Consider the following 108,941-nt stretch of genomic DNA (forward strand, 5'->3'; position numbering starts at 1 on the left):
CTGTTGTACGACTTCCCCGAACTGGGCGACACCGACCAGTTGCTGGCTTACATCGACAAGGGCCGCGAGGCCGAACAGCCACGCGCCGAACTGTTGCTGGGCCGCCTGTACTACGAAGGCAAGACCCTGCCGGCCGACGCCAAAAAAGCCGAGCAGCACCTGCAAGCCGCCGCCGACGCCGGTGAAATCAGCGCCCATTACTACCTGGGCCAGCTGTACCGCCGCGGCTACCTGGGCAATGTCGAGCCGCAGAAGGCCGTCGACAACCTGCTGGCCGCCGCGCGTGGCGGGCAGAACAGCGCCGACTATGCGCTGGCCCAGTTGTTCAGCGAAGGCCACGGTATTCGGCCGCAACCTGGCAATGCCTGGGTGTTCGCGCAGTTGTCCCAGGCCAACCCGACGCCGCAATCGACAGAAATGCTCCAGCAGCTCGACCAGCAACTGACCCCTGACCAGCGCAGCCAGGCCCAGCAACTGCTGGCGCAAGAGAAACAGGCGCGCGGCAGCATGGCGCAGGGGGCCAACAGCACCCTGGCCATCGAAGCCCTGCAAGACGACGAAAAAGAAGTAGACGGTGAGGACTCGCTATGACGCTTAATCCCTTCGTGAAAGCTGGCATCGGCCTGAGCTTCGCCCTGCTGTGGTCCTGCCCGACCCTGGCGGAAATGACCGCCGAGAAAAACTTCGGCCTGGATGTGAAAATCACCGGCCAGTCGGAGGACGACCGTGACCTGGGCACCCGCCCTGGCGGCGACGTCAACGGCCTGGGCCTGGACCTGCGCCCCTGGGTGTACGGCGAGCGCGGTAACTGGAGTGCCTATGCAATGGGCCAGGCAGTCGCCGCCACCGATACCATCGAAACCGACACCCTGCGCCAGAACGACGACGGCACCAGCACCGAAACCGGTGACGACAGCCGCCAACCTGACAAGAACTACCTGGCCATGCGCGAGTTCTGGGTCGGCTACAGCGGCCTCACCGCCTACCCAGGCGAGCAACTGCGCCTGGGTCGCCAACGCCTGCGCAGCGACGATGGCATGTGGCGCGACACCAACATCGAAGCGCTGAACTGGACCTTCGACACCACCCTGCTCAAGGCCGACCTGGGGGTGGCCCAGCGCTTCAGCGAGTACCGCACCGACCTCACCGAACTGGCCCCGGAAGACAAGGACCGCACGCACATCTATGGCAACGTAGCCACGCAGTGGACCCCCGGCCACTGGGTAGGCGTACGCGCCCACCACACCCATGACAGCGGCAGCCTGAAGAACCAGGGCGAAACCGTCGATGCGCTGGACAAGACCCGTACCGGTGACCTGACCTGGCTGGGCCTTGAGGCCAACAGTGACGCCTACAACTGGCGCAACGACCACACCGTCAACTACTGGGGCAGCGTCACCTGGCTGACCGGTGACCGCGACACCCTCAGCAGCCAGGCCGTAGGCAACGAGCAGGTTGCCACCGGCAAGCAAAGCGGCGACGTGAATGCCTGGGCCACCGACCTCGGCATCCGCCTGCGCCTGGACCCGCAATGGCAGGTCGGTGCGGCCTACGCCCGTGGCAGCGGCGGCGGTGGCGACGACGGCTCGAACAACTTCGAGCAGACCGGCCTTGAAAGCAACCGCTCCAACTTCACCGGCACCCGCTCGCGCGTGCACCGCTTCGGCGAAGCCTTCCGCGGCGAGCTGGGCAACCTGCAGGCGGCCACCCTGTTCGCCTCGTGGCAGCTGCGCGACGACTACGACGCCAGCCTGATCTACCACAAGTTCTGGCGTGTCGACGGCAACCAGAACATCGGCTCCAGCGGCATCAACGCGGTGGTCAACGACAACGGCGTGAACCGCCCGCTGGTCGATGGCGAAAAAGACCTTGGCCAAGAGATGGACGTAGTCGTGACCAAGTACTTCAAGCAAGGCCTGCTGCCAGCCTCCATGAGCCAGGCCATCGACGAACCGTCCGCCCTGGTGCGCTTGCGTGCCGGTGTGTTCAAGCCGGGCGACGCCTACGGCAAGGAAGCGGACTCGTACATGCACCGCGCCTTCGTCGATGTGATCTGGCGCTTCTGAGGCCGGTAGGGGACTGACCGTTATGAACCTTCACCCGCACTTACGTCACAGCCTGTTGGCCAGCGCCTTGCTGCTGGCCAGCGGCCTGGTCGCTGCCGCAGAACCTAAGGTGATCGCCAAGGAGCTGCAGCAGGCCAAGACCTACACCGTGGCCAGCGCACCGATCGAGCCGCTGCAGATGGACCCGCCAAAGCTGCCCGACCTGACCGGCTTCACCGCCGAAGCGGTGCAGAAGAAAATCGACCGCCGCCACAAAGGCAAGGTCAGCCTGCGCCGCATGTTCCAGGAGGACACCCTCAAGGAGTTCGTCGGCGGCGACAACAAGGCAGCCGAGTGGGTGCAGCGCCAGCACGGCATCCCGCAGGCGATCTTCGTCGATGACGGCCATATCGACCTGGTCGAGCTGAGCAAGAAGGTGCCCAAGCAATACCTCAGCGAGGTCGAGCCAGGGGTTTACCTGGCACGTCTGCCGATCGTGGTCGGGCAAAAGGGCATCCTTGAGATCGACGGCAAGGTCAAGCAGCTGCGCCTGTCCCAGGAGGGCGGTTCGTTCCTGGTCAATGACGGCAAGCTGTTCGTCACCGACACCCAGGTGACCGGCTGGCGGGAAAAGGACAACGGCCCGGCGACCTTCCGCTCACCCAAGGAATTCCGCCCGTTCCTGTTGTCGTGGGGCGGTACCGAGACCTACATCGTCAACACGAAGATGGCCAGCTTCGGCTATGCCAAGTCCAAGTCGTATGGCGTGAGCATTTCGCAGTACACGCCGAACATGGCCAAGCGCATGGGCCGCCCGGAACCTACCGGCTGGATCATCGGCTCGGAGTTCAGCGACATGTGGTACGGCTTCTACTGCTACGAGACGCAGGACTTCGTGGTCAAGGACAGCACCTACCGCGACAACATCGTCTACGGCATCGACCCGCACGACCGTTCGCACCGCCTGATCATCGCCGGCAACACCGTGTACGGCACCAAGAAGAAGCACGGCATCATCGTTTCGCGTGAGGTGAACGACAGCTGGATCATCAACAACAAGAGCTACGACAACAAGCTCTCGGGCGTGGTGATCGACCGTAACAGCGTCAACAACCTGATCGCCTACAACCAGATCTACCGCAACCACACCGACGGCATCACCCTGTACGAAAGCGGCGACAACCTGATCTGGGGCAACAAGCTGATCAACAATCGCCGCCACGGCATCCGCGTGCGCAACAGCGTGAACATTCGCCTGTACGAAAACGTCGCCATGGCCAACGGCCTGGTGGGCGTGTACGGACACATCAAGGACTTGTCCGACACCGACCGCGACATCGCCCTTGACCCGTTCGACACCAAGGTGTCGCTGATCGTGGTGGGTGGCGAGCTGGCGGCCAATGGCTCCGGCCCACTGTCGATCGACTCGCCGCTGTCGGTCGAGCTGTACAAGGTGTCGATGCTCGCCCCGCGCAAGGCCAGCGGCATCAGCCTCAACGGCATCCTCGGCGAGCGCCAGGACGAAATCCTCGACCTGCTGGTGCGCCAGCAAAAGGCTGTGCTGATCGACCCGGTCGAACGCCAGACCGAAATGATCGATTAAGGAAGCCCAGACCATGACTCCACACCTGATGAAACTGCTGGGCCTGTCCGCCGCCCTCCTGGCGATCAGCCAAGGCGTGCGCGCCGAAGAAGTGAAGGCCCCCACTTTCAGCGCCGAGCCCTGCTGCCAGCTGTGCCCCGAAGCGCACGACGCCAGCCGCTACACCACCCGTTACCAGCAGAACTTCACTACGCTGGTGCAGGCCAAGGGCGACTGGCTGTTCCGTACCCGCGAAGACCTGCGCACCGAGTTCAACACCACCCCGGCCGGCTACAAGCGCCTGCAACAAGTGCATGACGCCTTCAAGAAGCGCGGCGTGGAACTGGTGGTGGTGTACCAGCCGACCCGTGGCCTGGTGAACCGCAACATGCTCAACCCGGCCGAGAAAGCCGCCTTCGACTACCAGAAGGCCTTGGGCAACTACCAGGCCATGCTCAAGCGCTTCGCCAGCATGGGCTACAACGTGCCCGACCTGTCGCCGCTGACCAACGAGCAACTGGCCGCCGCCGACCAGGGCAAGGATTTCTACTTCCGTGGCGACCAGCACTGGACGCCATATGGCGCCGAGCGCGCTGCCAAAATCGTGGCCGACACCGTGCACAAGATGCCGGCCTTCGAAGGCATCCCGCGCAAGGAATTCGAGACGAAGAAATCCGGGCGCATGGGCAAGACCGGCACCCTGCACAACGTCGCCGGCCAACTGTGCGGCACCAGCTACGCGGTGCAGTACATGGACCAGTTCGCCACCGAGCCGAAAGGTTCCAGCGGCGGCGACGACCTGTTCGGTGACAGCGGCAACGCGCAGATCACCCTGGTCGGCACCAGCCACAGTGGCAAGAACTACAACTTCTCGGGCTTCCTCGAGCAATACATCGGCGCCGACGTGCTCAACGTCGCCTTCCCTGGCGGCGGTCTGGAAGGCTCGATGATCCAGTACCTGGGCAGCGAGGAATTCCAGAAGAACCCGCCGAAGATCCTGGTGTGGGAATTCTCCCCGCTGTACCGCCTGGACCAGGAAACCATCTGGCGGCAAATCCTTGGCCTGCTTGATGACGGCTGCGACGACCGCCCGGCCCTGATGAGCGCCAGCACCACCCTCAAGCCCGGCAAGAACGAACTGATGGTCAACGGCAAGGGCGGCGTGATCAAAGACCTGATCAACCGCAACCTGCAGATGGACGTCAAGTTCGAAGACCCGTCGGTGAAGGTGTTGCAAGCCACCCTGTGGTACCTCAACGGGCGCCATGAGGACATCAAGCTGGAAAAACCGGAAACCTCCGACACCGACGGCCGCTTTGTCTTCCAGATGCGCGAAGACGAAGACTGGGCCAGCCAGAGCCTGCTGGCGTTCGAGGTACAGGGGCCGGAAAACGGCACCCAGAAGGTCGAGGCCAAGCTCTGCAAACGCAACAACTTCGCCGTGCCTGCGCAAACCGCGCAGGCCGGCCAGTGAGGCGACCCATGACCCATCTGAAGCACATCTTTCGCCCCGCCCTCCTCGCGTTGGCCCTGTTCGGCGGTGCCGCGCACGCCGCGCTGGTACCGCCCCAGGGTTACTACGAGGGGATCGAAAAGCTCAAGACCGGTGACGGCAACTTCCGCTGTGAAGCGGCGCCCAAGCCCTACACCGGCGCACTGCAGTTCCGCAGCAAGTACGAAGGCTCGGACAAGGCACGGGCGACGCTCAACGCAGCCTCGGAAAAGGCCTTCCGCAAGTCGACCGAAGACATCACCACCCTTGAGAAAGGCGTGAGCAAGATGGTCGGCCAGTACATGCGCGACGGCCGCCCGGCGCAGCTCGACTGCACCCTGGCGTGGCTGGGCACCTGGGCCCGCGCCGATGCGCTGCTGTCCACCGACTACAACCACACCGGCAAGTCGATGCGCAAATGGGCGCTGGGCAGCATGAGCGGTTCGTGGCTGCGCCTGAAGTTCTCCAATTCGCAGCCACTGGCCGCACACCGGGCCGAGGCCGAGCTGATCGAAAAATGGTTCGCCCGCCTGGCCGAACAGACCGTGCGCGACTGGAGCGACCTGCCGCTGGAGAAGATCAACAACCACAGCTACTGGGCCGCCTGGTCGGTCATGGCTACCGCCGTCGCCACCGACCGCCACGACCTGTTCGACTGGGCCGTGAAGGAATACAAGGTCGGCGCCAACCAGATCGATGACCAAGGCTTCCTGCCCAACGAAATCAAGCGCAAGCAGCGTGCGCTGGCTTACCACAACTACGCCCTGCCGCCGCTGGCGATGATTGCCAGCTTCGCCCAGGCCAATGGCGTCGACCTGCGCGCCGAGAACAACTTCGCCTTGCAGCGCCTGGGTGAAGGCGTGCTGGCCGGTGCCCGCGATCCCAGCCACTTCAAGGCGCGTGCCGGTGAGAAACAGGACATGACCGACCTCAAGGTCGACAGCAAGTACGCCTGGCTCGAGCCCTGGTGTGCGCTGTACCACTGCGTTGGCGACACGCTTGAGCGCAAGCACGACATGCAGCCGTTCAACAGCTTCCGGCTGGGGGGCGATGTGACCCGGGTCTACGACCCGAGTGCAGAGAGCAAGAAATGAATTGACCCCCATTGCGGGGGCGGAACCTGTGGGAGCGGGCATGCCCGCGAAGAAGCCACCGCGGTGCATGGCAAGGGCTTCGCCCTTGTTCGCGGGCTTGCCCGCTCCCACAGGGATCTAAGTTGCCTTCCAGTCTTGCACTGGGGGGTTTGGGGGGCGCTTTGCCCTGGATGCTGTGAACAAATTAGGAGAACCGGGATGGTCTTCTCGTCCAACGTGTTCCTGTTCCTGTTCTTGCCGATCTTCCTCGGCCTGTATTACTTGAGCGGGCAACGCTATCGCAATCTGCTGCTGCTGGTCGCCAGCTACATCTTCTATGCCTGGTGGCGGGTGGACTTCCTGGCCCTGTTCGCCGGGGTCACCCTGTGGAACTACTGGATCGGCCTGAAAGTGGGTGCCGCCGGCGTACGCACCAAACCCGCCCAGCGCTGGCTGCTGCTCGGCGTGGGCGTCGACCTGGCAATTCTTGGCTACTTCAAGTACGCCAACTTCGGCGTCGACAGCCTGAACGCGATCATGACCTCGTTCGGCCTGGAGCCGTTCATCCTCACCCACGTGCTGCTGCCGATCGGTATCTCGTTCTACATCTTCGAGTCGATCAGCTACATCATCGACGTGTACCGCGGCGACACCCCGGCTACCCGCAACCTGATCGACTTCGCAGCATTCGTGGCGATCTTCCCGCACCTGATCGCCGGCCCCGTACTGCGCTTCAAGGACCTGGTCGACCAGTTCAACAACCGCACCCATACCCTGGACAAGTTCTCCGAAGGCTGCACCCGCTTCATGCAGGGCTTCATCAAGAAAGTGTTCATCGCCGACACCCTGGCCGTGGTCGCCGACCACTGCTTCGCCCTGCAAAACCCGACCACGGGTGACGCCTGGCTGGGCGCGCTGGCCTACACCGCGCAGCTGTACTTCGACTTCAGCGGCTACAGCGACATGGCCATCGGCCTGGGCCTGATGATGGGCTTCCGCTTCATGGAGAACTTCAAGCAGCCGTACATCAGCCAGTCAATCACCGAGTTCTGGCGGCGCTGGCACATCAGCCTGTCGACCTGGCTGCGCGACTACCTGTACATCACCCTGGGCGGTAACCGCAAAGGCACCTTCAACACCTACCGCAACCTGTTCCTGACCATGCTGCTGGGCGGCCTTTGGCACGGTGCCAACTTCACCTACATCATCTGGGGCGCCTGGCACGGCATGTGGCTGGCCATCGAGCGTGCGCTTGGCCTCGACACCAACCCGCAGCGCTTCAACCCGGTCAAATGGGCCTTCACATTCCTGCTGGTGGTGGTCGGCTGGGTGATCTTCCGCGCCGAAAACCTGCACGTGGCCGGCCGTATGTATGGCGCCATGTTCAGCTTCGGCGACTGGCAGTTGTCCGAACTCAACAGCGCCCAGCTGACCGGCCTGCAGGTGGCCACCCTGGTAGTCGCCTATATCTCCCTGGCGTATTTCGGCCTGCGTGATTTCTACCGCAATGCCAAGCCAGCGCCCCAGGCCACGCCGGTGCAGGTCAACAACGACGGCTCGATCGGCCTGGACTGGACCCGGGTGATGACCCGCGCCCTGGTGCTGCTGCTGTTCGTGGCCTCGATCCTCAAGCTTTCGGCGCAGAGCTACTCGCCGTTCCTGTACTTCCAGTTCTGAGGCCGATGACATGAACCGCACATTACGCATTACTTACTCCCTGTCGTTCCTCGGCTTGCTGGTGGGCATGGGCGTGTGGTCCACCGGTGGCCTGCAAAGCTTTCAGCGCACCGAGCAGATGACCCTGCTCAACGGCAAGCTGGCCAAGGCCGCCGAGACCCACTACGACGCCGAGTTCCCGATCAAGCGCCTGGGCACCAACCTTTGGGCGGCCATGGACTTCAAGCTGTTCAACGAGGGCCGCCCCGGCGTGGTGCTGGGCCGCGACCAATGGCTGTTCAGTGACGAAGAGTTCAAGCCCACGGCTGGCGCCGAACAGCTGATGCAGGAAAACCTGGCGCTGATCCGTGGCGTGCGCGACACCTTGCAGCAGCACGGCAGCCAGCTGGTGCTGGCGATCATCCCGGCCAAGGCTCGCCTGTATTCGGAATACCTGGGCAAGGAACAGCCGGCCAGCCTGCACGATGACCTGTACAACCAGTTCCATGCCCAGGTGCGCCAGGCCAACGTGTTCGCCCCGGACCTGCAAGCGGCCATGGAACAAGCCAAAGCTCGCGGCCAGGTATTCCTGCGCACCGACACCCACTGGACACCGATGGGCGCCGAAGTCGCGGCCCAGGCGCTGGCCGAGGCTGTAAGCCGGCAGAACCTGCTCAACGGTGACCCGCAAACCTTCGTCACCGAAGCCGGCAGCACGGCGCCCTACAAAGGCGACCTGACCAACTTCCTGCCACTGGACCCGCTGTTCAGCAACCTGCTGCCGGCCCCGGACAACCTGCAACAACGCAGCACCCGCCCGGCGCAAGCCGAGGGTGAAGGCGACGATGCACTGTTCGCCAACAACGAGATCCCGGTCGCACTGGTGGGTACCAGCTACAGCGCCAACCCGCACTGGAACTTCCTTGGCGCGCTGCAGCAGGCCCTGCGCAGCGACGTCGCCAACTACGCCGAAGACGGCCACGGCCCATTGCTGCCGATGCTCAAGTACCTGCAAAGCGATGCCTTCAAGAACGCCGCACCGCAAGTGGTGGTGTGGGAATTCCCCGAACGTTATCTGCCCATGAAAAACGACCTCAGCAGCTTCGATCCGCAGTGGATCGCCCAGCTGAAAAACTCCCGTAAATCCGAAGAAAACCTGGCCTTGTCGTCCACCCGGACGAACCACTGAACGATAGAGAGGAAATGCACATGACTACCAAGACTTCCATTGCCAAAGCCCTCACCCTCGCGGCCGGCCTTTCCCTTGCTTCGATGCAGGCCTTCGCCGGTGCCGACGCCGCCCTGTACGGCCCTAGCGCACCGAAAGGCTCGACCTTCGTGCGCCTGTACAACGCAGCTAGCGCACCGGCCGCCGCGTCGGTCGGCAACACCCAGATCAAGCAGGTTGGCGCCCAGGCCAGCAGCGACTTCAGCTTCCTGCCAGGCGGTGACTACACCGCCCAGGTCGGCGGCAAGAGCGTGCCGGTGAAGCTGGCCTCGGACAAGTACTACACCCTGGTCAACAGCGGCACCGGCAACCCGCAGCTGATCGAAGAACCACCGTTCAAGAACAAGCAGAAAGCCCTGGTGCGCGTGCAGAACCTGAGCGACCAGCAGCTGACCCTGAAAACCGCCGACGGCAAGACCGAAGTGGTCAAGCCGGTGGCCGCCAACGGCCGAGGCGAACGCGAAATCAACCCGGTCAAGGTCAACCTGGCGCTGTACCAAGGTGACAAGAAAGTGGGTGACGTGAAACCCGTCGCTCTGGAGCGCGGCGAAGCCGCCGTGCTGTACGTAACCGGTTCCGGCAACGCCTTGTCGCCGGTGTGGGTAACTCGCCCCGTGGCTAGCAACTGATCCCCCTGCCTTTAACGACTATTGGAGAAACATGATGATCCCGGTAATTCTTTCTGGTGGTAGCGGTTCGCGTCTGTGGCCTCTGTCGCGCAAGCAGTTCCCCAAACAGTTCCTGGCCCTGACCGGCGAACACACCCTGTTCCAGCAAACCATCGAGCGCCTGGCGTTCGAAGGCATGGACACGCCAATCGTGGTCTGCAACAAGGACCATAAATTCATCGTCCAGGAACAGCTGGCTGCGCTGAAGCTGGAAACCCAAGGCATCCTGATGGAGCCGTTCGGCCGTAACACCGCGCCGGCCGTGGCCATGGCCGCCATGAAACTGATCAACGAAGGCCGCGACGAGCTGATGCTGGTGCTGCCCGCCGACCACGTGATCGACGACCAGAAGGCCCTGCAGCGCGCCCTGGCCCTGGCCACCATCGCCGCCGAGCGTGGCGAAATGGTGCTGTTCGGCGTGCCGGCGACCAAGCCGGAAACCGGCTACGGCTACATCCGCTCCAGCCAGGACGCCCTGCTGCCCGAGGGCGTGGCGCGCGTGGCGCAATTTGTTGAAAAACCCGATGAGAAACGCGCCGCCGAGTTTGTCCAGGCCGGTGGCTACTTCTGGAACAGCGGCATGTTCCTGTTCCGCGCCAGCCGCTTCCTCGAAGAGCTGAAAAAGCACGACGGCGATATCTACGACACCTGCGTGCTGGCCCTGGAGCGCAGTGAGGAAGAGGGCGATGTGCTGAGCATCGACGAAGCCACCTTCGCCTGCTGCCCGGACAATTCCATCGACTACGCGGTGATGGAAAAGACCCAGCGCGCCTGCGTGGTGCCGATGTCGGCCGGCTGGAGCGACGTGGGCTGCTGGTCGTCGCTGTGGGATGTGCATGAGAAGGACGACAACGGCAACGTCACCAAGGGCGACGTGGTGGTGCAGGACAGCCGCAACTGCATGATCCACGGCAACGGCAAGCTGGTGTCGGTGATCGGCCTGGAAAACATCGTGGTGGTCGAGACCAAGGACGCCATGATGATTGCCCACAAGGACAAGGTCCAGGGCGTCAAGCAGATGGTCAAGACCCTCGACGAGCAGGGCCGTACTGAAACCCAGAACCACCTGGAAGTGTATCGCCCGTGGGGCTCGTACGACTCGGTGGACATGGGCGGCCGCTTCCAGGTCAAGCACATCACCGTCAAGCCGGGTGCCAGCCTGTCGCTGCAGATGCACCACCACCGCGCAGAGCACTGGATTGTGGTGTCTGGTACTGCCGAGGTCACCTGTGACGAGAACGTGTTCCTGCTGACCGAGAACCAGTCGACCTACATCCCGATCGCTTCGGTGCACCGCCTGCGCAACCCGGGCAAGATCCCGCTGGAGATCATCGAAGTGCAGTCCGGCAGCTATCTGGGCGAGGATGATATCGAGCGTTTCGAGGATGTGTATGGGCGCACCTCCACGCCGGTCGAGCGTGGGGTATCGGTCAAGACCATCGCGCAGTAAGTAGGCGCCGGGGCCGCTCCCACAAAGGTCACGCGATCTCCTGTGGGAGCGGCCTTGTGTCGCGAAAGGAGGGCAAAGCCCTCCCGCTTTTGAGCCCTCCCCCATTTCAGGCTACGATGGTCAGACCCCGCGCAACCTAGGTCTGCAAGCCCCATGATCATCGGTGCCTTCCTCATCCTTACCTGGCTGGTACTGCTGTTGCGCTACCCGGCCAAGGCCCTGCCGATCTCGCTGGCCGCCGTGTTTGGCCTCGGCCTGGTGGCGCTGTTCGTCGCCTGGCAAGACACCCGCGAAACCTCGCAACTGGCCCGGCTGGACCTGCGCCTTGCCTATGCCCCCGAACAATGCCCGGCCGACCGTGCGTTGCAGATACACATGAAAAACGGCAACAAGGCCCCGCTGACCGAACTGCGCTGGCGAGTGGCGGCATACGCACCAGGCGACACGGTGAACCTGGCCGAAAGCACCTACAACGCCCCGCGCTACCGGGGGCCGGGTGATTTGCAGCCGGGGGCCGAGTGGAAGGACTGCCTGCCGCTGCCCCCCCTGCGCGCCGGGTACCGGCCACAGACCCTGGAATTTCGTGCCGAGCACCTGCAAGGTACATTTGCCAATTGATATATCGCCTGTACCGACCCTTTCGCGGGTGAACCCGCGAAGAGGCCGGCACAGGAAAGCCAATCCTCCTTACAACAGGCCCCAACCATGCCCACCGTCCTGATCACCGGTTGTTCCAGCGGCATCGGCCGCGCCCTCGCTGACGCCTTTCGCGATGCCGGCCACCACGTCTGGGCCACTGCTCGCAAGGCAGAGGATGTTGAAGTGCTGAACGCCGCCGGCTTCACTGCCCGGCAACTGGATGTGAACGACAGCGAGGCACTCGCCCGCCTGGCCGAAGAACTCGAAACCCTGGATATCCTGATCAACAACGCCGGCTACGGCGCCATGGGCCCGTTGCTGGACGGTGGTGTGGAGGCCCTGCGCCAACAATTCGAAACCAACGTGTTCGCCGTGGTCGGCGTGACCCGCGCGCTGTTCCCGCTGCTGCGCCGCTCACGCGCAACGGTAGTGAACATCGGCAGCGTTTCCGGTGTGCTGGTCACGCCATTCGCCGGTGCCTACTGCGCCTCGAAAGCGGCCGTGCATGCGCTGAGCGATGCCTTGCGCCTTGAACTGGCGCCGTTCGGTGTGCAGGTGATGGAAGTGCAGCCGGGGGCGATAGACACGCATTTCGCCAACAATGCCCAGCGCCAGGCCGAGCAGGTACTGGCGGCGGACTCACCATGGTGGCCGTTGCGTGAACATGTCCAGGCGCGGGCGCGGGCTTCGCAGGACAGGCCGACTTCGGCGGCGGTGTTTGCCCAGGGTGTGTTGGCGGCAGTCGGCAAGTCGCCGGTACCGGGGGTGGTGCGGTTGGGGAATGGCAGTACGGCGTTGCCATTGTTGGCGAGGTTGCTGCCTCGGCGGTTGCTGGATTGGGCACTGCGCAAGCGCTTTGGCCTGCTGCGCCCGCTCTGAGATCTCGGCTGCCCTGGGGCCGCTTTGCGGCCCATCGCGGCACAAGGCCGCTCCTACAGGGGACCGCGATCGCCTGTAGGAGCGGCCTTGTGCCGCGATGGGCCGCAAAGCGGCCCCTGCCTTTACGCTTTCTTCGTAGGCTGCTCATCAAACGCCTGCCAGCCACCACCCAAGGCCTTGTACAGCCCCACCAACGCCTGCGACACCGCCGCCGAGCTGTCGATCCACTGCTCCTCGCTGGCCAGCAATGCGCCCTGCACCGTCAGCACATTGAGAAAGTCCACCGCCCCTTCCACATACTGGCGCTGGGCAGTTTCCAGGGCGATGCGGTTCTGCCGCACGGCCTCGGCCAGGTGGTCACGGCGCAACTGGCTGGCGTTGTACAGGCGAAGCACATCGTCAATTTCATGCCAGGCACCCAGCACCACCTTGCGGTAGTTCAGCGCCGCTTCCTGCTGCTGCGCCTCGCGCAGTTCCAGGGTGCCCTTGAGCCGGCCGCCCTCGAAGATCGGTAGCGACAGCTGCGGCCCGAAGGCAAAACGGCGCGAATCCCAGCCACCGAAATCAGACAACTGCATGGCCTGGAAGCCGACACTGCCCGACAGCCGGATGCTCGGGTAGAAATCCGCCTTGGCCACGCCAATGCTGGCGGTGGCGGCATGCAGGCGGGCTTCGGCCTGGCGGATGTCAGGGCGGCGCTCGGCCAATTCGGACGGCACGCCGATGGCGAACTTCTGCTGCGGCGCGGGCAGCTCGCCGCCCTGCAGCAATTCGGCCTGCAAGCTGCGCGGCGGTTCGGCGGCAAGCAAGCTGAGCGCGTTGATCAGGTCATCACGACGGGCTTCAAGGCTTGGCAGTCGCGATTCGATCGAAGCAACCTGGGCGCTGGCCTGGGCCACGTCCAGGCGCGTGGCAACGCCTTCGGCCTGGCGGTTCTGGGAAAGCTGCAGGCTGTGCTGGGCAACCTTCAGGTTGTCCTGCGTCACATCCAGGGTGTGCTGCACGGCGCGCAGCTGGATGTAATTGCCGGCGGTTTCCGAAAGCAGGGCCAGCAGCACTCCCCGGCGGTCGTTCTCGGCCACTTCGACGGTGGCATCGGCAGCCTCGACCTGGCGCCGCACGCGCCCCCACAGGTCCAGCTCCCAACCGGCCACCAGGTCGCCTTGCCAAAGGTTGTACGCCGCTTTGCCCGCCTTGCCAGACGGATCGCTCAGGCCTTCGGCGCTGTTGCGGGCGCGGCTGTAGCCGGCGTTTGCATCCACCGACGGCACTTCATCGGCGGCCACGGTACTGCGCAAGGCGCGGCTTTGCAGCAACCGTGCACTGGCCATTTGCAGGTCGAGGTTGCGCTCGGCAACGCGCTGGATCAAGGCACTGAGCTGTGCGTCATGGAAGGTTTCCCACCAGCGCAGTTCCAGCGGTTCGGCCTGCGGCTGGCTGGCCGCCGCTTCGCCTTGCAGCGGCGCCCACTGCTGCGGTGCCTGGCTGTCGGGGCGCAAGAAGTCCGGGCCCATGGTGCAGCCGGCCAGCAACACGGCCAGCAGCAACGGGCTAAAGCTTAATGCCGGTTTCATCGTGCGCTCACCTCTTTGCCGTCCAGCTTGTCGCCACGGGTATCGATGGTCGCTTCTACCGACATGCCCACACGCAGGCGGGTGAGCAGTGGCTGGCCGTCATCGAAGACGATCTTCACCGGAATGCGCTGCACCACCTTGGTGAAGTTGCCAGTGGCGTTGTCCGGTTTGACGGCGGCGAAGGTGACGCCGGTGGCCGGGGCGATGCTTTCCACATGGCCTTGCAGCTTTTCGCCGGAGAAGGTGTCGACGCTGATGCTCACCGGCTGGCCAGGCTGCACGTGGGTCAGCTGGGTTTCCTGGAAGTTGCCCACCACATAGGCCTGTTGCAACGGCACCACCGACAGCAGGCGGGCACCCGGGTTGACGTAGGCGCCTATGCGCAGGGCACGCTCGCCGACCATGCCGTCCACCGGCGCAGTAATGCGTGTGTAGGACAGGTCGAGCTGGGCCTTTTCCACGCCCGCTTCGGCACGTTTCAGCTGGCCATCGGCGCTGGCCACTTGGGCCGTGAGAATGTCCACCTGCTTGCGCGCCGCCACTAACGCTGCCTGGGCATTTGCCAAGCGTGCGCGTGCCTGGTCTACACCGCTGCGCGCCTGCTGGGCGTTCTGCACGGTACCGGCGCCCTGCTCGGCCAGGCGGCTGTAGCGGTTGACCTCGTGGTCGGCGAACGCCGCTTCGGCCTGGGCGGCTTTGACAGCAGCCTCGGCCTGGGCAATCAACGATGCCTGGCGCTCAAGGGTGGCGCGGGCATCGGCGCTTTGCGCCTGGGCCACCAGCAACTGCGCCTGTGCGGCGTCCAGGGCGGCCTGGTAATCGCGGGGGTCGATGGTCGCCAGCAACTGGCCGGCCGTAACCTGCTGGTTGTCCTCCACCAGCACGTCCTTGATAAAGCCGGCCACCTTGGGCGCGACCACGGTGTAGTCGGCGATCACATAGGCGTCGTTGGTGCTCTGGCGATGGTCGCTGCCAAACATCCAGGGGCCGACGATGCCAGCCAGCACGGCCACGGCCAGCACCGAGCCGATGAACAGGGTTTTGCGGTTGTTGGTCATTTCAGGTGTTCTCGAATTCATCCAGGGTTCAGGCCACCGCACGCGGCGGATAGACCCGGGTAGGCACGAAAGGAATCAGGCAGATCAGGGCCACGGCAATGCAGGCCATGACCAGGTACAGGTCGGCGGAAGTGAGTACCAGCGCCTGATCGTGGATGCGCCTGGCCAGGCCGGTAGCGCTGTCGTCGACCAGCGGGGCATTGCCCAGGCTGTCCACCAGGTGGTTGGAATGGAAATGCCGGCGCAGGGTGCCAAGGGCATCCAGCAGACCACCGGCGATCACTGCAGCCAGGCCTTTCACGGTGTTGAACCAGCTGGAGGCGAACGGGCCTTCCTGCGGGGTCATGCCGTTGGTGGACAGCATCAGCAACGGCAGCACCGCCATCGGCTGGCCGAACACCTGCAGCAGGTAGAACGGGTAGAAGTCGCCACGGATCCACTCGCTGGTAAGCAGGCTGCTGCCGACACAGGACACCGCCAGCATCGCCAGGCCGATGCCCAGCACCCAGCGGCAGTCCACCGCACGGATGTTGCACAGCGCCGCCGTCAGCGGCAGGGCGATCAGCTGCGGCATGGCCACCAGCATCATCAGCGGGCTGGTCTGCGCAGGGCGGTAGCCCTGGATCTGCGCCAGGTAGGCCGAGGGGATGCTGCCCACACCCGACAGTACGATCAGCACACCGGCCAGGGTCACCAGGGCAAAACTCAGGTTGCGCCGCTTTAGCATGCGCAACTGGAAGAACGGCAGCGGCTCGGACCACTCGTTGTACATGAACAGCACCAGCAACAGCAGGCCACCGCCCAGCAGCCAGCAGATCAGCGGCGAATCGAACCAGCCCCAGCGGTCGCCCAGCGACAGGCCCAGCACGATGCAACTGATGGCCGGCAGCCCGAGCAGTACGCCACGCCAGTCAAACTGCTTGAAACGCTCCAGGCGCAGCGGGTCTTGCGGCAGGCCCCAGCCGACGCAGACGATGGCCAGCAGCGAGGGCAGGATGATCTGCCAGAACGCCCATTGCCAGCCGACGTACTCGGTCCACAGCCCCGCCAGCGGCGTGCCGAGGTTGGGGCCGAAGGTGGCGGTCAGGGCATAGCAGGCCAGGCCGTAAACCTTTATACCCGGCGGCAAAAAGCGCAGGGCCACGCTCATCAGCATCGGTGGCAAGGCCCCCGAGGCAAAGCCCTGCAGCACCCGCAGCAACATCAGGCTGTGCAGGTTGGGGGCGAACGGTTGCAGCAGGCCAAGTACGGCAAACAGGGCGATGGCGCTCATGGTGAAGCGCCGCAGCGAGAAGGTGGTGGCCAGCCACGGCGCAAAGGCCATGGCCGAGACCGAGGCGGCGCTGTACACCGCCAGCAACCAGGCGCCTTCGTCGGCACCGATGCCCATGGCACCGCGGATATCGGCAAGGGAAATCTTGGTGACCGACTCGTTGAGACCTGCACACAGCACGGCCAGCAACACACCGAACAGCCCGACCACCACCTGCAGGCCAAACGCCGTCTGCGCAGGCGCGGCCGGCGCAGGGGCGGCGGCCAGCGCCGCAGAGGGCGCCGTCAGGGAAGTCATGAGAATACATCTCCAGCAACAATTTCAGGGCTGGGGCAAGTTTAAGAAGGTCGAATGCTGACGAAAACTGACTTGTCGGTAGTTTTATATTGCGTCAGACGCAATCCATGCCTGAATCACGGATCGATGCGGCCACACGCTTTCAACGTCTGGCGCAACCAACGGTGCGCGGGGTCGTTGTCGAAGCGCGGGTGCCACGCCTGCATCACATTGACCTTCTCCAACGGCACCGGGATCTCGAACGAGCGCAATGGCAACTTCAACCGCTGCACACTGTTGAGGATATTGGCGGGTATCGGCAGGATCAGGTCCGAATCCGGCAGCGAGAACATCGCCGAGTGGAAGCTGGTGGTGATCAGGGCCACGCGCCGCTCCACCTTGTGGTTGGCCAACGCCACATCGATCGGCCCGTTGGCACGGCCGCGCCGCGATACGCTGATCTGCGGGTAGGCGGCAAAACGCTCAGGGGTGATCGGGGCGTCGAAGATCGGGTGCCCCACACGCGCAAGGCCCACGAAGTAGGTGTTGAACAGGCTCTGCACCTTGATTTCCGGGCCCAGCTCAATGGCCGAGCTGATGATCAGGTCGATATGCCCGTTGCGCAGCACTGCATCATCGTCACCGCTGCCCTCCGGGACAAACCGCAACACCGTACGCGGCGCCTGGGCCAGCATCATGCGCAGCAGCTGGGCGCCGTAAAGGGCAATGAACAAATCATTGGTGCGGATGTTGAAGGCACGGTCCAGGTTGACCAGGTCGACATCGTCACGGCTGCGGAACACCTGCCCGGCCTGCTCCACCAGGCCATGCACCTGCTCGCGCAGGGCCAACGCACGCGGCGTAGGCACCAGGCCACGGCCAGCGCGCACCAGGATCGGGTCACCCAAGGCATCGCGGATACGCCCCAATGTCCGGCTCATTGCCGCCGGGCTCAGGTTCATGCGCTGCGCTGCGCCCACCACGCTGCCCTCGTCGAGCAAGGCATCGAGGGCGACGAGCAGGTTCATGTCCGGGAGTTGCATGGCCGTTTTCCGTTACAGCTGTGGGAAACGCGATGGTAGCAGGTTGGTGGATTGCATCAGACGCAATGCGCTCTTGCGTGGTGGGGCATTTATTCACTGGGCATGTTCGGCCTTAAATGAAGCATTGGCAGGTCTGGCCTTTTCGCGGGCGCGCCCGCTCCCACAGGAACCCCACGATGCCCGAATGTTGTGCGACACACCTGTGGGAGCGGGCATGCCCGCGAAAGGGCCGATCCTGCAGACACACAAGCCAGCCTCTGCCAAGGATCCCACATGCCCAGCCCCGTCCTGATCGCTATCGACGCCTCCCCCGCATCCAGCGCCCTGCTCACCCTCGCCCGCCGCTACTGCCGCCCCGGTGAACACGAACTGCACGTGCTGCTGGCCATCGATTCCACCTTCGCCGTGCATGAGCAACCTGCGCCCTACACCGCCGAGGAACTGGAAGAATACCCCGCCGCCTGCGAGGAACAGCAGCATGCCGACCACGCCGTAGCCGAGGCCGTGTGCGAGCTGCAGCAAGCCGGCTTCACCAGCCTGGGCTGCATGGTGGCCGGCCAGCCGGTTGAAGCGATTGTGGCCAAAGCGCAGGAATTGAACTGCGAACTGATCATCATGGGCCACCGCCACCTGTCGCGGTTGGGGCGGTTGCTGGACCCGTCAATCAGCGCGAAGGTGATTGACCGGGTCACAGTGCCCGTGATGGTGGGAGCTGCGGATTAGAGATCGCAGCATCTGACAGCTCTCCTATTGATCAGCCAAATAGGATTGCCGCGTGATTTTTATCCCAATACCGAGCTGCTCCATGTGCATTTTGACAGGCCATAACCTGTCGTATGGCGTCTTATAGTGACCACTGTAGTTGGTCATTATCAGGCGACGGTCCTTCATCGCAAACTCCCCCGCTGCGACGACATTGGGACTTGTGCGATGATCACGGGCCGCAATTTGGGCAAAGCTGGCGTGAGTCGAGTAAACCTCAGCATGCTGGAAGCTACCGACAATTAACTCCCCTCTGTCGGTGATCAACCACTTGTGCGTCACGGAGTTACCCTCCTTGAAGAGAGTGCTCATATCTGCCGAGTCGTTTACAACTGTCAGCCATGCCAGTTGGCGCTTGATATTCTTGTCAGTGGTCGAGACTTCATATTTGAGACGGTCCTGATTCGTATTGACCAAGCGCTGCATCTTTTGCACCTTCTTCGGCCCACCGGTGACTTGTTGCCAAAAGCGGCGCAGCCCAGAACGCCCAGAAGGGTCGACCCGATTGACAGGGTCTCCCGAACAATAGGAATAGGCGTTCAAACCACCGCGGCTGAAGGGGCTTAGCTTGTCGGCGCTCTGGAACCGCATAAGCCTGGGGTTATAAACCCGATGGCCATTTCCGAGCATGTAGGTACGGGTGATCAAATCAACGACAGCACCGTTAAACGCCGACATGGCCATCAAGTGTCCTTGGAACAGGACATGACCATAAGCGTCATAGGACCGCCAATCGGAAGCTTGAGCAGACGCGGTGTTCATTGTCGGCGCCCTCCATCGGAAGTATGGTCACTATCGCCTATCTGCATCATCTGGGTAACTGGCAAAAATACCAGGCGCGATCAGTGCCAGCCCCGGCTTACCCCTCGCTCGGCTTAACTACCACCGTACAAGTCGTCCCCGCCGCCAGCAAAAACCCTTCCGGCACTTCATCAATGTGGATCCGCACCGGCACCCGCTGCGCCAGGCGCACCCAGTTGAAGGTGGGGTTAACGTCGGCGATCAGCTCGCGACTTTGTGGGTTGTCGCGGTCGTAGATGCCGCGGGCAATGCTCTCCACATGCCCCTTGATGCGCTCGCCGCTCATCATCTGCAACTCGGCCTGGTCACCCACCTTCACGTGGGGCAGCTTGGTTTCCTCGAAGAACCCGTAGACCCAGAACGAATTTTCGTCGACCACCGCCATCACCGCCTCACCCGTGCGCGCATAGTCGCCCTTGTGGATGTTCAGGTTGGTCACGTAGCCATCCACCGTGGCGACAATATGGGTGCGCTTGAGGTTCAGCTCGGCTGCAGCCAGTTCGGCAAGGGCTTGCTGGTAATCGGCCTGGGCGGAGTTGGCGATATTGCTGGCGTCGTCGCGGTTTTCCTTGGAGATCACCAGGTTGTCCATGTCGGCACGGCGCTTGGCGTTGACCTTGCGCATTTCCCAGGTGGCCTTGCGCGAGGCGACCATGGCTTTGGCCTGGTCTACCGCCAGTTGGTAGTGCTCGGGGTCGATCTGGATCAGCAGGTCGCCCTTCTTCACCCGCTGGTTGTCCTTGACCGGCACATCCACCACGTAACCCGGTACGTCGGCGGCGACGTTGATGATGTCGGCGCGCACGCGGCCGTCGCGGGTCCATGGCGTGGTCATGTAGTGCAGCCACAGCTGGCGACCGATGGCCACGGCAGCGACCAGCACCAGCAGGGTGGCGATCAGGCTGAAGAACTTTTTCATCGAAGGTTTCTCACCAGTAGACAGTAAGCGCCATGGCGCCGAACAGGCAGACGAACAGGCTCAGGCGCAACAGCGCCGGGTGCCAGAAGAAGCGGTAGCCATCATGGCTGGCGATGAACCGGTCCAGGCCCCAGGCCAGGCCAAGGGCGAACAGGAACATCAAGGTCATGGTGGGCATGTACACGCCATGGAAGGCGATTTCACGGGGCATGGTGCAATCCTTTCGCCGGTGCCAGTGGCGACTGTGGGTCCAGCAAGGAGGAACGGATGAAGTGCAGGTAGCTTTGCGCTCGGCGCAGTACCGAGGTGTCGAAGTGCCGGGCGAACGGTTCGTCGGTGGCCTGCACGCGGGCAATGGCATGGTCCACGGCGACCAGGGCCCGTTCGTGGTTGCTCGCACTGGGCTGCAAGAACAACCGCGTCAGGGCACGACCCATGACGCGGATGGCCTGGCGCCACGGCTGTGACTCGGCGTAGGCCGGGTGCACCGGTGCGCGGGCTTGTTCCTTGCGCAGCTCGATCACGGCGTGGCCGATTTCCAGCACGGTGAACATCCAGCCCATCAGCTGGCTCTGCACTTGCGGCTTGCCGGCCGCCAGGCCATAGGCCTGGTGCAACAGGTCGCGGGTGCGGCTTTCGAACGCCGTGCCGATGCCGCGCAGGCGCCCGCTGATGGCAAACAGCACCTGCTCGCGCAGCTCTTGCTCCAGGCGGCTCCACAACCAGCGGCTGTTGGGCGGCAGGATGATCGCCCCGGCGGCGGCGCAGACAAACATGCCGATGACCATGCCGATGTAGTCGTTGATGAAGGTGTACGGGTCATACACAGTGAGGTTGTTCGGCACCGAGCCAATCGCAAAGAACACCAGCAGGCCGATGCCGTAACCGGCGTAGGCCGGGCGTGACGAGAGAAACGCGCCCAGCACGAACACCGGCGCCAGCACCATGCACAGCAGCGGGAAGCCGTCGATCCAGGGGAACACGAAGAAGGTTTCGAAAAAGCCGATGAAAGCGCCGATGGCGGTGCCGCAGGCCATCTGGAACGACATGCGCTTAGGGTTCGGCGAGGCCGCCGAAAGGCCCACGGTGACGGTGGCGATCAGGGTCATCATGGCGCCACTGGGCCAGTCACTGAGCAGCCAGTAGCTGCCCAGCAGCAACAACACCGCCGAGGCGCGGATACCTGCAGCCAACGACACTAGCCAGCTGGTCTGCGCCACGTAGGGCTCGTCCCACTGCTCGCGTTCGTGCTTGTGCGCAGCCAGCGAGGCGTGGGTTTCGGCGTAGCTGTACATCTCGTCGACGAAGCGGTACAGCAGTTCGAATGCGGTGTGGAAGTCGAGCAGGTCGGATTCGCTGGGGTCGGTTGCCAGGTACTCGGCACGCAGGCCGCGCACCTGAGCTTGCAGGCCTTCCTTGTAGGCCGCCAGCTCCAGGGTCAGGCGCAGTGCATCGGCGTCGGTCAACGCCCGGCCCACGTAAGGCTGCAGCAGCTCCACCAGGGTGTTCAGGCCCGGCTCGATGGCACTGACGATCTGCAGCGGGCCACGGGCACGCAGGCGTTCGAGCAGGCGATGCAGGGCATTGAAGCGCGTGGTAATGGCCATGAACTCGCTGTTCATCCGTACCAGCCGACCACTGCGGCGACGCATGTGCGGGTCTTCGAAGGCGGTGACGTTGCGCAGGCTCTCAAGGCCCACGGCCTCGGCAACGAAGCGCACGTTGCTGCTCTCGAAACGGTCCTTCTGGCTATCGCCACGCAGGGCCTCGACCACCACCCCGGCGAACACGCCAAAGCGCTGGTACAAAGCGTTGCGCATGGCGGCACTGGCCGACTGCGGCAGGATTGCGGCACTGACGAAGGTCGACACCAGAATCCCCAGGGCAATTTCCAGCACCCGCCATACCGCGGCCATGAAGGCCTGGTCGGGGTGCTGCAGCACCGGCAGGCCGATCATCGCAGCGGTATAACCGGCGAGCACGAAGCCATATGCGCGGAAAGTGCGGTAGCGCATGGCGCCGGCCGAACACAGCCCCACCCACAAGGCCAGGCTGGGCAGGAACAGCTCGGTGTTCTGCGGGAAGATGGCGATCAGCGCCACCATCATCGCCGAGCCGGCCAGGGTGCCGAGCACCCGGTAGAAGCTCTTGGCGAACACATGCCCGCTTTGCGGCTGCATGACGATGAACACGGTGATCATGGCTGTGCGCGGTTGCGGCAGCTCCAGGCGCATGGCCAGCCACAGGGTGATGAACGCGGCGACCAGCACCTTGAAGATGTACACCCAGGTCACGCCGTCGGTGCGTGCCCAGGCAAAGAAGCCCCGGCGCCACTCCAGGCTTTGCAGCCAGCGCACGGGCAAACTGGAAGTGCTCATTCGGCGTTATCCGGCTTCTTGTCGAAAATGGCCAAGGTGGCCGGGGTTTTCGGCGCGGCCTGGCGTTCCTCTTTCGGCGCATCCTGACCGGCCTGCAGGCCACCACCCAGGGCGGTGACCAGCTCGGCATGGGCGATCAGGCGGGCGGCCTGCACCTGCTGCTGCACTTGTTGCTGGCGGAACAGCAAGGTCTGCGCGTTGAGCACGTTCAGGTAGTCGGTAAGGCCGCGCTGGAAGGCGACCATGGCGATGTCATAGGTTTTCTGCGCGGCGGCAACCGACTCGGCAGCGAAGTGCGACTGTTCTTTCATCGACTCGCGGCGGATCAACTGGTCGGAGATGTTCTTCAGTGCCCCCACCACGGTCTGGTTGTAACGGGCCACAGCCACGTCATACCCCGCCGAGGCCACACCCAGCTCCGAGCGCAGGCGGCCACCGTCGAAGATCGGCAAGCTGATGGCCGGCCCGACGTTGTAGTTGAACTTGCGCCCGGTCAAGAATTCCAGCGGGCCACCGCCGGTGGCCATGAAGCCGAGGCTGCCAACCAGGTCGACGTTGGGGAAAAAGCCGGCGTGGGCGACGTCGATACCTCGCGCCTGGGCGGCCACCTGCCAGCGGCTGGCGACCACGTCGGGACGCTGGCCGACCAGTTCGGCAGGCAGGTTCGATGGCAGTTTCAACGGCGCGGCCAAGGCCAGGGCCGGGCGCTGCAATTGCGCGCCCTCCCCCGGGCCCTTGCCGGCCAGTGCGGCCAGTTGGTTGCGGGTCAGGGCAATTTCTTCGTTCAGGCTGTCGAGCTGGCGGTGGGTTTCCGGCAGCGGCGCTTCGGCCTGGCTGACTTCGAAATGGGTACCGATGCCGGCATCCAGGCGGCGTTTGGCCAGGGCCAGGATCTGCTCCTGCTGCTCCAGTTCGGCCTTGACGATATCGCGCTGGGCAAAATGCAGGCTCAGCTGGATATAGGCGCGCACCACGTTGTTCTGCAGCTCCAGCTGCGCCTGGCGGGCTTCGGCCACGCTCATGTGTGCCTGGTCGACGGCCTGCTCGCTGGCATTGCGTTCGCGGCCCCAGAGGTCGAGGGCGTAGCTGAAGCCGATGGCGGCGTTGTTGTCCCAGGTGTTGGCGCCCGACAGCGCGCCCGGGCCGTAGAACTGGTCCTCAGGCCAGTTGTGGCGCTTGAGGGTGGCCTGGCCGTTGGCCTGGAGCTTTTCGGCCGACTCGACCACGCCGGCCATGGCCTTGGCCTCACGTACCCGCGCTGCGGCCATGGCCAGGCTCGGGCTGCCGGCCACGGCCAGGTTGAGCCAGCGATCCAGCTGCGGGTCGCCATAGGCGTGCCACCACTGCTGGTCGGGCCAATGGGCGTCGGTCGCGGCTTCGCGTATGGCCGCGTCGGTGGTCAAGGTATGGGCTTGCAGCGTCTTGCTTTGCGGGGCGATGCCCCAGGTTCCGATACAGCCACTCAAGGTGAGGGCAAGGGCACAGGCACTGAACGCATTGAGCGTTCTGATGATGCGACGCGGCACAGCTGCGATTTCCCGAGGAAGAGGTGAAGGGGGCTGGGCAATTCTAGGGGGCGGCAGCACTGGCGATAAGCGCAGATTCCTGCGAATCTTTGTTACCAAAACAGCGATAATCCGCCTTTGGTCGAAGGCAACTTTTCAGCTTTTCTGCGTTACTTCGTGACACAATTTTGTCCTCTACATCGAGAGTGACCCATGGACACCCTGCAAAACATGCGTGCTTTCAGTTGCGTAGCCCAGCTTGGCAGCTTTACCGCTGCTGCCGCGCAACTGGATACGACCACCGCGAACGTGTCGCGGGCGGTCTCCAACCTGGAAGCCCATCTGCAAACAAGGCTGCTCAACCGTACCACCCGCCGCATTGCGCTGACCGAGGCCGGCAAGCGCTACCTGATGCGCTGCGAACAGATTCTTACCTATGTGGAAGAAGCCGAAGCCGAAGCCAGCGATGCCCATGCCCGCCCGGCCGGGCAGCTGAAGGTGCACTCGATGACTGGGGTGGGCCAGCACTTCGTGGTCGATGCCATTGCCCGCTACCGCGAATCGCACCCGGACGTCACCTTCGACCTGACCATGGCCAACCGCGTGCCCGACCTGCTTGACGAGGGCTATGACGTGTCCATCGTGCTGGCCACCGAACTGCCCGACTCGGGGTTCGTGTCGCAGCGCCTGGGCATCACCTACAGCATCGTCTGCGCCTCGCCCGACTACATCGCCCGCCACGGCAGTGCGCAAAAGCCCGCCGACCTGCTCAAGCACGCCTGCCTGCGCATGGTCAGCCCGGTGATACCGCTGGAAAAATGGCTGTTCGACGGGCCGGAAGGTCAGGAGATGGTCAACATCACCAGCTCGCCGTTCATGGTCAATACCGCCGATGCCATGAAGACTGCGATCCGCAGCGGCATGGGCGTAGGCGTGCTGCCGATCTATTCGGCCATCGATGGCCTGCGTGATGGCAGCTTGGTGCGGGTGCTGCCCGAGTACCGCCTGCAGGAGCTGAACCTGTACGCCATCTACCCGTCGCGGCAGTACCTGGATGCCAAGATCAAGACGTGGGTCGAGTACCTGCGCAACTCGCTACCGGAGATTCTCGCGGCCCATGAGGCCGACCTGAAAACCCATCAGGTGCTGATCGCCAACTAAAAAGCTGCTGCATTGCGGGGGTGGACAATGGTAGGTTGCTAACCATTACCTACCCCCGCCTTGCAGAGAAGTTGCCCGATGAAAAAGACCGTCCTGGCCTTCAGCCGTATCACCCCGGCCATGGCCGAGCGCCTGCAGCAAGACTTCAACGTGATTTTGCCCAACCCCAAGCTCGGCGACATCAACGCCCAGTTCAACGAGGCCCTGCCGGAGGCCCACGGCCTGATCGGTGTCGGGCGCAAGCTGGGCCGTGCGCAGCTTGAAGGCGCGGCCAGGCTGGAGGTGGTGTCCAGCGTGTCGGTCGGCTACGACAACTACGACCTGGACTACTTCAACGAACGCGGCATCGCCCTGACCAATACCCCAGACGTGCTCACCGAAAGCACCGCCGACCTGGGCTTCTCGCTGGTCATGGGCTGCGCCCGCCGCACTGCCGAACTGGATGCCTGGACCAAGGCCGGCAACTGGCAGGCCACCGTGGGCCCGGCCCTCTTCGGTAGCGATGTGCATGGCAAGACGCTGGGTATCGTCGGCATGGGCAACATCGGTGCCGCCATTGCCCGTCGCGGCCGGTTCGGCTTCAACATGCCGGTCATCTACGCGGGCAACAGCCGCAAGACCGCGCTGGAGCAAGAGCTGGGCGCGCAGTTCCGCAGCCTGGAGCAGTTGCTGGCAGAAGCGGACTTCGTCGTCATTGTGGTGCCATTGTCCGACGCCACCCGCAAGTTGATCAGTGCGCGTGAACTGAAGCTGATGAAGCCAAGCGCGTTCCTGATCAACATCGCCCGCGGGCCGGTGGTGGACGAAGCCGCGCTGATCGAAGCGCTGCAGAACGGCACCATTCGTGGGGCAGGCCTGGATGTGTACGAGAAAGAGCCGCTGAGCGATTCGCCGCTGTTCAAACTGCCCAACGCGCTGACCTTGCCGCACATCGGTTCGGCCACTGCCGAAACCCGTGAGGCCATGGCCAACCGCGCGATGGAGAACCTGCGCGCGGCACTGCTGGGTGAACGGCCGCGGGACCTGGTGAACCCGCAGGTGTGGAAGGGCTGATAGCCTTACTTTGCCTGTACCGGCCTCTTCGCGGGCTTGCCCGCGAAGAGGCCGGTACAGGCAACAGATTATCTATTTGGCCACCAAAATACCGTCAGCCACCTTGGCCTTGGGCTTGCGAAACACCAGCACATTCCCCGCCATCACCGCCACCAGCCCCAACAAGGCCGGCGCCGTCCACTGATACCCCTCGGCCACCGCCGACACATTCAACGCCACCAACGGGAACAGCACCGTGCAATAGGCTGCCCGCTCCGGCCCCATGCGCCCGACCAGGGTCAGGTAGGCAGTGAAGCCGATCACCGAACCCGGAATCACCAGGTACATCAGCGAACCGATGTAGCGGGTGTTCCACTCCATGGTGAAAGGAATGCCGCTGAACAGGCAATAAACCATCAGCATGGCGGCCCCGTAGACCATGCCCCAGGCATTGGTAGTCATGGGCTTGAGCCCGGCCTTCTGCTGCATGCTCGACAGCATGTTGCCTGCCGAGAAACACAGCGTGCCGAGCAGGGCAAGGCCGAGCCCGAACAGGGTCTCGCGGCTGGCGGCATGGTGGGACAGCTCTGGCCAGAACAGCAGCCCCAGGCCGATCAGGCCCAGGGCACCGCCGCCCAGCACATTGGCGGCGATCTTCTGGCCGAAGAAGACCCGCGCGTTGAGTGCGTTCCACAGGGTTGCAGTGGAGAACACCACGGCGATCAGGCCACTGGCAATCCACTGGCTGGCAGTGAGGAAGCACATGAAATTGACGCAGAACAGGCACAAACCTTGGGCCAGGCAGATCTGGTGGCCGCGGCGGTTCATGGGTTGCAGGCGGCGGGTGAGCAGCAGGATGGCGAACAGGATGAGGCCGGCCAGGGCGAAGCGATAGACGATCGAGACCGGGATGGCGACAACGCCCAGCTGGAGCTTCAAGGCGATCCAGGTGGTGCCCCAGATCAGGACGGTAAGCAGGTAGAGTGACAGGTTCATGGGTAGGGCTCCTCAAGCGGTCGTCCATTCACACCGGGGCCGCTTCGCGCCCTATCGCCGGCAAGCCAGCTCCCACAGGTACAGTGCCCGGCTTGAGGCAGATGCTGTACCTGTGGGAGCTGGCTTGCCGGCGATCGAGGGTGCAGCCCTCGCCAGTGCCACCAGTGTTCGCCCTGTGCGGCGCCTGGCGCTTGCACAAACTTGCGCTTTTCCTTTGCCGGTAGATGTCACTCGATGCAAGGCGCAGTAGGATGGCTGGCAAGAGGAGCCCCCCATGACGCCACTCACCCAACTGCAAGTGTTCAACGCCATGCATGCCTCGCCCCACGCCAGGCTGGAGCTGAGCGCGCACCTGGGCGACGGGCTGGCGGCGGCGCTGTGGAGCAACCGCGACGATGCCCGCGACTATCAGGCCCCGACCCACCACACCCTGTCGTGCTACATCGCCGACGGCACCGGCACCTTTCGCCGCCAGCGCCCGGCCGACAAGGGCGCGCCCGGCAAGCTGTGCGTGATGCCAGCCGGGCAGGAGTCGAACTGGGTGGTCAATGGTGCAATCCGCCTGGCGCACTTGTATGTCAGCGAGGTGCAGTTCGCCCTGGGTTGTGTGCGCCTGCTCGACCGGGAACCGCGTGAACTGCAGTTGCAGGAAGCGACTTTTCTCGACGACCCGCAACAGGCCGTGCGCTTTCGCCAACTGATCCAGCTGGACTGGGACGAGCCCGGCGAGCGCTTGCTGGCCAGCAGCCTGGCCCACGAGATCGTCGACCATGCGCTGCTCAACCAGGTCGGGCTGCGCCAGGGCCTGCGCCTGAAAGGCGGGCTAGCGCCGAACCTGCGCCGGCAACTGGTCGATTACATCGAGGCGCACCTGGACCAGCCGATTACCCTGGGCGAACTGGCCTTGCGCTGCAACCTGTCCGAATACCACTTTGCGCGCATGTTCCGCAGCAGTTTCGGCCTACCGCCGCACCAGTACCTGCTGGCCCGGCGACTGCACCGGGCCTGCCAGCTGCTGCAGCTGGGCGTGATGCCGCTGGGGGAGATTGCCCTGCTGTGCGGGTTTGCCAGTGCCAGCCATTTCAGCAACCGGTTCAGGCAGGCGCTTGGTGCAACACCTGGGGAATACCGTTCGGCATTCAAGGCGTGAAATGGGGCCGCTTTGCGGCCCTTTCGCGGCACAAGGCCGCTCCTACAGGGATCATGGATTCCTTGTGCCGCGAAAGGGCTGCAAGGCAGCCCCAAATACCTAGAATTCGAAGGTGCTGGACAGGCTCACCTGCCGCGCATCGCCGATAGCCACGAAGTACTGGTTCACCGCCGAGCTGTAGTAAACCTTGTCGAACAGGTTCTTTACGTTCAGCTGCAAACGCACGTTGTGCTCATCCAGCTTGGTCTCGTAGCTGGCGAACGCATCGGCCACGGTGTACGACGGCAGGTCGAAGGTGTTGGTCGAATTGCCCGCCCGCTCACCCACGTAACGCGCGCCTGCACCTACACGTAGCTTGTCGCCACCGAACAGGCTGCCGAAGTCGTAAACAGCCGACAGCGAACCACTGTGTTTGGCAACGTTCTGCAAGCGGTTGCCCTCAAGGTCCGGGTCTTTTGTAACCTTGGCATCGGTAAAGGCATAGCTGCCGATCAAGCTCCAGTGATCGCTGAGCTGGCCGGTCAGGTCAAGCTCCACACCTCTTGAATTGACCTCACCGGCATTGCTGTAGACAGTCTCGCCAGTCCCGCTGTCGAAATTGGCAACCAGCACATTACGCTTGGTGATATCGAACAGCGCCAGCGTACCGGTCAGGCGACCGGGCATGTCCAGCTTGGCGCCCAACTCCCACGACTTGCCTTCCTCAGGCGCAACGGACGCGTCCAGCACCACACCGCCAGTCAGCGGCGCAATGCTGGAGTTGGGCTTGAACGACTCGCTGTAACTGCCGTAGAACGACAGCTGCTCATCAAGCTTGTAGACGATGCCGGCATGCGGCACCCAGGCCTGGCCGCTGTTATCGGTATTGGCCGTGAACGGGCGGCCGCGGCCGGCGTACTGGTCGAACTGCTGGAAGCGTGCGCCGGCCACCAGGATCCAGTGGTCATCCAGGTGCAATGCGTCCTGCACGAACAGTGCATCGGTGCGCAGCTTGTCGGTCTGGTCGCTGTCGCTGGCACGCACCGTGCTGCCTTCCACTTCCTGGCCGTAGACCGGGTCCACATAGCTGAAAGTGGACTTGGCAGTCTGGCGAATCAGGTCGCCGCGATACACCTTGCGGTCTTCATGGTCGACGCCGAACAACAGGTCATTCTGCAGGCCGGCCAACTCCACGTTACCGGCCAGGCTCAGGGTAGCGAACTGGTCACGGCTCATGGCGTTGTGGGTGCCATCGATGCTGCGTGTCAGCGTGCCTTTGGCTTCATTGACGCCGGTCACCCGTACCTGGCTGGCATCATAGGTCTCGCGGTTGAAGCTGTAGCCAAAGTGCAGCTTCCAGTCATTGGCCAGCTGATGGTCGACCTCCAGGCGATACAGGTCGGAGCGCCCTTCCATGTCGTTGAACGGCTCGTCCAGGCGGCGCGTGGCGGGGATGTTCAGCGGGTGGCCATCGCTGCCGAACGCGGTGCCCCGGTCGAAGGGGTAGAGAAACTCGCGGTGCTCGTAGGCCAGTACCACCTGGGTGTCTTCACCCAGCCAGGCCAGCGACGGCGCCACCAGCGATTCGCGGTGCACGCCGTAGTTGCGCCAGTAGTCTTCGTCTTCATGGTCGACGATCAAGCGGTAGGCGAAGCTGCTGTCGCCCAGCGCACCGGTACTGTCGAGCCCGCCGCCACTGCCATTCTTGCCGCTGCCGTAGGTCGAGCCGCGCACGTCCAGGGCGTTGTACTGCTGCAGTTGCGGGCGCTTGCTGACCACGTTGATCACCCCGCCCGGATCCTGGATGCCGTACAGCAGCGAGGCCGGGCCCTTGAGCACTTCAACCCGCTCGGTGCTGGCGTTGAGGCTACGCCCCTGCACGATGGGCATGCCATCGCGCATGATCGAGCCGTCGCGGTTGTCGCCAAAGCCGCGCTTCATCACCGTGTCGGACGTGCCGCCAAAGTTGTTGCCCTGGGTAATGCCGCTGACGTTGGCCAGCGCATCGTCGAGGTTGCGCGGTGCCTGGTCGCGAATGACCTGGGCCGGTACCACGTTGATGGCCTGGGGGATGTCCTGGTTCGGCCCCTGCCCGCGCATGATCGAAGCGCTGGCCGGGGGCTGGTAGCTGTAGTCGTCCAGCTGCGAGGTTACGTTGGTGGCCTGCAGGTTGAGGGCGCCTGAGGTGTCGGCGGGTTCGAGGGTCAGGGTGCGTGCGTCGACGCGCCGCCAAGCCAGCCCGGTGTTGCCCAGCAGCTGTTGCAGCGCCTGCTCGGCGCTGAAACGGCCATTCAACGCGGGCGCTTGCAGGCCCGGCAGTTCGAGGGTGTAAACCACGCTCTGGCCGGTGGTGCGGCTGAAAGCGTTGAGGGCCTGGGCCAAGGGTTGGGCCGGCTGGGCGAAGGCATAGGCCTGTAACTGCTCGGCGGCGCTTGCCAGAGGGGCGACAGCCAAGGCCGGGACCGCAGCCAGGCCGAGCCAGAGAGGGACGCAACGCGAGGAGAACTTCATGGACGCTGACCTGTGAGAGGGTGACGATTGCGAATGAATCGCACTTTCACTCATTACACGGATGCCACGTCCTGTTACCTCACCCGTTGATTGAAATTATTTTTCCTGTGCCGGCCTCTTCGCAGCACAAGGCTGCTCCTACAGGTACTGCATGGCCGGTGCAGGCTGCTACCGAACCAGGGTCAGACGCCCCAACACGGTCTGCCGCGAAAAACCCATCACCTTGCCCAGCGAATCCAGCGCCAGCAGCGGCTCGGTCACCGGGAAGCTGCCGCTGACCTTGCGCTGCCCCAGTTCGCCATCCAGCAACAGGATGCGCCCCGGGTAATAGCGCCCAAGGTCTTCGACCACCTGCGCCAGCGGCACCTGGTAATAGTTCAGCCACCCCTGGCGCCAGGCCAGGCGGTTTTCACTGTCCACCCCCAGGGTGTCGCCTACCCTGCCTGCGCTGTAGGCCACCTGCTGATTGGCCGTCAGCTCACGCGCCAGAGTGCCTTGCGCAGGGCTCACGCCCACACGCCCGCTGCGCACCGTCACCTGGGCGCCGTCGCCTTGCTCACGCACCTCGAACTGAGTGCCGAGCACCCGTACTTCGCCACCGCCGGCTTCGACCAGGAACGGCTCGCCGGTATGCGTGACCTCGAAGAACGCTGCGCCATGCAACAACCGCACACGGCGCTCTCCCTGGGCAAAATCGACCGCAATGGCGCTGCCGGCATCAAGCGTCACCCGCGACTGGTCGGCCAAAGTCACCTGGCGAACCAGCCCGGCACTGCTGTAGTCCGCCTGCAGGTCCTGCAACCAGTACGCCGGGTGCCAGCCACCGGCAACGCCCACGGCCAGCACCAGGCAGGCCGCCATCGCCAGTGCTGCCACCTGCCGCCACGGCCCGCGGGTCGGCGGCTTGGCCATGGCATCGAGGTAGCGCTGCAGGGCGTCCTGTTCTTCGTCCGCCAGGCGCGCCGCCGGGGCGGCGCTTTTCTGCCACAGCGCCTGGGCCTGTTGGTAGGCGTCACGGTGCACGGGGTCGGCCAGCAACCAGCGCTTGAACGCAGCCCCTTCGGCTTGCGCGGGCTGCTCATTGATGCGGCTGAGCCATTGCAGGGCGGCCTGGGACTGCGCCTCGGTGATCGGGGGCAAACGGCTCATCGACGGGCACTCCCAGGCCGGAGTGGGGTGGACGCGGGCTCGGCAACACTCGCCTTGCACGCTTCAAGGGCGCGCATCATATGCTTTTCCACGGCGCTCTGGGACAGCTGCATGGCCTTGGCAATTTCGCCGTACTTGCAGCCATGGATGCGGTTGAGCAGAAAGATCTGCCGGGTGCGCTCGGGCAATGCGCGCAAGGCAGCTTCGATGCGCTGCAGGTCGTGGTCGACCTCCAGCGCCTGCTCCGGCGCCTGAGCCATTGCCGCCTCGTCCATGGGCAAAGCGGCTTCTGCCACCCGTTCGCGGCTGCCTTCACTGCGCAGGTGGTCGATGGCCAGGTTGCCGGCACAGCGCAACAGGTAGGTGTCCAGCGCCTCGACCTTGACCTCGGGGCGGCGCCAGAAACGCAGGAACAGTTCCTGCACCAGGTCTGAAGCCGTGGCGCGGCAGCCAACGCGCCGGCTGACCAGCGCCTCCATGCGCGCCCGTTGGGCCAGGAACACCTGGACGAAACGTGCGCGCCCTCCACTGCTGTCGGCTTCGGGCTCGATGATATCCCCCTGCTCGCTCACAGGTTCACACGGCAAACACGGCCAGCAATGGGCCCAGCACCACGCTGGCGGCGGCCAGGCCCAGCAGCAGACGTGGCTGGTACGGCAGGCCGAACACCCACACGGTCACCCCGGCCATCATCACTGCCGTCCATTCCACCAGGCCATGGGCCCAGCCACGCAGGTGCACGCTGAGGATCAGCGACAGCATCAGCAGCAGCCAGCCCGCAACGTGCAGCAGCTGCAACTGCCCGGGGCGCGGCTTGCGCCCGAGCAAATCGCTGAAGTGCTTTTCCATGGCCAGGCACAGGGCGACAAAACCTGCGAATGCAATCAGTGCGTTACCCAGCATCAGATCACCTGCGCCGTTTCAGTGCCCGCTTTTTTTGCCGCGCGTGGCCGCTTGGCAACCGGTTTGGGGCTGCGCAGCATCTTGCCGGCCAGCCAGGCCAGGAACAGGCCAGTACCCAGGGCCGTCAGGTCGAAGCCGGCCATGGCCCAGTCACCTGCCTGCAACGAATGGTTCAATCCCCGGTCGGTGCTCAAGCCATTGAGCAGCGGCAGCAGAACAAAGGCCAGCGCCCCCAGCGCCAGTTGCTCGCCCCACGCCCGGCGCCCGCTGCGCAGCACGGCATGCACCAGTGACAAGCCCCAGGCGATGAAGAAGGCATTGACCTCCCAGCCAGCGCGGCCCTCGACGCCCACCGGGATCAGGCGGTTGGCCCAGAAGAAGCCCGCCACCGCCAGCAGCAGCCCGCTCATGCTAGCGATATTGAGCACCTCGACCAGGCGCAACTCACCCGGCATGTGCGCGCTCTTGGCATGCTTGAGCTGGCGCTTGCCCAGCCACATCACCAGCCCGGTGCCGATCACCGCAGTCCCGGCGACGCCAAAGAAGAAATACAGCCAGCGCAGCCAGGGCCCGGCGAAATTGCCCATGTGCAGCCCGGCAAAACTGAAGGCAGTCATCATCGCCCCGCTCTCTGGCTTGCCCTGGCTCAGCAGCGCACCACTGGCGCCGTCGAACGTCCAGTTGGCACTGCGCCGATAAGCCACGTGGTCGGCAGCCGACTGGGTGAAGGTGACGCGGGCATTGCTGTCGCCGGGGTTCTGCACCTGGATGAAGCCGATACGCGCGCCCGGTTGCAGTTCCTGGACCTTGGCGTACAGGGTTGGCAGCGCAACCAGCGGCGTGGGCACCTGGGCCGCTTTGGGCGCATCGTCGCGGCCGAACAGGTCGTTGAAGTACTTGCCGGTGTCATTGCCATAGCTGGCCATGATGCCCGCCGGCATCACCATGTACATGAACAGCACCAGGCTGCTGTAACTGATCATCAGGTGGAAGGGCAGCACCAGCACACCGATGGCGTTGTGCCCGTCCAGCCAGGAGCGCTGGCCCTTGCCGGGGCGGAAGGTGAAGAACTCCTTGAAGATCTTCTTGTGGGTGATGATGCCGGTGACCAGCCCCAGCAGCATGATGAAGGCGCAGAAGGTCGACAGCCAGCGGCCAAACGGGTACGGCATCTGCAGCTGGAAGTGGAACCGGTAGAAGAACTCGCCACCCCGGCTGTCGCGTGCTTCCACTGGCAGGCCGGTCTGGGTGTCGAGGGTTTTGTTGACGAAGCCACGCGGCCCGCCGTTGGGGTCGCGATAGCCCACGCTCAGGGCCGCCTCACGCTCGTTGGGCATGTCGATGAACCAGGAGGCGGAATGCCCGGCATTGTCCTGCAGGTATTGCTGGGCCTTGTCCAGACTGAGGGCCGGGTCCAGGGTATGACGGCGCACCTCGGGCTGCGCCCAGTGGGTGATTTCATCCTTGAAGTACGACAGCGTGCCGGTGAGGAAGATGGCAAACAACAGCCAGCCAAAGATCAGGCCGGTCCAGGTGTGCAGCCAGGCCATCGCCTGGCGGAAGCCTTCTTTCATGGGTTTTTCATCCAGTAGGCAACGCCGCTGATCATGCCCAGCAACAGGCTCGGCGCCAACACCCCCAGCCAGGCACGCCAGGCGCTGCGACAGGCGAAGCACCAGATGAATGCCAGCAGGTAGAAGACGAACGACAACAGCAGGCCGGTCAGCGTGGCATCGACCTTAGGCAGTGGCGCCACCAAGGCAATGCAGACGCTGGCCATGGACGCCAGCAGGTAGCCGCCCAACAGCGCGGCCAGGCTGCGTGAGGCAACGGCCAGCCGATAGCTGAGCGAGAGGCCGGCGGTTTTGCGCGTCATGGCGAAAGTCCGGGTGTTTTGGGGGTTGCAATAATAATGATTTCAATTCTCATAGGCAAAGAGTTAGCGATGTGTTGCCTGTCCTGGCCCTATCGCCGGCAAGCCAGCTCCCATAGGTATTGCACAGGGCTTGAAGACAGCGGGGTTGTGTGGGAGCGGGCTTGCCGGCGATAGGGCCGGTGGAGATTGCCGAGCATTCTGCCCTGCAATACAATGCGAACAATTATTACTACCAGTTGCGCTACCTGGCGCCGGAGTATCACGGTGCCCAGCGCGCTCACATCCACGGTCGAACGGCCATGCAGCCCTGCCCTCCGCCATGCATCGATGGATTTGCAACAAGAAATTTATTTTCAAAAAGGGCTTGAATTCGGTCCGCGGTTGCCTGACCTTAGAGTCAAGAGGTGCAGAAATTCCAAGGGTCTCAAGGGCCTAGGCGCGTCTCCATGCGAGCAAGCTGAATAAGGATTGAATCATGCAAATCCAGGTCAACAGCAGCAACCATTTCGAAAGCAACGCCCGTCTCGATCAGTGGGTCCGCAGTACCCTGCAGAGCTCTCTGGAACGTTACGAAGAAGACCTCACCCGCATCGAGGTTCACCTGCGCGACGAGAACGGCGCCAAGCCCGGACCGCATGACAAACGCTGCCAGATGGAGGCTCGCCCCAAAGGCCACCAACCGATTTCCGTGACCCACACTGCCACTTCGGTAGACCAGGCAGTCGACGGTGCCGCCACCAAGCTCAACCACGCGCTGGAACACTTCTACGGCAAGCTGCGCAGCAAGCGCGGCGCCCTGGAACTGAGCGACCCGGACGCCTGACCCCAGCAATGAAAACGCCCGGCCAAGTGCCGGGCGCTTTTATTAAAGGCCATTAAAGGCCATTCAAGGGCTCCCTCAATTCACTACCCTCAGCCTTGGCACGGGGAACAGGTTCTCCAGGGTTGTCAGCAAACGCTTGTGATAAAGCGGCTTGCGGAAAAAATCCACCACCTGCAGGTGCAGCAGTTCGCTGACATCATCCAGGTCGGCCTGCCCGGACATGACAATCACCGGCAGGTGCAGGCGGGCCGTATGCTCGCGCATGCGCCTGATCAAACCGATGCCGCTTTCCTCGGGCATACGCAGGTCGGTGATCACCAGGGCAACGTCCGGATGACGGGTAAGCTGTTGCAAGGCAGCCTGTACCGATGTCGCGGTCAGGCAGGCGAAGCCTTCGTTCTCTAAAAGTTCGGCCAGCTCCAGCAGAACGTCCTGCTCGTCATCCACCAAAAGGATCTGCTGGCGCGAGGAAGCGTCCTGCATGGCGTTGGCTCCTGTTCAATGGTCAAAGGGCATTTTTGATCGTGGTGAAGGTGGCGTTGACCGCCGTGGAGATGTCCCCGACGAATGCCGCCAACACCACTGCAACCATCGTCGCGATGACCGCGTATTCGATACCGGATGCTCCGTCCTTGCGATGCAGGAAGTTCATGCAGTGCAGAATGAACAGTTTCATGGCTCAGCTCCTTGCGGCATGCATGCCGGCGATGGCGGTATCAAAGTGACACCTATTTGCCATCAGCATCGTCAAGCTGGAAAGGTCTGCAAATGTATTAAAGGATTAATTACAAAGTATTAATTCCCGAGAATTAACACCCATAAAAATGCTAACCCACTGTATTACCTCGACTTAATCACGATCCCGAAAAAAACCACTCCAGCTCATGGCAAATGGTGATGGCTGGGCTACCGTCCTATAGCGAAATAGTGACTTTTTGCCATCAGTCGACGCGTGCAGGGAGGCTGAGATGAGTAGTCGCTTGACCCTGATACTGGCGGCATTCTTCCTGCTGGCAGCACTGCTGGCAGGCTACTGGGGCATTGTGCTCAGCCGCCCTGCTGCTGTGCCTGCACCGGTTACCCCTACGAGCGAACAACCGGTTGTCGCCGTCGCCCCACCCCCCACCGCTCCACCGGAACCACTGCGTACAGCCGTCGTCGTCCTGCGCAAGGCACTGCCCGCCAATACGCCGGTCACTGAAGACGATGTGCTGATCGAGCGCCTGCAGGTTGCCCCCGCCGGGGCCTACCAGCAAACCGCCCAGGTGATCGGGCGAACCAGCGCCAGGCCACTTGCTGCGGGCACCTGGCTGGATGAGTCCAGCTTCCAGGCCGGCGGCCCGCTGGCGCGGATGATCCGCGCCAACGAGCGCGCCGTGGCAGTCGGTGTGGACGAAGTGGTCGGCGCTGCCGGCCAAGTGCGCCCGGGTGACTACGTGGACGTGTTGCTGTTCCTGCGTGAAGAGCCCAACAACCCGCAGTCCTCCGCCCAGGTGGTACTGCCGGCCTTGCGCGTGCTCAGCGTCGGCGAGCAGACGGGCCTGGCCAACGATGGCCGCCCGGCGCAGACCGCCGAAGAGCAAAAGGCCCGGCGCGAACAGGCCAGCATGAGCGGCAACGGCACCCGCACGGTAGCGCTGGCAGTACCCGAGGCCTTCGCCAGCCGCTTGATGCTGGCTGCACAGGCCGGCACGTTGCGCCTGGCCGTGCGCAGTGCCGATGAACAACGCCTGGCTCGGTACTGGAACGAACCCGATGTCAAACCGCAGGTAGAAGCCGCCAACCGCGAACTCTACCGCTTCAGCCAGCTGTCCCAGTCGCCGGTGGTCAACGCTGCCAGCCTGGCGACCCGTAACCCCACACCCGCCATGCACATCATCCGTGGCGCACAGGCTGACGATACGAATAAAACCCCCTGACCCGGCAAGGATGCAGCGATGCGTAGTTCCTTTTTGAGACAAGCATGTTGTACCGGGCTGCTGGCCGCGCTGTTGCCCCAGGCGCAGGCGGCGGGTAAAGGCTGCGAAGCGGTCAGTCAGCTGCCTTCGGTCATCGAGATAGACCAGGGCCTGCAGCAGGAGCTACGCCTGCCGCTGGCGATCAGCCGGGTTGCCGTGGGTGAGCCGAAGGTGGCCGATGTGCAGTCCAGCGGCGAGCGCGGCGTGGTAATTACCGCGGTGGGCCAAGGCAATACCACCCTGATGCTGTGGACCACATGCGCCCCGTCACCTCACAGGGCCATGGTGTTCGTCAAAGGCCGGGCCAGTGCCGACATGGCCGAAGACAGCTTCTTGCCGTCGCAGGATGCGCAACTGATAAGCCAGGTGCAGGCCGACATCCGCTTCGTGGAAGTACGCCGCACCAAATACAAGGAGGCCGGTGCACGGTTGTTCTTCAAAGGCTCCAACAATAGCCTGATCGGCTCGCCGGGCACCGTGCCCGGCACGTCCGTCAGCCCCGGTTCGGTCCCCAACGTAACGCCGTCGATCCCCCTCGACGACACCGTCTTCAACATCGTCTGGGGCGGCGGCAGCAGCCGCTTCCTGGCCATGATCAACGCCCTGGAAAACAGCGGCTTCGCCTACACCCTGGCCCGCCCCAGCCTGACCGTGCTCAGCGGCCAGACTGCGAGCTTTCTGGCTGGCGGTGAAATCCCGATCCCGGTGCCCAGCGCGGGCAGCGACAACGTGTCGATCGAATACAAGGAATTTGGCGTACGCCTGGCGCTGACACCGACCGTCATCAGCCAGGGCAGGATCACCCTCAAGGTCGCGCCGGAGGTCAGCGAGCTGGACTACAGCAACGTGGTGACCATCGCCGGCACGCAGGTGCCGGGTTTGACGGTAAGGCGCACCGACACCAGCATTGCCCTGGCCGATGGCGAGAGCTTCATCATCAGCGGCCTGGTCAGCAACAACACCCGTTCCGCCGTAGACCGCCTGCCTGGCCTGGGGAGCCTGCCGGTACTGGGCGCGTTCTTCCGCAACTCGGCCATGCGCCGCGAAGAAACCGAACTGCTGATGATCGTCACCCCGCACCTGGTCCAGCCGCTGGCCGCCAACGCCCGGATGCCGCAACTGCCGGGCGAGAACCTGCGCACCTACGACCCCAGCTGGGGGCGCCTGTTCTTCCTGGAGAACGGCAACTTCGATGGCCAAGGCGGGTTATCCCAATGAACGAGAGCCTGAACCCCACCTTCCTCGCCATCACCCGCAACGAGGAGGACCTGCACTGGCTGCAAGGCGCACTGGCGCCGCAAGGCCAGGTGATCGGTGCCAGCGCCGGCAGCCTCGACGAGCTGCTGGCGCTGGTCAACGCCACCTTCAGCAACCTGATGTTCATCGGCCTGGACCGCGAACAACTGGTCAGCCAGTGCGCCTTGATCGAGGGGGTGCTGGAGGCCAAGCCGATGCTGGCGATCGTCGCCCTCGGCGATGGCATGGACAACCAACTGGTGCTGCATGCCATGCGCGCTGGCGCCCGCGACTTCGTCGCCTATGGCTCGCGCGCAAGCGAAGTGGCCGGGCTGGTGCGCCGCCTGGGCAAGCGCATGCCGGCGGTGGCCAGCAACCCCGCCCTCGGCGGGCTGACGGTGCTGTTCGGCGTACAAAGCAGTGCCGACGGGGCATTGCTCACTACCCACCTGGCCCGGGTGGTGCAGGAGAGCGGCCAGCAAACCCTGTTGCTGGACCTGGGCCTGCCGCGTGGCGACAGCCTGGCACTGCTCGGCCTGGAAGCGTCGTTCTTCTTCGGCGACGCCCTGCGCCACTTGCGCCGCCTCGACACCACACTGATCGACAGCGCATTCACACGTGACAAGAAAGGCTTGCGCCTGCTGACCTACGCCGAGGCCGACGACCCGCTGCAGCAGACCAGCGCCGCCGAGCTGTACATGCTGTTGAGCGCCCTGCGCCAGCATTTCCAGCACATCGTCGTGAACCTGACCGGGCATGCCGACAGCGAAGCCCTGCGCACGCTGGTGAGCCATTGCGACAAACTGATCGTCTACACCGACCAGAACATCCTCGACTGCCGGCGCAACCTTGAAGTGCTCGACCTGTGGCGTGACCACGGCATGAAGCTGGAGCACGCCAGCCTGTTGGTGGACCGTTATCTGAACAACGTTGCACCCGACGCCGATACCCTGGCCAAACGCTACGGGCTGCCCTTGCTCAAGGCCATCCCCTGCAGCCCGGAAGTGCGCCTGAACGTGAAAAACCAAGGCCAGAGCCTGTTCGAACTGGCCCCGCGTGAAAACCTCACTCAAGCCCTGCGCAGCCTGGGCGAACGCCTGGCACAGCGCTCGGAAAACCTCGCACCACCAGCCTTCACCTGGCTGCGTCGGCTTTGGGGGAGCAAATGAGCAATGACCAACCCTTTGGTGGCCCGCAACACGCCTCCGGCGACCCCTACGCGCTAAAGCGTGCACTGCACCGCTTTGCCATCGACGCCATCGAGGACAGCGGCCGTAACCTGCTCGAAGGCGCCCGGCCAGCGCTGACCCAGTTCGTGCTGGAGCAGGTGGGCGATTACGTCGCGCGGCTACGCCTGGCCATGTCGCGCTACGAAATGGAGCGCCTGGCCGAAGAGCTGGTGGATGAGCTGACCGGTTTCGGCCCGCTGGAAGTGTTGTTGCGTGACCCCACCGTCACGGAAATCCTGGTCAACGGGCCACACCGGGTGTTCGTCGAACGGGCGGGCCTGTTGCAGCAAACCGACCTGCGCTTTATCGACGCCCACCATGTGGAGCGGGTGATGCAGCGCATCCTCGCCCCGCTTGGCCGGCGCCTGGATGAATCCTCGCCAATGGTCGACGCGCGCATGCCCGATGGCAGCCGGGTGAATGCGATCATTCCGCCTGTGGCACTGGACGGCCCGTGCCTGTCAATCCGCAAGTTCCGCCAGGACATGCTCAAGAGTGCCGACCTGCTGGCCACCCGCGCCATCGACCAGCACATCTTCGACTTCTTCGAGCGCGCCGTGGGCAAACGTTGCAACATTCTGGTCAGCGGCGGTACCGGCACCGGCAAGACCACCCTGCTGAACATCCTCAGCCAGATGATCGCGCCCCGCGAACGCCTGGTGACCATCGAGGACGTCGCCGAACTGAATTTGCACCATCCCCACGTGGTGCGCCTGGAAACCCGTCCGCCGAATGCCGAAGGGCATGGCGAAGTCAAAGCCAGCGAACTGATCCGCAACGCCCTGCGCATGCGGCCCGACCGCATCATCCTGGGTGAGATACGCGGCAGCGAAGTGCTCGACGTGCTCACCGCAATGAACACCGGCCACGATGGCTCGATGAGCACGGTGCACGCCAACACCGCCCAGGATGCGCTGCTGCGCCTGGAAACCCTGGTCGGCCTGAGCGGCCGGCAAATTGCCGAAAAGACCATGCGGCAAATGGTTTGCGCGGCGCTGGATGTGGTGATCCAGCTGACCCGCCTGCCCGATGGCCGACGCTGCGTCAGCGAGGTGCTGGAAGTGGTCGGCGTGCGCGATGAGGTGTACGTGACCAACACCCTGTTCCGCCTCGATCGTCGTGGCGGCGATACCTTTCTGCGCGAAGCCCCCAACCCGGCAGGCAGCAAGCTGCACGCAGAGGGCCTGCTGTGACCGGCCCCGTGCTGCTGGCACTGTCCCCGCTGTTGCTGGGCGTGGCCTTGCTGCTGCTGCGCCGTGGCCTGTACAAGCGGCACGAAGAGCGCATCCTGCAACGCCTGGGGCGGGCGTTCAGCATTGTGCGCAATGGCCCCGCCCGGCGCGAATGGCTCGACGCCCTGCTGCAACGCGCCGGTTTGGGGGCTATCGACTTTGAGCCACAACGCTGGTTGCTGGCGTGGCTGGCCGTGGTGCTGCTGGCGCTGATCGTTGCCGGCTGGGTGGCTGCCTTGATGCTGCTGATCGGCCTGCCGACCCCGGCGTACCTGATCCTGAGCTGGCAAAGCCGCCGGCGGATGCGGCAAATCGTCGACCAGTTGCCCAGCCTGCTGGACTACAGCGTTCGCAGCCTAAAGGCCGGCCGCACCCTCAATGACGCGGTGCTGGGCGGCATCGACAGCAGCCGCGACCCCCTGCGCTCCGCCATGGCGCGGGTGCGGCGCAACGTACAGTTGGGCGTGGCGCTGGAGGATGCCGTGAGCGAGCTGGCCGAACTGCACCAGCAGGACGAACTGCGGCTGTTCGCCCTCGGCTTGCGCATCAACCAGCGCTACGGCGGCAATGCCAGCGAACTGATGGAAAACCTGATCAAGCTGATCCGCGAGCGTGAACAAGGGGCGCGTCAGCTCAAGGCGATGACCGGCGAAACCCGCATTACCGCGATCATTCTCGGGTCGTTGCCGCTGGCCATGGTCGGCTACTTCATGATGGCCAACCCGCATTACCTGTTGGCCATGTGGCGCGACAGCAGCGGCCAGATGATGCTGTTGCTGGCCTTTGCCCTGCAGGTGCTCGGTTGCCTGGTGCTGTGGCGGATGATGAGGAGCTTGTGACCATGGCCTTGCTGATCTGCGCCCTGTGCCTGTTCATCGCCGCCAGCCTGTTTGGTCTGCAGGTTATTCGCCAATGGCGAGCGCGGGTACTGGTGACCCGACGTCTGCAAGGGCGACTGACCCGCGACGAACGCCTGGGCGACTGGCTGCAGTGGCTGGGCAGCAGCGCGTGGGGGCAGCGGCTACAGAAATTCGACGGCGAAAGCCAGGCCCTGCTTGAGCGGATCGGCTGGCGCCGCAGCCGCCAGCGCGCCCTGTTTGCGGCTGTTCAGCTGGGCCTGCCGCTGCTGGCGGTGGCGCTGACGCTGTTGTTGCAACAGGGGTTCAAGGGCAGCGCCGCGGCCGGCTGGATGGTCTGGCCATTGTGCGCGCTGGGCGTCGGTTACCTGTTGCCCAAGCGCCTGTTGGCCGTGGCTGCGGCCCGCCGCCAGCGGCGCATCGCAGAAGAGGTCAGCCTGATGATCCCCTTGCTGCGGATTCTCTTCGAGACCGGCCTGGCCGTTGAACAGGCCCTGCGCGTGCTGAGCCACGAAGGCCGGACGTTGATCCCGCACATCAGCGCAGAGCTGCGCCAGGTGCTGCAGCGGGTGGATTCGGGCATGGCGCTCGGCCCGGAACTGGAAAAGGTCGCCCAGTTGCTGGCTGTGGATGAGTTCACCGATACCTGCGTGATCCTGCGCCAGTTGCTGACACAGGGCAGCGGCGCGATGAAGTCGTTGCAGGCACTGAAGGCGCTGCTCGACGACCGTCGCCTGACCCGCCTGCAAGAACGGGTATCGATGATGTCGGCAAAGATGTCGGCAGTGATGATGGTGTTCCTGTTTCCGGCCTTGCTCATTGTCCTTGCCGGGCCAGGCTTTTCTGCATTGGCGCGGGCGTTGAGCCCATGAGGACTGATTGATGAAGACAATCCTGTTGTGCGCGAGCCTGGTGTTGCTGACCGGATGCGCCGGGCAACAGCCCGAAGGCCTGCGCCAGTTGTTCGCCACCGCCAGTTGCAGCAAGCCGGACGCCGACCAGCAACTGGCACTGAACCTGGCAGACGAAATGCTCAACGACGGGCGCCCGCACGCCAGCCTTGCCCACCTGCAGCAACTGCCGGACACCTTCGACCAGGTGCGCCTGCGCAAGGCCAAGGTGTCACGGCTGCTTGGCCTCAGCGAGGCCGAGCCCTTGTACCGCAGCCTGCTCGGCGGTTGCCTGGCTGCCGAAGGCGAGCACGGCCTGGGCCAACTGGCATCGGCCCGCGGTGACGACGTACAGGCCCTGCAGAACCTGCAACGCGCCGTACGGCTTGCGCCTACCGACGAGCGGGTGCGCAACGACCTTGGCGTGGTGCTGATGAACCTGGGGCGCTATGACCAGGCGCGCTTCGAGTTGCTGACGGCAATCGAACTGAAGGACGACAACACGCTGTCTGCGGTCAACCTGGTGACCTTGGCGCTGGTGCAGGACAACTGGCAGCAGGCCACCGACCTGGTCGGCCGGCTGCAGCTCAAAGCCGGGCAATTTGCCGAAGCCCAGGCGCGGGCCGGCAAGATCAAGGCCGGCGGCCGAGGCCCGATTGCATCGGCCAGGGCCCCGGACATGATGGTCAATTGATACGCGGAGGTGATCATGATCAGGTACGTGATGCTACTGGCCTGCTGCGTAGGCAGCGCGACGTTGATGGCCGAGGAATACCCGCGCCATGCCGCTACGGATGAGACGGCCACCGAACGGCTGTTGCGCGTGCAGTCCAGCGGCGAACAGGCATCCACGCGCCTGCAGGTGCAAACCGCGCGGGAGCGTGACCAGTCCATGCAGCGCTGGCTGGATACCTACAAGTACGAAATCCCCGACTTCTACCGCTGGACCAAGATGACAGAGCGGAATAATTAGTTCGCGGGTATTTTTGCGTCGCCTGTTAGATCGAGCGCCGCGCGGGCGGCGCTCGATCTAACAGCCGCCGCGACACTCAAGCCAGGCAAGCGAAACGGCAAAACCGGCCAGCAAAAAAGGCGCAAACGGCCTCTTCTCCCCCGGCTGGCGTGCCCTGCGCCGCACCATCTGCCATGCCACCAGTGCCACTCCGGCACCAATGAAGGTACCGAGCACGTGGTCCACGCTGGTAGCCAGCGCCAGCGCGCCAAGCAGCTTGACGTCCCCAGCCCCGAACTGGCCAAGCATGTAGCCAGGCAGCGTCAGTAACAGGACGATGACGAAAGCCAGCGCTGCATCGCTGCCCTGGGCACCTAGCCAACTGTTCCCGGTGGCCAGCAACCAAACCAGCGCACAGGCGGCAACACCGAGCGTCAGGACATTGGAAATCTGCCGCTCCCGGGCATCCTGACCGGCGCACAACGCAAGCCAGACAAGCACTGCAAGGCTGTGTATAGGCAATTGGCCATCCCTGTTCGTCGATCGGTTCTATGCTGTTACTCAGGATTCATGGTCAGGGTAGACGCAATCATGAAAGCAGGCCCGGCAAAACGGCAAAACGGCGCAGCGGCCATTGAGTTCGCGGCCGTATTCATGATTTTTTTCGCGGTGTTCTACGGCCTGGTCAGCTACACCTTGCCCATGCTGATGCTGCAGTCATTCAACCAGGCCAGCGCCGAGGCCGTGCGGCGCTGCGTGGCCCTGGACCCGAACAGCGCCAGCTACACCACCGATGTGCAGGACCTGGCCCACCAGGTCATCGGCCAACAGTTGCAGTGGATGCCTGCCGCGTTCAACTTCCAGCCCGCCAGTGACGCGCAGGTAACCCTGGGCGCCAACAAATTGCTGACCGTGACCATCAATTACCCCAAAACGAAACTGACCAACGTGCTGCCGATGCTGGTCCTGCCGCTGATCGGTGAAGTGCCGCACCTGCCCGATCGCCTGCGGGCCGAAGCGAGCTTGCAGCTATGAGCGGCCTTTTCGATCGCTGGCTGGGCGGCCCGGCCACCGCGCAGGCCGAGCCGGCCCCGCAGGCGGTGGGGCTGCAACTCTGGCTGGATGACCAGGGGCACGTGCTGCGCCTGGCCGGGCCCCTGCGCACGGTGCTGCCTGCAAATTCACACAGCGCCCCGCGTGTGCATGACTACCTGCAACGGCAAAGCTGGCTGGTACTTGAAGGCCTCCCCGCCGACTGGCAGGGGCAACCGCTGGACCTTGATTTTGCGACCGTTCACGGCCCTGCCCTGCACACCCGTGGCTGGCTTCAGCGACAGGCCGATGGCTGGCTGCTGCAGGTGTTCGATATCGGTGACCTGCTGGGCGAACGCGAGCAGCACGGCCATCGCCTCACCCAGCAGAAGCTGGCAACGGAGCTTGGCCGCAGGCTGCGTGACTGCGACGAAGAACGCCTGCTGCTGACAGCCACCGAACAACTGCAGCAACTGGCCGAGCACTGGCATGCCGGCTCTGTGCGCCTGATGCTGCCGGGCGATAGCGGCTGGTACACCTACACCTGCAGCGACAACGACTGGCCCTGGGCCGAGGACGAGCGCTTGCGCCCCTGGCTGCAAACACTACCGCCTCGGGGCCGCGAAATAGCTGCTGGAAACCCGCTGTTGCAGCCATGGTGCGCCGGTTTGCCATTGTTGGCCGTGCCCTACCTGCACGGCCATACCGTGCAGGCCTGGTTGCTGTGCGCGGGCGCGCCACGGCCGCCGACCAGCGAAACGGTCGCTGCCCTGCTGCAAGCGCTGATCGAACCCCTGCTCACTCGCCTGCGTCAGCAGCAGTTGCGGCAACGCTCACGCCACCTGGATGAACTGCAACAGCAACTGGGCGCTGGCTGGTGGTCATGGCCCCTGCAGGGGCCGCTGCAGTTTGACCCGGCCCTGGCCTTGCGCCTGGGCGTGCCGCCGGAAGCGACCGCCGAGCAATGGTTGGAGCGCTTGCACCCGGCCGACCGCGAAGCCGCACGCATGGCGCTGGAGCAACTGCGCGAAGGCATTGCCTTGAACCTGAACCTGCGCCTTCTGCCAGCCAACAGCCTGGCAAGCCCGCGCTGGCTGCAGTGGGTAGGCCAGTTGCACGGCCGTCAGGTCCAAGGATTTCTGCTCGATATCAGCGCGCTGAAGGCCCAGGAGCTGCAGGCCGGCGCCGCACGCGCGCGGCTGGAAAACCTGATCGCCAGCTCGCCCGCAGTGATTTACGTCCAGCGCTATGCCGAAGGTGCACTGCACAGTGAATTCTTCAGCGCCAGCCTGACGCCGCTGCTGGGCTGGGAGCCGGACAGCGAACAGGCCCGCCAGCCAGGCCAGACGCTGCACCCCGACGACCGCTGGTTGTGGCTGGAACGCACCCGCACGCTGTTGCGCGACGGCCAGGCCCGCAGCCGCTACCGCCTGCGCGACCACCTTGGCCGCTACCACTGGATACTGGACGAAGCCCGCCTGCTGCGTGATGACCTGGGCCAGCCTGTCGAGGCAGTCGGCCTGTGGCTGGACGTCAGCGAAGCGACCGAGGCGGCCGAGCAGGTGCGCCAGAGCGAGGAGCGCTACCGCGTGCTGGTAGAAGACTCGCCGGCCATGATCTGCCGCTACCGCCCAGACCTCGAACTGCTGTTTGGCAACCACCCGCTAGCCGAACAGCTGGAGTGCGCACCACAACAATTGACGGGCATGAACCTTGGTCAGTGGCTATCCGACAGCCAACATTCGGCCTTTCTCCAGCGCCTGGCGCGGTTGACGCCGGCGCAGCCCTTGGCCAGTGCCGAAATCTGCCTGCAACTGCCTGGGCGCAGAACAGCCTGGTGGGTGTGGGCCGAGCGTGGCCTGTTCGATGAGCACGGCCAGTTGCAGGAAGTGCAGGCGGTGGGGCGCGACAATACCGAAGTACGCCACAGCCAGCAGCAACTGCGGCAAGGGGCCAAGATGGCCACCTTGGGCGAATTGGCAACGGGCCTGGTGCATGAAATCAACCAGCCGTTGAGTACCATGCGCCTGGCGTTGGTCAATACCATCAAGCGCCTGGAAAGCGGTGAGGTCGATGCCGAGTATGTGACGGGCAAGCTGCAACGCATCGACGCCCAGGTCGAGCGCGTGGCGCACCTGGTGGAGCACCTGCGCACCTATGGGCGCCGCTCCGAGGTCGAACAGCATGTGTTCGCGGCGTGGGTAGCAGTGCACGGTGCGCTGGGGTTGCTGGCGGAAGGGTTGAGCGGCAAAGGCGTGGCATTGCACATCGAAGAGCCCGACCTGTGCCCGGAAGTACTGGGCCATGAGGACCAGCTCGAACAGGTACTGATCAACCTGCTGGTCAACGCCCGTGATGCGCTGCTCGAACGACGGGTTGCCAAGCCGCGGATCAGTGTGAGCCAGCGCGTCGAGGACGGGCAACTGTGCCTGCTGGTGGAAGACAACGGCGGTGGCGTCGACCCGCGCCTGCTCGAACGCATCTTCGAACCGTTCTTCACCACCAAGCCCGCCGGCATGGGCACCGGCCTCGGTTTGTCGGTCAGCCACAGCATCGTCGAAGCAATGGGCGGCCGGCTGGAAGCGCACAACGGCAATGAAGGTGCGTGCTTGCGAGTGTGGTTGCCGCTCTACAACGCCAGCTGAGCGCGGCCGCTGGAGCAACTGAGGTTGGCGCCGACTTCGGCGTTGACCAGGTCGATGCCCAATACTTTCAGCAGCACGTTCACCAAGGGGTCAAGCAACGGGCTCAGCAGGTTTTTGATCAGGGGCTCGACAATGCCCTTGACGCCGCTAAGCACGCTGCCAACGATAACCAGCACGTCGCCGAGGCCGCTATTGACGGTGGGTTTGTAAGCTTCCAGTTGTATGCCTTGCAGCGTGTCGGTGAGGCTGCCAACCACGTTGCTGCTGGCGGTTTGCATGCTTTGGTAAGCGGGGGTAAGGCCAATGTTTGGTGGGGTGCTGTTGGGCGCCTGGAAGATCAGCGGGCGCTCGACGGCACCGCTGCCCAGCAGCTTGCTGTTGACCCGCAGGCCGAGGCCGCCGCCGACGAAGGGCATACGGGCCTCACAGGTTGCAGGCAGTATCAAAAGCCGAGTGCATCGCTTGGAACCAATGTCTACCAACGGCAAAGCCTTTACGGCCGTGGTGCCATTGGTGAAGAACGCATTGGCGGACTCAAAACGCCCGACTGCAACCTTGGCCGCTGAGCTCTGGGTTTGCGTCGTCAGACGCTTGGGTGAGCAACTGAATGTATCGGGTGATTGGGGGTTGAGACGCGTGGTGGCCTCGGCGACCTCCAGCCCTATATCCAGCGACAGTTTATCCGGCACCAGAATGATGTCACTGACCGTGCAGGGTATGCCCACCAGGCAGAGCACCGATTGCAACGTGCTGGCCAGGTTCAGGCTGAGCAGGTTATTGATCACGTTGGTCAGCGGCGACACCAGGTCGAGCACTGCGTTAGCGAGCCCGAACACAGAATCCAGCAACGGCAACTCTAGCGAAATCATCGCCCGCACCTGTGCGGTATGCACCCGCAACTCGTTCGTGCGCGGGTCGCCCACCGCCGAAATCTGCTGAGGCTCGATCACCATCAGACGCACCCGGCCATTGACCAGCCCTAACACGGTTATTGGTAAATCCACCGTTGCAGCACTTTCGCTGACCGCCAGCTGAATGACCCCCTGCACCAATTGCAGCAACTGAATATTGGCATCCAGCCCGGCCTGCGCCGTACCGTTCTGAATATCGAGCAAGTCGCCCAGCTGCAGCAACGTACTGTTGCTGGCACCAAGGGCCAGCTTGCCAAGGTTGGTCACCACATTTGCCGCTGCACCGCTCTGCTGCAGCACCTTTACAGCCGCTTGCAGCAATTGCGTAGCGGTGGCGTTGGCAGTGAGCAATTGCTGGTAGTCGCCTGCCTTGAGCTTGAGGTCGATGGCCAGCTGGTCGAGATAGCGGAGCAAATTGAGTTGGGTGCTGGCGATGCCTTGCCAGCCGGCTACATCCAGCTGAACGGAACCGCCCAAGGCGCCGAGCAGTGCATTGAGCAAAACCGACTGCCGCGAATCGACGGTCGCCAGCGTGGTCCGAATGGTCAACATCGCCTGCGGCGGCAGAGGCGACGATGCCACCGCGTGCGCCTGCAAGGTCGTGGTCAACGGCACACCACTGCCCTGCGCCAGGCTATACACCCCCGCCGCAACACTGGTGGGCACCGTGTTGCTCACATCCACGCGGATGGCTTCATTGCGATTGTTGTCACTGGTGAAGGTGCGCAAGCTGTTGGCGCCGGTCTGCAAGTACCCGCAACTGGCGGTCAGCGGGTTGCTGGCCGCGTGGCCGTTGCGGGTGGCGGCTGTGCGGGCAATCGCGTTGGCCTGGGGCCCGCTGCCGGTGCACACGGCAAACTGGCCTGCCGCCTCCAGCGCCGACATGTCGGCAATGCGCTGCAGCTTGCGCTGCTCCAGGTACAGGCGGCCGCTGTCGATCACCACCAGCATGAACAACAGGGCAAGGCCCAGGGTTATCACCGCCATGAGGCCAATTGCGCCACGTTGACGGGCAGCAGATGAGGGAACCACGGGCACTCCTTTGCCGGCCACTGGCCATGCGTCGCGGCTGCGGTTCAAGGAGTGTAGTTGCGATGATGGCTAATTGCCTTGCAGGAACCAACCTGGCAGTGCCCGGTCAACTTCTGCAGACATTCTTAGCAGGCCCCAGGCATGAACAACCCTTTCGACCGAATCAGTGCTGCATTCGCCCCCGAATACCGGGTCAACCTGAGCATCGCCAACCTCGACGGCAGCATCATGCTGACCCTCTCGGACGACGCCGGCGTAGTCGCCAAGCGCCTCATCACCCAGGCCCAGCGCAACGACCCGGTACGCCTGCAACGGGTGATCGACAGCATCCGCCTGGGCCTTGCCATCGAACTCAGCCAGAACCCCATGCAGGTGCTGGCCGCGCTCACCCGTGACGCCCGTAACGAGCCGCGCCATTTCGTTGCCAACTGAGGGCTACTTGCCCTCCTCCACTGCCTTGCCATTGGCATCCAGCACCTTGGTCGAGGGGTAGCGGTACGAGGCGTAGCGCACCACCAGGATCGAGAACGCCAGCAACAGGATGCCCCCGCACAGGTACAGCAACCCTTCGTCCGGTGCCTTGTGGTGCGAGACATCACCGATCAGCAGGCGGGTCAGCGCGGTGATGGCCACGTACAGCAGGAAGCGGATCGGCATGTGGTTGGTCTTGAAGTAGATACCGACCATCGCCCCCAGCTCCAGGTAGATGAACAGCAGCAGGATGTCATCGACACTGATCCCGCCCTTGCCCAGCATTTCCAGGAACGTCGCCACCGCCGCGTAGGCAGTGATCGCGCCAATGCCGAACAACGCCAGGTAATGGAACGCCTCGACGCACAGGTTGCCCAGCGAGTCGGCCGAGCCGTGCAGGCCTTTGCGCAGTTTTTCTGCCCATTTGATGTTCACGATGTTCCATTCCCCGATACGACTTTAAGGATGATGCGTCACCCGTGTGACGCTTGTGCCATGCAGTTAAAGGGCCAGGCCCCTGTCTTGGAAGGCGACCGATTGCCGCAAGGCACTTTGGGCATGGCAAGAAGACAGGTCGCCTGGGCCGGCCCTTTCGCGGGTGAACCCGCTCCCACAGGTACTGCTTCCCTTGGCCACGCTACAATTTCTGCTTGCGAACCAACCAATATTGCCATTACTGTATATAGATACAGTAAATCGCAACACAACCAGCAAAAAGGCATAGAGGTGATGAATGGCCGTCGAAGTGGTGTACCGCAGCAGCCGCGACCCGGAGCGCTTGTTTATGGATAAGGCCGAAGCAGACCGTCACGACAAGATGCTCGAGCTGGCCGAGCGCCTCGCTGAAGTACTGCACAAGGCAGTGCCGTCGCTGACGGAGCAGCAGGTCGAGGAAGCCGGTATCTACATGGCCAAGAATCGCGATGTGTTCGCTCGGGCGTTCAAAAGCCAGCCGGATGCGTTGGCCGAACTGCTGGAAGGTGGCGCAACCGAGTAACATCGGCGCCGCCTGCTTCGCGGGTAAACCCGCGAATAGGCCAGCAAAGCCAGTATCAACCTTCAGCCATACAACAACCGCTCCGCCAGCATCTGCGCCACCCGCGCCGGCGAACGTTTTTCCGCCTGCGCATGGCCAAACACTTCGGTCAGCCGTGAAGGAATGCGCGCCAGGTGCGCGGTGATGGTGCCCAGGTCTTCGCCACGGTGGGTCAGCGCCACATAGATCAGCCCACCGGCATTGATCACGTAGTCTGGCGCATACAGTATCCCGCGTGATTCCAGCTGGTCTGCCACCTGCAAGGTAGTCAGCTGGTTGTTGGCCGCCCCCGCCACTGCCGCACAGCGCAGCTGCATCACGCTCTGCCCGTTCAGCACCGGCCCCACGCCGCAGGGTGCGAAGATGTCACAAGGGGTGCTGATCAACGCATCGTTGGTCACAGGTTTTGCATCGAACTGCTCCATCGCCAAGCGCACACGCCCTGGGTCCAGGTCGCTGACCAGCAGCTCCGCGCCCACCGCATGCAGTTGCTCCGCCAGCGCATACCCGACATTGCCCAGCCCCTGTACCGCGACCCGCAGCCCTCTGAGGTCATCGCTGCCCAGCCGAAACGAGGTGGTGGCACGAATGCCGGCGAACACCCCCATCGCCGCATGCGGCGAGGGGTCACCCGAGGCCGTGGTGCTGGTCACATGGGGGGTACTCTGGGCGATGCAGTCCATGTCCAGGGTCGAGGTGCCGCTGTCTACGGCGATGATGAAACGCCCATGCAAGGTATCGATGAAGCGGCCAAAGGCCTCGAACAGCGCGGCGCGGTTCTCCACATGCGGGTTGCGCATGATCACCGCCTTGCCCCCACCCAGCGGCAAGCCCGCCAGCGCCGCCTTGTAGCTCATGCCTTGGGCCAGGCGAATGGCGTCGGTCATGGCGCTTTCGTCATCGGCGTAAGGCAGATAGCGGCAACCGCCCATGGCTGGGCCCAGCTGCTCGCTGTGGATCGCCACGACCGCTTTCAGGCCCGTAGACGGGTCGTTGAACAGGTGCAGTGACTGGGTACGGGTGCTTTGCATCAGTGCGAACATCGACAGGCTCCCCCACGAGGTGCTCCTTCCAGTATAGGCACGGCCCCGAAGCTGGCGTGGCTGCCGGACCACTGGACGAAACCGCCCGCCACAGCTAATACTCAAGCGTGTGTGGAGATCCCCCATGAAGCCACGTCAAGCCTGCCTGGCCTGCCTGGAACGCGAGCCTGTCGCCCTGCTGGAAGCCGCATTATGGATTGCCGCCGAGCACGACCGCAGCGTCGAGCCCGCGGCCAGCCTTGCCATGCTGCATGACCTGCAGCGTGAGATCAGCGCCAACCTGCCGATGCTGCCACTGTGCGAACTGGCCCAGCCACTGCTGCGCCAACTCAATGCCCTGGGCTTTCAGCAGGATGAGTACCACCCCCTGCGCCCGCAGGCCGCGATGATGGACAAGGTGCTACAACGCCGCCGTGGCCAACCACTGACCTTGGCCATCCTTGCCCTGGAGCTGGCCCAGCGGCTGTCCATCCCGCTGGAGGGTGTGGGCTTCCCTGGCCATTTCCTGCTGCGCGTGCCGGGTGCCGACCACCTGCTCGACCCCTGTGGTGGCCGGCGCCTGTACCCCAATGATTGCCGTGAGCTGCTGGCGCGCCAGTTTGGCCCGCACGTTGCGCTGACGGCGGAGCACCTGCGCAGCGCCAGCCCGCTGCAGATGCTGCAACGGCTGTCACGCAACCTGCGCCAGCTGCACATCAGCAACGACAACCACCTGGCGGCCTTGATCGATGCCGAGCGGATCATGCAGCTGGGCCCGGTTCAAGTCAGCGACTACGTGACCCGCGCTTCGCTGTACAAGCACCTGGACTGCCCACAGGCCGAGCGCTTCGACCTGGAGCATGCGTTACTGCTGACGGAAGACCCGGTCCAGCGCCTGAAGCTGTCCGAGCGGATCGGCAAGCTTCCGACGGCGAACCGTTCGCTTCACTGAACCGGGCTGTCCGGCTGCTGGGCTGGGTGGGCCTTGGCGAATGCCGGGTGCACGGCCGCCAGGGCGGCAACCCGAAGGATGCGCGGGTAGCTGTTGAGGTCGATGTTGAAGCGCTCGGCGGCATACAGCTGCGGGATCAAGTACACATCCGCCAGCCCCGGTTGCTCACCGAAGCAAAAGCCATGGTCACCGATCAGTTGCTCCACCGCTGCCAACCCCTGGCTGATCCAGTGGCCGATCCACTGGTTGACCTGGCCTTCGTCCTGGCCGGCCTGACGCAACCGGTTGAGCACGCTGACGTTGTGTAGCGGATGAACGTCGCAGCCAATGATTGCCGCCACGCCGCGTACCTTCGCGCGCGCTTCGGCCGTGGCCGGCAGCAGTGCAGGCTGTGGATAAACCTCTTCCAAGTACTCGATGATCGCGGGTGACTGCACCAGCAATTCGCCGCCGTCGGTGCGCAAGGCCGGCACGCGGCCCTGCGGGTTGACGGCGACATAGCCCGCACCGCGCTGCTCACCCTTTAGCAGGTTGACCGGCAAGGACTGGTAGGCCAGCCCCTTCAGTGCCAGGGCAATGCGCACCCGGTAGGACGAGGTGGAACGGTAATAGGTGTACAGCTCCATGCCCCTGCCTCCTCAGTGGGCCGCGATGACCGTGCCACGGCATTCGCCGAAGCCGATGCTGGGCACGCCGTCACGCGTGCAGCGGGCACGCAGGATGATCTCGTCGCCGTCTTCGAGGAACTTGCGCACCTCGCCGCTGGCCAGTTCAACCGGCAGCTTGCCGCCTTCGGTGATCTCCAGCAGGCTGCCGTAAGAACCCGGCGTGGCGCCCGACAATGTGCCCGAACCGAACAGGTCGCCCGGCTGCAGTTGGCAGCCGTTGACGCTGTGGTGCGCCACCAGCTGCGCCACGGTCCAGTACATGCTGCGGGTGTTGCTCAGGGTCAGGCGGTGCGGGGCAGCGCCCTGCTCGCGCATGCGCTCGGTCAGCAGCAGCACTTCAAGTTCGATATCGAATGCACCGGCGGCCTGGTCGCGCTTGTCCAGCAGGTACGACAGTGGCTGCGGGTCGCCATCCGGGCGTGCCGGCTGGGCGCAGCGGAACGGCTCCAGCGCTTCAGCCGTGACTACCCAAGGCGAGATGGTAGTAATGAAGCTTTTGGACAGGAACGGCCCCAATGGCTGGTATTCCCAAGCCTGGATATCACGCGCCGACCAGTCGTTGAGCAGGCACAGGCCGGCTACGTGCTCGGCAGCATCGCCAATCGGGATCGCCTGGCCCATGTCATTGCCCTGGCCAATCCAGATGCCCAGTTCCAGTTCGTAGTCCAGCCGCGCGCAAGGGCCGAAGCTCGGCTCGGTGTGCCCGGCCGGCAAGGTCTGGCCCTTGGGCCGGCGTACATCGGTGCCGGACGTGCGGATGGTCGAGGCGCGGCCGTGATAACCGATCGGCACGTACTTGTAGTTTGGCAGCAGCGGGTTGTCGGGGCGGAACAGCTTGCCCACGTTTTTTGCGTGCTCGATGCCCACGTAGAAGTCGGTGTAGTCACCGATCTGCGCAGGTACATGCAACTGGCAGGCACTGGCCGGGTACAGTGCGGCTTGCAGCGCCGCCTGGTGTTCGCTGTGTTCGCCAAGCAGTACCTGCAAGCGCTCGCGCAGGGCGACACGGGCGCTGCGGCCCAGCGCGAAGAATGCGTTCAGTGCACCCCCACGGGTGGCTTCCACGGCGGCCTTGGCGGCGCCGTCGAACAGGCCGGCGGCCAGTACCGCCTCCAGGTCAAGGATCGCGTCGCCGATGGCCACGCCACAGCGCCTGGCTTCACCTGGCCGGCTGAAGATACCCAATGGCAGGTTCTGCAGCGGGAAGTCGTTGTGCCCGTTGGCGTGCTCGACCCAGCTACGGGCATTGGCAGTGTGGTTCATCGGTTATCTCCGGTTCGGGTTGAAGGTGCTCGGCAAGGTGGCCCAGCAACTATCGTAGTCGGCCTGCAATTGCGGGCATTCAAGGGCCTGCTGGCTCGGGCGCAGCACTTGGCTGGTCTCGAACATGAAGGCCATGGTGTTATCGATCTTGTGCGGCGCCAGGTCGGCGGCAATGGCTTTTTCGCAGGTTTCGGCGTCGGGGCCGTGGGCGCTCATCACCCCGTGCAGCGAGGCACCACCGGGCAGGAAGCCCTCGGCCTTGGCATCATAGGCACCGCTGATCAAGCCCATGAACTCGTTCATGAGGTTGCGGTGGAACCATGGCGGACGGAAGGTGTTCTCGGCCACCATCCAGCGTGGTGGGAAGATCACGAAGTCCATATTGGCCAGGCCATGCACGCTGGTCGGCGAAGTCAGCACGGTGAAGATCGACGGGTCCGGGTGGTCGAAGCTGACCGTACCGATGGTGTTGAAACGGCGCAGGTCGTATTTGTACGGCACGTTGCTGCCGTGCCAGGCAACCACATCCAGCGGTGAGTGCTGCAGTTCGCAGGCCCAATGCTCGCCGAGGAACTTCTGCACCAGTTGCACCGGCCCTTCGGCCTCTTCGTAGTGCGCCACCGGGGTGAGGAAGTCGCGCGGGTTGGCCAGGCCGTTGCTGCCAATCGGGCCCAGCTCTGGAATACGCAGCGGTGCACCGTGGTTTTCGGCGATATAGCCACGGGCCTGGCCGTCGAGCAGTTCGACGCGGAACTTCATGCCGCGCGGAATTACCGCGATTTCCAGGGGGCCGACTTCCATTACACCCAGTTCGGTGGCAATGCGCAGGCGGCCCTGTTCCGGCACCAGCAGCAGTTCACCGTCGGCGTTGAAGAACACCCGCTCCATGGAACGGTTGGCGCAGTAGATGTAGATGCTCACGCCGGCCGGTTTCTGCGCCGGGGCGTTGGCCACCATGGGCAGCCAGCCTTCGATGAAATCGGTGGGCTCGGCAGGTATCGGCTGGGGGCTCCAGCGCAGGCGGTTGGGGTTGATGGCCCCCAGCGGCGCGGTCAGCGGCTGGCGCGCCAGCCGCTCGAAACGCGGGTGCAATGCAGACGGGCGAATGCGATACAGCCAGGTACGGCGCAGCTCGCTGCGGGCCATGGTGAACGCCGTGCCCGAGAGCAATTCGGCGTACAGCCCATAAGGCGCCTTCTGCGGCGAGTTCTGCCCGACCGGCAAGGCACCCGGCAGCGCTTCGCTGGCAAACTCGTTGCCGAAGCCGCTGAGGTAGTGAAGGTCGGGTGATGTGTCGCGAGTCATCGATGCCTCCGGGCTCTGACCGAGCCGTTGCTGGCAGCTGGCTGCTGGCCCGATGCGGGGTGACAGCGCGTCTGCATTGTTTTTATCGTAATCAGATTACGAATAACGTAATTTGCTACGGGCATGGCGTCAAGCTATAAAGGCGCGACTCGAAGAATCCGGAAGCAGATGTCCATGACCAAAGCCAGCTCCTCCGCCGACAACGGCAAGCAGAAAGTCCGCTCGGCGGAGGTTGGCACAGACATCCTCAAAGCCCTTGCCGAACTCTCCCCCTCCACCTCGCTGTCGCGCCTGTCGGAGCATGTGCAGATGCCGGCGAGCAAGGTGCACCGCTACCTGCAGGCGCTGATTGCCAGCGGTTTTGCCGAGCAGGATGCGGCCACCAACCATTACGGTTTGGGCCGTGAGGCATTGCGGGTCGGGCTGGCGGCGCTGGGCAGCATCGATGTGCTGAAGATTGCCGCACTGCCGCTGTCGCAGCTGCGCGACGAACTGAACGAGAGCTGCTTCATTGCGGTGTGGGGCAACCAGGGCGCAACTGTGGTCAGCATCGAACCTGCGGTGCGTGCAGTTACCGTGGTCACGCAGATGGGCTCGGTGCTGCCGCTGCTCACCTCGTCCACCGGCCTGGTGTTCGCCGCCTACCTGCCGGAACGCGAGACCGTGGAGCTACGTGACCGGGAACTGGCCGCCCTGCAGCAGAGTGCCGACGATTACCAGGCGGTATTGGCGGGCATTCGCGAACGCGGCCTGCACCATGTGCACGGGCTGCTGATGCCGGGCGTGGATGCGCTGTCGGCGCCCGTGTTCAATGCCATGGGGCAGGTTGCGGCGGTGATGACCGTGGTCGGGCCGACGTCGATCTTCCACGCCGACGAACATGGCCCGGCGGCGCAACGGCTGCTGGCGGCTGCGCGGGAAACCAGCTGGCGCATGGGCTATTCGCCCGCTGCCTGAGTGGCCGCAGCACTATTGCCCGATACGTAAAGGTGAATGTCATAAGCCGCTATTTTTCCCATGGGATCAAGCGCTTATTCTTGACTCACTGGCCGGCATGAAGGGCTCTCCCCCCGCTTTTCATGCCTGCGAGGTTCACCGACGTAGATTTTGAAGCTCCTTGATCTGACGTCTCGATTGGCCGCTGCGGCTTGCAGCGGCCTTTTTTTTGCACTGAACAACATGCGCTCTCGACTGGATGACGCGGTCCCACAAAGTACCCTGCAAGCTCTCTACAGCGGATACTTCTGCAGGTTCGCCATCATCTGCTGCAGCGCCTGCAAACTGTCCTGCGGATGCACCGCCCCGTCAAAGTCCCCGATCCGTGCCCAGTTCTCGGCCACCTGCTCCGGGGTAAAGCCTTCGCGCGGATCGAAGCCCACCCCCAGGCTGCGCTCCCAACGCACCTTGCCCACCCAGCCGCCGCCTACCTCGAACAGCTCACCCGTGCCCTGGCACTGCTCGCTGCCCAGGTACACCACCAGCGGGCTGACCAGCTCGGGCTTGAGCCGCTCGAATACCTGGGGCGGGATCAGCCCTTCGGTCATGCGCGTGCCACCGGTGGGGGCGATGGCGTTGACCAGGATGCCGTGCTTGCGCCCTTCGATCGCCAGGGTGCGGGTCAGCCCGTACAAGCCCAGCTTGGCCATGCCGTAGTTGGCCTGGCCGAAATTGCCGTAAATGCCAGAGGTAGAAGCGGTGAAGATCACCCGCCCCCAGTTCTGCTCGCGCAGGTGTGGCCAGGCAGCCCGGGTGACTTTGTAGGCCCCTTCGACATGCACCTGGTAAACCTGCTCCCAGTCGCTGTCGTCCATCTTGTGGAACGTCTTGTCACGCAGGATACCGGCATTGTTCACCAGCACATCAACCCGGCCAAAGCTGTCCAGGGCCTGCTCGACAATACGTGCACCCTGGCTGACCGAGTCGTGGTTGGCGATGGCGGTGCCACCAGCGGCGCGTATCTGCTCCACCACACGATCGGCGGCCGAGGCGCTGGCACCTTCACCGTGGGTAGAGCCGCCGAGGTCGTTCACCACCACCTTGGCGCCACGTGCGGCGAACAGCAGCGCATGGGCACGGCCCAGGCCACCGCCGGCTCCGGTGACAATCACCACGCGATCTTGCAGACGGACAGGCTCGCTCATGCTCATGGCTCCAGGCAGGTTCAGGTAAGCCGAGTGTCCGCCGCAAACAACGGGCGGACAACAAAGCTCACGCAGGCTGAATGCCTGGCAATAACGCAGGGCGATGCGGCCCGATCAGGACCACGCCACTTTCTGCGTATAGAAGCTCACAAGCTGCTCACGAAAGGCCAGGTAGTGACGCAGCACCTGCACTGGCGCTTCAGTGTGCGGGTAATGGCCGATACCTGGTAGCTGCACGGTGTCCGCCTCCGGCACCAGTTGCCGGTAGCGCTCGAGCATGTGCGCGCCGGACAGCGGGTCGACCACGCCATTGATCAGGCGCAGTGGCACGCCTGTGCGCTGCATCGCCCCGACCCAGCGCTCGCGGTGCAATCTGCGTTCGGGCATGTAGCTCACCAGCTTGTGCAGGATACGAGTGCCCCGGTTGGCGGTGATCAGGCTCCAGAAATCATCCAGGGCACTTTCGCTGGGGTGGGTGCAAGGGCCATAGACCTGGGTCACGTTGCGCACCAGGTCGTCACGCCCGAACGAACGCCCCACCAGCCAGCCGAACCGGCTGAGCAGCAGCTTCTGGATCAGCAACATGCGGCAGCTTTCGGGGAACAGCCCGCTGTTGAGGAACACACAGCTGGCAACCTCGGCACGCTGCTCATGGTGCCGCGCCAGCAGCTCCTGGGCGACGCTGCCGCCGTAGTCGTGGGCCAGCAGGTGCACCGGCTGGTCGACCTGCAGGTGGCCAAGCAAAGCCTGCTGCAAGTCTGCCTGCTCCATCAGGCTGTAGGCGTGATCGACAGGCTTGGCCGAATCGCCAAAGCCCAGCATGTCGCAAGCGATCACCCTGAAGCGTTGGCTCAAAGGCCCCCACAAATAGTGCCAATCCCAGCTGGCGGTGGGGAAACCGTGTAACAGAAGCAGGGGCTCTCCTTGCCCTGCGGTCCAGTAGCGGATGCTCTGGCCCCGGAAAGTGAAACTCTGTCCCCGGGTACGCCAGACGCACAATGGAATTTCGGCCATAGGCATCAGAACGGTCCCGGTGAAGTGGTGTTGGCGGAATAGGGCAAGGCTGCGGTCATTGCATGTCACCTCGGCACATACATGTGCTCTCTATGTCGAGGCAGAGTCTAGCCAGCAGGCCATGGGCTGAAACTTGCGTTGCCAGCCAGCTTGATGACTGAGCGAGTCAGTGGCACGAACGGTCAGAGCAGCATGGCCAGCAGCGGTGCCGCGAACAGGTTCAACAACCCGGTCAGGACCATGACCAGGCCGGCCACCGAGCCTTCCTCGCGGCCCACCTCCTGAGCCCGGCTGACCCCGGCACCGTGCGCCCCGACGCCAAACAGTGCACCCCGTGCCAGGGGCGTGCGCAACGGCAACCAGCGCAGCAGCACGCCACCGAACATGGCGCCGAGCACGCCGGTGAACATCACGAACACCGCCGTCAGTTCCGGCACGCCACCCAGGTCATGGGCCAAGGGCATGGCAAACGGCGTGGTGATCGAACGCGGCACCAGCGACAGGCTGGTTGCACTGTCCAGCGCCAGCAGATGCGCAAGGCCCCAGGAGCTGGCGATCGAGGCACTGCTGCCTGCCACCATGCCCACCATCAGGGCCGGCCAATGGCGCGCCAGCATGGCCCGCTGCTGCCAGATCGGCACCGCGAAGGCCACAGTCACCGGGCCGAGCACGCTCATCAACCAATGGGTATTGCGGGCATACTCTGCATAGGCGGTATGCAGCGGCACCGCCACGGCCAGCAGCAGCACGGGTACCAATATCAACGGCGACAGCAGGTAGCGCTTGCTGCGCCGGTATAGCCAACGGCTGCCCAGGTAAGCCAGCAAGGTCAGGGCCAGCCAGAACAGCGGCATGGGTTCAAGGCTCATGGCGCAAGCTCCAGCGGCACACCAGTTCCACGGTCAAGGCAGTCACCACCATCACCATCAGCGTGCTCACGGCGATCACCAGCAAGATGCGCCAGCCTTCTTCACGGATGAGCGAGCCGTAATCCAGCAGGCTCATCAGCGCCGGGATGAAAAACAGCAGCATCTCGGCCATCAGCCAGCCCGCGCCCAGTTGCAACATGGCCGGCTTGAGCACACCCGAAGCGAACAGTATCAACAACAGTGCCAGGCCCATCACGCCGCCAGGAATCGGCCAGCCCAGCCAACTGGCAAGCTGGCCTCCGAGCAGGAACAAAGAACAAAGGATCGCCAGCTCGACAAGCAGGCGCAGGGCTTTTTTCAACAACGCGGGTTTCATGATGCGGGTTCCTCGACAGACCCTTATTTTAAGATTCGGCTGCCTAGGCCAGAAGCGAATTGTTAGACTGATCGCCATTCCATAATGGAATTCAGGGGATGGAATTCAAACAGCTACGCAGCTTTATCGAAGTGGTCCACCGCGGCGGTTTCACCCAGGCGGCCCACACCCTGCATATCAGCCAGTCGGCTGTAAGCAAGCAGGTGGCCCAGCTGGAGCAAGATGTGGGCCAGCCACTTCTGGAGCGCCAGGCCTCGCAGCTGCACCTGACGGCAGCCGGACGCATTGTGCTGGAGCGTGGCGAAGCCCTGCTGCGTCAGCGCCAGGCACTGCTCAACGAGCTGGACGACCTTAGCCAGATGGAGCGTGGCGAGCTGCGCCTGGGCTTGCCCATGCTGGGCAGCGACGCCTTGTTCGCCGGTTTGTTCGCCGAGTACCGGCGGCGTCACCCGAACATTGCGATCCAGTTGCTCGAAGGTGGCAGCCGCAGCGTCGAGCAGGCGGTCAGGAGTGGCGAACTGGAATTGGGTGGCAGCCTGACGCCCAGCGACGAAGCGTTCGACTACCAACCGTTTTGCAACGAACCGCTGGATGCCCTGCTGCCGGCTGGCCATGCCTTGGCGGGCCTGGACGGGGTGGACCTGGCGCAACTGGCCGATACACCGTTCCTGCTCTATCAGCGCAGCTTCGTGCTCAATGACCGGCTGCTGAAGGCGTGCCAGCAGCAAGGCTTTACCCCGAAGGAAGGCGGGCGCAGCGGCCAGGCGGATTTTTTGGCAGCGCTGGTGGCGGCGGGCCAGGGTGTGGTGTTGCTGCCCCGGGTGGTGGCAAAAGCGCTTGAGCGCCCCGGGGTGGTGCGTTTGCCGCTGCGTTCGCCGCAGGATTTACGTTGGGATATTGCCTTTATCTGGCGGCGCGGGGCGTACCTGTCACGGGCGGCGCAGGCCTGGTTGGCGTTGCTGCGCGAGTGGCCGGTGCCGGGCAGTAGCTAATGATTTAGCCAGTGCCGGCCCTTTCGCGGGTTTACCCGCAAAGAGGCCAGACCAAGCGAAAAGGCCCCGTCAGGCTTTCAACGCTTGAACAAGCTCCGCCAACCACGGCTCCGCATCGGCTTCCGGGGTCACGGTCTCGCTGGCATCCAGGCGCAGCATCGGCTGCACTTCGCGCACACCCAACTCGGCAAACAGCTCGCGCATTTGTTCGCCACCACCACAGTAGGTGTCACCGTAGCTGGCGTCGCCCAGCGCAATGACTGCACCCGGCAGGCCACGCCAGGCCGCAGGCAGGGTGTCACGAATGGCGCAGTACAACGGCATGAGGTTGTCCGGCAGCTCGCCCATGCCGGTGGTCGAGGTCACAGCCAGCAAGGCGTCTGGGGCAAAACCTTCAAGATCCTGCAGGGTGGCACGCGCCGCATGCCAGGCCTCCAGGCCTCCAGCCTTCAACAGCGATTCGGCGTGACGGGCGACTTCTTCGGCGGTGCCATAGACCGATCCGGAAATAATGGCGACTTTCATCGGGTAGAGGATTCCGAAACTGAGTGAAAACGTAGGATACTAGCATCCAGCGCTGGCAAAAGGCCGCCTCTACCAAAGTCGCCGCCTTCAGCCTTTCTTTGCTCAATGGCCCAGACATGATCAACGCGCAATTGCTGCAATCGATGGTCAATGCGTCCAATGACGGGATCGTGGTTGCCGAACAGGAAGGCGACGACACCATCCTGATCTACGTGAACGCCGCTTTCGAACGCCTGACCGGCTATAGCCGCGACGAAATCCTCTACCAGGATTGCCGCTTCCTGCAGGCCGACGACCGTGACCAGCTTGGCCGTGCCCGCATCCGCAGGGCCTTGGCCGAAGGCCGCCCCTGTCGCGAAGTGCTGCGCAATTACCGCAAGGATGGCAGCGCGTTCTGGAACGAGCTGTCGATCACCCCGGTAAGGCTCGACGCTGAACAGCGGACCTATTTCATCGGTATTCAGAAGGACGTCAGCCGCCAGGTCCAACTTGAGCGGGAGCTTGCCGAACTGCGCGTTTGTCCGAAACCCGACGAACGCGCCTGAACCAAATACGCCACGCACGGTCAATTTCGTTGAAGAAATCGCCACCACCGAGTTCGATCATGCAAGCAGACGCGCTCCTGACCCAGGACGAACTGGATTTCATCCAGAGCATGCAGCATTCGCCGCAGCTGAACCTGGCAGACTCCATGTCGAGTCTGCTGGTCAATGGCGACCGTCGTATCCAGAGCTTGCTGACCCGCCTGGTGGCCAACGAACAGGTGACTTTGCAAGCCCAGTTCAACAACCAGCAGATCAGCTTCCCGCTGCAGTTGGTGGAAGACGAGTTCCACGCCCTGCACCTTCAAGTGGGTTCACCCGAAATCTACGAAGACGGCCCCATGCTGCGCGCGTGGCGCCTGTCGATGGAAACGCCCAGCCCGTTGCTCGATAGCCATGATCAGCAAAGCGGCCTGTGGGTTCGCGATATTTCGTTCAAAGGTGTACTGGTGGAGATCCGCGGCTTGCCAGCGGCGCCCACCCGTTTCGAGTTGCGCTTCGCCCCGGGCGATATCAGCCCGATCGAATTGCATGGTGTACTGGGCCGGCGCATCGGCCCGGACCTGGCGGCCTACGACCTGGGCCAGAGCCCGGCCGAAGAGATCGACCGCCTGCGCGACTATATCCTCCAGGCCCATCGCCAGGCGCACCCCGAACTGCACACTCAGGTATCGAGCTGACCGGCCAGAAACTGCCGCAAGCGCTGGCGCATCACACTACCCTGCGCACCAAGGCACGCTACCAGGCTGCCTGCCAGGTGGTCCTGTGCCACTTCTGCAGCTTCGCCGGCCAGCAACAACGGGCATTCCAGTACCGCAGCCATGCGCACCAGTCGTCGGGTGAGCTCCGCCGTGGGTGGGTGGTGGGAAAACAGCACCAGGGCATCTGGTTTCAGGCGTTCGCAGACCAGCGCCAGCTCCTGCAGCGGCTGCCCGCTCGCCAAGGGCGTCACGCCAATCTCGTCGCTGCCCAGGCTCAGGCCGGTCACCAGTAATTCCAGTTCGTGGCATTGCCCTGGCAACGCTGCCAGCAGCACTGTGCGACCACGCGGCACGTGGGCGAGCTGCAAACGGGCAAATACCCGGCCACGCAAGAACTGGTCGAGGAACAACCACTCGCTGGCCTCCCCATAGCCGCCCTGCCCCGCCGCCAGGTCGTGCCAAACCGGCATGAACACCTCGGCGAACACCTGGTCCAGGGTGTTGGCAGCAAACACCTCGTCGAACAGCCGGTCCAGGCCGGCCATGTCAAACTGCTGCACGGCCTGACGCACCTGGTGCTGCCAGCGCAACCAGACGTCCGTCGCCCCGCTGACCTGCTCGGCGAGGGCATGACCGCGAGCGAGGATGCTGCCCACTTTACTCACCGCCACACCGCGCTCAAGCCAGCCGAGGATACGGCGGATGTCATCGATGTCCGCTTGGGAATAAAGGCGGTGGCCACTGTCGGTGCGGGTTGGCTGAATCAGCCCGTAGCGGCGCTCCCAGGCACGCAGGGTCACGGCGTTGACGCCCGTCAGTCGGGAAACTTCGCGGATCGGAAACAGCTCCTGCTGCTCAAGACCCACTTCGATCAGCGGATCACGTCCCTGTTCGTTCATCTGCACGGCGTACCCTGAGTGCGGAAGTTGAGCGCTCATTCTACTACGCCGACACCGATCGCAGGGTGCAACCGTTTGCCGGCTGACATTCGGCGAAGATCACACATGCGCGATAATCCGCGCCCGATTCTTGCATGCACACCTGCGTTGCCCACCACCCCGGGCCACGTAGCCAAAGGGGGCCAGCTACCCGCCAGCCCCGTTGCCAGGAGATACACGATGTCTACCCCACCCGTCACCTTGATGGTGTCGCGCCGCGCCGCCCATGGCCGCTACCAGGACCTGCTGGCCTGGCTGCATGAAGGCGAGCAGCTGGCCACCGACTTCCCCGGCTACCTCGGTTCGGGCATCCTCGCCCCGCCCCGCGATGGCGACGAATTCCAGATCATCTTCCGCTTCAGCGACGAACCCACCCTGCATGCCTGGGAGCATTCCGCCTCGCGCCGGGCTTGGCTGCAACGCGGCAACGGCCTGTTCGAACGCCCCAAAGAAGCGCGCGTCAGTGGCATCGACGACTGGTTTGGCACCAATACGGTGCAAAAACCACCGCGCTGGAAGCAGGCCGTGGCCATCTGGCTGGCGTTCTTCCCGGTGTCGCTGGCGTTCAACCTGCTGTTTGGCCCCTGGCTGGCCACGCTGGACCTGCTGCCCCGGGTAATGCTCAGCACCCTGGCCCTGACGCCGGTCATGGTGTACCTGTTCATCCCCCTGTCCACCCGCCTGCTGGCCAGTTGGCTGCATGCCTCACCTGCCACCACTGGCGCCCTGCGCAGCCGCTGAGGCCAGGCCATACAACAGGGAAACAGTTCGGGTATGCTGGGCGGCAACCAAACGACAGACAAGTTGACCGCCCCGAAATGAACAGCCCCATTCTCGTTACCGGAGCCAGCCAGCGCGTCGGGCTGGCCCTGGCCCTTGAACTGGCACAGGCCGGCCATACGGTGGTCAGTGCCAGCCGCAGCGTCCAGCCACACACGGCCCACCCGAACATCGTGCAGTTTCAGGCCGACCTGTGCCTGGCGGCCGACCGCCAGGCCCTGATCGATCACCTGCACAGCCATTACGACGGCCTGCGCGCCATCATCCACAACGCCTCGCTGTGGCTCGATGACGGGCTCGACAACCTCGATACCATGTTCCGCCTGCACGTCGAAGCGCCCTACCACCTCAACCTGGCCCTGGGCGACTTGCTTGCCAAGGTGGAAAAGGCCGACATCATCCACATCTGCGACGAAACCTCTTCGCGCGGCAGCAAAAGCCATATTGGCTACGCCGCCACCAAGGCTGCGCTGCAGAACATGGTGCTGTCGTTCGCTGAAAAATATGCACCCACGGTGCACGTGAACGGTATCCTGCCCGGGCTGCTGATCCTCAAGGAAGGGGGCGACGAAGCCTACCGCCAGCAAACCCTGAAAAAGGCCCTGCTGGAGTTCGAACCCGGCGCCGGCCCGCTGATCGAGACAGTCAAATACCTGCTCGCCAGCCAGTACAGCACCGGTAGCCAGGTGGTCATCAATGGTGGCCGCCACTTGAAGAACCGCATGACCTGAGAGAAGCCCATGACCCCACAGCAAAAGCTCGAACTCGAAGCCGCCGCGTTCCGGCGCCTGGTCGAACACCTGCAAAAGCGCACCGACGTACAGAACATCGACCTGATGAACCTGTCCGGTTTCTGCCGCAACTGCCTGTCCAAGTGGTACAAGGCCGCGGCCGACGAGCGCCAGCTCGACCTGAGCCTGGACGACGCCCGCGAAGCGGTATATGGCATGCCCTACGCCGAGTGGAAAGCCCAATACCAGAAAGAAGCCAGCGCCGACCAACAGGCGGCGTTCGAAAAAGGAAAACCTCGTGACTGATCTGAACACCCTGCGCGCCAGCCTGGCCAGCGGCCAACATGTATTTGCCGATACCCTGGCGTTCATTGCCGACAACTACAGCTACCAGCCGCAGGCCTTCAACAACGGCGGCGTGGAGAACGCGGCCGGGCAGAACGAAGGTTCGTGCAAGACCTTGGGCCTGGCTTTGCTGGAAGGGCTGAGCGACCAGGAAGCGCTGCTGGCCTTTGGCGAGCACTACCGTGATGTGGTGGCCACGCCTGAGGGCAGCGACCATGGCAATATCCGTGCGCTGATCGAGCATGGTTTGGCCGGTGTGAAATTTGCCGGGCAGCCGCTGTCGCGCAAGGCTTGAGATAGCTGGGACCGCTTTGCGGCCCCAAAATCCTGAACCCACCCTCAATCCATGAGGGTGCCGGGTACCCCGTGGTCCAGCGCTCCCCATTGCAACCACTGCAAGGCCACCGGCCACAGGCTCTCGCGAAACCGGTCATGGAAAAACGCGAAATGGCCAATCTCCACGACCGAGATATCCACAGGCGCGATACGCAGGTGCCGGGCACCCTGTAGATAACTCAGCAACCGCTCGGTCGCCGCCACAGTGCCAAACGGGTCATCGGACAAGCTGATGGCCAGCGTCGCTGCCTGGACATGTGCAAACGGTACCCTCTCCAGCCGGCGCCCACTTGGCCGGTGCTCATAGCGTGGCGTACGGGTGGTCCAGTCATCCACCACCCCTGCCGGGGTGTCTTCCATCCAGCCCAGACGCTTGCCGGGGAAGTAGCCCAAAGCGCGGGTAAGCAAAGGCATCACCACATGCCATTTGCCGAACAGCCGCCAGCGTTGATCAGCCGCGTAATCGCGCCAGTAGGCAAACTGTGCGCCTACCATCACTACCCTGCGTATCTGGCCAGCCGACGGTGCCAGGCCTACTGCACAACCGCCAAAACTGTGCCCCACCACGTCTATTGGCTGGCCGGGGAAACGCTCGGCTGCATGCGCCAACATCGCTTCGAAATCCAGACGGCCCCAGTCGCTCCACGATGCCTGGAAGCCGCGCAACGAAACCGGGCGAGATTCGCCGATGCCACGGTAGTCGTAGGTCAGCACATCGCAGCCCTGGGCAAACAGGTAGTCGGCAAAGCGGGAGTAGTAGCGGCAGCGTACCGAAGTGGCCGCGTTGATGATCACCAGCGGGCGCTGGGGGTCAGGCTGGGCGTGACGCCAGCAGAAGCCGCCGAGGCTGTAGCCATCGGCTGTGGCCTGGCGAAAGTGGGTGGCGGGTTGGGCGAGGCTGCTCATGGCGCATTCCCTGTTGTTGTGCGCCAAAACTAGCAAAGATTTTGTAGCCTGTACCGCCCTCTTCGCGGGTAAACCCGCTCCCACAGGTATTATGCCAAGCTCGAAAGCGGTGCATTTCCTGTGGGAGCGGGTTTACCCGCGAATGGGCCAGTACAGGTAAATACTCTTACAGCTCGATGCAGTCGAACTTCACATCGGTGGCCACGTCGTCGTCGTAGTTGACGTCAGCGCGCTCGAAGCCGAACAGGTTGAGGAACTGCTTCTTGTAACCGGCATAGTCGGTCAGGGCGAACAGGTTCTCGGTGGTGACCTGTGGCCACAGGGCCTTGCACTCGTTCTGCACGTCGTCGCGCAGTTCCCAGTCGTCCAGGCGCAGACGGCCCTTCTCGTCGACTTCGGCCGGCGCACCATCGGCGCGATACAGGCGGTCGCGGTACATGCGGTCCAGTTGGTCCTGGGTGCCTTCGTGAACGCCTTTCTCCTGCATGATCTTGAAGACCATCGACAGGTACAGCGGCATTACCGGAATGGCCGAGCTGGCCTGGGTAACCACCGACTTCAGCACGGCCACGTTGGCGCCGCCTTTCACTTCGCCGGCCAGCTTCTGGTCCAGGCGCAGGGCAGTTTCGTCCAGGTCCTGCTTGGCCTGGCCCAGCGCACCGTGCCAGTAGATTGGCCAGGTAATGTCGCTGCCGATGTAGCTGAAGGCCACGGTGCGAGCGCCTTCGGCCAGCACGTTGGCGCCTGCCAGGGCGTCGATCCACAGCTGCCAGTCCTGGCCGCCCATGACGGTCACGGTGTCGGCAATTTCCTGCTCGGTGGCCGGCTCGATGCTGGCCTCGATGATGGTGTCCTTGTTGGTGTCGATGGCGGTCGACTTGTAAGGCTCGCCGATCGGCTTCAGGGCCGAGCGGATGACTTCACCGGTCTGCGGCAGTTTGCGCACAGGCGAGGCCAGCGAGTAGATGACCAGGTCGACCTTGCCACCCATCTCGTTCTTGATCAGCTCGATGACCTTGGCACGGGCCTCGTCGGAGAAGGCGTCACCGTTGATCGACTTGCTGTACAGGCCCTCGGCCTTGGCAAACTTGTCGAAGGCAGCGGAGTTGTACCAGCCAGCAGTGCCGGCCTTGGTTTCGGTGCCTGGTTTTTCGAAGAACACGCCCAGGGTGTCGGCCTTGAAACCGAACGCTGCGGTGATACGCGCTGCCAAGCCGTAGCCACTGGAAGCACCGATGACCAGGACCTTCTTCGGGCCATCCTCGCGCACGCCCAGCTTGCGGGTGGCTTCAATCTGGTCACGGACGTTGAGCTCGCAGCCCTTCGGGTGAGTCGTGGTGCAGATGAAACCGCGAACCTTAGGATGAATGATGGCCAATGTCTGTACCTCGTCAGGTTTATGCCGGGGAAGCGCCGCTTGGGGCGATTCCGATTGATCAGAGGGTGAGACTACCCCTGCAGGTTATCCGACACATATTACGGGGTGATCAAAAGGATGCAAAACCAAGGTTCTCCTGTGCCGGCCTCGTCGCGGGCTCGCCCGCTCCCACAGATGGTTCACAACCTCAAGGCCGGTGCAGTACCTGTGGGAGCGGGCAAGCCCGCGAAGAGGCCAATACAGGTCCCCTCAATCGCGACGTCGGCGACGCCCGGTGATCATCGACAACGGCAGGTTCTCGCGCAGGCGCACACTCTCGTAGATGGCCGCCAGCACATGCACACACACCAACGCCAACACCGCATCGGCCAACCAACTGTGCAGGTCGGTCGGCCAATCTGCGCCCCACAGCGCATCCACCTCCTGGGACGCCCAGCCGGTCAGGACCAGCCCTGCGATACCGGTCAGCATCAAAAGCATCACCAGGGCGCCAATCGGCGAATGCCCCAGGCGATGACAAGGCTCGCCGCGCAGCAGCGCACGGGCATGCCCTGCAAGGCGCGCCGGGGTTGGCCAGAAATCGGCCCAGCGCGCGCTGGGTGGCCCGACAAAGCCCCAGACCACGCGCACCACGACACAGGCCAGTGCGTAGTAACCCAGCCACTGGTGCCAGTCGTCACCTTCTTCGTTGAAAAAATAGTCGGCGAAGAACACACCGGCGATGGAGAGATGGCACAGCCGCAGGAGCGGGTCCCACAGCTGCACCGTGCCGTCGCTGTTCAATCGTGGTACTCGGACTTGACCGCCTTGCCGCTCACCGGGTCATGGTAGATCTCGACCTTGCGGCCATCCTTGTCGAGACCATAGATCTCGTAGCAGTTGCCCTTGGTAACCTTGAACTTGTTGATCTTGTAACCCTGCTCCTTGAGCTGGGCCTGGAACTTTTCCTGGTCTTGCCAGGTGCTTTTGTCTGCGGTGGTGCATTGGGTGGCGGCGAATGCTGTGCTGCTGCCGATCAGTAGCATCAAGGCGATGAGGGTGCGCATGAGTATGAGCTCCATTCAGTTGAGTGAAAACAGCACGGAATTCAGCTTAGTTGGATAGAACGCCGAGCGCCCATTGATTTGTTTTTCACATCAATCCGAAAGAAAAACAAACTTAACAAATGAGCCAAAGCCACCGATGCTTGGGCATTACGCCCATCGCACGGAGAACAACAAATGAACGACGTGGTCATCGTCGCCGCTACCCGCACCGCCATCGGCAGCTTCCAGGGCGCCCTGGCCACGGTACCTGCGGTAGACCTCGGTGCCGCCGTGATCAAGCGCCTGCTGGAGCAGACCGGGCTGGCCCCGGCGCAGGTGGACGAAGTGATCCTCGGCCAGGTGCTCACCGCCGGCGCCGGGCAGAACCCGGCACGCCAAGCCGCGATCAAGGCAGGCTTGCCCTACAGCGTACCGGCGCTGACCCTGAACAAAGTCTGCGGCTCGGGCCTCAAGGCCTTGCACCTGGCCGCCCAGGCCATTCGTTGCGGTGATGCCGAGGTGGTGATTGCCGGTGGCCAGGAGAACATGAGCCTGGCCCCCTATGTGATGCCTTCGGCCCGCACTGGGCAGCGCATGGGCCATGGCCAGCTGATCGACAGCATGATCACCGATGGCCTGTGGGATGCCTTCAACGACTATCACATGGGCATCACCGCCGAGAACCTTGTGGACAAGTACGGCCTCAGCCGTGACCAGCAGGACGCCTTTGCCGCCGAATCGCAGCGCAAGGCCGTGGCGGCCATCGAGGCCGGCCGCTTCGATGATGAAATCACCCCGATCGTGCTGCCACAGAAAAAGGGTGAGCCCAAAGTGTTCGCCCAGGACGAACAGCCACGCCCGGACACCACCGCTGACTCCCTGGCCAAACTGCGTCCTGCGTTCAAGAAGGATGGCAGCGTTACCGCTGGCAATGCCTCCAGCCTGAATGACGGCGCCGCCGCCGTGCTGCTGATGAGTGCCGCCAAGGCCAAAGCCCTGGGCTTGCCAGTACTGGCGAAGATCGCCGCCTATGCCAGTGCAGGGGTAGACCCGGCAATCATGGGCATCGGCCCGGTTTCAGCGACTCAGCGTTGCCTGGACAAGGCCGGTTGGCAGCTGGCCGAACTGGACCTGATCGAAGCCAACGAAGCCTTTGCCGCACAGGCGCTGGCAGTGGGCAAGGTGCTGGAATGGGATGCTGCGCGGGTCAACGTGAATGGCGGGGCGATTGCCCTGGGCCACCCGATTGGCGCTTCCGGGTGCCGGGTGCTGGTGACCTTGCTGCACGAGATGATCAAGCGGGACGCCAAGAAAGGCCTGGCGACCTTGTGCATCGGGGGTGGGCAAGGGGTGGCGCTGGCGATCGAGCGCTGATCAGCAGGCCCGGCCTATTCGCGGGTTCACCCGCGAACGGGCCGGCACAGGCTGCCGAAAATCAAGCGGCAGCCCGGTTCTCTTCCAGTGCAGCAACCAACACCGCCACTTCCTGGCACTTCTGCACGGCCACTTCCACCGGGCTGCGCGTCAACGAGCAGGATGGTGCCAGCCACAGCCGCTCTCCCAGGCGCTCATGGGCATCGTGCAGCAGGTCCAAGGTCTCTCCCAGATTGCAAGGCGCGGCGTTGACGCCATCGACCAGGCCCAGCGACAGCACTTTGTAGGCCGGCAGGCGATCGAGAATGGTCACGTACTGGTCGGGTGCCTGAACCAGGTCGATGTGCAGGCCATCGACCGGCAGGTTCGCGGCCAGGCCGAGGTTGCCTCCAAGGCCACCAGAGTAGGTGGCAATCAGCTTCTTAAGCGGCGCGCGCTGAAGAATGTTATAGACGCGCTCGAAAGCGTTTTTCCAGTCCTGTGGAAGGTCTTCGGCGAGAATCGGCTCATCGATCTGCACCCACTCGACACCCAGGGTAGCCAGGCGGTTGAGATGCTGGTCATACAGCGGCAGCAGGCGTTCGAGGCGCTCCAGCGTGTCGATGCCGTCGTTGGTTTCGCCCTGCCACAGATAGGTCAATGGGCCGATCACCACTGGCTTGACCGCATGCCCCAAGGCCTTGGCCTGTGCCACTTCGTCGAAAAGTTGCGCCCAGCCCAGGTCGAACGGTTGGTCAAACCAGGCAAAGTCGCCCACTGGCAGCAGTTCGATGCCGGCCTCTCTCTGCACCTGCCAGTGGCGGGCACGTAGCTCGCTGTCGTGGTCGATGCGTGGAAAGCCCAGGTTGTGTGCCAGTGCCATGTATTGTCCCTTCAGCCTGCATAAATGAATGAGGGGATTGTCCGGTTGAGACCGGTTTGAGACAAACTCATTAAATTTGAGATGAACCCAAGATTTTTTCATGATCATGATGATGTCTCATTCAGAGCACCGACCTGCGCATCCGGACATGACCCCGCCCGCCTTCTGCCGCACAATGCCACCCTGACCACACCAGGTGCCCGGCCACATGAGCCTGCTGAAAACCGCGCTGCGCGAACAGAACTTCGTCTGCGTCATGGAGTTCGTCCCCAAGCCTTCTGCAGAACGCTTCGCCGCCATGGAAGCGATCATGGCCCGCGCGCACCTGTGCGGCTGGCCAATGACCGTGGCCATCGGCGATCGCGTCGGCAGCCCGCTGGACATGTCGCCGCTGGACGCCCTCGCCTCGTTCAGCAACCCGGTACCTGCCCTGCCGCATTTTTCCGGCAAGGACCGCGAGCGTCACCACCTGCTTGCCCAACTGCAACGCATGGACGCCGCAGGCCTCGACCAGCTGTTGCTGCTGACCGGCGACCGCCTGCCCGGCCACGAGCCTGGCCAGCGCCCGGTGCGCTACCTGGAATCGGTCGCCGCCCTGCTGGTTGCCCGCCAGGCTTGCCCGCACTGGCTGCTGGGCGCTGCACTGAACCCGTTCAAGTACTGTGAGGAAGAAGGCGGCGCCCAGTTTTTCAAGGCCGAGAAAAAACTCGCAGCAGGCGCCGACTTCCTCACCCTGCAACTAGGTTTCGATGCCGCCAAGCATCAGGAAGCCATGCACTGGATGCGTCGCCAGCCCACGCCCAAGCCGATGCTGGCCTGCCTGATGAGCCTCACCCACGGGCGCGCGGCAATGCTCGACCACGTGGCCGGGGTCACTGTTACACCGTCCATGCGTGACATGCTCGAAGCGGAGACTGCGCAGTCCAAGGCCTTTGCCCAGGCACGCAGCGTCGACCGCCTGGCGTTGCAGATCATTGGCGTGAAACTGATGGGCTACGCCGGTGTGCACCTGTCGGGGGTTCACGAACTGAAGCAGCTGCTGGCCCTGGAAGCCCGTGTCGAGCACTGGCAAACCCAGATCCACACGCTGGAGCAGTGGGCGCCCGCCTGGCAGGCCAGTTGGCAGATGCCCGGGCTGCCGGCCGTGATATTCCACCCGCCACAAGCGGCTTGGCGCCAGGGCGAGTCGCGGGTCGATGCCTCGTTCAAAGAGAAAGCACGCTATCACCTGATGCACGGCATGCATTCACTGCTGTTCAGCCGCCGCAACAGCCTGAGCAAGGCATTTGGCTGGGCGGTACGCCGACCGCTGTGGGCTACGCACCTTGGCGCACAAGTGCTGCACAAGGTGGAACGTGCGGTGAAACGGCCGCTGGTGGGTTGCGATACCTGCGGCCGCTGCCGCCTGGAAGACACCCTGTACGTCTGCCCGGAAACCTGCCCCAAAGGCCTGGCCAATGGCCCCTGCGGCGGTACCGCGCTGAACCGCTGTGAATTCGGCGACCGCGAGTGCATCCACAGCGTCAAATACCGTACGGCAAAGGCAGTGCGGCAAACGGCGGTGCTGACCGAACGCCTGATCCCGTGCATCGAGGTGGAAACCCGCCACCGCAGCTCATGGCCGCAGTGGTTCCAGGCCGCAACGCCGCGCCGGCTCAGCCCGCAGCCAGCGCCTCGAAGCCAGCCCGAATCGTAGCCTCGGGCAGTTCATCGGCGATGAACACCATTACGCTCTCGCGGGCTTCACCCTCGGCCCATTCTGCATCCCAGTCGAAACCGTAAAGCTTGAGCACGCCCTGAAACACCAGCTTGCGGTCTTCTCCGGCAATGTTCAGCACGCCCTTGTAGCGCAGCAGCTGTTTGCCGTGGGTTTCCAGCAACTCATTCATGAAGCCGCTGAGGCGGTCGATGTCCAGCGCGGTTTCCGTGCGCAGCACCATGGTGGAGATACGGTCGGGGGTGGCGGGCTTGAGCACCGGGCGAAGCATCGGTTTCAGGTTCGCGCCCAGGTCGGGGTTGAGGTTGAAACCACGCACATCCAGTAGCTCAGCCAGGTCGATGCGGCCGTGTTCGACAACGCGGATGGCGGCCCGGCCATTGATGCGCGCCAGGCGCTCGCGCAGGGCCTGCACCGCAGCCGGCTCGGCCAGGTCGGTCTTGCTCAGCAGCAGGCGATCGGCAAAGCCGACCTGGGCCTGGGCGATGGTCTGGGTCAGGTGCAGTTCGGCATGAACAGCGTCGACCAGGGTGATGATGCCGTCGAGGATGTAGCGCTCACGCAAGTCCTCGTCGATAAAAAAGGTTTGCGCCACCGGCGCCGGGTCGGCCAGGCCGGTACATTCGATTACCAGCCGGTCAAAGGCAATCTCGCCTGCGTCCAGGCGCTCGAGCAACAGGTACAAGGCGCGGGTGAGGTCACCGTGGATGCTGCAGCACACGCAGCCATTGGCCAGGGTCATCACCTGCACCGGCTCGTCGCCCAGCAGTTGGCTGTCGATGCCGGCCTCGCTGAATTCGTTTTCGATCACGGCAATCTTCAGACCGTGCTCGGCCTTGAGCATGTGCTTGAGCAAGGTGGTCTTGCCAGCACCGAGGAAGCCTGTAAGTACGGTTACGGGAATGGGCGTCTGCACGCAGAACATCTCCTGTGCGGAAAAAACAGTGGCCCCATCGCCGGCAAGCCAGCTCCCACAGGAGCTGCACAGACCTTGTGGCCTATGCAGTACCTGTGGGAGCTGGCTTGCCGGCGATGAGGCCGGACAGGTCAACGCTTAGGGTTCAACAGCATTTGGGCCCGGACTTGCCACCGTAACGGGCTTCCTGGCGCTCGCGGAAGAACGCCTCGTAGCTCATCACCGGCTTGTCCGGATGCGTCTTCTGCATGTGTTCGACATAGTTGTCGTAGTCGGGCATGCCGACCATCAGGCGGGCTGCCTGCCCCAGGTATTTCCCCAGTCGACCCAAGTCGTTGAACATTATTGCAGTCCTCTCGATTACGCGTCAGGCAAGGCCTGGAACGGGGTTTCCTTGTCGCTGCGCTCCTTGCGGCCCCAGGCGCCGTAGCCGACCTTTATGGCGAAGAACAGGATGCTGAAGACCACCAGCAGGAACAGAATGGTCAGGCCCGCGTTGGTGTAGGCGTTGAAGATCACGTGCTGCATCTGCCCGATGTCCTTGGCCGGGGCCAGTACCTGGCCGGCGTCCAGCGCGGTGCTGTACTTCTTGGCCAAAGCCAGGAAGCCAACGGCCGGGTTCGGGTCGAAGAGCTTGATCAGGCCTGCAGCAGTGGTACAGATCAGCAGCCACACGGCCGGCACCAGGGTGACCCAGATGTAGCGCTGACGCTTCATCTTGATCAGCACCACAGTACCGAGCATCAAGGCGATACCGGCGAGCATCTGGTTGGAGATGCCAAACAGTGGCCACAGGGTGTTGATGCCACCCAGCGGGTCGATCACGCCCTGGTACAGCAGATAGCCCCACATTGCCACGCAGCCAGCGGTGGCGAGCAGGTTGGCCCCCCACGATTCGGTGCGTTTGAGTGCCGGTACGAAGCTGCCCAGCAGGTCTTGCAGCATGAAGCGCCCGGCACGGGTACCGGCGTCCACTGCGGTGAGGATGAACAGTGCCTCGAACAGGATCGCGAAGTGGTACCAGAAAGCCATGGTGTTTTCACCTGGCAACACCTGGTGCAGGATCTGCGCGATACCGACTGCCAGGGTTGGCGCACCGCCGGCACGGGCCAGGATGGTGTGCTCACCAATGTCACGGGCGACGGCTTCAAGCTGCTCAGGGGTAATCAGGAAGCCCCAGCTGCTGACCGTCTGCGCCACCGACGCAACGTCTGCACCCACCACGGCGGCCGGGCTGTTCATGGCGAAGTACACGCCCGGTTCGATCACCGAAGCGGCGACCATGGCCATGATGGCCACGAACGACTCCATCAGCATGCCGCCGTAGCCGATGTAACGGGCGTTGGTTTCGTTGTCCAGCAGCTTGGGCGTGGTGCCCGAAGAGATCAGGGCATGGAAGCCCGACACCGCACCACAGGCGATGGTGATGAACAGGAACGGGAACAGGGTGCCCTTCCACACCGGGCCTGTGCCGTCGGTGAACTGGGTCAGCGCCGGCATTTTCAGCTCGGGCGCAATGATCAGGATACCGATGGCCAGGCCAACGATGGTGCCGATCTTGAGGAAGGTCGACAGGTAGTCACGCGGCGCCAGCACCAGCCACACCGGCAGCACTGCGGCGACGAAGCCGTAGCCCACCAGCATCCAGGTGATCTGCACGCCGGTGAAGGTGAACGCCGGGCCCCAGACCGGATCCGCAGCGATCACGCCGCCCAGCCAGATCGAGGCCAGCAGCAATACCACGCCAACCACCGAGATCTCGCCAATGCGGCCCGGGCGGATGTAGCGCATGTAGATGCCCATGAACATCGCGATCGGGATGGTCGCCATCACCGTGAACATGCCCCACGGGCTCTCGGCCAGGGCCTTGACCACGATCAGCGCCAGCACCGCAAGGATGATGATCATGATCAGGAAGCAGCCGAACAGGGCGATGGTGCCCGGAATGCGGCCCATCTCCTCGCGCACCATGTCGCCCAGCGAACGGCCGTTGCGGCGGGTGGACATGAACAGGACCATGAAGTCCTGCACCGCACCGGCCAGCACCACGCCGGCGATCAGCCACAGCGTGCCGGGCAAGTAGCCCATTTGCGCGGCGAGCACCGGGCCGACCAGGGGGCCTGCGCCGGCGATGGCAGCGAAGTGGTGACCGAAGAGGATGTGTTTGTTGGTCGGGACGTAGTCCAGGCCGTCGTTGTTGAGCACCGCCGGGGTAGCGCGGCGCGGGTCCAGTTGCATCACCTTGGTGGCGATGAACAGGCTGTAGTAACGGTAGGCAACCAGGTAGATGGCCACTGCCGCGACCACGATCCACAAGGCGTTGATTGCCTCACCGCGACGCAGGGCGACCACACCCAGCGCGCAGGCCCCTATGACTGCCAGCGCCAGCCACGGAATGTGGCGTAGCAGGCTATTATTGTTGTTCATGGTTAGCTTCCAGCTGGTGGATTGGAAAGACCGCCCACCGAGTCTAGGGCGAGTCAAGGCGCATTGCCACACTTGCTTTGGTCTAGAGCCTCTGCGGCCAGATTGCGGTACCTGATGCACATACCCTTCTAACTATAGTCAGGATGTCACTTTAGGACCTACCCGAGGATCCACGCCATGAGCGATCACGACGAACGCCGCCGTTTCCAGCGTATCCAGTTCGACGCCCCGACCAGGCTGTGCCAGGGCGAACGTTGCTGGGAGGTGAAACTGCTCGACCTGTCCCTCAAGGGCCTGCTGGTCGAAAGGCCTAAACCCTGGGATCCCGACCTGAGCCAGGACTTCGAAGCCTACATCCTGCTCAACGACGAAGTGACCGAGGTGCAGATGCAGGTCGAACTGCGCCACGAAGAACCGGACCGGCTGGGCTTCATCTGCCTGTACATCGACATCGATTCGATGAGCCACTTGCACCGTCTTGTGGAATTGAACGTGGCCGACAGCACCGAAATGATGCGTGAGCTGCGCGAACTCATCGAATAATGAAATCTCTTAGCTAGCTAATAGCCTCCCCCCGATGTGTTTCCTGTCTACCCAGACAGCTTTAAGCCTGGGTAGCAGCACTTTGTACACACCCCTCTAATACAGCATTTGGTGAGTTGGTACGCCTTCTGCATTGGGTTTTCGCACATCCGGCGACCGCCCTTGTGCGCGCTCCGATCAAAATATTGTATACAATTCTTGTGGTAATCATTTGCCGGAACTGTCTACAGTAGCGACACAAAAATAAACAGAGAGCCTGCTCCATGACTACGTCCCCTAGCACGTCTCCCGCCAAGCGCCCCGAGGATGAAAACCTCGGGCTTGGTGCCAACCTGGCTTACGGTCTGCAGCATGTGTTGACCATGTACGGAGGGATCGTCGCGGTACCCCTGATCCTGGGCCAGGCCGCAGGCCTCAACGGCGCCGAAATCGGCATGTTGATTGCTGCCTCGCTGTTTGCCGGTGGCCTGGCCACCCTGCTGCAAACCCTCGGCCTGCCGTTCTTCGGCTGCCAGTTGCCGCTGGTGCAGGGCGTGTCGTTCGCCGGTGTGGCCACCATGGGGGCGATCCTCAGCAGCGAGGGCGGCGGTGGCCTGCCAGGCGTGCTCGGCGCGGTCATGGCAGCATCGCTGATCGGCTTCCTGATCACCCCGGTGTTCTCGCGCATCACCAAGTTCTTCCCGCCGCTGGTGACCGGTATCGTCATCACCACCATCGGCCTGACCCTGATGCCGGTGGCTGCACGCTGGGTGATGGGTGGCAACAGCGCCTCGCCGGAATTCGGCAGCGTGGCCAACATCGGCCTGGCGGGGCTGACCTTCGCCATCGTGCTGCTGCTGAGCAAGCTGGGCAGCGCGACCATCTCGCGCCTGTCGATCCTGCTGGCCATGGTGCTCGGTACCCTGATCGCCTGGGCGCTGGGCATGACCGACTTCAGCAAGGTCACCGAAGGTGCGATGTTCGCCTTCCCCACGCCGTTCCATTTCGGCATGCCGGAATTCCACATCGCCGCGATCCTGTCGATGTGCATCGTAATCATGGTAACCCTGGTGGAAACCTCGGCCGACATCCTCGCCGTGGGTGAGATCATCGACACCAAGGTCGACTCCAAGCGCCTGGGCAACGGCCTGCGCGCCGACATGGCATCGAGCATCCTGGCGCCGATCTTCGGCTCGTTCACCCAGAGCGCGTTCGCCCAGAACGTTGGCTTGGTGGCCGTGACCGGGGTCAAGAGCCGTTACGTGGTGGCCACGGGCGGTGTGATCCTGGTGGTGCTCGGCCTGCTGCCGGTCATGGGCCGGGTGATTGCTGCAGTACCCACCCCGGTACTGGGCGGTGCGGGCATCGTGCTGTTCGGCACGGTGGCGGCCAGTGGTATCCGCACCCTGTCCAAGGTCAGCTACAAGAACAACGTCAACCTGATCATCGTCGCCGCTTCGCTGGGCTTCGGCATGATCCCGATTGCCGCGCCAACCTTCTACCACCACTTCCCGAACTGGTTCGAGACCATCTTCCACTCGGGCATCAGTTCGGCGGCGATCATGGCCATCCTGCTGAACCTGATCTTCAACCACTTCACCACCGGCAACTCGGAAAACCAGTCCGTGTTCGCCGCAGCGTACGAACGCACCATCCAGTACTCCGACATTTCCGCACTGCGTGATGGCGACTACTTCAAGGATGGCAAGCTGTTCGATGCCGAAGGAAATGAAGTGCCATTGCTGGAACTGGACGAGCATGGCAACCAGACGGTCAGGCGTGCGGCAGTTGCCGAGCATTGACCGCTGACTGAGCGGTGAGTGGGGGGCCGACGCGCATCGTCGGCCCCTTTTTCGTTTGACTGTACTGGCCCTTTCGCGGGTTTGCCCGCTCCTTGTAGGAGCAGCCTTGTGCTGCGAAGAGGCCATTGCTGCCCATACAAATCTGCTGGCCATATCGGCCTCTTCGCAGCACAAGGCTGCTCCTACAGGTACCGCGCCATCCTGAGGCGGCGAGTCCCCTGACAGGTCATGAATTACTCGAACAATGCATCCAGGGCCTGTTCCAGGCGGGTGACGGCAATAACCTGCAGCCCCGCCGGCGACTCTTTCGGCGCATTGCCCTTGGGCACGATGGCGCGCTTGAAGCCATGCTTGGCCGCTTCCTTCAACCGCTCCTGGCCACTGGGCACCGGCCGCACCTCGCCCGACAGGCCGATCTCGCCAAACACCAGCAGCCCATGGGCCAGTGGCCGGTTACGCAAGCTGGACATCACCGCCGCCAGCAACGCCAGGTCCGAAGCCGTCTCCAGCACCTTGACCCCGCCCACCACGTTGAGGAACACGTCCTGATCGTGGGTGGGAATACCGCCGTGGCGGTGCAGCACCGCCAGCAACATGGCCAGGCGGTTCTGGTCCAGGCCCAGGGTTACCCGGCGCGGGTTGGCCAAGTGGCTGTCGTCGACCAGTGCCTGTACCTCGACCAGCATTGGCCGGGTGCCCTCCCAAGTCGCCATCACAACACTGCCCGGCACTTCTTCCTGGGTACGGTTAAGGAAAATCGCCGACGGATTGGACACCTCTTTCAGGCCCCGGTCGGTCATGCCGAACACGCCCAGTTCGTTGACCGCGCCAAAACGGTTTTTCACCGCTCGCAACAGGCGCAGGCGGCCGTCGGACTCACCTTCGAAATACAGCACGGTATCGACCATGTGCTCCAGTACCCGCGGGCCGGCCAGCGAGCCTTCCTTGGTCACGTGGCCGACCAGGAAGATCGCCGTACCGCTCTGCTTGGCGTAACGCACCAGCAGCGCCGTGCTCTCACGCACCTGGGCCACGCCGCCGGGTGCCGACTGCAACTGCTCGGTGAAGATGGTCTGGATCGAGTCGATCACCATCACCCGCGGTTTCTCGACGCGTGCCGTGGCAATGATGGTTTCGATGCAGGTTTCGGTCATCACCTTGAGCTTGTCCTGGGGCAAGCCCAGGCGCCGCGAGCGCATGGCCACCTGCTGTTGCGACTCCTCACCCGTGACATACAGCGCCGGCATGCCCACGGCGATGTTGCACAAGGTCTGCAGCAGGATGGTCGACTTGCCGATGCCCGGGTCGCCACCAATCAGCACCACCGAGCCATCCACCAGGCCGCCGCCCAACACGCGGTCCAGTTCGGTGCTGCTGGTGGTGAAGCGCGGGATTTCCTCGACGCTGACTTCGGCCAGGGTCTTGATCTGCGCTTGCTGCCCGGTCCAACCGGCGCGGCCAGTACTGGGCGCAGCGGCACCGCCGCTCTCGATCATGGTTTCGACCAAGGTGTTCCAGGCCCCGCATTCGCCGCATTGGCCGGCCCATTTGGGGAAGGTCGCGCCGCACTCGGTGCAGCCATACAAGCGCTTGGCCTTGGCCATGGATGGGGTCTCCTGGAAAAAAACCGCCATGATAGCCGAGCCTGACGTGTCTCGAACGCTTCGGGATGCGACAAAACTATTCGTTCTAAGCGCAGTCAGTAGCCCTGAACACAACGCATGAAGCGTTTTAGTGGCTTACACTGCGTTAACCTTACCTTTTGTTACAAGGAACCAAATATGGGCATGATCAGTGAGTTCAAGGCCTTCGCGGTCAAAGGCAATGTCGTCGACATGGCGGTCGGTATCATCATCGGCGCAGCCTTCGGCAAGATCGTCTCGTCCTTCGTCGGAGACGTGGTCATGCCGCCACTGGGTCTGTTGATCGGCGGGGTGGACTTCAGCGACCTGGCCATTACCCTGAAGGCAGCCGAAGGTGATATTCCGGCAGTGGTGCTGGCCTATGGCAAGTTCATCCAGACCGTGATCGACTTCGTGATCGTTGCCTTTGCCATCTTCATAGGTGTGAAGGCAATCAACAGGCTCAAGCGTGAAGAAGCTGTGGCACCGACTGTGCCGCCAGTGCCTTCCGCTGAAGAAACCCTGTTGACCGAGATTCGCGATCTGCTCAAGACGCAGAACCAGAATCGGCTGCCTTGAGGTTGCTGGGGGCCGCACAGCGGCCCCAAAAGCATTACCAGTAGTTTTCCACAGCCACCTGTCCCGGCCGCTTGCTAAGGCTCAGTTGCAGGTCACGCGCCTTCAGCACCTTGCGCGTCTCGTCGATCATCTCCGGGTTGCCGCACAACATCACCCGCGAATGTTCCGGCGACAGCTCCAGCCCTGCTGCCTTCTCCAGGTCGCCATTCTCGATCAGCGTGGTAATGCGCTCATTCAGTGCCCCCGGGTGCTGCTCACGGGTCACCACCGGAATGAACTGCAACTTGCCGGCGTACTCAGCCAGGTAATCGCGCTGCTCCAGCCCGGCGATTTCATCCACGTAAGCCAGCTCTTTCGCCTCGCGCACCGAATACACCAGCTTGATGCGGTCGAAACGCTCCCAGGCCTCGAAGTCCTGCAGGATCGACATGAATGGCGCAATTCCGGTGCCGGTCGCCAGCAGCCACAGGTCGCGGCCACCTACGAAGCGGTCAAGGGTAAGGAAGCCAAAAGCCTGGCGGTCGATCAGCAAGGTATCACCCGCCCCCAGGCGGCTCAGCTCACTGGTGAACTCCCCGCCTGGCACCACGATGGAGAAGAAGTCGAGGTGCTCGTCATGGGGTGCACTGACCATGGAATAGGCGCGCCACACCACGCTGCCATCGGCCTTGGTCACGCCAAGGCGGGCAAACTGGCCGGACCGGAAGCGGAACCCCGCATCGCGCGTAACCCGCAGGCTGAAGAGGTTCGGCGTGAGCGGCTGAACATCGAGCAGGGTCTGGCGGGTGAACTTTTCGGCGCTAGCGGTCATATCGGGCTCCAGGTTTGACGTGCGCACAGTGTCGCGCAAAGTGGCCCGGATAAAAACCACTGCTTTGTAGGGCCTCATCAGGGGTGATCGTGCCGAAGTTGCAGAAAAACCAGATCGCTATAACAAAATAATCCCAACGCCATGGTAGGTCTTTTCCTACAATGTTCCGGGTACCCAAATGGATTGGATCCGAGACCCCGAGGAGCTTCAGATGCTTCACTGGAATCCCGAACACCTTCATGCGTTCGTCAACGAGCGCAGGCCACGGAAGTTGTTCGACATCGCAGTACATCTGGCACAAGACCTGGGCATGGAATACCTCGGCTTGAATATGCGCATCCAGATCGCCACCCAGACACCCAGGGTGTACCTCTACAGCAACTACCCGGATGAGTGGATCGAGCGCTACCAACGCGATGAGTTCTACAAGCAGGACCCGGCCGCCAACGTCAGCCATAGCTCGACCATGCCGGTGCTGTGGACCGACGAACTGTATCGTGAAGCCCCGCAGTTTCGCGAAGCGGCCTGCCTGCACGGCTTGCGCCATGGCTGGACGCAATCACTGCACGACCTGCAGCACAACGAGAGCCAGATCAGCGTGGCCAGGCCAGCCGAAAAAATCGACATCGTCGAGCTTTACGACAAGGCCGGCAGCGTTCAGTGGCTGTGCCATACCCTGCATGCAGTACTGGGCGAACACCACCTGAACGCACTGTGCCCACCGCAACCAAAAATGAGCGAGCGAGAACTGGAAGTGCTGAAATGGTCGGCCGCCGGCAAGACCGCAGCCGATGTGGCCTGCATCCTCTCACTGTCGCAGAGCACGGTGAACTTCCATATCCGCAGCGTGATTACCAAGACCAACGCCGCCAACAAAGCAGGCGCCATCGCCATCGCCGCCATGCGTGGCTGGATCTGACCTTCAAACCTGCGACCTTGGGCAAAGCCCTGTAGAATTGCCCGGCAAAGCCCGGGGCGAACCGCATCGGGCAGTTTATACCCGAGCCAGACGCCATGCCCCTGTTGACCACCCCCTACGCCGAACTCGACCTGATCCGCCAGCCGGAACAGGCCAACGACCCGTTGCAGGCTTTCGATGCCGCCGACGAGTACCTGCTTGCGCAGTTGCACGAACAGGCACCCGACGCCAACTGCCGGGTGCTGGTGCTCAATGACAGCTTCGGTGCCTTGGCGGCCAGCCTGGCAGGCCGGCTGCAGGTGGTCAGCAGCGGCGATTCGCACCTGGCGCACCTGGCCCTGGAAAAGAACCTGGCGCGCAACGGCTTGCCGTTCGACAGCGTGCCCTTCGTACCGGCCAGCGAACGCTGGCAAGGCCCGTTCGACCGGGTGCTGGTGCGCGTGCCCAAGACCCTGGCCTTGCTTGAAGAACAACTGATCCGCCTGCAGGGCCACCTGGCGCCTGGCGCGCAAGTGATTGCCGGGGCGATGATCAAGCACTTGCCACACGCAGCCGGCGACCTGATGGAAAAGTACATTGGCCCGGTGCAGGCCTCGCTGGCCCAGAAAAAGGCCCGTCTGCTGACCGCAACGCTCGCCGAACGGCCGGTTGCCCGCTCGCCCTACCCGAGCCGCTACCGTCTCGACGCGCCGGCACTGGAGCTGGTCAACCACGCCAACGTGTTTTGCCGTGAAGGCCTGGATATCGGCACCCGGGCATTTCTGCCGCATTTGCCACGCGACCTGGGCAACGCGAGGGTTGCAGACCTGGGCTGCGGCAATGGCGTGCTGGCCGTTGCCAGCGCCCTGACCAACCCGGATGCCCAGTACACGCTGGTCGACGAATCGTACATGGCGGTGCAATCGGCGCAGGAAAACTGGCAAGCCGCGCTGGGCGAGCGCCCGGCGACTTTTGTCGCGGCTGATGGGTTGGCAGGGGTGGAGAAGCAGTCGCTCGATGTGGTGCTGTGCAACCCGCCGTTCCACCAGCAGCAGGTGGTGGGCGATTTCCTTGCCTGGCGCATGTTCCAGCAGGCGCGTGAGGCGCTGGTGGTAGGTGGGGCGTTGTATATCGTGGGTAACCGGCACCTGGGCTATCACAGCAAGCTGGCGCGGTTGTTCCGGGGGGTGGAGCAGGTGGCGGCGACGCCCAAGTTCGTCATCCTGAAAGCCCGCAAGTAAGCCTGTACCGGCCCTATCGCCGGCAAGCCAGCTCCCACAGGTTCAGCGTTGCCCAAGGGCAGTAGCTAACCTGTGGGAGCTGGCTTACTCAATGGGTGGTAAGGCCCGCAGCCCCCATGAAAAGCCGCATCACCCACGCCGCCACCCCCAGGGCTGCAACGCTCATTGCCCAGATCAGCACCAGCCAACCCAGTCGCTGCCACAGCGGTTTCTTCTCTTCCAGGCCATGTTTGCCGGTCATCATGCGGCCCTCCTAGTGATAGCCGTCTTCATGGGTCACCTTGCCGCGGAACACGTAGTAGCTCCAGAAGGTATACATGAGGATGAACGGCAGGATGAACAGTGTGCCCACCAGCATGAAGCCCTGGCTTTGCGGTGGCGCTGCGGCATCCCAGATCGAAATCGACGGCGGGATGATGTTCGGCCACAGGCTGATGCCCAGGCCGCTGTAGCCGAGGAAGATCAGCACCAGGGTGAGCAGGAACGGCGTGTAGTGCGCATGGCGTGCCACCGCCTTGAGCAGCCCGTAGAAGGTCACCAGTACCAGCAGCGGCACCGGCATGAACCAGATCAGGTTAGGCATGCTGAACCAGCGGTCGGCGATCTGTGGATAAGCGATCGGCGTCCACAGGCTGACGATACCGATCACTACCAGCAGTACCAGCGCCAGAGGCCGGGCCAGGTCATGCATCTTTTGTTGCAGCGGCCCTTCGGTCTTCATGATCAGCCAGGTGCACCCCAACAGGGTGTAGGCAACGATCAACCCCACCCCACAGAACAGGCTGAACGGCGTGAGCCAGTCGAGTGTGCCACCGGCAAAATGGCGGTCGACCACCTTGAAGCCTTCGAGGAAGGCGCCCAGGGCCACGCCCTGGAAGAAGGTGGCGACCAGTGAGCCCCCGATGAACGCCTTGTCCCAGATATGACGCTTGTCTGCCGTGGCCTTGAAGCGGAACTCGAAGGCCACGCCACGGAAGATCAAGCCGATCAGCATCAGGATCAGTGGCAGGTACAGGGCTTCGAGCACCACGGCATAGGCCATCGGGAACGCCCCGAACAGCCCGGCGCCGCCCAGGACCAGCCAGGTTTCGTTGCCGTCCCACACCGGGGCGACGGTATTCATCATCACATCACGGTCCTGCTCGCCCTTGACGAACGGGAACAGCATGCCGATGCCCAGGTCGAAACCGTCCATCACCACGTACATCATGACGCCGAAAATGATGATCACGGCCCAAATCAGCGGAAGGTCGATACCCATGGCTCAGTCCTCCTTGCTCAGGCTGGCAGTCTTGGCCTCATGGCCATCATCGGCGGCAGACAATGGCCGCGCCGGCGTGCGTTTCTGGCCAGGGCCGCCCGGTGTGTGCTCGTCGCCTTCGCCGGTCTGCGGCCCTTTGCGCACCAGGCGCATCATGTAGCCAAGGCCGGTGCCGAACAGGGCGAAGTACACCACCACGAAGGCCACCAAGGTGAAACCAAGCTGGGCGTAGCTGTGGTTGGACACACCGTCCGCCGTGCGCATCAGGCCATACACCACCCAGGGCTGGCGGCCGATCTCGGTGGTGAACCAGCCGGCCAGCAACGCAATCAGCCCCGAAGGCCCCATCCATAGCGCCACATACAGGAACGGGCGCGAGGTGTAGAGCGTGCCGCGCTTGCGCAGCCAGAGGCTCCACAGGCCAACGAAGATCATCAGCAAGCCGAGCCCGACCATGATCCGGAACGACCAGAAGACAATGGTCGAGTTAGGCCGGTCCTCAGGCGGAAATTCCTTCATCGCCGGCACCTGCTTGTCCAGGCTGTGGGTCAGGATCAGGCTGCCGAGCGCCGGGATCTCGACCTTGAAGCGCGTGGTCTCGGCCTTCATGTCGGGGATACCGAACAGGATCAGCGGGGTCGGCTCGCCAGGCACATTCTCCCAGTGGCCTTCGATTGCCGCGATTTTCACCGGCTGGTGCTTGAGCGTATTGAGGCCGTGGAAGTCGCCGATCACCGCCTGGATCGGGGCAACGATCAACGCCATCCACATGGCCATCGACAGCATCTTGCGCACCGCCGGGTTGTCACGCCCGCGCAGCAGGTGCCAGGCCGCCGAGGCGCCAACGAAGAACGCCGTGGAAACGAACGCGGCCGTGGCCATGTGCATCAGCCGGTAGGGGAACGATGGGTTGAACACCACCGCAAACCAGTCCACCGGCACCACCCGGCCATCGATGATCTCGTGGCCTTGGGGGGTCTGCATCCAGCTGTTGGAGGCCAGGATCCAGAACGTGGAAACCAGCGTACCGATTGCCACCATCACCGTGGAGAAGAAGTGCAGGCCGCGGCCGACACGGTTCCAGCCGAACAGCATGACACCGAGGAAACCGGCTTCAAGGAAGAAGGCAGTGAGTACTTCGTAGGTGAGCAGCGGGCCGGTGACGGCGCCAGCAAAGTCGGAGAAGCGGCTCCAGTTGGTACCGAACTGGTAGGCCATGACCAGGCCCGAGACCACGCCCATGCCAAAGTTGACGGCAAATATCTTTGACCAGAAGTGATAGAGGTCACGGTAGACCTGCTGGTGGGTCCGCAGCCAGAGGCCTTCGAGGACTGCCAGGTAGCTCGCCAGGCCAATGGTGATGGCCGGGAACAGGATGTGGAACGAAACGGTAAAGGCAAACTGCATTCGGGCGAGCTCTAAGGCCTCTATTCCGAACATGGTGCTTCCTCTTCAGATAATCCGGCGTCCGGGCTTGTGGCCCAAGTCGCCCACTGCCCCCACTTGGTCGAGTACGGCGCGTTGGAATTGTTCTGTTCGATCGCAGGGATTCCGGCCCAGAGGGCCAATTCGTTGAATCTGGAACGATTGACCCAGATCAACGAATGCTAGGAAGCATAGTCCCGAATAGACCGGCGGGCCGTGTGGCTGTTTGCCGCGTGACCGGTTGCCCCACCCTCTTTCATAACGCGTGAAAAAGTGCAGATCCGGGCAAACAGTAACCGCTTGTTACAAACAGGTGATACGCTGCGCCCCCCCTCTACTGCGCCGAGGCCCCTGGTTTCCGATGTCCGATTCCGCACCGCAGTTGTTGCGTCACCACCGCCCCTTCCTGGCCTTCTGGCTGGCCCGTGTATTCACCGCCAGTGGCTTCCAGATGCTCACCGTGGCCATTGGCTGGCACCTCTACCAGTTGACCGGCAACGTGCTGGACCTGGGCCTGGTCGGCCTGGTCGAGTTCGCCCCGCGAGTGCTGTTCATGCTGCACACCGGGCATGTGGCCGACCGCTATGACCGGCGCAAGGTCGCCGCCCTGTGCCAGAGCCTGCAGGGGCTGATCGCCCTGGCGCTGGCGGTGGGCAGCGCCACCGACAACGTCACCCGCGAGCTGATCTTCGCCCTCGCCTTCCTGCTGGGCGCCACGCGCTCATTCGAAATGCCGGCGACCCAGGCGCTGTTACCTAACGTGGTGCCGCCCGGGCTGTTCCCGCGAGCGGTGGCGGCTTCGGCGTCGGCTACCCAGTCGGCAACCATCGTGGCGCCGGCGGTGGGCGGCTTCCTGTATGCCTTTGGCAGCCTCTGGGTGTATGGCCCCACCGTGGCCCTGTATGCCATCGCCTGCGTGCTCACCCTGAGCCTGCAGGCGCGCGGCCAGGTGGTGCAGCGCGGGCGTGCCAGCATCGAATCGCTATTGGCCGGCATCCGCTTCATTCGCAGTCGTCCCGACATCCTCGGCGCCATTTCGCTGGACCTGTTCGCCGTACTGCTGGGTGGGGCCACCGCGCTGCTGCCGGTGTTCGCCAAGGACATCCTGCTGACCGGCCCGCTGGGCTTGGGCCTGCTGCGTTCGGCGCCAGCGGTGGGGGCATTGTGCATGTCGCTGTGGCTGGCGCGCTTCCCGTTCGAGCGCAACGTCGGGCGAACCATGTTCACCGCAGTCGGCGTGTTCGGCGTGGCCACTATCGCCTTCGGCCTGTCGACCTCGTTCTGGTTCTCGCTGGCGGTGCTGGTGGTGCTGGGCGCGGCGGACATGATCAGCATGGTCATTCGCAGTTCGTTCGTGCAACTGGAAACCCCGGACGAAATGCGCGGGCGCGTGAGCGCGGTCAACGGCTTGTTCATTGGTGCCTCGAACCAGCTCGGCGAGTTCGAATCGGGGGTGACGGCGCACTGGTTTGGCACAGTGCCGGCGGTGGTGATGGGCGGGGTGGGCACACTGCTGGTGACGGGGCTGTGGATAAAAATGTTCCCGACACTGGCCAAGCGGGACCGGTTGCATAACGGTTGATCAGTTGCCTGTGCCGGCCTCTTCGCGGGACAAGCCCACCCCACAGGGCCGGTACCGGCCATGGAAACCCATTCCCCAACGGCCATAGGCCCCTGCCAAGCATGCTGGTATGATGCGCGGCTTTTTTCCTCCCCACACAAAACCACGGCAACCGGTACGGTCTGTGCTTTGCTGATGGGGTCGATACATTCATGGCGCCGGGGGCGCCTTGGGGAGCGGGCATGCTGGAAAGGCTGTTTCAACTAAGAGCACACAACACCAACGTGCGCACCGAGATTCTCGCGGGCGTCACCACCTTCCTGGCCATGGCCTACATCCTGTTCGTCAACCCGAGCATCCTCGGCGAGACCGGCATGGACAAGGGCGCGATCTTCGTCGCCACCTGCCTGGCAGCGGCCATCGGCTCTGCGACCATGGGCCTGATTGCCAACTACCCGATCGCCCTGGCGCCGGGCATGGGCCTGAACGCGTTCTTCACCTACACCGTGGTGTTGCACATGGGCCACACCTGGCAAGTGGCGCTGGGCGCGGTGTTCCTGTCGGCGGTGATGTTCTTCCTGTTGTCGATCTTCCGCATCCGCGAGTGGATCGTGAACAGCATCCCGCTGCCGCTGCGTTCGGCTATTGCCGCCGGCATCGGTCTGTTCCTGGCATTGATCGCCCTGCATAACGCCGGCATCGTCGTTGATAACCCGGCCACCTTGGTGGGCATGGGCGACCTCAAGCAGCCGTCGGTGATTCTCGCCACCCTGGGCTTCTTCCTGATCGTCGGCCTTGAGTCGCTGAAGGTGCGCGGCGCGGTGTTGATCGGCATCCTGGCCGTCACCGTCGCGTCGATCGCGATGGGCGTCACGCCGTTCGGCGGTATCGTGTCGATGCCACCTTCGCTGGCACCTACCTTCCTGCAGCTGGACATCGCCGGTGCCCTCGATGTGGGCCTGATCAGCGTGATCTTCGCGTTCCTGTTCGTTGACCTGTTCGACAACTCCGGCACCCTGATCGCCGTGGCCAAGCGCGCCGGCCTGATGGGCAAGGACGGCCACATGCCGAAAATGGGCCGCGCCCTGATCGCCGACAGCACCGCCGCCATGGCCGGTTCCCTGCTGGGCACCTCGACCACCACCAGCTACATCGAGTCCGCTGCGGGCGTGAGCGCCGGTGGCCGCACCGGCCTGACTGCCATCGTGGTTGCCGTGCTGTTCCTGCTGGCGCTGTTCTTCGCCCCCCTGGCCGGTAGCGTGCCGGCGTTCGCCACCGCGCCGGCGCTGCTGTTCGTCGCCGTGCTGATGGCCTCGGGCCTGGCAGAAATAAACTGGGACGACGTCACCGAAGCCGCACCGGTGGTGGTGACGGCCCTGGCCATGCCGCTGACCTACTCGATCGCCAACGGCATCGCCTTCGGCTTCATTTCCTGGACCGCCGTCAAGCTGATCTCCGGCCGCCACCGCGACCTGAACCCGGCCCTGGTGATCCTTTCCATCCTGTTCGTCATCAAGCTGGGCTGGTTCAACGCATGAGTGCTGCTTTCGACCCCTCCTCCTACGCCACCCAGCTGGACGCCAAGGTGGCCCGGCTGCGCGAGCTGCTGGCGCCATTTGGCGCGCCGGAACCGGCTGTTTTCGACTCGCCGCGCGAGCACTACCGCCTGCGCGCCGAGTTCCGCCTGTGGCGCGAGGATGGCCAGCGCCACTACGCCATGTTTGCCCCGGGCGAGAAGCACAAGGCGATCCTGATCGAGGATTTCCCCATTGCCAGCCAGCGCATCAATGCACTGATGCCGCGCCTGAAGGCGGCATGGCAGGCCAGCGAGGAACTGGGCAACCGCCTGTTCCAGGTGGAGTTCCTCACCACTCTGGCCGGCGATGCGATGATCACGATGTGCTACCACCGCCCGCTGGACGAGGCCTGGGAAGTAGAAGCGCGGCAACTGGCTGAAGCGCTGGGCGTGAGCGTCATCGGCCGCTCCAAGGGCAAGCGCCTGGTGATCGGCCGCGACTACGCGGTGGAAAAACTCGACGTAGCTGGCCGTGTGTTCAGCTATCGCCAGCCGGAAGGCGCGTTCACCCAGCCCAACGGCGCGGTGAACCAGAAGATGCTGAGCTGGGCCTTCGAGGCCATTGGCGAGCGCCAGGACGATTTGCTGGAGCTGTACTGCGGCAACGGCAACTTCACCCTGCCGCTGGCCACCCGCGTGCGCCAGGTGCTGGCGACCGAAATCAGCAAGACCTCGGTCAATGCCGCGCTCAGCAACCTCGACGAGAACGCTGTGGATAACGTCCGCCTGGTACGCTTGTCGGCCGAAGAGCTGACCCAGGCGCTGAATGAGGTGCGGCCGTTCCGTCGCCTGGAAGGCATCGACCTGAAAAGCTATGACTTCGGCACTGTGTTTGTCGACCCGCCGCGCGCGGGGATGGACCCTGACACCTGCGAGCTGACCCGGCGTTTCGAGCGGATCCTGTACATCTCCTGCAACCCCGAGACACTGGCGCAGAACATCGCCCAGCTGCAAGATACCCACCGTATCGAACACTGCGCGCTGTTCGACCAGTTCCCGTATACCCATCACATGGAAAGCGGCGTGTTGCTGGTGCGGCGCTGATCTGCTACCCGGTGGGGCCTGCAAGGCTCCACCGGGCGCTTCAGGGGAGCTGTACCGATGGACCAGTTGAACGCCATGCAGGCCTTTCGCCGGGTCGTCGACCTCGGCAGCTTCAGTGCCGCCGCCAGCCAGGCAGGCCTGTCCCACACCGTGCTGTCACGCCAGGTGAAACAGCTGGAACGCCAGCTGGGCACGCAACTGCTCACCCGCACCACCCGCCGCCTGCACCTGACCGAAGCAGGAACACTCTTCTACCGCCACTGCGTGCAGATCCTCGAACAGATGCAGGCGATGACCCTGGAGCTTTCGGAGCATCAGCAGCAACCCGCGGGTACCCTGCGCCTGGGCGTGGCAACTGCGTTCGGCGAACTTGAACTGGGGCGCTGGCTGCCGGACTTCGTCGAGCGCCACCCACAGCTGCAGGTCGAGCTCAATTGCAGCGATCGCTTCATCGACCTGCTGGAAGAGCAAATCGATGTCTGCCTTCGGATTACCGATCATCTGCCCGACTCCAGCCTGGTAGCCCGCCTGCTGGCCCACAGCGAGGTGCTACTGGTGGCGGCACCTCGCTACCTGGAACGTCACGGCACGCCAACTTCCCTCGACACACTGGTTGACCATCCCCTGCTCGGCTACAGCAATCTGCCTCACCCACAGCGTCTGTATCTGACCAACCCAGAGGGTGAACAGCGCAACATCCTGATGCCCCGGCGCCTCAGCGCCAACTCGCCGATGGCCCTGCGCGCTGCTGCCATTGGCGGGCTGGGCATTGCCAGCTTTGATCGTTTCATCGTGCATGACGCCTTGCTGGACGGGCGCTTGGTGCCGGTGCTCAACGACTGGAAACTGCCCCCACGCAACCTGTATGCGGTGTACCCGCAAAGCCGCTACCTGGCGCCCAAAGTGCGGGCGTTGCTGGACTATGCGCAAACCTACTACGCGCAGCCGAGATGGCAGGCCTGATCTGTGCAAATCAGGAACAAGTCATGCGCACCGAGAGCCGTATTTGTGCAGAAACTGTTTGGTTAGGCTTCGTTGCACTGTCACTCAACGAAGGAACACCACCATGAAGGCATTGCAGGCAATCATTGCGGGCGTGGCGCTCGCCACCCTGGCCGTTGGCATCAACGCAGCAGAAAAAACCGTGTCAGTACCCGATAGTGCAGCATTGAAGTGGCAGGACGTACCCAACACCAACGGCGCAGTCAGCTACGCCAACGTTGAGGGGAACATTTTCGGCAAGGGGCCTTACTCGGCCTATGTGAAATTCAGGAAAGGGACCGACAACGGTCTGCACCAGCATAGCCAGGCACTGCCGACCGTGGTGCTGAAGGGTACTTTCTACGCGGTAATCGATGGCAAACGCACCGAGTTTTCAGCCGGGTCCTACTACAGGCTGCCGGCCGACCTGGTGCATGAAAGCGGATGCACTGCGGCGGCCGATTGCCTGCTGTTCCAGTACCAGGCCGATGCGTTTGACCTGAAGCCTGTGAACGGCTGATAGCCCCGGGGCCGCTGTGCGGCCCTGGGTTTCCATCAGAAGTCGAAGAACACCGTCTCGCCTTCCCCCTGGATACGGATATCAAAGCGATACGCCGTCTTCCCGTCCACTTCGCAACGCTTGGCAATCAAGGTTTCACGCCGCTGTGGCTGCTCGATCAGGTTGAGCACCGGGCACTTGGCGTTGGCCTGGGCTTCGTCATCGAAATACAGGCGCGTGTGCAGGTGGATGTTGATACCACGGGCAAACAGGCTGATGTTGATGTGCGGCGCCATCGGTACGCCAGCCGCGTTGTTCACCACACCCGGCTTCACCGTGTGCAGGGTCCATTCACCGGCATCGAAGGTGGTAGCGGTGCGGCCAAAGCTGTTGAAGGCGTTTTCCAGGTTGTAGGCATCCTGGTACTCGCCATTGGCGTCGGCCTGCCACACTTCCAGGAACGAGTCGCGCACCAGGTGGCCGTTACCGTCATACACCTGGCCGAGCAGCAGGATGTGCTCGCCTGGCGCGTCTGGCTTGGCCAGGCGGTTCCAGATTTCCTGATCGCGGGTCGGGTTGCCGGCCGCTTCCAGGGCCAAGCCGATGTGCACGTAGGGGCCGGCGGTCTGCGAAGGGGTTTCCGGCAGCAGTTCGATTGGCATGGCGGGTTCCTCAGCAGTTTTCGAAGTGGGTCTTGCGCTGGCCGCGCAGCACGATGTCAAAGCGGTAGGCCAGGCAGTCCATCGGGTTGGCGTTGCTCATGTCGAGCTTGGCGATCAACTGCTGTACAGCTTCAGGGTTGGCGATCGACTTGACGATCGGGCACATCGGGATCAGCGGGTCACCCTCGAAATACAGCTGGGTGATCAGCTTGGTGGCAATCGACGGGCCGCTGATGCCGAAGTGGATGTGCGCCGGGCGCCAGTCGTTCGGGCCGTTGCGCCATGGGTACGGGCCCGGCTTGATGGTGCGGAAGCTGTAATAGCCGTCGCTGTCGGTCAGGCAACGGCCGACACCACCAAAGTTCGGATCCAGCGGTGCCAGGTAACGGTCGTTCTTGTGCCGATAGCGGCCACCGGCATTGGCTTGCCACATCTCCACCAGGGTGTTCGGCACAGGCTTGCCGTACTGGTCGACCACGCGGCCGGCAACGATGATGCGCTCGCCGATTGGCAGGCCACCGTTGTTGAAGTTCAGCAGCAGGTCATGGTCGTGGGCGCCGAAGCCCAGGTGGGAGAAGTTCGGACCAGTGGTTTCGCTGATCGACTGTGGAATGCTGACCAGTGCCTGGCGCGGCGAGCGGGCAATGGACGTTTTGTAGTCAGGCGTAAGGGCTTTGGGGTGCCAGTTGCGATCACGGATCACGAAGCGGCTGTTGTCCTGTGCGGGCATGCCGGATTCCTCTCTTGGAATTATGTGAACGCCTGGGCGTGGCAGGCGGACTTACAGTTTCCGGGAGGTCGCGCGCAATTAATATTGAAATCGACCACTCCATACATAACCAAATGGTTATGGATTAACACCTTGGCCTGACAGTTGTGCAGTTCCTGAACTAATCTTTGTCTTCTTGTTTCACGCTCGGGAGAGCACTCATGGAATGGCGAAAAGGCCGACGCAGCGACAACGTGGTGGATGCCCGGGGTGAAGGTGGCGGTGGCGGCGGCATGCGTTTCGGCGGCGGCAAAGGGCTGGGGCTTGGGGCGATTCTGCTGATCGTTGGCATCGGCTGGCTCACCGGACAGGACCCGTTGCAGATTCTTGGCCAGCTCACCGGCCAGATGGAACAGCAGCAACAGCAAACGGCACCCAGTGGCACAGGCGCCAAGGCGCCACCGGCCAACGACCAGCAGGCCGAGTTCGTCGCCTCGGTGCTGGGCGATACCGAGGACACCTGGAAAGCGCTGTTTGCCGAAGCCGGCAAGCAATACCGCGACCCCAAGCTGGTGCTGTTCAGTGGCCAGGTCAATTCGGCCTGTGGCTTTGCTTCGGCGGCGGTGGGGCCGTTCTACTGCCCGGCTGACCAACGGGTGTACCTGGACATGTCGTTCTTCCGCGAAATGGAAACCCGCTTCGCTGCGGCGGGCGACTTCGCCCAGGCCTACGTGATCGCCCACGAAATCGGCCACCACGTACAGACCCTGCTGGGTGTTTCGGCCAAGGTCGATGCCGCACGCCGCAACGGCCAGCGCATGGAGGGCGACAACGGCCTGTTGGTGCGCCAGGAACTTCAGGCCGACTGCCTCGCCGGCGTGTGGGCTTACCAGGCGCAAAAGCGCCTGAACTGGCTGGAACCGGGTGACGTCGAGGAAGCGCTGAACGCCGCCAACGCCATTGGCGATGACCGCCTGCAACAGCAAGGCCGTGGGCGCGTGGTGCCGGACTCGTTCACCCATGGCACCTCGGCACAGCGGGTGCGCTGGTTCAAAGCCGGGTTTGCCCAAGGTGAGGTGAACAGCTGCGATACCTTCAGCGCGCGCAGCCTCTAACATCTGCCGCATGCAGGTGCGGTCCTTGTAGGAGCAGCCTTGTGCTGCGAAGAGGCCATTGCAGCCGAAGACAATCTTTAGCCTTACCGGCCTCTTCGCAGCACAAGGCTGCTCCTACAAGGTGAGGCGGCAGCCTGAGTGATGGTGCAAGACCGTCTTTTGCTGAAAAAGCGTTTCAGCTTCCCTGATCATTGCCGATAACCCCTGCACGAATCAGCGGGCAGCCAGAACAACAACGCCTTGCGATCGAAGATCAAGAGAGCGAAAACTACTTCTGGAGAGCGTGCATGAACAGCTGGTTCGCTAACATCAGCGTCAACCTCAAACTTGGCCTGGGCTTCGGCCTGGTGCTGATCCTCACCGGCCTGCTGGCTCTGACCGGCTGGACCAGCCTGGGCAGCCTGATCGACCGTAGCAACTGGATGGGTGACATCGGCCAGCTCAACAAAGACCTGACCGACCTGCGCATCGCGCGCCTGCAGTACATGATCGCCAACGGCGACGATGCTGCCGCCGCCAACACCCAGACCAAGCTGGATGCCTTCAGCAAGCAGCAGGCCTACCTGGCCAGCACCTTCACAAGCCCGGACAACGTCAAGCTGCTGAATGAGCTGGGCGCAACCATCAGCGCCTACAAGGTGTCGCTGAACAAGATGCGCCAAGGCTACGACGCCACCCGCGCTGCGCGCGTTGCCATGGACGGCTCGGCCACCCGCGCCGACCAGGCCATGGACGCCCTCAGCCAGGAAGTCATGGCGCGCCCAGAGGCCGACAGCGTGCGCCTGGCCCAGTACCAGCTGATCAGCAAGGCCCGCCAGCAACTGCTGCAGGTGCGCATCGACGTGCGCGGCTACATTGCCGACAACAGTGCTGCCAACGAGCAGGCCGCCCTGCGCCAGCTGGATGCAGCGCTAGCCGATATCGACAACCTCAAGCGCCAGCTGCCCGCCGAAGACGCCCGCCTGCAACAGTTCGAACGCTCGGTACTGGCCTACCGTGATGCCGTGCGCCAGTTCCGCGACGCGGTCGCCAACATCACCACCTCACGCGCCGAAATGACCGTGCAGGGCGCCGATATCGTCAAGCGCAGCGATGCGCTGTACCAGATCCAGCTGGAACGCCGCGACATCGAAAGCACCCAGGCCCGCACCCTGCAGGCCATCGCTACCCTGCTGGCACTGCTGGTCGGCGTACTGGCAGCGGTACTGATCACCCGCCAGATCACCGGCCCACTGCGTGAAACCCTGGCAGCGGTAGAAAAGATCGCCAGCGGCGACCTCACCCAGCATGCGCGCATCACCCGCCGCGACGAACTGGGCGTGCTGCAGCAAGGCATCGCGCGCATGGGCACCACGCTGCGCGAGCTGATCAGCGGCATACGCGATGGCGTCACCCAGATTGCCAGCGCCGCCGAAGAGCTGTCGGCAGTGACCGAACAGACCAGTGCCGGCGCCAACAGCCAGAAGGTCGAGACCGACCAGGTGGCCACCGCCATGCACGAAATGGCCGCCACCGTTCAGGAAGTGGCGCGCAATGCCGAGCAGGCCTCGCATGCCGCCACCGGTGCCGACGACGAAGCCCGCGCCGGCGACCGCGTAGTAGGCGAGGCGATTGGCCAGATCGAGCGCCTGGCCGAGGACATGCACCGCTCCACCGAAGCCATGAACCTGCTGCAGCAGGAAAGCCAGAAGATCGGTAGCGTGATGGACGTGATCAAGTCGGTGGCCGAACAGACCAACCTGCTGGCGCTCAATGCGGCGATCGAGGCGGCGCGTGCCGGCGAGGCCGGTCGTGGTTTTGCCGTGGTCGCCGACGAAGTGCGCGGCCTGGCCCAGCGCACGCAAAAGTCCACCGAAGAAATCGAAGCGCTGATTGCCAGCCTGCAGGATGGTACCCAGCAAGTGGCGAACGCCATGCAGGGCAGCCGTACCTTGACCGACAGCAGCGTCGAACTGGCACGTAAGGCCGGCGCCTCGCTGGAGAACATCACCAGCACGGTGTCGAGCATCCAGTCGATGAACCAGCAGATTGCTGCGGCGGCGGAGCAACAGAGTGCAGTGGCGGAAGAGATCAGCCGCAGCATCCTGAATGTGCGTGATGTGTCCGAGCAGACGGCGGCGGCCAGTGACGAGACGGCGTCGGCCAGCGTTGAGCTGGCGCGGTTGGGTGGGCAGTTGCAGACACTGGTCAGCCAGTTCCGCGTCTGACCTGGGTAACCCGGGGCCGCTTTGCGGCCCTTTCGCGGCACAAGGCCGCTCCTACAGGAGATCGCGTTCCCCTGTAGGAGCGGCCTTGTGCCGCGAAAGGAGGGCAAAGCCCTCCCAGCGATCTGGCAGGCATTACTTGACGATCATCCCCACCCCACGCCCCCGCGGATCGGAAGCGGTCTCAAGCTTCGCCCCGTCCACCCGGATCGCCTGGATATCGCCCATCTCCCAGCCTTGGTCCTCAAGCACGTAGCCCATCTTCTTCAGATCATCCGCCACCGCCCCGGTCAGTGGTGCATAGCTGTCAAAGTAGATAGTGTCCTTGGGCAGCAACTGATGGTGCACGCGCTGTGCCGCTACCGCCTTGTCCAGCGGCATACCATAGTCGTACAGGTTGTTCATCACCTGGAAGATCGAGGTGAAGATCCGCGAACCGCCCGGGGTACCGATGACCAGCTCGACCTTGCCATCACGGGTCATCAGGCTGGGGCTCATCGAGGACAGCATGCGCTTGCCCGGCTCGATTGCGTTGGCATCGCCACCGACTACGCCAAAGGCATTGGCAGCGCCGGGCTTGGCGCTGAAGTCGTCCATCTCGTCGTTGAGCAGGAAGCCTGCGCCCTTCACCACCACGCCACTGCCGTAGTCGAGGTTGAGGGTGTAGGTGTTACTGACCGCGTTGCCCTGCTTGTCGACGATCGAGAAATGCGTGGTCTGATGCGGCTCCAGGCCCGGCTTGACCTTGTCGGTGTCGGAAATGGCTTTCGGGTTGACCTGCGCGGCGCGCTTGGCCAAGTAGTCCTTGGCCACCAGTTGGTCCACCGGCACCTTGGTAAAGGCCGGGTCGCCCAGGTAGTCGGCACGGTCGGCGAATACGCGCTTCTCGATTTCAGCCAGCAGGTGGATGTACTGCGCCGAGTTGTGCGCCACCCCCATGAAGTCCGCCGCGCGGTCTTCCTTGATGCCCAATAACTGGGCCAGGGCGACGCCGCCAGAGCTTGGCGGTGGTGCGGTGTAGACCACGTTACCACGCCAGCTCACCGCCATCGGCTCACGCCATACGGCTTTGTAATCCTTCAAGTCATCCTTGGTGATCAGGCCCTTGTCAGCCTGCATCTGCGCCACCAGCAGGTCGGCAGTCTTGCCCTGGTAGAACTCGCTCACGCCCTTGTCGGCGATGCGTTCCAGGGTCTGGGCCATTTCTGGCTGCTTGAACAGCTCGCCGACCTTCATGTTGCCGAAATAGTCATTGAAGTTGGTCGCAGTCTTGAACATGCCCTGGGCATCGTTGCGGTACTGGTACTGCTTTTCCGCCACTTTGAAGCCGTTTTTTGCATAGCCGATGGCCGGGGTCAGCAGCTCGCTCCAGGGCAGCTTGCCGAACTTCTGGTGCGCCTCCCACAGGCCCATCACCGTGCCAGGCACGCCCGCGGCGCGTACCCCGACCAGGCTGAGGTTTTCGATGACCTCGCCCTTGTCGTCCAGGTACATGTTGCGTGTAGCGGCCTTCGGCGCGACCTCGCGGTAATCCAGGAAGTAGGGCTTGCCGTCGACGAACAGGGTCATGAACCCACCACCGCCGATGTTACCGGCCTCCGGGTAGGTCACAGCCAGGGTGAAGGCGGTTGCCACGGCGGCGTCCACCGCGTTGCCGCCCTTTTTCAGAATATCGGCGGCTACCTGTGCACCATATTGATCGGGCGCAGCCACTGCGCCGCCCTCCAGCGTGGCGGCATAAACCGAGGAACAGCTCAGGATCGCGGCTGCGAGAGCCAGGTACTGGAACGGGACGATACGCATGACACTTCCTTGGTGTTGTTTTTGTTGAGCAGTCAGTAAGGCCGAAGCGTTTCGACTGTGCAATCAACCATAGGAAATTTCGCCGCCTGTGGACAGGATCTGTCGCGTTCAGGCAACTCAGCAGGCGTACATCGCCAGCTTGCGCTGGATGAAATCGAGGAAGCACTGGATACGCAGCGCCAGCTGGGTATTGCGGTAGTACACCGCGTGGATCGGCTGGCGGTAGCCATTGTTGGCCGCGGCCAGGACCACTTGCAGGCGCCCGGCGCGGATGTCCTCATGGGTCATGAAGTGCGACAGGCTGACGATGCCCTCGCCGGCCAGTGCCAGCTGGCGCAGGGTCTCGCCACTGGAGGCGATCAGTGCCGGGCGGATGCTGAAGCGGTCACCCTGGGCGTGGCGCAGCGGCCAATGGTTGAGCGATTCGGGCTGGCTGAAGCCGAGCAGGCAGTGGTTGGCCAGGTCCTCGACCCGCTGCGGCGTGCCGTGCTGCGCCAGGTAGGCCGGGCTGGCCAGTACCTGCACCGGGCTGCAACCCAGGTTGCGCGCGTGCAGGCTGGAATCGGCCAGTTCTCCGATGCGGATCGCCACATCGGTGCTTTGCTCCAGCAGGTCGATGATCAGGTCATCAGTGTTCAGTTCCAGCTCGATGCCCGGGTACTCGCGACGGAATTCACCGATCCACGGCAGGATGGCATGCAGCATGAACGGCGCAGCGGCGTTGATGCGAAGGCGCCCGGTGGGCGTCTGGTGGTTCATCGACAGGCGCTCTTCCATCTCGTCCATCTGCTCCAGGATCAGCCGTGAGCGCTCAAGGAAGTAGCGACCCTCTTCGGTGAGGTCCATGCGCCGGGTGGTACGGTTGACAAGAGTGGTACCCAGCTTGCCCTCCAGGCGCGACAAGGTGCGGCTGACGGCGGACGGGGTCTGCCCCATCTGCTCGGCAGCGGCAGAAATCGAGCCGCAGTCGATGACGGCGACGAATACCTGGAGTTCTTCGGATCGGGTTTTCACATTCGCGCCTGTGATGGGTACCTGCCTGGATTAGATCGCCTTGCCGAACACCTTGTCCAGATGTGCTTCGTAGGCCGCCAATGCCGCCGGCACATCCGGGCGCTTCATCACATCTACCGCCAGGTAAGTCGGCAGGCCGGTCATGCCAAGGAACTGGTTGGCCTTGTGGAACGGGAAGTACACGGCATCCACACCCTTGCCTTCGAAGAAATCACTCGGGTCATCGAACGCCTGCTGCGGCGCATTCCAGGTCAGCGACAGCATGTACTGCTTGCCGTGCAACAGGCCACCGCTGCCGTACTTCTGCGAATGATCCGAACGGGTACGGCCATCGTTGGCATAAAGGCTGCCATGGCCAGCGGTAAAGACTTCGTCGATGTACTTTTTCACGGTCCAGGGTGCGCCCATCCACCAGCCCGGCATCTGGTAGACGATCACATCGGCCCAGAGAAACTTCTCTACCTCGGCTTGCACGTCGTAGCCGCCGTCGATAAAGGTTTGCTGCACATCGAAGCCGGCGCGGTCCAGGTGAGCGATGGCTGCTTCGTGCAAGGTCGCGTTGAGGCGGCCCTCGGAGTGAGCGAACTGTTTACCACCATTGAGCAGAAGGATCTTTTTCATGCGGGCCTCCCGGGCCGAGTCAAAATTTGATGCCGGCAGGTTAGATGCTCGCGGGAGCGGGATACAGGGGTGACTGGGCAAAATACAATTGACCGGAAGTCACGAATGAGCGAAGTATTATTGCCGTAGAATCGACTCACCACCCATCACCGAGTAGCGCCCCATGAGTGAGCAGTTCGCCTTTATCCTCAAAGCCAAGACCCGCCCGGAAATGGCTGATGCGTTCGAAACCCTGTTCCGCCCCTTCGTCGAGCCCAGCCGCCAGGAGCCGGGCTGCATCGAGTACCACATGCTGCGCGACCAGCAGGACCCGAGCCTGTTCGTGTTCTTTGAAGTGTGGGCCGACCAGGCCGCGCTGGATGTGCACTCGGCCTTGCCGCACATGACCGCGTTCTTCGAAAAGCGCATGGACTACCTGGAGCGCGATTTCGATATCCAGCGGGTCGACATGCTCAGCGCATCAAGCGCTAGCCGTTGATCAGCAAGTGGCCGCCCAGGGCGGCCAGGCCGATGAAGAAGCAACGCTTGAACAGCAGCGGGCTGATGCGCTGACGCAACCACTGCCCGGCCAGCATGCCGAGCAAGGCGGGCGCCAACATCAGCAGCGAAGCCCCCAACGCCTGGCCACCAAGGGCATCCTGCCCGGCCAGGCCAACGGCCAGCGCCAAGGTCGACACCGTGAACGACAGGCCCAGGGCCTGGATCATCTGTTCACGGCTCAGGCCCAGGCTTTGCAAGTAGGGCACAGCAGGTATCACGAAAACCCCGGTTGCCGCCGTGACCACCCCCGTCAACAGCCCACAGACCGGCCCCAGCCAACGCTCGTGCGTCAGCGCCAGCTGCAAGCCCGGGCCGACCAGCCCGTACAACGCATACACCAGCAAGGCCGCACCCAGCGCGTGCACGGCCCATGGGCCACTGTCGATCCCCAGCCAGGCACTGCCCAGCAAGGTGCCAATGAAGATCAGCGCCAGCATCGGCCCCAGCCGCACCAGCAACGCCCGCAGGTGCCCGCCGCTGGCCAGTTGCCAAAGGTTGGTGAGGGTCGACGGCACGATCAGCAGCGCAGCTGCCTGCGCCGGCGGCATAGCCAGCCCCAGCAGGCCCATGGCGATGGTCGGCAGGCCCAGGCCGATCACCCCCTTGACCGCGCCGGCCAGCAGGAAGGTAAGCACTACCAGCAGCGAAAGGGCTGGGCCAATGTCCTGGTAGAAAGCTAGCAAAGTAGTCATGGGCTGATGATGGCGGTTTCCGGCCAGCGGGAAAATCTGCCATATACTCAGCCAGACTCTTGTAAAGACAGAGCCACATGCATTTCGACCTGATCGACCTCAAGCTGTTCCAGCACACCCTGGAGTGCGGCAACATCACTGCCGGCGCCAGGCGCAGCCACCTGTCGCTGCCGGCAGCCAGCGCACGCATCCGCGCGATGGAGGCATCGCTGGGTATCCCATTGCTGCAGCGCAACCGCCGTGGCGTGCAGCCGACACCGGCGGGTCAGGCACTGCTGCAGCATGCGCGCCTGATAGCGCAGCAGGTCGAGCGCCTGCAGTTTGATCTGGGCCAGTACGCACAAGGGCAGCAAGGCCAGGTACGCCTGCTGTGCAACACAGCAGCACTCACGGAGTACCTGCCAGAACTGCTGGCCAGCTACCTGGCTGCACATCCCGGGGTCAGCGTAGATGTGCAGGAGCTGCCGAGCCTGCGCATCGTGCAGGCGATTGCCCAGGGCATGGCGGACCTTGGCATCGTTTCGACCGCAGCACCCAACGAACACCTGCAAACCCGGCCGTTTCGCGACGACCCGCTGGTATTGGTGACGCCCTTGGGCCACCCGCTGGCCAGCGCGGTCGCGCCCAGTTTCATCGACAGCCTGATGCATGGCCATGTCGGGCTGGGTGCCAGTAGCGCGTTGGCGTTGTACCTGGAAGAACAGGCCCTGCGTGAGGGGCGCCGTATGCGTGTGCGGGTGCGGGCCGAGGGTTTCGATGGGGTGATCCGCATGGTTGCAGGCGGGGCCGGGGTCGGGGTGGTACCGCTGGCAGCCGTGAAGCGCTGGCAAGGCGTGCTGCCGTTGCACTGGGTGGCGCTGGAGGAGGCGTGGGCCAACCGCAAGTTGCTGGTGTGCGCGCGGGACTTTGCGGCGTTGCCGGGCTATGCCGCAGCATTGGTGACCACCCTCACCCGTTGAAGCGTCAGTTCCTGCACAGTGGGTGCATTTTTTCGGCCGGTCGCACACAATCCCCTCATCGCACTACGAAAAAGGATTTTCCAGTGGCATCGATCTACCAGCTCAAACCGCGCTTCCAGGCCCTGCTGCGCCCAGCAGTCCAGCGCCTTTACGACCGCGGTGTCACCGCCAACCAGGTTACCGTCGCCGCCGCCGTGGTGTCGGTCCTGCTGGGCCTGCTGCTGGCCGCCGTGCCCCACGTCACCTGGCTGTTCATCCTGATACCGGTGTGGATGCTGTTGCGCATGGCACTGAACGCCGTCGACGGCATGTTGGCCAGGGAGTTCGGCCAGCAATCTACCCTCGGCGCCTACCTCAACGAACTCTGCGACGTGATCGCCGACGCCGCCCTGTACCTGCCCTTCGCCCTGCTGGCCGGGGTTTCTCCGGTGCTGGTGGTGCTGGTGGTGCTGTGTGCCACCTTCAGCGAATACGCCGGCGTCATGGGCCCGCTGGCTGGCGCCTCGCGCCGTTACGACGGCCCCATGGGCAAAAGCGACCGGGCCTTTGCCTTCGGCGTGCTGGGCACAGGGGTCACCTTTGGCCTGCTGAATGGCAGCTGGACCAATGGCCTGCTGCTGGTCATCCTCGCGCTCTCGCTCTATACCCTCTACAACCGGGTTCGCCAGGGGCTGGCCGAAACCCGCTGAGCCCAAAGCCGCCGCAAAAAGGACGTTGATAATGCGCCAAGCGCAAGCGCTGCACTTCTCCACCCATGACGGTGTCGAGTTGCACTACCGTCATTGGCCTGCCACCCGCAACGAGCACCAGCCACGCCGGGCCGTGGTGATGTTCCACCGCGGCCATGAACACGGCGGGCGCATGGCCCACCTCGCCGATGAACTGGACATGCCGGGCTATGACTTCTTCGCCTGGGATGCCCGCGGCCATGGCCAGTCGCCAGGCGCACGCGGCGACAGCCCGGGGTTCGCCACCAGCGTGCGCGACGTGCAAACCTTCATCGAACACATCCAGGCCCATCACGGCATCGCCGAGCACGACATGGTGGTGCTGGCGCAAAGCGTCGGCGCGGTGCTGATTGCCACCTGGGCCCACGACTACGCGCCCAAGGTACGCTGCCTGGTGCTGGCCTCGCCCGCGTTCAAGGTCAAGCTGTACGTGCCATTCGCCCGCCCTGGCCTGAAGCTGCTCAAGGCCTTGCGCGGCAACTTCTTCGTCAACAGCTACGTCAAGCCACGCCTGCTCACTCACGACCCCGAGCGAGTGATGTCGTACGTGGCCGACCCGCTGATCAGCCGGCCGATTTCGGTGACCATGCTGCTGGGCCTGTACGAAGCCGCTGACCGGGTAGTGGCGGATGCCCAGGCCATTCAGGTACCCACCCAGTTGCTGGTATCCGGGGCCGACTTCGTGGTCGAGCGCCAGCCGCAGGAGCGCTTTTTCGAACGGCTGGGCAGCACGCGCAAGGAAATGCACATTTTGCCGGGCTTCTTCCACGACACCCTCGGTGAGCGTGACCGGGCCCACGCCCTGAAGCGCATCGAACGGTTCGTAGAGCACTGCTTCGCCAGCCCCGCCGCCCTGCCGTCACTGCTTGATGCCGACAAGACGGGCGCCAGTTGCGCCGAAGCCGAAAGCCTGGCCGCACCGTTGCCGCGCCACTCGCCGCGTGACCTTTACTGGCGCGCCACCCGCGCCGGGCTTAGCCTGGGCAAGGGGTTGTCTGCGGGGGTGAAACTGGGCTTCGACACCGGCTTCGATTCGGGCAGCACGCTCGACTACGTGTACCGCAACCAACCGACCGGCAAGGGCAAGCTGGGCCGCCTGGTCGACCAGAACTACCTCGACGCCATCGGCTGGCGTGGCATTCGCCAGCGCAAGCTGCACGTCGAGGAACTGCTGCGCCTGGCCATCGCCCGGCTGCGCGAACAACAGCGGCCCGTGCACATTGTCGATATCGCCGCCGGCCATGGCCGCTACATCCTCGAAGCACTGCAAGACCTTGAGCAGTTGCCGGACTCGATCCTGCTGCGCGACTACAGCGAGCTTAACGTGCAGCAAGGCAGCGCGCTGATCACTGAGAAGGGCCTGGCCGACATCGCCCGCTTCGTCCAGGGCGATGCCTTCGACCGCCAGAGCCTGGCCACGCTGGAGCAGCCGCCGACCCTTGCGGTGGTCTCGGGGCTCTACGAACTGTTCCCCAGCAACCAGCTGGTGGGCAACTCGCTGGCCGGCCTGGCCGATGCCGTGGAAGATGGCGGTTATCTGGTCTACACCGGCCAGCCGTGGCACCCGCAACTGGAGATGATCGCCCGCGCCCTTACCAGCCACCGGGGTGGCGAGGCCTGGGTGATGCGACGCCGCAGCCAGGCCGAAATGGACCAGTTGGTAGAGGCGGCCGGTTTCCGCAAGCTGGCCCAGCGCATCGATGAATGGGGGATTTTCAGCGTCAGCCTGGCACAGCGGGTGCGCTGAATGAACCCATCACGCGAGCCTGGGCTGATCCGCCGGGGCGTGTTCTGGCTTCTGCTGCTGGGGCCGTTGTTTTTCCTCAGCTATGGGCTGGCGAACAACCATACCGCCGGGCGTAGTGATGTCGGCAGCCTGGTGTTCGGCTGGGAGCGCAGCATGCCGCTGTGGCCCTGGACGATCATCCCGTACTGGTCGATCGACTTGCTCTACGGGCTGTCCTTTCTGCTGCCGCGCACACGCCAGGAAATGGACCGGCACGCGCTGGCACTGCTCAGCGCACAGGTGATCAGTGTCACCTGCTTCCTGCTGTGGCCGCTGCGGTTCACCTTCGAACGGCCAGAGCTGGGTGGGCTGTTCGGCTGGCTGTTCGATGTACTGATGGGCTTCGACAAACCGTTCAACCAGGCGCCATCGCTGCACATTGCGCTGCTGGTGATCATCTGGACGATGTTTGCCCGGCATGTGCAGCGCCAGCCCTGGCGATGGCTGATGCATGGCTGGATGGCGTTGATCGGAGTGTCGGTACTGACCACCTGGCAGCATCATTTCATCGATGTACCCACGGGTGCATTGGCGGGGTTTGCCTGCGTGTGGCTGTGGCCGCATCAGGGGCGCCTGCCCTGGCAACAGGCGCGCCCAGCACAGGATGCCAAGCGCTGGCGGGTGGCGTTTTATTATGCCGTGGGCGCAGTTGTGTGCGCTGTGCCTGCCATTGTGTCGGGCGGCGCCTGGTTGTGGTTGGCCTGGCCGGCCGTGTCGCTGGCACTGGTTGCGCTGAACTATGGTGGGTTGGGTGCAGGCGGGTTTCAGAAAGGCGCCGATGGGCGCTTGTCGAATGCGGCCAGCTGGCTGCTGGCACCGTATTTGGTCGGAGCGTGGGTCAATTCGCGGCTATGGACCCGGCACCACCCACAGGCCGATGAAGTGTGCGATGGCGTGTATCTAGGGAGGATCCCAGGGCACAGCACGCCATTCGCTGCGATTGTGGATTTGTGCGCCGAGCTGCCGTGCGCTGTCAGCCGCCCTGCTGCGGACATTTGTGGGAGCGGCCTTGTGTCGCGAAAGGGCTGCGCAACAGCCCCGGCAATGTCTGCCGCGAAGCTGAAAAACCGGGGCCGCTTCGCGCCCCTTTCGCGGCACAAGGCCGCTCCTACAACGGCCGCGCCAGCCTTTGAGTATCAGTGTTTCCCTACCCTGGATCTGATAGCGCCGGACGTTGTCCTGCTACAGCAGGCCGCCGAGGCCATCGAACGCCTGCACGCCCAAGGCCCTGTACTGGTCTGCTGTGCTCTGGGCTATTCGCGCAGCGCCAGCGCCGTGGCCGCCTGGCTGCTGCTCTCCGGCCGCTGCAGCAACGCCCAGCAGGCCGAAGCACTGATCCGCAAAGCCCGCACCGGCATCGTTCTGCACCCGGCACACCGCCTGGCCTTGCAACAGCTTGGAGCACAGCCATGAACCTGCGTGTGGTGGCCAGCCTGCTGGGTCGCGGCAAACAGCTGGAACGCTTGTCCGACGGCCTCACCCTGCTGGCCCTGGCCTACGGCCTTGCACCTTTGTTGGGTGCCCCACTTCAACCGCTGGCCAGCCTGCTGTGCGGCGTGCTGCTGGTGCTTGGCGTGGTGCACAAGTACTGGGCCATCCGCGTGGCCATAGATGCCGAACTGTTCACCCACCTCGCCAGCAGCAACCACCTGGCAGCGGACACCCAGGCCCTGGACCGCGCCCTGTTCGAGCTGAAACTGAAACCGCAGGCCACGGACGCCCGCGCCTGGCCTGACCGCAGCCAGGCCGCACTGAACCTGTTGCGCCGCCAGGCACTGTGCCTGGGCCTGCAGTTGTCGCTGGCCTTGGCTACCCTGCTGACACTGCCTTTGAAGGGATGACCACCGATCCATGCTCGCCAACCTGACTGCCTACCTCATCACCTCCGCCGCCCGTCTGATCACGGGTGCCCGCGCCCTGTGGCTGGGTTGCACGCCGCTGCCAGTGCAGCGCCTGTACTTCGCCAACCACAGCAGCCACGGTGACTTCGTGCTGCTGTGGGCTTCACTGCCGCAGTCCTTGCGCAAACGCACCCGTCCGGTGGCCGGCGCGGACTACTGGGCCAAGCCGGGCATCCGCGATTTTCTCATTCGCAAGGTGTTCAACGGCGTATTGATCGACCGCCAACGCAGCGAAGGCCAGGGCAGCCCGCTACAGCCGATCCTTGAAGCCGTGGCTCAAGGCGACTCGCTGATCTTCTTCCCGGAAGGCACGCGTAACCTGGGCGACGAGCCACTGATGCCGTTCAGAAGCGGGTTGTACCACCTGGCTGCGGCCAACCCCGACGTCGAGCTGGTGCCGGTATGGATCGCCAATCTCAACCGGGTGATGCCCAAAGGCCGCGCCCTGCCCCTGCCGTTGCTGTGCACACTGAGCTTTGGCGAACCGCTGCACCTGCACGCTGACGAAAGCAAGCAGGCCTTTCTCGAGCGGGCCAGCCAGGCCCTGCTGACCCTGGCCCCGAAGGATGCCTGACATGGACGACAACACCCTTTCCCTGTTCGCCGGCATCGGCGCCCTGCTGCTGCTCGCCAGCGTGACCGGCCGCCTGCTGAAGTGGCGCGCCGGCCCCGCGCCACACGCGGTGATCGACAACCTCAACGCCCGCATCAACGCCTGGTGGGTGATGGTGCTGGTGATCGGCATCGCCTTCCTGTTCGGTAAATACGGCGTGATCGTGCTGTTCTATGGCGTGTCGTTCTATGCCCTGCGCGAATTCATGACCCTCACCCCGACCCGGCGCAGCGACTACCCGGCGCTGGTGGCAGCGTTTTATGTGGCACTGCCGGTGCAGTACGTGCTGATCGCCATGGACTGGT

At 63.5% G+C, this 108,941-nt stretch carries 109 protein-coding genes (2 of these 109 running past the window's edge); 59 read left to right on the forward strand and 50 right to left on the reverse strand.

What is annotated here, in order from left to right:
* The 11 genes from algK to MRBLPB4O_RS23470 all read left to right on the forward strand — a co-directional run.
* A protein-coding gene (gene algK, locus MRBLPB4O_RS23420; RefSeq protein ID WP_341796733.1) for an alginate biosynthesis TPR repeat lipoprotein AlgK crosses the window boundary here: on the forward strand, positions 1-591 show its final stretch. The gene continues 837 nt to the left of window position 1, outside the view; only the last 591 of its 1,428 coding nucleotides appear in the window; its start codon lies beyond the left edge, outside the window; it ends in the stop codon at positions 589-591.
* Entirely contained in the window at positions 588-2,066 is a 1,479-nt protein-coding gene (locus tag MRBLPB4O_RS23425) for an alginate export family protein (protein WP_341796734.1), read from the forward strand. Before algK ends, MRBLPB4O_RS23425 begins: the two co-directional genes overlap by 4 nt.
* A gap of 22 nt (positions 2,067-2,088) precedes the next feature.
* Positions 2,089-3,648 (forward strand): mannuronan 5-epimerase AlgG, encoded by a 1,560-nt coding sequence (algG, locus tag MRBLPB4O_RS23430; protein WP_016498005.1) that lies wholly within the window; start codon positions 2,089-2,091, stop codon positions 3,646-3,648.
* 13 nt (positions 3,649-3,661) lie between these two features.
* Positions 3,662-5,101 (forward strand): alginate O-acetyltransferase, encoded by a 1,440-nt coding sequence (locus MRBLPB4O_RS23435; RefSeq protein WP_341796735.1) that lies wholly within the window; start codon positions 3,662-3,664, stop codon positions 5,099-5,101.
* An 8-nt stretch (positions 5,102-5,109) separates the two neighbouring features.
* Complete coding sequence (locus tag MRBLPB4O_RS23440) at positions 5,110-6,213, forward strand: mannuronate-specific alginate lyase (RefSeq protein ID WP_341796736.1); 1,104 nt, start codon at positions 5,110-5,112, stop codon at positions 6,211-6,213.
* Between the two features lie 198 nt (positions 6,214-6,411).
* Entirely contained in the window at positions 6,412-7,869 is a 1,458-nt protein-coding gene (locus MRBLPB4O_RS23445) for an MBOAT family protein (protein WP_016498002.1), read from the forward strand.
* 10 nt (positions 7,870-7,879) lie between these two features.
* Positions 7,880-9,037: an alginate O-acetyltransferase gene (locus tag MRBLPB4O_RS23450; protein ID WP_049274672.1), complete on the forward strand. Its 1,158-nt coding sequence runs from the start codon at positions 7,880-7,882 to the stop codon at positions 9,035-9,037.
* Positions 9,038-9,057: 20 nt separating this feature from the next.
* Positions 9,058-9,705 carry an alginate O-acetyltransferase AlgF gene (locus tag MRBLPB4O_RS23455; RefSeq protein WP_016489019.1) on the forward strand — a complete coding sequence of 216 codons (648 nt, stop codon included), beginning with the start codon at positions 9,058-9,060 and terminating at the stop codon, positions 9,703-9,705.
* 34 nt (positions 9,706-9,739) lie between these two features.
* Entirely contained in the window at positions 9,740-11,194 is a 1,455-nt protein-coding gene (locus MRBLPB4O_RS23460; RefSeq protein WP_016497999.1) for a mannose-1-phosphate guanylyltransferase/mannose-6-phosphate isomerase, read from the forward strand.
* A gap of 153 nt (positions 11,195-11,347) precedes the next feature.
* Entirely contained in the window at positions 11,348-11,812 is a 465-nt protein-coding gene (locus MRBLPB4O_RS23465) for a multidrug transporter (RefSeq protein ID WP_341796737.1), read from the forward strand.
* 87 nt (positions 11,813-11,899) lie between these two features.
* On the forward strand, positions 11,900-12,712 hold the full coding sequence (locus MRBLPB4O_RS23470) for an SDR family oxidoreductase (RefSeq protein ID WP_341796738.1): 813 nt from the start codon (positions 11,900-11,902) through the stop codon (positions 12,710-12,712).
* Positions 12,713-12,834: 122 nt separating this feature from the next.
* Here the strand turns inward: MRBLPB4O_RS23470 and MRBLPB4O_RS23475 are convergent, their stop codons facing one another.
* From MRBLPB4O_RS23475 to MRBLPB4O_RS23490, 4 genes are all read right to left on the reverse strand, one after another.
* On the reverse strand, positions 12,835-14,286 hold the full coding sequence (locus MRBLPB4O_RS23475) for an efflux transporter outer membrane subunit (RefSeq protein WP_341796739.1): 1,452 nt from the start codon (positions 14,284-14,286) through the stop codon (positions 12,835-12,837).
* The gene (locus tag MRBLPB4O_RS23480) at positions 14,283-15,344 is read right to left on the reverse strand and encodes an HlyD family secretion protein (RefSeq protein ID WP_341796740.1); all 1,062 of its coding nucleotides are present in this window, start codon (positions 15,342-15,344) and stop codon (positions 14,283-14,285) included. The genes MRBLPB4O_RS23475 and MRBLPB4O_RS23480 overlap by 4 nt, the downstream gene beginning before the upstream one ends.
* 28 nt (positions 15,345-15,372) lie before the next feature.
* Positions 15,373-16,914: an MFS transporter gene (locus MRBLPB4O_RS23485; RefSeq protein WP_341796741.1), complete on the reverse strand. Its 1,542-nt coding sequence runs from the start codon at positions 16,912-16,914 to the stop codon at positions 15,373-15,375.
* A gap of 116 nt (positions 16,915-17,030) precedes the next feature.
* The gene (locus MRBLPB4O_RS23490; protein ID WP_016497993.1) at positions 17,031-17,936 is read right to left on the reverse strand and encodes a LysR family transcriptional regulator; all 906 of its coding nucleotides are present in this window, start codon (positions 17,934-17,936) and stop codon (positions 17,031-17,033) included.
* A 273-nt stretch (positions 17,937-18,209) separates the two neighbouring features.
* Here MRBLPB4O_RS23490 and MRBLPB4O_RS23495 point away from each other — a divergent pair, with 273 nt between their 5' ends.
* Positions 18,210-18,659: a universal stress protein gene (locus MRBLPB4O_RS23495; protein ID WP_341796742.1), complete on the forward strand. Its 450-nt coding sequence runs from the start codon at positions 18,210-18,212 to the stop codon at positions 18,657-18,659.
* A 24-nt stretch (positions 18,660-18,683) separates the two neighbouring features.
* On the opposite strand, the gene MRBLPB4O_RS23500 is transcribed toward MRBLPB4O_RS23495, so the two are convergent.
* From MRBLPB4O_RS23500 to MRBLPB4O_RS23520, 5 genes are all read right to left on the reverse strand, one after another.
* Positions 18,684-19,460, reverse strand: a complete 777-nt coding sequence (locus MRBLPB4O_RS23500) for an RHS repeat-associated core domain-containing protein (protein WP_341796743.1) — start codon at positions 19,458-19,460, stop codon at positions 18,684-18,686.
* 97 nt (positions 19,461-19,557) lie between these two features.
* A complete protein-coding gene (locus MRBLPB4O_RS23505) occupies positions 19,558-20,418 on the reverse strand; it encodes an HlyD family secretion protein (RefSeq protein ID WP_234227734.1) in 861 nt (286 codons plus the stop codon).
* Between the two features lie 10 nt (positions 20,419-20,428).
* Positions 20,429-20,629: a DUF1656 domain-containing protein gene (locus MRBLPB4O_RS23510; RefSeq protein ID WP_009685040.1), complete on the reverse strand. Its 201-nt coding sequence runs from the start codon at positions 20,627-20,629 to the stop codon at positions 20,429-20,431.
* On the reverse strand, positions 20,619-22,796 hold the full coding sequence (locus tag MRBLPB4O_RS23515; RefSeq protein WP_341796744.1) for an FUSC family protein: 2,178 nt from the start codon (positions 22,794-22,796) through the stop codon (positions 20,619-20,621). Before MRBLPB4O_RS23515 ends, MRBLPB4O_RS23510 begins: the two co-directional genes overlap by 11 nt.
* A complete protein-coding gene (locus tag MRBLPB4O_RS23520; protein WP_341796745.1) occupies positions 22,793-24,322 on the reverse strand; it encodes an efflux transporter outer membrane subunit in 1,530 nt (509 codons plus the stop codon). Before MRBLPB4O_RS23520 ends, MRBLPB4O_RS23515 begins: the two co-directional genes overlap by 4 nt.
* Positions 24,323-24,514: 192 nt before the next feature.
* Here MRBLPB4O_RS23520 and MRBLPB4O_RS23525 point away from each other — a divergent pair, with 192 nt between their 5' ends.
* Positions 24,515-25,462 (forward strand): LysR family transcriptional regulator, encoded by a 948-nt coding sequence (locus MRBLPB4O_RS23525; RefSeq protein ID WP_016497987.1) that lies wholly within the window; start codon positions 24,515-24,517, stop codon positions 25,460-25,462.
* 78 nt (positions 25,463-25,540) lie between these two features.
* Positions 25,541-26,515: a D-glycerate dehydrogenase gene (locus MRBLPB4O_RS23530; RefSeq protein WP_016497986.1), complete on the forward strand. Its 975-nt coding sequence runs from the start codon at positions 25,541-25,543 to the stop codon at positions 26,513-26,515.
* 72 nt (positions 26,516-26,587) lie between these two features.
* On the opposite strand, the gene MRBLPB4O_RS23535 is transcribed toward MRBLPB4O_RS23530, so the two are convergent.
* Positions 26,588-27,490 (reverse strand): DMT family transporter, encoded by a 903-nt coding sequence (locus tag MRBLPB4O_RS23535; RefSeq protein WP_341796746.1) that lies wholly within the window; start codon positions 27,488-27,490, stop codon positions 26,588-26,590.
* Between the two features lie 274 nt (positions 27,491-27,764).
* Here MRBLPB4O_RS23535 and MRBLPB4O_RS23540 point away from each other — a divergent pair, with 274 nt between their 5' ends.
* Complete coding sequence (locus MRBLPB4O_RS23540) at positions 27,765-28,640, forward strand: AraC family transcriptional regulator (RefSeq protein WP_341796747.1); 876 nt, start codon at positions 27,765-27,767, stop codon at positions 28,638-28,640.
* Between the two features lie 99 nt (positions 28,641-28,739).
* On the opposite strand, the gene MRBLPB4O_RS23545 is transcribed toward MRBLPB4O_RS23540, so the two are convergent.
* From MRBLPB4O_RS23545 to MRBLPB4O_RS23570, 6 genes are all read right to left on the reverse strand, one after another.
* A complete protein-coding gene (locus MRBLPB4O_RS23545; RefSeq protein ID WP_341796748.1) occupies positions 28,740-31,130 on the reverse strand; it encodes a TonB-dependent receptor in 2,391 nt (796 codons plus the stop codon).
* A gap of 168 nt (positions 31,131-31,298) precedes the next feature.
* Positions 31,299-32,279, reverse strand: coding sequence for a FecR family protein (locus tag MRBLPB4O_RS23550; protein WP_341796749.1), 981 nt, complete (start codon positions 32,277-32,279; stop codon positions 31,299-31,301).
* Positions 32,276-32,851, reverse strand: coding sequence for an RNA polymerase sigma factor (locus tag MRBLPB4O_RS23555; RefSeq protein WP_341796750.1), 576 nt, complete (start codon positions 32,849-32,851; stop codon positions 32,276-32,278). The genes MRBLPB4O_RS23550 and MRBLPB4O_RS23555 overlap by 4 nt, the downstream gene beginning before the upstream one ends.
* A 4-nt stretch (positions 32,852-32,855) precedes the next feature.
* Complete coding sequence (locus tag MRBLPB4O_RS23560; protein ID WP_341796751.1) at positions 32,856-33,182, reverse strand: DUF3325 domain-containing protein; 327 nt, start codon at positions 33,180-33,182, stop codon at positions 32,856-32,858.
* The gene (locus MRBLPB4O_RS23565; protein ID WP_341796752.1) at positions 33,182-34,756 is read right to left on the reverse strand and encodes a PepSY-associated TM helix domain-containing protein; all 1,575 of its coding nucleotides are present in this window, start codon (positions 34,754-34,756) and stop codon (positions 33,182-33,184) included. Before MRBLPB4O_RS23565 ends, MRBLPB4O_RS23560 begins: the two co-directional genes overlap by 1 nt.
* Positions 34,753-35,058 (reverse strand): DUF3649 domain-containing protein, encoded by a 306-nt coding sequence (locus tag MRBLPB4O_RS23570; RefSeq protein WP_016497978.1) that lies wholly within the window; start codon positions 35,056-35,058, stop codon positions 34,753-34,755. The genes MRBLPB4O_RS23565 and MRBLPB4O_RS23570 overlap by 4 nt, the downstream gene beginning before the upstream one ends.
* A gap of 475 nt (positions 35,059-35,533) precedes the next feature.
* Between MRBLPB4O_RS23570 and MRBLPB4O_RS23575 the strand changes: the two genes are divergently transcribed.
* Positions 35,534-35,881 (forward strand): HPF/RaiA family ribosome-associated protein, encoded by a 348-nt coding sequence (locus MRBLPB4O_RS23575; protein WP_016489041.1) that lies wholly within the window; start codon positions 35,534-35,536, stop codon positions 35,879-35,881.
* A 75-nt stretch (positions 35,882-35,956) separates the two neighbouring features.
* On the opposite strand, the gene MRBLPB4O_RS23580 is transcribed toward MRBLPB4O_RS23575, so the two are convergent.
* Together MRBLPB4O_RS23580 and MRBLPB4O_RS23585 are read right to left on the reverse strand one after the other, a co-directional pair.
* Positions 35,957-36,364, reverse strand: coding sequence for a response regulator (locus MRBLPB4O_RS23580; RefSeq protein WP_341796753.1), 408 nt, complete (start codon positions 36,362-36,364; stop codon positions 35,957-35,959).
* A 22-nt stretch (positions 36,365-36,386) separates the two neighbouring features.
* Complete coding sequence (locus MRBLPB4O_RS23585; RefSeq protein ID WP_016497973.1) at positions 36,387-36,557, reverse strand: Flp family type IVb pilin; 171 nt, start codon at positions 36,555-36,557, stop codon at positions 36,387-36,389.
* Between the two features lie 292 nt (positions 36,558-36,849).
* Here MRBLPB4O_RS23585 and cpaB point away from each other — a divergent pair, with 292 nt between their 5' ends.
* From cpaB to MRBLPB4O_RS23625, 8 genes are read left to right on the forward strand one after another with little or no spacing between them, the layout of a single operon-like run.
* The gene (gene cpaB / locus MRBLPB4O_RS23590; protein ID WP_341796754.1) at positions 36,850-37,800 is read left to right on the forward strand and encodes a Flp pilus assembly protein CpaB; all 951 of its coding nucleotides are present in this window, start codon (positions 36,850-36,852) and stop codon (positions 37,798-37,800) included.
* Positions 37,801-37,818: 18 nt separating this feature from the next.
* A complete protein-coding gene (locus MRBLPB4O_RS23595) occupies positions 37,819-39,057 on the forward strand; it encodes a type II and III secretion system protein family protein (RefSeq protein WP_341796755.1) in 1,239 nt (412 codons plus the stop codon).
* Positions 39,054-40,244 carry a pilus assembly protein gene (locus MRBLPB4O_RS23600; RefSeq protein WP_341796756.1) on the forward strand — a complete coding sequence of 397 codons (1,191 nt, stop codon included), beginning with the start codon at positions 39,054-39,056 and terminating at the stop codon, positions 40,242-40,244. The genes MRBLPB4O_RS23595 and MRBLPB4O_RS23600 overlap by 4 nt, the downstream gene beginning before the upstream one ends.
* A complete protein-coding gene (locus MRBLPB4O_RS23605; RefSeq protein WP_016497969.1) occupies positions 40,241-41,497 on the forward strand; it encodes a CpaF family protein in 1,257 nt (418 codons plus the stop codon). The genes MRBLPB4O_RS23600 and MRBLPB4O_RS23605 overlap by 4 nt, the downstream gene beginning before the upstream one ends.
* The gene (locus tag MRBLPB4O_RS23610) at positions 41,494-42,375 is read left to right on the forward strand and encodes a type II secretion system F family protein (protein ID WP_341796757.1); all 882 of its coding nucleotides are present in this window, start codon (positions 41,494-41,496) and stop codon (positions 42,373-42,375) included. Before MRBLPB4O_RS23605 ends, MRBLPB4O_RS23610 begins: the two co-directional genes overlap by 4 nt.
* Positions 42,376-42,377: 2 nt before the next feature.
* Positions 42,378-43,265: a type II secretion system F family protein gene (locus MRBLPB4O_RS23615; protein WP_059395171.1), complete on the forward strand. Its 888-nt coding sequence runs from the start codon at positions 42,378-42,380 to the stop codon at positions 43,263-43,265.
* A gap of 10 nt (positions 43,266-43,275) precedes the next feature.
* Complete coding sequence (locus MRBLPB4O_RS23620) at positions 43,276-43,977, forward strand: tetratricopeptide repeat protein (protein WP_016497966.1); 702 nt, start codon at positions 43,276-43,278, stop codon at positions 43,975-43,977.
* 15 nt (positions 43,978-43,992) lie between these two features.
* The gene (locus MRBLPB4O_RS23625; RefSeq protein WP_341796758.1) at positions 43,993-44,256 is read left to right on the forward strand and encodes a DUF3613 domain-containing protein; all 264 of its coding nucleotides are present in this window, start codon (positions 43,993-43,995) and stop codon (positions 44,254-44,256) included.
* A 57-nt stretch (positions 44,257-44,313) separates the two neighbouring features.
* Here the strand turns inward: MRBLPB4O_RS23625 and MRBLPB4O_RS23630 are convergent, their stop codons facing one another.
* The gene (locus MRBLPB4O_RS23630; RefSeq protein WP_341798925.1) at positions 44,314-44,751 is read right to left on the reverse strand and encodes an A24 family peptidase; all 438 of its coding nucleotides are present in this window, start codon (positions 44,749-44,751) and stop codon (positions 44,314-44,316) included.
* Between the two features lie 75 nt (positions 44,752-44,826).
* On the opposite strand from MRBLPB4O_RS23630, the gene MRBLPB4O_RS23635 reads away from it, so the two are divergent.
* Both MRBLPB4O_RS23635 and MRBLPB4O_RS23640 read left to right on the forward strand, forming a co-directional pair.
* Complete coding sequence (locus tag MRBLPB4O_RS23635; protein WP_341796759.1) at positions 44,827-45,270, forward strand: TadE/TadG family type IV pilus assembly protein; 444 nt, start codon at positions 44,827-44,829, stop codon at positions 45,268-45,270.
* A complete protein-coding gene (locus tag MRBLPB4O_RS23640) occupies positions 45,267-47,912 on the forward strand; it encodes an ATP-binding protein (protein WP_341796760.1) in 2,646 nt (881 codons plus the stop codon). Before MRBLPB4O_RS23635 ends, MRBLPB4O_RS23640 begins: the two co-directional genes overlap by 4 nt.
* Here the strand turns inward: MRBLPB4O_RS23640 and MRBLPB4O_RS23645 are convergent.
* On the reverse strand, positions 47,897-49,855 hold the full coding sequence (locus MRBLPB4O_RS23645; protein ID WP_341796761.1) for a pilus assembly protein TadG-related protein: 1,959 nt from the start codon (positions 49,853-49,855) through the stop codon (positions 47,897-47,899). The two genes, MRBLPB4O_RS23640 and MRBLPB4O_RS23645, sit on opposite strands and share 16 nt — an antisense overlap.
* Positions 49,856-49,996: 141 nt before the next feature.
* On the opposite strand from MRBLPB4O_RS23645, the gene MRBLPB4O_RS23650 reads away from it, so the two are divergent.
* Positions 49,997-50,287 (forward strand): DUF3509 domain-containing protein, encoded by a 291-nt coding sequence (locus MRBLPB4O_RS23650; protein WP_341796762.1) that lies wholly within the window; start codon positions 49,997-49,999, stop codon positions 50,285-50,287.
* A gap of 3 nt (positions 50,288-50,290) precedes the next feature.
* Here MRBLPB4O_RS23650 and MRBLPB4O_RS23655 read toward each other — a convergent pair whose 3' ends face one another.
* Entirely contained in the window at positions 50,291-50,761 is a 471-nt protein-coding gene (locus tag MRBLPB4O_RS23655) for a phosphate-starvation-inducible PsiE family protein (RefSeq protein WP_016497960.1), read from the reverse strand.
* Between the two features lie 298 nt (positions 50,762-51,059).
* Between MRBLPB4O_RS23655 and MRBLPB4O_RS23660 the strand changes: the two genes are divergently transcribed.
* On the forward strand, positions 51,060-51,323 hold the full coding sequence (locus MRBLPB4O_RS23660; protein WP_341796763.1) for a YebG family protein: 264 nt from the start codon (positions 51,060-51,062) through the stop codon (positions 51,321-51,323).
* Positions 51,324-51,385: 62 nt separating this feature from the next.
* On the opposite strand, the gene MRBLPB4O_RS23665 is transcribed toward MRBLPB4O_RS23660, so the two are convergent.
* Positions 51,386-52,405 carry a Glu/Leu/Phe/Val dehydrogenase dimerization domain-containing protein gene (locus MRBLPB4O_RS23665; protein ID WP_258653978.1) on the reverse strand — a complete coding sequence of 340 codons (1,020 nt, stop codon included), beginning with the start codon at positions 52,403-52,405 and terminating at the stop codon, positions 51,386-51,388.
* A gap of 124 nt (positions 52,406-52,529) precedes the next feature.
* Here MRBLPB4O_RS23665 and MRBLPB4O_RS23670 point away from each other — a divergent pair, with 124 nt between their 5' ends.
* Positions 52,530-53,336: a tetratricopeptide repeat protein gene (locus tag MRBLPB4O_RS23670; protein WP_341796764.1), complete on the forward strand. Its 807-nt coding sequence runs from the start codon at positions 52,530-52,532 to the stop codon at positions 53,334-53,336.
* On the opposite strand, the gene maiA is transcribed toward MRBLPB4O_RS23670, so the two are convergent.
* From maiA to hmgA, 3 genes are read right to left on the reverse strand one after another with little or no spacing between them, the layout of a single operon-like run.
* Positions 53,330-53,962: a maleylacetoacetate isomerase gene (gene maiA, locus MRBLPB4O_RS23675; RefSeq protein WP_341796765.1), complete on the reverse strand. Its 633-nt coding sequence runs from the start codon at positions 53,960-53,962 to the stop codon at positions 53,330-53,332. The genes MRBLPB4O_RS23670 and maiA overlap by 7 nt on opposite strands.
* Before the next feature lie 12 nt (positions 53,963-53,974).
* A complete protein-coding gene (gene fahA, locus MRBLPB4O_RS23680) occupies positions 53,975-55,267 on the reverse strand; it encodes a fumarylacetoacetase (protein WP_341796766.1) in 1,293 nt (430 codons plus the stop codon).
* A gap of 3 nt (positions 55,268-55,270) precedes the next feature.
* Positions 55,271-56,572: a homogentisate 1,2-dioxygenase gene (gene hmgA, locus MRBLPB4O_RS23685; RefSeq protein WP_059395185.1), complete on the reverse strand. Its 1,302-nt coding sequence runs from the start codon at positions 56,570-56,572 to the stop codon at positions 55,271-55,273.
* Between the two features lie 174 nt (positions 56,573-56,746).
* On the opposite strand from hmgA, the gene MRBLPB4O_RS23690 reads away from it, so the two are divergent.
* Positions 56,747-57,529: an IclR family transcriptional regulator gene (locus MRBLPB4O_RS23690; RefSeq protein ID WP_016497953.1), complete on the forward strand. Its 783-nt coding sequence runs from the start codon at positions 56,747-56,749 to the stop codon at positions 57,527-57,529.
* Positions 57,530-57,801: 272 nt separating this feature from the next.
* On the opposite strand, the gene MRBLPB4O_RS23695 is transcribed toward MRBLPB4O_RS23690, so the two are convergent.
* The 4 genes from MRBLPB4O_RS23695 to MRBLPB4O_RS23710 form a co-directional block, all read right to left on the reverse strand.
* On the reverse strand, positions 57,802-58,713 hold the full coding sequence (locus tag MRBLPB4O_RS23695) for an SDR family oxidoreductase (protein WP_341796767.1): 912 nt from the start codon (positions 58,711-58,713) through the stop codon (positions 57,802-57,804).
* A gap of 114 nt (positions 58,714-58,827) precedes the next feature.
* Positions 58,828-59,733 (reverse strand): alpha/beta hydrolase, encoded by a 906-nt coding sequence (locus MRBLPB4O_RS23700; protein WP_341796768.1) that lies wholly within the window; start codon positions 59,731-59,733, stop codon positions 58,828-58,830.
* Positions 59,734-59,909: 176 nt separating this feature from the next.
* A complete protein-coding gene (locus MRBLPB4O_RS23705) occupies positions 59,910-60,596 on the reverse strand; it encodes an LrgB family protein (RefSeq protein WP_016497950.1) in 687 nt (228 codons plus the stop codon).
* Positions 60,586-60,972: a CidA/LrgA family protein gene (locus MRBLPB4O_RS23710; RefSeq protein WP_016497949.1), complete on the reverse strand. Its 387-nt coding sequence runs from the start codon at positions 60,970-60,972 to the stop codon at positions 60,586-60,588. Before MRBLPB4O_RS23710 ends, MRBLPB4O_RS23705 begins: the two co-directional genes overlap by 11 nt.
* A 98-nt stretch (positions 60,973-61,070) precedes the next feature.
* Between MRBLPB4O_RS23710 and MRBLPB4O_RS23715 the strand changes: the two genes are divergently transcribed.
* Positions 61,071-61,964 carry a LysR family transcriptional regulator gene (locus tag MRBLPB4O_RS23715; protein WP_341796769.1) on the forward strand — a complete coding sequence of 298 codons (894 nt, stop codon included), beginning with the start codon at positions 61,071-61,073 and terminating at the stop codon, positions 61,962-61,964.
* A 69-nt stretch (positions 61,965-62,033) separates the two neighbouring features.
* Here MRBLPB4O_RS23715 and MRBLPB4O_RS23720 read toward each other — a convergent pair whose 3' ends face one another.
* Positions 62,034-62,489 carry a flavodoxin gene (locus tag MRBLPB4O_RS23720; protein ID WP_174369724.1) on the reverse strand — a complete coding sequence of 152 codons (456 nt, stop codon included), beginning with the start codon at positions 62,487-62,489 and terminating at the stop codon, positions 62,034-62,036.
* Between the two features lie 116 nt (positions 62,490-62,605).
* Here MRBLPB4O_RS23720 and MRBLPB4O_RS23725 point away from each other — a divergent pair, with 116 nt between their 5' ends.
* The gene (locus tag MRBLPB4O_RS23725; protein WP_341796770.1) at positions 62,606-63,034 is read left to right on the forward strand and encodes a PAS domain S-box protein; all 429 of its coding nucleotides are present in this window, start codon (positions 62,606-62,608) and stop codon (positions 63,032-63,034) included.
* Positions 63,035-63,093: 59 nt separating this feature from the next.
* On the forward strand, positions 63,094-63,711 hold the full coding sequence (locus MRBLPB4O_RS23730) for a PilZ domain-containing protein (RefSeq protein ID WP_049275444.1): 618 nt from the start codon (positions 63,094-63,096) through the stop codon (positions 63,709-63,711).
* Here the strand turns inward: MRBLPB4O_RS23730 and MRBLPB4O_RS23735 are convergent.
* Complete coding sequence (locus MRBLPB4O_RS23735) at positions 63,696-64,631, reverse strand: MerR family transcriptional regulator (RefSeq protein WP_341798926.1); 936 nt, start codon at positions 64,629-64,631, stop codon at positions 63,696-63,698. The genes MRBLPB4O_RS23730 and MRBLPB4O_RS23735 overlap by 16 nt on opposite strands.
* 219 nt (positions 64,632-64,850) lie before the next feature.
* On the opposite strand from MRBLPB4O_RS23735, the gene MRBLPB4O_RS23740 reads away from it, so the two are divergent.
* The 4 genes from MRBLPB4O_RS23740 (at position 64,851) to MRBLPB4O_RS23755 (ending at position 66,821) form a co-directional block, all read left to right on the forward strand.
* A complete protein-coding gene (locus MRBLPB4O_RS23740; protein ID WP_049275446.1) occupies positions 64,851-65,411 on the forward strand; it encodes an antibiotic biosynthesis monooxygenase in 561 nt (186 codons plus the stop codon).
* Between the two features lie 77 nt (positions 65,412-65,488).
* Positions 65,489-66,181: a dihydromonapterin reductase gene (folM, locus tag MRBLPB4O_RS23745; RefSeq protein ID WP_059395190.1), complete on the forward strand. Its 693-nt coding sequence runs from the start codon at positions 65,489-65,491 to the stop codon at positions 66,179-66,181.
* Positions 66,182-66,190: 9 nt separating this feature from the next.
* Entirely contained in the window at positions 66,191-66,487 is a 297-nt protein-coding gene (locus tag MRBLPB4O_RS23750) for a DUF1244 domain-containing protein (protein WP_341796771.1), read from the forward strand.
* The gene (locus tag MRBLPB4O_RS23755; protein WP_016497941.1) at positions 66,480-66,821 is read left to right on the forward strand and encodes a HopJ type III effector protein; all 342 of its coding nucleotides are present in this window, start codon (positions 66,480-66,482) and stop codon (positions 66,819-66,821) included. The genes MRBLPB4O_RS23750 and MRBLPB4O_RS23755 overlap by 8 nt, the downstream gene beginning before the upstream one ends.
* 44 nt (positions 66,822-66,865) lie before the next feature.
* On the opposite strand, the gene MRBLPB4O_RS23760 is transcribed toward MRBLPB4O_RS23755, so the two are convergent.
* From MRBLPB4O_RS23760 to MRBLPB4O_RS23775, 4 genes are all read right to left on the reverse strand, one after another.
* Positions 66,866-67,768: an alpha/beta fold hydrolase gene (locus MRBLPB4O_RS23760; protein ID WP_341796772.1), complete on the reverse strand. Its 903-nt coding sequence runs from the start codon at positions 67,766-67,768 to the stop codon at positions 66,866-66,868.
* A 166-nt stretch (positions 67,769-67,934) separates the two neighbouring features.
* On the reverse strand, positions 67,935-69,146 hold the full coding sequence (fabV, locus tag MRBLPB4O_RS23765) for an enoyl-ACP reductase FabV (protein WP_016497939.1): 1,212 nt from the start codon (positions 69,144-69,146) through the stop codon (positions 67,935-67,937).
* Positions 69,147-69,395: 249 nt separating this feature from the next.
* Positions 69,396-69,929, reverse strand: coding sequence for a cytochrome b/b6 domain-containing protein (locus tag MRBLPB4O_RS23770; RefSeq protein ID WP_016497938.1), 534 nt, complete (start codon positions 69,927-69,929; stop codon positions 69,396-69,398).
* Positions 69,926-70,192 carry a PepSY domain-containing protein gene (locus tag MRBLPB4O_RS23775; RefSeq protein WP_016489091.1) on the reverse strand — a complete coding sequence of 89 codons (267 nt, stop codon included), beginning with the start codon at positions 70,190-70,192 and terminating at the stop codon, positions 69,926-69,928. Before MRBLPB4O_RS23775 ends, MRBLPB4O_RS23770 begins: the two co-directional genes overlap by 4 nt.
* A 174-nt stretch (positions 70,193-70,366) precedes the next feature.
* On the opposite strand from MRBLPB4O_RS23775, the gene MRBLPB4O_RS23780 reads away from it, so the two are divergent.
* Positions 70,367-71,545 carry an acetyl-CoA C-acetyltransferase gene (locus MRBLPB4O_RS23780; RefSeq protein WP_341796773.1) on the forward strand — a complete coding sequence of 393 codons (1,179 nt, stop codon included), beginning with the start codon at positions 70,367-70,369 and terminating at the stop codon, positions 71,543-71,545.
* 61 nt (positions 71,546-71,606) lie between these two features.
* On the opposite strand, the gene MRBLPB4O_RS23785 is transcribed toward MRBLPB4O_RS23780, so the two are convergent.
* Positions 71,607-72,407, reverse strand: coding sequence for a 5-methyltetrahydropteroyltriglutamate--homocysteine methyltransferase (locus MRBLPB4O_RS23785; RefSeq protein WP_341796774.1), 801 nt, complete (start codon positions 72,405-72,407; stop codon positions 71,607-71,609).
* A gap of 208 nt (positions 72,408-72,615) precedes the next feature.
* Between MRBLPB4O_RS23785 and MRBLPB4O_RS23790 the strand changes: the two genes are divergently transcribed.
* Entirely contained in the window at positions 72,616-74,103 is a 1,488-nt protein-coding gene (locus MRBLPB4O_RS23790) for a methylenetetrahydrofolate reductase C-terminal domain-containing protein (protein ID WP_341796775.1), read from the forward strand.
* Here the strand turns inward: MRBLPB4O_RS23790 and yjiA are convergent.
* The 3 genes from yjiA to MRBLPB4O_RS23805 form a co-directional block, all read right to left on the reverse strand.
* Positions 74,063-75,040 carry a GTPase gene (yjiA, locus tag MRBLPB4O_RS23795; protein ID WP_258654005.1) on the reverse strand — a complete coding sequence of 326 codons (978 nt, stop codon included), beginning with the start codon at positions 75,038-75,040 and terminating at the stop codon, positions 74,063-74,065. The two genes, MRBLPB4O_RS23790 and yjiA, sit on opposite strands and share 41 nt — an antisense overlap.
* Positions 75,041-75,185: 145 nt before the next feature.
* On the reverse strand, positions 75,186-75,383 hold the full coding sequence (locus tag MRBLPB4O_RS23800; RefSeq protein WP_003251633.1) for a YbdD/YjiX family protein: 198 nt from the start codon (positions 75,381-75,383) through the stop codon (positions 75,186-75,188).
* 17 nt (positions 75,384-75,400) lie between these two features.
* Positions 75,401-77,467, reverse strand: coding sequence for a carbon starvation CstA family protein (locus tag MRBLPB4O_RS23805; protein ID WP_341796776.1), 2,067 nt, complete (start codon positions 77,465-77,467; stop codon positions 75,401-75,403).
* A 177-nt stretch (positions 77,468-77,644) separates the two neighbouring features.
* On the opposite strand from MRBLPB4O_RS23805, the gene MRBLPB4O_RS23810 reads away from it, so the two are divergent.
* Together MRBLPB4O_RS23810 and MRBLPB4O_RS23815 are read left to right on the forward strand one after the other, a co-directional pair.
* On the forward strand, positions 77,645-78,010 hold the full coding sequence (locus MRBLPB4O_RS23810) for a PilZ domain-containing protein (protein WP_341796777.1): 366 nt from the start codon (positions 77,645-77,647) through the stop codon (positions 78,008-78,010).
* 263 nt (positions 78,011-78,273) lie between these two features.
* A complete protein-coding gene (locus tag MRBLPB4O_RS23815) occupies positions 78,274-79,791 on the forward strand; it encodes a nucleobase:cation symporter-2 family protein (RefSeq protein ID WP_016497930.1) in 1,518 nt (505 codons plus the stop codon).
* 233 nt (positions 79,792-80,024) lie between these two features.
* Here MRBLPB4O_RS23815 and radA read toward each other — a convergent pair whose 3' ends face one another.
* Positions 80,025-81,395: a DNA repair protein RadA gene (gene radA, locus MRBLPB4O_RS23820; RefSeq protein ID WP_016497929.1), complete on the reverse strand. Its 1,371-nt coding sequence runs from the start codon at positions 81,393-81,395 to the stop codon at positions 80,025-80,027.
* 177 nt (positions 81,396-81,572) lie between these two features.
* Between radA and mscL the strand changes: the two genes are divergently transcribed.
* Positions 81,573-81,992, forward strand: coding sequence for a large-conductance mechanosensitive channel protein MscL (gene mscL / locus MRBLPB4O_RS23825; RefSeq protein WP_341796778.1), 420 nt, complete (start codon positions 81,573-81,575; stop codon positions 81,990-81,992).
* Positions 81,993-82,026: 34 nt separating this feature from the next.
* Here mscL and MRBLPB4O_RS23830 read toward each other — a convergent pair whose 3' ends face one another.
* Positions 82,027-82,803 (reverse strand): ferredoxin--NADP reductase, encoded by a 777-nt coding sequence (locus MRBLPB4O_RS23830; protein WP_341796779.1) that lies wholly within the window; start codon positions 82,801-82,803, stop codon positions 82,027-82,029.
* A 211-nt stretch (positions 82,804-83,014) separates the two neighbouring features.
* Between MRBLPB4O_RS23830 and MRBLPB4O_RS23835 the strand changes: the two genes are divergently transcribed.
* Together MRBLPB4O_RS23835 and MRBLPB4O_RS23840 are read left to right on the forward strand one after the other, a co-directional pair.
* Positions 83,015-83,722, forward strand: coding sequence for an autoinducer binding domain-containing protein (locus tag MRBLPB4O_RS23835; protein ID WP_341796780.1), 708 nt, complete (start codon positions 83,015-83,017; stop codon positions 83,720-83,722).
* A gap of 95 nt (positions 83,723-83,817) precedes the next feature.
* Positions 83,818-84,942: a methyltransferase gene (locus MRBLPB4O_RS23840; RefSeq protein WP_341796781.1), complete on the forward strand. Its 1,125-nt coding sequence runs from the start codon at positions 83,818-83,820 to the stop codon at positions 84,940-84,942.
* An 88-nt stretch (positions 84,943-85,030) separates the two neighbouring features.
* On the opposite strand, the gene MRBLPB4O_RS23845 is transcribed toward MRBLPB4O_RS23840, so the two are convergent.
* The 3 genes from MRBLPB4O_RS23845 to MRBLPB4O_RS23855 are packed head-to-tail and all read right to left on the reverse strand — an operon-like array spanning position 85,031 to position 87,643.
* Complete coding sequence (locus MRBLPB4O_RS23845) at positions 85,031-85,186, reverse strand: DUF2474 domain-containing protein (protein ID WP_016489104.1); 156 nt, start codon at positions 85,184-85,186, stop codon at positions 85,031-85,033.
* A gap of 9 nt (positions 85,187-85,195) precedes the next feature.
* Positions 85,196-86,203 (reverse strand): cytochrome d ubiquinol oxidase subunit II, encoded by a 1,008-nt coding sequence (cydB, locus tag MRBLPB4O_RS23850; protein ID WP_132842577.1) that lies wholly within the window; start codon positions 86,201-86,203, stop codon positions 85,196-85,198.
* 3 nt (positions 86,204-86,206) lie between these two features.
* Positions 86,207-87,643, reverse strand: coding sequence for a cytochrome ubiquinol oxidase subunit I (locus MRBLPB4O_RS23855; protein ID WP_049275004.1), 1,437 nt, complete (start codon positions 87,641-87,643; stop codon positions 86,207-86,209).
* A 346-nt stretch (positions 87,644-87,989) separates the two neighbouring features.
* Between MRBLPB4O_RS23855 and MRBLPB4O_RS23860 the strand changes: the two genes are divergently transcribed.
* The 5 genes from MRBLPB4O_RS23860 (at position 87,990) to MRBLPB4O_RS23880 (ending at position 93,310) form a co-directional block, all read left to right on the forward strand.
* Positions 87,990-89,210 carry an MFS transporter gene (locus MRBLPB4O_RS23860; protein WP_341796782.1) on the forward strand — a complete coding sequence of 407 codons (1,221 nt, stop codon included), beginning with the start codon at positions 87,990-87,992 and terminating at the stop codon, positions 89,208-89,210.
* A gap of 221 nt (positions 89,211-89,431) precedes the next feature.
* Positions 89,432-90,727: an NCS2 family permease gene (locus tag MRBLPB4O_RS23865; RefSeq protein WP_016497921.1), complete on the forward strand. Its 1,296-nt coding sequence runs from the start codon at positions 89,432-89,434 to the stop codon at positions 90,725-90,727.
* A complete protein-coding gene (gene trmA, locus MRBLPB4O_RS23870; protein ID WP_341796783.1) occupies positions 90,724-91,809 on the forward strand; it encodes a tRNA (uridine(54)-C5)-methyltransferase TrmA in 1,086 nt (361 codons plus the stop codon). The genes MRBLPB4O_RS23865 and trmA overlap by 4 nt, the downstream gene beginning before the upstream one ends.
* A gap of 57 nt (positions 91,810-91,866) precedes the next feature.
* Positions 91,867-92,772, forward strand: coding sequence for a LysR family transcriptional regulator (locus tag MRBLPB4O_RS23875; protein WP_341796784.1), 906 nt, complete (start codon positions 91,867-91,869; stop codon positions 92,770-92,772).
* Between the two features lie 103 nt (positions 92,773-92,875).
* Complete coding sequence (locus MRBLPB4O_RS23880; protein ID WP_341796785.1) at positions 92,876-93,310, forward strand: cupin domain-containing protein; 435 nt, start codon at positions 92,876-92,878, stop codon at positions 93,308-93,310.
* Positions 93,311-93,345: 35 nt separating this feature from the next.
* Here the strand turns inward: MRBLPB4O_RS23880 and pcaG are convergent, their stop codons facing one another.
* The gene (gene pcaG, locus MRBLPB4O_RS23885; protein ID WP_003251601.1) at positions 93,346-93,951 is read right to left on the reverse strand and encodes a protocatechuate 3,4-dioxygenase subunit alpha; all 606 of its coding nucleotides are present in this window, start codon (positions 93,949-93,951) and stop codon (positions 93,346-93,348) included.
* 10 nt (positions 93,952-93,961) lie between these two features.
* The gene (gene pcaH, locus MRBLPB4O_RS23890) at positions 93,962-94,681 is read right to left on the reverse strand and encodes a protocatechuate 3,4-dioxygenase subunit beta (protein WP_016489110.1); all 720 of its coding nucleotides are present in this window, start codon (positions 94,679-94,681) and stop codon (positions 93,962-93,964) included.
* 200 nt (positions 94,682-94,881) lie between these two features.
* Here pcaH and MRBLPB4O_RS23895 point away from each other — a divergent pair, with 200 nt between their 5' ends.
* Both MRBLPB4O_RS23895 and MRBLPB4O_RS23900 read left to right on the forward strand, forming a co-directional pair.
* On the forward strand, positions 94,882-95,775 hold the full coding sequence (locus MRBLPB4O_RS23895) for a neutral zinc metallopeptidase (RefSeq protein WP_063422447.1): 894 nt from the start codon (positions 94,882-94,884) through the stop codon (positions 95,773-95,775).
* 287 nt (positions 95,776-96,062) lie between these two features.
* Entirely contained in the window at positions 96,063-97,982 is a 1,920-nt protein-coding gene (locus tag MRBLPB4O_RS23900) for a methyl-accepting chemotaxis protein (RefSeq protein ID WP_341796786.1), read from the forward strand.
* A 132-nt stretch (positions 97,983-98,114) separates the two neighbouring features.
* On the opposite strand, the gene ggt is transcribed toward MRBLPB4O_RS23900, so the two are convergent.
* The 3 genes from ggt to MRBLPB4O_RS23915 all read right to left on the reverse strand — a co-directional run bounded on the left by ggt (position 98,115) and on the right by MRBLPB4O_RS23915 (position 101,417).
* Positions 98,115-99,782 (reverse strand): gamma-glutamyltransferase, encoded by a 1,668-nt coding sequence (gene ggt / locus MRBLPB4O_RS23905; RefSeq protein WP_341796787.1) that lies wholly within the window; start codon positions 99,780-99,782, stop codon positions 98,115-98,117.
* Positions 99,783-99,899: 117 nt separating this feature from the next.
* A complete protein-coding gene (locus MRBLPB4O_RS23910; RefSeq protein WP_016497915.1) occupies positions 99,900-100,796 on the reverse strand; it encodes a LysR family transcriptional regulator in 897 nt (298 codons plus the stop codon).
* Positions 100,797-100,826: 30 nt separating this feature from the next.
* Positions 100,827-101,417 carry an NAD(P)H-dependent oxidoreductase gene (locus MRBLPB4O_RS23915; protein WP_049274996.1) on the reverse strand — a complete coding sequence of 197 codons (591 nt, stop codon included), beginning with the start codon at positions 101,415-101,417 and terminating at the stop codon, positions 100,827-100,829.
* Positions 101,418-101,580: 163 nt separating this feature from the next.
* Between MRBLPB4O_RS23915 and MRBLPB4O_RS23920 the strand changes: the two genes are divergently transcribed.
* A complete protein-coding gene (locus MRBLPB4O_RS23920) occupies positions 101,581-101,895 on the forward strand; it encodes a putative quinol monooxygenase (protein WP_341796788.1) in 315 nt (104 codons plus the stop codon).
* Here MRBLPB4O_RS23920 and MRBLPB4O_RS23925 read toward each other — a convergent pair.
* A complete protein-coding gene (locus MRBLPB4O_RS23925; RefSeq protein ID WP_341796789.1) occupies positions 101,885-102,649 on the reverse strand; it encodes a sulfite exporter TauE/SafE family protein in 765 nt (254 codons plus the stop codon). The genes MRBLPB4O_RS23920 and MRBLPB4O_RS23925 overlap by 11 nt on opposite strands.
* Positions 102,650-102,726: 77 nt before the next feature.
* On the opposite strand from MRBLPB4O_RS23925, the gene MRBLPB4O_RS23930 reads away from it, so the two are divergent.
* The 7 genes from MRBLPB4O_RS23930 to MRBLPB4O_RS23960 all read left to right on the forward strand — a co-directional run.
* Complete coding sequence (locus MRBLPB4O_RS23930) at positions 102,727-103,608, forward strand: LysR substrate-binding domain-containing protein (RefSeq protein ID WP_341796790.1); 882 nt, start codon at positions 102,727-102,729, stop codon at positions 103,606-103,608.
* Between the two features lie 83 nt (positions 103,609-103,691).
* Complete coding sequence (locus MRBLPB4O_RS23935; protein ID WP_341796791.1) at positions 103,692-104,297, forward strand: CDP-alcohol phosphatidyltransferase family protein; 606 nt, start codon at positions 103,692-103,694, stop codon at positions 104,295-104,297.
* A gap of 31 nt (positions 104,298-104,328) precedes the next feature.
* Positions 104,329-106,083, forward strand: a complete 1,755-nt coding sequence (locus tag MRBLPB4O_RS23940; RefSeq protein WP_341796792.1) for a bifunctional alpha/beta hydrolase/class I SAM-dependent methyltransferase — start codon at positions 104,329-104,331, stop codon at positions 106,081-106,083.
* Positions 106,084-107,535, forward strand: a complete 1,452-nt coding sequence (locus MRBLPB4O_RS23945; RefSeq protein WP_341796793.1) for a phosphatase PAP2/dual specificity phosphatase family protein — start codon at positions 106,084-106,086, stop codon at positions 107,533-107,535.
* Positions 107,532-107,963 carry a hypothetical protein gene (locus MRBLPB4O_RS23950; protein ID WP_341796794.1) on the forward strand — a complete coding sequence of 144 codons (432 nt, stop codon included), beginning with the start codon at positions 107,532-107,534 and terminating at the stop codon, positions 107,961-107,963. The genes MRBLPB4O_RS23945 and MRBLPB4O_RS23950 overlap by 4 nt, the downstream gene beginning before the upstream one ends.
* A gap of 10 nt (positions 107,964-107,973) precedes the next feature.
* Entirely contained in the window at positions 107,974-108,597 is a 624-nt protein-coding gene (locus MRBLPB4O_RS23955) for a lysophospholipid acyltransferase family protein (protein ID WP_341796795.1), read from the forward strand.
* 1 nt (position 108,598) lies between these two features.
* Positions 108,599-108,941 carry the start of a phosphatidate cytidylyltransferase gene (locus tag MRBLPB4O_RS23960; RefSeq protein ID WP_016489124.1) on the forward strand. The gene runs 590 nt beyond the window's last position, so the window shows 343 of its 933 coding nt (coding positions 1-343); its start codon is at positions 108,599-108,601; the stop codon falls past the right edge of the window.

It is taken from the genome of Pseudomonas sp. LPB4.O, assembly GCF_038383825.1.
In the GTDB taxonomy this organism is placed as follows: Bacteria; Pseudomonadota; Gammaproteobacteria; order Pseudomonadales; family Pseudomonadaceae; genus Aquipseudomonas; species Aquipseudomonas putida.

Excerpts from the sequence above, each read along its gene's own strand:
- MRBLPB4O_RS23425 (WP_341796734.1), top strand. The coding sequence starts at position 588 with ATGACGCTTAATCCCTTCGTGAAAGCTGGCATCGGCCTGAGCTTCGCC.
- algG (WP_016498005.1), top strand. The coding sequence starts at position 2,089 with ATGAACCTTCACCCGCACTTACGTCACAGCCTGTTGGCCAGCGCCTTG.
- MRBLPB4O_RS23435 (WP_341796735.1), top strand. The coding sequence starts at position 3,662 with ATGACTCCACACCTGATGAAACTGCTGGGCCTGTCCGCCGCCCTCCTG.
- MRBLPB4O_RS23440 (WP_341796736.1), top strand. The coding sequence starts at position 5,110 with ATGACCCATCTGAAGCACATCTTTCGCCCCGCCCTCCTCGCGTTGGCC.
- MRBLPB4O_RS23445 (WP_016498002.1), top strand. The coding sequence starts at position 6,412 with ATGGTCTTCTCGTCCAACGTGTTCCTGTTCCTGTTCTTGCCGATCTTC.
- MRBLPB4O_RS23450 (WP_049274672.1), top strand. The coding sequence starts at position 7,880 with ATGAACCGCACATTACGCATTACTTACTCCCTGTCGTTCCTCGGCTTG.
- MRBLPB4O_RS23455 (WP_016489019.1), top strand. The coding sequence starts at position 9,058 with ATGACTACCAAGACTTCCATTGCCAAAGCCCTCACCCTCGCGGCCGGC.
- MRBLPB4O_RS23460 (WP_016497999.1), top strand. The coding sequence starts at position 9,740 with ATGATCCCGGTAATTCTTTCTGGTGGTAGCGGTTCGCGTCTGTGGCCT.
- MRBLPB4O_RS23465 (WP_341796737.1), top strand. The coding sequence starts at position 11,348 with ATGATCATCGGTGCCTTCCTCATCCTTACCTGGCTGGTACTGCTGTTG.
- MRBLPB4O_RS23470 (WP_341796738.1), top strand. The coding sequence starts at position 11,900 with ATGCCCACCGTCCTGATCACCGGTTGTTCCAGCGGCATCGGCCGCGCC.
- MRBLPB4O_RS23475 (WP_341796739.1), bottom strand. The coding sequence starts at position 14,286 with ATGAAACCGGCATTAAGCTTTAGCCCGTTGCTGCTGGCCGTGTTGCTG.
- MRBLPB4O_RS23480 (WP_341796740.1), bottom strand. The coding sequence starts at position 15,344 with ATGACCAACAACCGCAAAACCCTGTTCATCGGCTCGGTGCTGGCCGTG.
- MRBLPB4O_RS23485 (WP_341796741.1), bottom strand. The coding sequence starts at position 16,914 with ATGACTTCCCTGACGGCGCCCTCTGCGGCGCTGGCCGCCGCCCCTGCG.
- MRBLPB4O_RS23490 (WP_016497993.1), bottom strand. The coding sequence starts at position 17,936 with ATGCAACTCCCGGACATGAACCTGCTCGTCGCCCTCGATGCCTTGCTC.
- MRBLPB4O_RS23495 (WP_341796742.1), top strand. The coding sequence starts at position 18,210 with ATGCCCAGCCCCGTCCTGATCGCTATCGACGCCTCCCCCGCATCCAGC.
- MRBLPB4O_RS23500 (WP_341796743.1), bottom strand. The coding sequence starts at position 19,460 with ATGAACACCGCGTCTGCTCAAGCTTCCGATTGGCGGTCCTATGACGCT.
- MRBLPB4O_RS23505 (WP_234227734.1), bottom strand. The coding sequence starts at position 20,418 with ATGAAAAAGTTCTTCAGCCTGATCGCCACCCTGCTGGTGCTGGTCGCT.
- MRBLPB4O_RS23510 (WP_009685040.1), bottom strand. The coding sequence starts at position 20,629 with ATGCCCCGTGAAATCGCCTTCCATGGCGTGTACATGCCCACCATGACC.
- MRBLPB4O_RS23515 (WP_341796744.1), bottom strand. The coding sequence starts at position 22,796 with ATGAGCACTTCCAGTTTGCCCGTGCGCTGGCTGCAAAGCCTGGAGTGG.
- MRBLPB4O_RS23525 (WP_016497987.1), top strand. The coding sequence starts at position 24,515 with ATGGACACCCTGCAAAACATGCGTGCTTTCAGTTGCGTAGCCCAGCTT.
- MRBLPB4O_RS23530 (WP_016497986.1), top strand. The coding sequence starts at position 25,541 with ATGAAAAAGACCGTCCTGGCCTTCAGCCGTATCACCCCGGCCATGGCC.
- MRBLPB4O_RS23535 (WP_341796746.1), bottom strand. The coding sequence starts at position 27,490 with ATGAACCTGTCACTCTACCTGCTTACCGTCCTGATCTGGGGCACCACC.
- MRBLPB4O_RS23540 (WP_341796747.1), top strand. The coding sequence starts at position 27,765 with ATGACGCCACTCACCCAACTGCAAGTGTTCAACGCCATGCATGCCTCG.
- MRBLPB4O_RS23545 (WP_341796748.1), bottom strand. The coding sequence starts at position 31,130 with ATGAAGTTCTCCTCGCGTTGCGTCCCTCTCTGGCTCGGCCTGGCTGCG.
- MRBLPB4O_RS23550 (WP_341796749.1), bottom strand. The coding sequence starts at position 32,279 with ATGAGCCGTTTGCCCCCGATCACCGAGGCGCAGTCCCAGGCCGCCCTG.
- MRBLPB4O_RS23560 (WP_341796751.1), bottom strand. The coding sequence starts at position 33,182 with ATGCTGGGTAACGCACTGATTGCATTCGCAGGTTTTGTCGCCCTGTGC.
- MRBLPB4O_RS23565 (WP_341796752.1), bottom strand. The coding sequence starts at position 34,756 with ATGAAAGAAGGCTTCCGCCAGGCGATGGCCTGGCTGCACACCTGGACC.
- MRBLPB4O_RS23570 (WP_016497978.1), bottom strand. The coding sequence starts at position 35,058 with ATGACGCGCAAAACCGCCGGCCTCTCGCTCAGCTATCGGCTGGCCGTT.
- MRBLPB4O_RS23575 (WP_016489041.1), top strand. The coding sequence starts at position 35,534 with ATGCAAATCCAGGTCAACAGCAGCAACCATTTCGAAAGCAACGCCCGT.
- MRBLPB4O_RS23580 (WP_341796753.1), bottom strand. The coding sequence starts at position 36,364 with ATGCAGGACGCTTCCTCGCGCCAGCAGATCCTTTTGGTGGATGACGAG.
- MRBLPB4O_RS23585 (WP_016497973.1), bottom strand. The coding sequence starts at position 36,557 with ATGAAACTGTTCATTCTGCACTGCATGAACTTCCTGCATCGCAAGGAC.
- cpaB (WP_341796754.1), top strand. The coding sequence starts at position 36,850 with ATGAGTAGTCGCTTGACCCTGATACTGGCGGCATTCTTCCTGCTGGCA.
- MRBLPB4O_RS23595 (WP_341796755.1), top strand. The coding sequence starts at position 37,819 with ATGCGTAGTTCCTTTTTGAGACAAGCATGTTGTACCGGGCTGCTGGCC.
- MRBLPB4O_RS23600 (WP_341796756.1), top strand. The coding sequence starts at position 39,054 with ATGAACGAGAGCCTGAACCCCACCTTCCTCGCCATCACCCGCAACGAG.
- MRBLPB4O_RS23605 (WP_016497969.1), top strand. The coding sequence starts at position 40,241 with ATGAGCAATGACCAACCCTTTGGTGGCCCGCAACACGCCTCCGGCGAC.
- MRBLPB4O_RS23615 (WP_059395171.1), top strand. The coding sequence starts at position 42,378 with ATGGCCTTGCTGATCTGCGCCCTGTGCCTGTTCATCGCCGCCAGCCTG.
- MRBLPB4O_RS23620 (WP_016497966.1), top strand. The coding sequence starts at position 43,276 with ATGAAGACAATCCTGTTGTGCGCGAGCCTGGTGTTGCTGACCGGATGC.
- MRBLPB4O_RS23625 (WP_341796758.1), top strand. The coding sequence starts at position 43,993 with ATGATCAGGTACGTGATGCTACTGGCCTGCTGCGTAGGCAGCGCGACG.
- MRBLPB4O_RS23635 (WP_341796759.1), top strand. The coding sequence starts at position 44,827 with ATGAAAGCAGGCCCGGCAAAACGGCAAAACGGCGCAGCGGCCATTGAG.
- MRBLPB4O_RS23640 (WP_341796760.1), top strand. The coding sequence starts at position 45,267 with ATGAGCGGCCTTTTCGATCGCTGGCTGGGCGGCCCGGCCACCGCGCAG.
- MRBLPB4O_RS23650 (WP_341796762.1), top strand. The coding sequence starts at position 49,997 with ATGAACAACCCTTTCGACCGAATCAGTGCTGCATTCGCCCCCGAATAC.
- MRBLPB4O_RS23660 (WP_341796763.1), top strand. The coding sequence starts at position 51,060 with ATGGCCGTCGAAGTGGTGTACCGCAGCAGCCGCGACCCGGAGCGCTTG.
- MRBLPB4O_RS23665 (WP_258653978.1), bottom strand. The coding sequence starts at position 52,405 with ATGTTCGCACTGATGCAAAGCACCCGTACCCAGTCACTGCACCTGTTC.
- MRBLPB4O_RS23670 (WP_341796764.1), top strand. The coding sequence starts at position 52,530 with ATGAAGCCACGTCAAGCCTGCCTGGCCTGCCTGGAACGCGAGCCTGTC.
- maiA (WP_341796765.1), bottom strand. The coding sequence starts at position 53,962 with ATGGAGCTGTACACCTATTACCGTTCCACCTCGTCCTACCGGGTGCGC.
- fahA (WP_341796766.1), bottom strand. The coding sequence starts at position 55,267 with ATGAACCACACTGCCAATGCCCGTAGCTGGGTCGAGCACGCCAACGGG.
- hmgA (WP_059395185.1), bottom strand. The coding sequence starts at position 56,572 with ATGACTCGCGACACATCACCCGACCTTCACTACCTCAGCGGCTTCGGC.
- MRBLPB4O_RS23690 (WP_016497953.1), top strand. The coding sequence starts at position 56,747 with ATGACCAAAGCCAGCTCCTCCGCCGACAACGGCAAGCAGAAAGTCCGC.
- MRBLPB4O_RS23695 (WP_341796767.1), bottom strand. The coding sequence starts at position 58,713 with ATGAGCGAGCCTGTCCGTCTGCAAGATCGCGTGGTGATTGTCACCGGA.
- MRBLPB4O_RS23700 (WP_341796768.1), bottom strand. The coding sequence starts at position 59,733 with ATGCCTATGGCCGAAATTCCATTGTGCGTCTGGCGTACCCGGGGACAG.
- MRBLPB4O_RS23705 (WP_016497950.1), bottom strand. The coding sequence starts at position 60,596 with ATGAGCCTTGAACCCATGCCGCTGTTCTGGCTGGCCCTGACCTTGCTG.
- MRBLPB4O_RS23710 (WP_016497949.1), bottom strand. The coding sequence starts at position 60,972 with ATGAAACCCGCGTTGTTGAAAAAAGCCCTGCGCCTGCTTGTCGAGCTG.
- MRBLPB4O_RS23715 (WP_341796769.1), top strand. The coding sequence starts at position 61,071 with ATGGAATTCAAACAGCTACGCAGCTTTATCGAAGTGGTCCACCGCGGC.
- MRBLPB4O_RS23720 (WP_174369724.1), bottom strand. The coding sequence starts at position 62,489 with ATGAAAGTCGCCATTATTTCCGGATCGGTCTATGGCACCGCCGAAGAA.
- MRBLPB4O_RS23725 (WP_341796770.1), top strand. The coding sequence starts at position 62,606 with ATGATCAACGCGCAATTGCTGCAATCGATGGTCAATGCGTCCAATGAC.
- MRBLPB4O_RS23730 (WP_049275444.1), top strand. The coding sequence starts at position 63,094 with ATGCAAGCAGACGCGCTCCTGACCCAGGACGAACTGGATTTCATCCAG.
- MRBLPB4O_RS23735 (WP_341798926.1), bottom strand. The coding sequence starts at position 64,631 with ATGAACGAACAGGGACGTGATCCGCTGATCGAAGTGGGTCTTGAGCAG.
- MRBLPB4O_RS23740 (WP_049275446.1), top strand. The coding sequence starts at position 64,851 with ATGTCTACCCCACCCGTCACCTTGATGGTGTCGCGCCGCGCCGCCCAT.
- folM (WP_059395190.1), top strand. The coding sequence starts at position 65,489 with ATGAACAGCCCCATTCTCGTTACCGGAGCCAGCCAGCGCGTCGGGCTG.
- MRBLPB4O_RS23750 (WP_341796771.1), top strand. The coding sequence starts at position 66,191 with ATGACCCCACAGCAAAAGCTCGAACTCGAAGCCGCCGCGTTCCGGCGC.
- MRBLPB4O_RS23760 (WP_341796772.1), bottom strand. The coding sequence starts at position 67,768 with ATGAGCAGCCTCGCCCAACCCGCCACCCACTTTCGCCAGGCCACAGCC.
- MRBLPB4O_RS23775 (WP_016489091.1), bottom strand. The coding sequence starts at position 70,192 with ATGCGCACCCTCATCGCCTTGATGCTACTGATCGGCAGCAGCACAGCA.
- MRBLPB4O_RS23780 (WP_341796773.1), top strand. The coding sequence starts at position 70,367 with ATGAACGACGTGGTCATCGTCGCCGCTACCCGCACCGCCATCGGCAGC.
- MRBLPB4O_RS23785 (WP_341796774.1), bottom strand. The coding sequence starts at position 72,407 with ATGGCACTGGCACACAACCTGGGCTTTCCACGCATCGACCACGACAGC.
- MRBLPB4O_RS23790 (WP_341796775.1), top strand. The coding sequence starts at position 72,616 with ATGAGCCTGCTGAAAACCGCGCTGCGCGAACAGAACTTCGTCTGCGTC.
- MRBLPB4O_RS23800 (WP_003251633.1), bottom strand. The coding sequence starts at position 75,383 with ATGTTCAACGACTTGGGTCGACTGGGGAAATACCTGGGGCAGGCAGCC.
- MRBLPB4O_RS23805 (WP_341796776.1), bottom strand. The coding sequence starts at position 77,467 with ATGAACAACAATAATAGCCTGCTACGCCACATTCCGTGGCTGGCGCTG.
- MRBLPB4O_RS23810 (WP_341796777.1), top strand. The coding sequence starts at position 77,645 with ATGAGCGATCACGACGAACGCCGCCGTTTCCAGCGTATCCAGTTCGAC.
- MRBLPB4O_RS23815 (WP_016497930.1), top strand. The coding sequence starts at position 78,274 with ATGACTACGTCCCCTAGCACGTCTCCCGCCAAGCGCCCCGAGGATGAA.
- radA (WP_016497929.1), bottom strand. The coding sequence starts at position 81,395 with ATGGCCAAGGCCAAGCGCTTGTATGGCTGCACCGAGTGCGGCGCGACC.
- mscL (WP_341796778.1), top strand. The coding sequence starts at position 81,573 with ATGGGCATGATCAGTGAGTTCAAGGCCTTCGCGGTCAAAGGCAATGTC.
- MRBLPB4O_RS23830 (WP_341796779.1), bottom strand. The coding sequence starts at position 82,803 with ATGACCGCTAGCGCCGAAAAGTTCACCCGCCAGACCCTGCTCGATGTT.
- MRBLPB4O_RS23835 (WP_341796780.1), top strand. The coding sequence starts at position 83,015 with ATGCTTCACTGGAATCCCGAACACCTTCATGCGTTCGTCAACGAGCGC.
- MRBLPB4O_RS23840 (WP_341796781.1), top strand. The coding sequence starts at position 83,818 with ATGCCCCTGTTGACCACCCCCTACGCCGAACTCGACCTGATCCGCCAG.
- MRBLPB4O_RS23845 (WP_016489104.1), bottom strand. The coding sequence starts at position 85,186 with ATGATGACCGGCAAACATGGCCTGGAAGAGAAGAAACCGCTGTGGCAG.
- cydB (WP_132842577.1), bottom strand. The coding sequence starts at position 86,203 with ATGGGTATCGACCTTCCGCTGATTTGGGCCGTGATCATCATTTTCGGC.
- MRBLPB4O_RS23855 (WP_049275004.1), bottom strand. The coding sequence starts at position 87,643 with ATGTTCGGAATAGAGGCCTTAGAGCTCGCCCGAATGCAGTTTGCCTTT.
- MRBLPB4O_RS23860 (WP_341796782.1), top strand. The coding sequence starts at position 87,990 with ATGTCCGATTCCGCACCGCAGTTGTTGCGTCACCACCGCCCCTTCCTG.
- MRBLPB4O_RS23865 (WP_016497921.1), top strand. The coding sequence starts at position 89,432 with ATGCTGGAAAGGCTGTTTCAACTAAGAGCACACAACACCAACGTGCGC.
- trmA (WP_341796783.1), top strand. The coding sequence starts at position 90,724 with ATGAGTGCTGCTTTCGACCCCTCCTCCTACGCCACCCAGCTGGACGCC.
- MRBLPB4O_RS23875 (WP_341796784.1), top strand. The coding sequence starts at position 91,867 with ATGGACCAGTTGAACGCCATGCAGGCCTTTCGCCGGGTCGTCGACCTC.
- MRBLPB4O_RS23880 (WP_341796785.1), top strand. The coding sequence starts at position 92,876 with ATGAAGGCATTGCAGGCAATCATTGCGGGCGTGGCGCTCGCCACCCTG.
- pcaG (WP_003251601.1), bottom strand. The coding sequence starts at position 93,951 with ATGCCAATCGAACTGCTGCCGGAAACCCCTTCGCAGACCGCCGGCCCC.
- pcaH (WP_016489110.1), bottom strand. The coding sequence starts at position 94,681 with ATGCCCGCACAGGACAACAGCCGCTTCGTGATCCGTGATCGCAACTGG.
- MRBLPB4O_RS23895 (WP_063422447.1), top strand. The coding sequence starts at position 94,882 with ATGGAATGGCGAAAAGGCCGACGCAGCGACAACGTGGTGGATGCCCGG.
- MRBLPB4O_RS23900 (WP_341796786.1), top strand. The coding sequence starts at position 96,063 with ATGAACAGCTGGTTCGCTAACATCAGCGTCAACCTCAAACTTGGCCTG.
- ggt (WP_341796787.1), bottom strand. The coding sequence starts at position 99,782 with ATGCGTATCGTCCCGTTCCAGTACCTGGCTCTCGCAGCCGCGATCCTG.
- MRBLPB4O_RS23915 (WP_049274996.1), bottom strand. The coding sequence starts at position 101,417 with ATGAAAAAGATCCTTCTGCTCAATGGTGGTAAACAGTTCGCTCACTCC.
- MRBLPB4O_RS23920 (WP_341796788.1), top strand. The coding sequence starts at position 101,581 with ATGAGTGAGCAGTTCGCCTTTATCCTCAAAGCCAAGACCCGCCCGGAA.
- MRBLPB4O_RS23925 (WP_341796789.1), bottom strand. The coding sequence starts at position 102,649 with ATGACTACTTTGCTAGCTTTCTACCAGGACATTGGCCCAGCCCTTTCG.
- MRBLPB4O_RS23930 (WP_341796790.1), top strand. The coding sequence starts at position 102,727 with ATGCATTTCGACCTGATCGACCTCAAGCTGTTCCAGCACACCCTGGAG.
- MRBLPB4O_RS23940 (WP_341796792.1), top strand. The coding sequence starts at position 104,329 with ATGCGCCAAGCGCAAGCGCTGCACTTCTCCACCCATGACGGTGTCGAG.
- MRBLPB4O_RS23945 (WP_341796793.1), top strand. The coding sequence starts at position 106,084 with ATGAACCCATCACGCGAGCCTGGGCTGATCCGCCGGGGCGTGTTCTGG.
- MRBLPB4O_RS23950 (WP_341796794.1), top strand. The coding sequence starts at position 107,532 with ATGAACCTGCGTGTGGTGGCCAGCCTGCTGGGTCGCGGCAAACAGCTG.
- MRBLPB4O_RS23955 (WP_341796795.1), top strand. The coding sequence starts at position 107,974 with ATGCTCGCCAACCTGACTGCCTACCTCATCACCTCCGCCGCCCGTCTG.